The sequence below is a fragment of the Thermogemmatispora carboxidivorans genome (assembly GCF_000702505.1).
In the GTDB taxonomy this organism is placed as follows: Bacteria; Chloroflexota; Ktedonobacteria; order Ktedonobacterales; family Ktedonobacteraceae; genus Thermogemmatispora; species Thermogemmatispora carboxidivorans.
Genome location: NZ_JNIM01000001.1, coordinates 2,016,687 through 2,132,029 on the forward strand (window position 1 = coordinate 2,016,687; position 115,343 = coordinate 2,132,029).

Below are 115,343 nucleotides of genomic sequence, written 5' to 3' on the forward strand. Positions count from 1 at the left end.
TTCTGACTGATGCCTTTCCACCGCATCAGCGGGGCATGGCGATGGGTATCAACCAGATTGCCTCGATCCTCGGCTCCATCATAGGTCTGATTCTGGGCGGTATTCTAGCGACCATCGACTGGCGGGTCGTCTTCCTGGTCAGTGTGCCCTTTGGACTCTTTGGAACCGTTTGGGCCTACTGGATGCTGCGCGAGACAGCGACCCTTCGCGGCCATCAGAAGATTGACTGGCTGGGCAACATTACCTTTGCCCTGGGCCTTACCATCTTACTGATTGGCATCACCTACGGCCTTGAACCATATGGCAACCAGCCGATGGGGTGGACCAATCCCCTGGTCATGCTGGCGATTGTGCTTGGGATCATCCTGCTGGTGGCCTTCGTCTTCGTCGAGCTGCGTGTCAGCGATCCCATGTTTCGCCTGGACCTCTTCAAGATCCGCATGTTCACTGCGGGCAACCTGAGTAGCCTGCTCGCCAGCATTGCGCGTGGCGGCCTGCAATTCATGCTGATCATCTGGCTGCAGGGCATCTGGCTACCTCTTCACGGCTACAGCTTTGAGGAGACGCCCCTGTGGGCTGGCATCTACATGTTGCCCCTCATGATCGGCTTCATCGCCTTCGGGCCACTAAGCGGCTGGTTATCCGACCGCTTTGGGGCGCGTCTCTTCTCGACCCTGGGCATGGTTATCCAGGCGCTGGGCTTCCTGTTCCTGACGTTCCTGCCAGCCAACTTCAACTACCTCTGGTTTGCGCTCATTCTGCTACTCATGGGGATTGGGCAGGGAATGTTTGCAGCCCCCAATACGACGGCCATTATGAACAGTGTGCCGGCGGACAGGCGTGGCGTCGCTTCCGGCATGCGATCGACCTTCCAGAACTCAGCCACGGTCATGAGCATCGGCATCTTCTTTAGCGTGGTGACCATTGGTCTGGCCACCGCTCTCCCGCCAGCGCTCTCCTCGGGTCTGGCGGCTGCAGGGGTCCCCACGGCTGTGGCAGATAAGATTGCTCATCTGCCGCCTACCTCGGCCCTCTTCGCCGCTTTCCTGGGCTACAATCCGATGGCCACCTTGCTGCCGGCGGCAGTGCTGCAGCATATTGCGCCGGCGCAGCGTGCCCACTTGCTCGGTAAAATGTTCTTCCCCAACCTCATCGCCTCGCCGTTCATGGTTGGCCTGCGGGCGGTCTTCTATCTCTCGCTAGTTCTCTGCCTGCTGGCTGCCGTGGCCTCGCTGCTACGTGGCCGGCGTTATATTCATGAAGTTGAGGCCGGTGCACTGGTCGGCGAGACCCAGCCAGTCGCTCCTTCCGGCGGATTGGGAACCGACAGGTAGGGAGACCACGATCAACAGCGGCAGCGAGCGCGAGACGATCGGCATCGTCCGCGCTCGCTTTTCGTTTTGACGACAGCTGGCGGGCTTCTTATCCGCCTATTGCTTTGCTGGCCACTAATCCTCGTTCAGGCGCAACGTACGAGCGACGGTCAGGCGCGTCACCAGGTTCACCAGCAAGATCAGCGCCAGTACGCAGATGAGCGCCAAAGCTGCCAGAAGGGCGAGCAGGGCCGGTGGAAAAATGAGCTGAACCGTAGGAACGCGCTGCGAAACATAGAGGGCGGTACTCCCGGCACTGCTACCGGAGCTACCACTCGGAGCGCCAGTAAAGAGCAGCGCTGGCACCACCAGCCAGGCAAGTACGAGGCCGAAGAGCGTTCCCAAGACGATGGCTATCACATAGATCAGCCCTTGCTCCCAGGCCAGCGTCGCTGCCAGCTGGCGGCTACTGCTCCCCAGAGCGCGGAGCACGGCGAACTGAAGCAGACGGCTACGAGCGCTTTGCCACGATGCCAGCAGATTTCCTACGAGAGCCAGCACGAGCGCTGCCGTTACCCCGAGCGTCAACAGGCCAAGGAGATCAAGATAGAGCGGTTCGTAGCGAAGCTCTTCTAACAACGTGCGTCGATCGTACACTTGCGTCAGCTCTAGATCGCTGTTGGCCAGCAGCAGGCGAAGATGCTGCAGATCAGAGGCTTTCTCGGAAGTGCGCAGCCAGACATAATTGAGCGGGAGCAAATCGCTGCCAGCGGCCAGGGCTGGCCCCTCAAAGATATCGGCGTAGGTCTGGTAGTCGACCAGGACGCCGCCGGCGGGAATGCCGTTGGCGACGTTGCCCTGGGGGCTGGAGAGCACGGTAGGAATCGCCTGCACCTGCGCAACCACCAGAAAAGAGGTCGCGATGGGCGGCGAACCCGGCGTCGCCGTGACTGTGAGCACCAGGGTTGAGCCGGTGGAGAGATGCAACGACTGGGCAGCGGCTTCATCGATGATGGCTGGTACCAGGTGATGGGCCTCGCCCCAGCTACGGCGTGCCTGCAAGAGCCTGATCAGCGTGGGGAGCGCGGGGTCGGAGCCTTGTCGCGGCCAGAGTGCAGCCTGGGCGAAAGTGGCGCTATCAATGGCACGCAGGCCAATGGGGAGCTGCAGAGAGCCGCCAGCGCTGGCGGTTGTAGCAAAACCAAGAGAGGAGGCCGCTACCCCGGGCAAGTGCCGATAGGTGGCGGTCAAATCGGCCAGATCATCGAGCCGACCGGGGAAAGCCAGAGGACCGCTGAAGTCGGCCCCCACCGTGTAAGTTGAGACATCGATGGCTCGCTGTGTCTGCGAGCTAAGAAAAACGAGGCTGAAGATGGCAAAGGCTGTGGCCAGGGCCAGCAAGAGGGTCATGCGTACCGGCTGACGCGGCGAGCGTGCCAGTTGGGCCACCGCCAGGAGTGGTGCGGCCCCGCGTCGCTTGGCGGCCACCTTGCTGGCCAGGGCCAACAACTGTGGTAAAAGACGTAAAAATACCAGAATGGCAGCCAGGAGCAGACAGACTCCACCGAGCAGTGAAAGTGGGGAGAGCAAGAGCAGGCGCAAGCGGGCATCGAGCACATTGCTGTTCACAAAATAGAGCGAGAGGCCGTAGCCTGCCAGCATCAGGAGTAGAAAGACGATGTCCAGGTGAAAGCGGCGCCAGAGCGGACGATGAGTTGAGCGTGCCATTTCGCGGCGCAGACTGACGATATTCGTGCGGAGAGGGCGCCAAAGTGCTGTGAGCAAAGCCCCCAGGGCGGCAAGGGCGGTCAGCCCGGCGGGCCAGCCGAGAGATGACAGGAGCGTCGGCCAATCCTGGGCTACCAGGCTCAGCACGCTCGGACCACCTGCAGGCAATAGACATGCGGCCAGCAACTGCACCAGCAGCCCGGCGCCGCCGAGGCCCACGAGCAGTGCGAACAGGCTCAACAGCAGACCCTGCCAGGCAAAAAGAGCGAAGACCTGGCTGCGACTCAGGCCACGGCTGCGCAGCACGGCAATGGCCTCGCTCTGGCGGTCGACCAGCAAGTCGGCGATCATGCTCACAAAGAAGAGCAGCAGCGCCACGATGAGCATCAGGACAGCAGTGATAGGAATGTTTACCAATCCAATGCGATCCTGATATTCCTGGAGTGTATTGGAAGGAAGGAGAACGGTTGTTCCCATTACAAACGGTTCCTGCGTCAGGGCGTCCGGGCTATCCGAGGCGCTGCGATTGGCCACATCGAGCTGCAGGCTATGCGCGCCGGCGGTGATGGCCGGGAGCTGATCTATTGTGATCTGAGCTGGCTGCAGCTCATAGAGCCAGCTCAGCACGGGCTGAGTTGTAAGCGTAGCGGGATTCTGCTCATGTTGCAGTTGCTGATAGAAACTATCGAGCACTGTAAGCAGCGTCGTGGTATCGGCCAGGGCCGTATAGTCGGCCCCCTCGCCGTTGAGGCCCACACCCTGGTGGTCAGCGCTGAGGAAAGTCTCCTGATGCCAGAAAGGATCTTCGTCCAGGCTGGCCCCGTGATACTGGTTCGCGAAGATACCCGTGACGTGGAGCGTCAGCGTGCGGACGCGGCGCAAGTTGAAAGGGTCCACGCCAGTCGTCAGTCCTGGGAGATTATAGACCAGCTGAATAGCCAGTGTTTCACCGACGTGAGCCTGCCAGCGCTGGGCCTCCTGCTGGCTGAGGGCAATCGCCAGGCTGGCCCCAGTGGTTGTCACCTGACGCCGTGCCTGGTCCGGTGTCAGTGCTGGGGGCAGGTTGCCGGAGACGAGGGTCAGATGCTGAGCGGCCTGGCTGATAGGCTGCGTAAAAAGGGCCAGATCATCGACCGCAGGATGCAGACGCTGGCCGTCGCGCGCGATCACCTTCTGCCAGGGAACATCGAGCGAGAGATGTAACGGTCCGACATAGGGACCAAGATATTGACGGACATCCTGGTCAATGGAGCTGGTGATAGGAGTAAGCACAGCGGCATTGACCTGCTGTGTAGTTGCCTGCACGAGCACCGCCCGATTTTGTGGGCTGGCCAGCAGGACCGCCCGCAGGCCCGCCGTCATGGCCAGCGTTGAGTAGAGTGGCCCGGAAGCTGCGAGGATGACCGCGGCCAGGATACCAAGTCCGGCGACCAGCAACAGGCCGCGGCTACTCCGTGCGCGCCACTGGGCCAGGCGAAAAATGGAAGAGGCGGGGACTCGTCTGCCGCGTCGGGGTGGTCCTGCTGGCTGAGGCGAAGGTCTCTGTACGGGCGAGCTGCTCTCGGTGGTGGCCATCGGCTTCTACCTCCTCTCCTATGCTATGGCTGTCATCCCGGCTAGCGTAGGGTACCGTCTGAGATTTCGAGGACGCGGTCGGCCAGCGTCACGGCCTCGGGATCGTGGGTAGCCATCAGCAGGCCGATGCCGCGTTCATGGGCCAGCTCGCGTAGTAACTGCATCATCGCGCGGGCCGTGGTGGTATCCAGGTTGCCTGTTGGCTCATCTGCTACAAGCAGGCGCGGCTCATGCACTAATGCGCGGGCCAGGGCCACCCGCTGCTGTTCTCCACCGGATAGCTCAAGACCGCGATGGCGCAGACGGTGGGCCAATCCCACGCGCTCCAGGGCTGCCCGGGCCCGCTGACGGCGCTCCCTCGGCTCCAGGTGCACCAGTCGCAGCGGCACCTCGACGTTCTCCTGAGCTGTCAACGATGGGAAGAGGTGGGCGTTTTGGAAGACCATCCCGATGGCCTCCCGACGCAAGCGAGCACGAGCCTGCTCATTCAGGCGGCGCAAGCGCTGTCCGAGCAGGATCACCTCCCCTTCGGTGGGATCGTCGAGACCGACCAAAATATTGAGCAAAGTAGTCTTACCTGAGCCGGAGCGTCCGCGCAGGACCACAAACTCCCCAGGCTCGATACGTAGTGTCACGCCGCGCAGTGCGTACACGACACTGTGACCACTACGAAACTCGCGCCAGACGTTGTAGGCTTCCACTACCGCTGGTGCCGGCGACTGAAAAGCTCGTTCGCTGCGCAGAGGGCGCTGATCAAAGCCAAGCTGCTCTTCCATTACAGCTGCTCCTCCCTTGACTCGCTACCGTTCGAGCCAACGGTAGGTTTCCCGTTGAGCAGGCTGCCAACGGGCCAGAGTTCCACATGGTCGCTGGCAATCACCACCTCAGCGCGTCCGTGAAAAGGAATGCGCTCCAGGGCCTCTTTGGGAAGCTGGAGCCGTCCCACGCGATCGATCAGCACCGACTCGCGGTGGGTCTCGCTGGGCAAGGCGATCACCGCGCTGGCGGTAGTGAGATGAGGAGGGACGCTAACCAGTGGCTCCTCACGGCGCACCGTCTCCGTGCTCGTGCGCCCATCGCGAATGGCGATCACCCGATCCACATTAGCGGCCAGAGCCGGATCGTGGGTCACCAGGACGATGGTCAGGCCCAGCTCCTGATTGAGGCGGCGCAGCAGCTGGAGAATCTCCCCCGCTGTCTGGGTATCTAGCTCCCCCGTCGGCTCATCGGCCAGCAGAACCTGGGGCCGATTGGCGAGAGCCACGGCAATGGCTACCCGCTGTTGCTCGCCGCCCGAAATCTGAGCGGGCAAGCGTTGAGCCGCCGCTTCCAGACCGATCAAGTGGAGCAGCTCACGTGCTCGTCGAAGGCGCTCGCGGCGCCCAACTCCGCTTAAAAGCTGCGGCAGCTCGATGTTCTCCTGCAAGCTTAGCTCAGGTAACAAATTGCGCCCGCTCTGTTGCCAGACGTGACCGACCACAAAGCGTCGGTAGAAGAGGCGCTGTCGCTCGTTGAGACGAGCCAGGTCGTAGCCGGCCACCAGACAGCGCCCAGCACTGGGACTATCGAGGCCGCCCAAAATATTCAGCAAGGTGGTCTTGCCCGAGCCAGAAACCCCTACCAGGGCCAGCATCTCGCCGGGCTGGACCTCCAGATCCAGCCCCTGTAAGGCCACCACTTCCAGATCAGCCACCTTATAAATCTTGACCAGGTTATCACAGACAATAATCGCTGACGTCATACAAACTCCTTACCAGTACGACCTACTCTCCCTAATCCTCGCTGACACGGAGCACGTAGCTCACCGCCGGGTGCGAGATGGTGCGCATCATCAGGCTTAAGGCGAGCCCGAAGAGGACCAGCAGAAGCACAGGAATAGCGGGGAGCCAGGCGGGAACGGCGAGTTGTACAGGCGGCATACTCTGCGCCACATAGAAAGCCCCGGACGACGTTGCCGCTGGCGCATTGCCGCTGGTAGCAGTAAAAACCAGGGCCGGCACAGTCAGCCAGGAGAACAAGGCCCCGAAGCCGATGCCGAGCAGCAGAGCGAAGGCATAGATCAAGAGTTGCTCCCAGGCCAGCGTCGCGGCAAGCTGTCCAGGACTGCCCCCCAGGGCCCGCAGCACAGCAAAAGCCGTCAGGCGGCGGCGCACACTCAGCCAGGAAGCCGTCAGGCTGCCGAAAAGGGCCAGGAGCAGTGCGCTGCTGGCTCCGATCGTCAGCACCCCAACCAGATCCAGATAAAGTGGAGCGCGCAACAACCCATCGCGGAGTGCGCGCCGGTCGAGTAGCGGTGAGAGCGCCAGCGCTCCTGTTTGGCTGAGTTGTTGGCGCAGCGCAGCTAGCCGGCTCTCATCGTCCACGGTTCTCAGCCAGACATAATTCAGCGGGGCCTCCTGAGCGACAAACTCCTGCTGAAACTGACTCTGCAGCACCCTCACGTAGGTACCGTAGTCGACGAGCACGCCGCCGTCGGGGACATCATCACCCGGCGAGCCACTCGGAGAAGATGAGGAAACAATGGTTGGAATAGCGTCAATCGTGGCCACATCGAGAAAGGCAAGCGAGAGTTGGCCATCGCTGCTGCTCAGCGTAAAGGTCTTGTGTGGCTCGAGCTGCAGCGAGCGTGCGGCATTGGCATCGACAATAGCAGGCACCACGTGCGTCACGACCGCGTCTCTGCCCGCGCTGACCAGCGACTGCATCAGCGTTGAGAGAGGCACAGCCGAGTCTGCTCGCCTCCACTGGGCTGTCTGAGTGAACGTCGCAGCATCAACAGCGCGGAGGGCGATCGATACATCCTGGGTTCCGCCCCCTGAGAGCGTCGTCGCCAGACCCGGCGAAGCCGAGACCACTCCTGGTAGGCGACGGTAGGCTGCCTTCAGGGCTGCCAGCTCGCTGGGGGCATGAGGCTGTCTGAGCTGACCGCTGAGATCGGCACCCACCTGAAAGGAGCTGCTATCATCACTACGCTGAACCTGCGAGGCCAATAGCACCTGAGTGAAAAGCAGGCAGGCCGTTGCCAAAGCCAAAAGCAGCGTCATGCGCAGAGACTGGCGAGGAGCGCGTGCCATTTGGACCAGGGCCAGCAGGGGAGCCAGACCACGGCGAGCAGCTGCCAGGCGCGCACCTGCAGTAAGAATGAGTGGGAAAAGGCGAAGGAGGAGCAACAAGGAGGCGAGAATCAAAAAGAGTGCCCCCAGCAAAGTGAGCGGAGTCAGCAAGATCAGGCGAGTGTGATCATCGAGTGCCTGCGAATGGATCAAATAGAGTGCCATCCCGTAGCCGGGCACCATCAGCAGCGCGGCCACCACATCGAGGTGGAGGCGCTGCCAGAGAGGGATCTGGCTGGTGCGGGCAGCTTCACGTCGCAAGGCCAGCACATCGGAGCGTGTCGCGCGCCCGATCGTGATGGCCATTGTCAGCAAGCCCACCAATGCGGCAGCCAGCGCATAGCCGCTCAGCGAAAAGAGTGTCTCCTGCGGCTGGCTGATCAGCAACTGCTGCATGAGCTGCTCGTTATCTGGCAAGAGCACATGAGCCAAACTGAGTGCCAGGCCAAGGGCCAGCAGAGGACCACCAACCAGGGCCAGGAGCACCAGCAGCAGTGCCTGAACCAGGAACATGCCAGCAACCTGCAGACGGCTGGCGCCCCGGCTCCGTAAGATCGCCACCGCCTCGCTTTGACGATCGATCAGCAGGTCGGTCATGATCGCAATGAAGAAGAGCACCAGGGCCATCACCAGCGCTACAAGAGAGAAAAGAGGGATCGTGGCCGTACTCATCTGAGTATAAAACTCCTGCAAAGCAGCGCTGGGCAGATTCACCTGCAGATGCTCTATCAGAGGAGGGGTATTCAAAGCCGGGTTATTGAGAATATTACTTTCGACCTGATCGATATTCGTGAAAAGCAGCTGGAGATCACTGATGCTGATCTTCTGGGGATCGATGTGATAGAGCCAGGAAAGTGTGAAAGGCTCTTCCAGAACGAGACCGTGCGTCTGTTGCCCGAAGCGGTCGAAGAGTGCCAGCAGGCTCTCAGTCGACGTCAGAAACGTCGCTTGCTGGCCCAGCTGTTGACCGTTGCTCACTCCCCGGGGGGAAGTTGTAAAGGTAGTGCCCTGCCAGAACGACGGGTCGGATTGAGGAGAGAAGACCCCCACCACGTGCAAGGTCACATTGTAGACGACGCGCTGGGTAGGAATCTGCACATAAGCAAACTGTGCGATAAAGGTCGAGCCGGGCCGGGCCTTCAGCTGGCTGGCTTCCTGAGAAGAGATGGCGATCTCCAAGGTATCCGACGAGGGAGAAGGCAGCGTTGCCTGGGGAAAGCGGCCTGTCAGCAAGGAAGCGTGAGCGGTCAGGCTGGCCGCTGGTTTGGTGACCAGCTGAACCTCGCTGCCGCTGATCGTCTGAGTGTCTGCATTCACCAGTGGCACAAGGGGCGTGGTGATGGAGAGACTGGCGTCGCTCAGATAGCTTCCGAGCAAGTGCCGGAACTGCTGATCGAGCAGTGCAGAAGCGTGGCTGAGTCCAGAGATAGAAAGCTGCTCCGCGTTGCTCTCTACCAGAATATCGGCGCTTTGGGGCTGAGCGCGGAAAGCGTCTTGCAAGCCGAGAGAGAGCGTCAGAGCGGAGTAGAGAGGCACGGTGCAGAGAATGATGACCGCGGTCAGCAATCCGAGAGCTGTCAACGAAAGCAGGCCCCAGGTGCGACGCAGGCGCCAAAAAGCCAGCCTGACAAGCGAGCGCGAAGGGGCTTCCCTGCCGTTGTCAACGGTAGGGGACGGGCCGGCAGAACGAAAAGCGGGTAGAAAGCGAGCCATGTTCTTTCCTTCCCGGTGCGATGCTGGACAGCAGGCGATCCACATTTTTGCTGGGCGGTTGGCGGTGGCTCCCACTTCCCTGGATGGATTGAGGGAGGGCAGGCGAGCGTGTCCAGGCACCCTGTTTCCGCAAAGAAAGGAGTAAGAGGTAGCGGGAGCAATAGGCTGTCCTGAAGACATGTGGATACCCGGCTGTCTCTCTATAGATAAAAACGAATAAATAGGCTCGAAGTCGCAGGCCTCTATCGCTGAGGGGAGAGGGAGAGTGGAGGAAGAACGAAGCACATACCTGCCGGGCAGGAGATGCTGCTGGCGCCTGCCGCTCCTGTCTCGGTCTGTAGGAGGGCTGGTGAGTGCCAACAACCTATTCAAATTTTTTTGCCAATGGATAAGCAACCGTTAGGTCAACAACGCCAGCGCAGCTCACTAGAGCCTGATCCATTCCGTTGTCTAGCGGCTGGAGAGGCTGAGAGAAAAGGAGCAGGCCCGCGACTCAATGGGTTGCTTTGTCCCGGTCAAGTTTGATAAACTAACGACCGGTAGGGGCATCAACGTTGCTGTGCGAACGCTCAAAGACGGATACGCACACGCTTGTATGCCGAGCGCCGGGCTTGCCTGAGCGCCTCGCTTCTCTTTCTTCATCGTGCTTGTTGGGCATCTTTATCGGGCTATGGCGTTAGTTTTTTCTCGGTCTCCGCTCAGGAGCCTGGGTAGCTAGGTATACGGCGGGAGGACAAAGCCGTTGCCAACGTGCCCTAAAAGGAGAACACTCTATGACAATGATGATGAGCCGGAAGGCCCTGGAAGAATATGGGCTGATGAACCTGGGCCAGATCCATTGGAATCTTGCCCCGGCCATCCTGGTTGAGCATGCTCTAGCGCGCGGCGAGGGAGCGCTGGCCTCGAATGGCGCGCTTGCCACCAAGACCGCCCCGCATACGGGGCGCTCTCCCAAGGATAAATACATTGTCTCGAACGAGGAGTCGGCGTCACGCATTTGGTGGGGGGAGAATAACCACCCGATGGCGCCGGAGCATTTCGAAATGGTGCGTCGTAGCCTGGCTGCCTATTTGCAGGGGCGCGACGTTTATGTGTTGGATGCTGCTGCCGGGGCTGATCCGGCTTACCGCATACCGCTGCAGGTTATTACGGAACTGGCCTGGCATAATTTATTCGCGCGCCAGCTCTTCCTGCGTGTGAAGGATGAGGATCTGGCCAGCGAGCGCCCGGGCTTCACGATTCTCTGCGTGCCCAATTTCCATACCGACCCGCGAACCCACGGCACGCGCTCGGAGACGGCCATCATTATCGACTTTGAGGAGCGCCTGATTTTGATCGCTGGAACTCACTACGCCGGCGAAATGAAAAAGGCGGTCTTCACTGTGCTCAATTTTATGCTCCCGGCCCGGGGAGTCTTACCGATGCACTGCTCGGCCAATGTGGGGGAGAAAGGCGATGTGGCGCTCTTTTTCGGCCTCTCTGGCACCGGCAAGACGAGCCTGTCGGCTGATCCGACACGGCGCCTGATCGGCGACGATGAACACGGCTGGGGCGATGCGGGCATCTTTAACTTCGAGGGCGGCTGCTATGCGAAGTGTATCAATCTCTCGCGCGAGCATGAGCCGCAGATTTGGAACGCCATGCGTTTCGGCGCCATCTATGAGAATGTCGTCCTCGATGAGAAGACGCGCGAGCCGCGCTATGAGGATGCCTCGATTACCGAGAATACGCGCGCGGCCTATCCGGTCGACTTCATCGACAATGTGGTTCTGGAGGGGCGTGCCGGTCATCCCCAGGCCATCATCTTCCTCTCGGCGGATTCCTTTGGGGTACTCCCGCCGGTTTCTCGCCTGACCACCGAGCAAGCGATGTACTATTTCCTCTCCGGCTATACCAGTAAGCTGGCCGGGACGGAGTCGGGGGTGACGACGCCGCAGGCGACGTTCAGTCCCTGCTTTGGGGCGCCTTTCCTGCCGTTGCGTCCCGGAGAGTATGCCAATCTGCTGCGCGAGCGCATTGTGGCCCACAAGGTGCGGTGCTACCTGGTCAATACGGGCTGGACCGGTGGTCCCTATGGGGTGGGGCGACGCATCAACATCAACTATACGCGGGCGATGGTGCGGGCGGCGATCAGCGGCGAGCTAGAGAGCGTGGAGACGACCACCGACCCCATCTTCGGGCTGCATGTCCCCGTGGCCTGCCCCGGTGTGCCTGCGGAGCTGCTCAATCCTCGCAGTACCTGGCCTGACCCTGAAGCCTATGATCGCCAGGCCAGTGGGCTGGCGGCACGTTTCAAGGAGAATTTCAAGCAGTTTACGCTACCGGGCGAGGAAGTGCGTGCTGCCGGGCCGCGCTGAGGCCGAGCAGCGACTCTACCGGTGAGTGATGGGGCCTGCCCGGCCAGGCCGGAAGAGGAGGGCTGCGCTGCACATTTGTACCAGTGCGGCCCTCCTTTTTCGTGGCGCTTTTGGCCCACAGCACAGTGGAGGCTGAGTCGCTCTCTGTTAGTGGGGGTGCTCTGGCTGTGGCTGCGGCCCTTTGCGCTCCTGCAAAGCGCGCACGTAGGCGATGAAGCGGCGACCGCGCTCGAACTCGTTTTGAAACATGCCGAAGCTGGTGAAGCCGGGCGAGAGCAGGACGACGTCGCCTGGGCGAGCCGAAGCCACAGCGGCAGCGAGCGCCTCCTCGAAGCGGTCGAAGATTCCCTGAACCGGGTCGGGACGTCCCTGCCTGGCGACCTCTGCGCGCAGGGCGGGCAGCAGCTCCTCGGTGCCGCTGCCCTGCAACAAGAACACTGCGCGGCAGCGGGCCACAATCTGGGCTGGCCAGTCTTCCAGAGGCAGATGTTTACTATTGCCCCCGGCGATCAGGATCAGTGGCTCACTGAAGGCTGTCAGTGCCATCCGCCCGGCCACCGGCGTAGTGCTGGTCGTATCGTTGATATAGCGTACGCCATCGATGATGGCCACCTCTTGCAGGCGGTGCTCGACGCCACGGAACTGGCGCACGGCGCTGGCGATGATCTCGTCGGGAATCTCTAGCAGGCGGGCGACGGTGGTGGCCAGGAGTACGTTTTCCAGGTTGTGCCGCCCTGGCAGGGGGGTAGCGCGGAAGGTAAAAGGCAGCAGCTCGTTGGAGCCACGGGAAAAGCTGCCACCGCGTTCCAGGCTGGCGAACCAGGTGCGGCCTGGAGCCTCCTCGCCAAAGCGGCGCGTCCAGGGATTATCGTAGTTGAAGACGGCCAGGTCTGTGGGACGCTGGTGGCGGAAAATGTTGGCTTTGGCTGCGCCGTATTCTTCCATACTGGCGTAGGTGTCGAGGTGATCGGGGTAAAGATTCGTCATGACGGCCACGGAAGGGCTGAGGTGGTGTTGCTCGAAGCCCTCCAATTGCCAGCTTGACATCTCCAGGACCACCAGGGTTTCGGGGGTGACCTGGGGGAGCAACGAGAGCGTTTCGACGCCGGCGACGTTGCCTCCGATAACCACGGGCTTGCCAGCGGCGCGCAGGATCTCGTAGATGAGCGTGGTAGTGGTAGTCTTGCCGCGTGTGCCAGTGACGCCGATGGTACGTCCCGGGCAGGCGAGCATGAAGAGTGCTAGCTCCATCTCGATCTGGGCGCCGTGGGCCCGGGCAATCTGCAGGTAGGGAGAATTGCGGGGAATACCTGGATTGCGAATCACGATCTCGGCCCAGCGGAAATCTTCTTCGCGATGTTCCCCAAGGATAAACTCAATAGGGAGGGCTTCCAGCGCGCGAATGCTGGGGGCCAGTATCTCTGCCGGCTTCCTGTCGGTTACACGCACAATGGCGCCCTGCTCAGCGGCATAGCGGGCCGCGGCGACGCCTGAACCCTGCAAGCCCAGTCCCATGACCAAAACACGTTTCCCGCGTAGCTCCATCCGTCAACAGCTCCTCTTCTCCGCTCGGGTAGGGAAGAAGTCTCATCAGCAGTATATAGGAGGTTGTATAGCAGCCTGGGTATGATGCTGTCAAGCCCTGGAGAGGCGATGTGGCTCTGGGCTGCGCGCTGGCCTGCGCTGGCCTGTTGCCAGGCGAACCGTTTCGTTGAGCTGCCAAGCAGCTGTACCAGCTGCTTAAGCGTGGAATAGGGGGGGGTCCTCCGCTTCGCTGTCGGGGCGACGCGGGACGAGGTGAATATCGATGTCGCTGCTGAGGCGAAGCAAGCGATTAACCAGCGAGCCGCGCAGCAGCTCCTCCCAGCGGCGGCGTGCTGGGAGGCCCAGGACGATCAGGGTGACGTGGCGCTCGCGGGCGAGCATAGCGAGCGCCTGGGCGATGTCGTGGCTGCGCACGTGGAGCACCTCGGCTCCCAGATCCTCGGCGAGCTGGGCATGCTCTTCAAGACGGCGCCGTGCGGCCTCCTCCTCGGCCCGCAGGCGGCGGCCATATTTGAGCAGGCGCACCAGGTGCGCCGTCAGGGCGGCGAAGCCGGTCGGCTCAACGGAGACGGCGATCAGCTGGGCCTGCAGGCTGTGGGCCAGGCGCCAGGCATCGCGGATCACCTGGCGGCTGTGAGGGCGGTGATCGAAGCCGACCAGGATACGCTCGCAAGCTGGCCAGGGTTTGTTGATCTTATGCGAGGCCATATAGTGCTGCAGCTGAGCCTCGGCCTTCTCGGCGGTGCGTCGGAGCGCCAGCTCGCGCAAGGCCGTGAGGTTTCCCTCGCGGAAAAAGTGATTGAGGGCGGCGTCGATGCGTTCACGGGGGTAGATGTTCCCATGCTTCATGCGCTGGCGCAGGGCATGGGGCGAGATATCGATCAGCTCGACCTCGTCGGCCTGGTCAAGAATCCAGTCGGGCAGCGTCTCGCGCACGCGCACGCCAGTGATGTTAGCCACAATATCATTGAGGCTCTCCAGGTGTTGGATATTGAGGGTGGTCACCACATCGATGCCGGCCTCCAACAGCTCTAACACATCCTGATAGCGCTTCTCATGCCTGGAGCCAGGGACGTTAGTATGGGCCAGCTCGTCGATCAGCGCCACCTGGGGGCGGCGAATCAGGATGGCCTCCAGGTCCATCTCTTCGAAAGTCAGACTGCGATAGACGATCTTCTGGCGAGGGATGGTCTCCAAATCACCAATCTGCTCGGCGGTGCGTGGGCGACCGTGGGTCTCGACGTAGCCGATGACCACGTCGGTCCCGCGACTCTTGCGTCGGTGGCCCTCATTGAGCATGGCGTACGTTTTGCCCGCTCCTGGGGCGGCGGCCAGGTAGATGCGCAGGCGCCCGCGGCGGCCCGAGGAGGGTCGCGGAGAGCGCCCTGCCGGGGCCGGGTTCTGGTCGCCGCCAGCTGCACTGCCCCACTGCTGAGATTCCTGCTGCCCGGCCAGATCCTCGTCGCGCAGGCCGTAGCGCTGCAGCAGTTCCTCGGGAGAAGGGCGTCCGTCGTTGGTCTCGCGCCTGGCTCTTTGCTCACTCATTGCGGGCAGGCTCCTCCCTGGTGGTCCTTGGGTCTCGTCATAGAAAGGTTCATCGCTTGGGTGACGTTAATGCTGAAGGGCATCGAGGGCCAGATTCAGGTCGAGCACATTCACGTGTGGCTCGCCGAAGATACCCAGAAAGCGCCCCTGCACATGGTTCAGCACGAGCTGGCGCACCGTCTCCTGGCTCAGTCCGCGGGCCTGGGCCACGCGCGGCACCTGGTAGAGAGCGGCGGCTACCGAAATGTCGGGGTCCAGGCCCGAGCCGGAGGCCGTCACCAGGTCGGCGGGCACCGGTCCCGGTGGGGCATTGGGGTTCTCTCGCTTCAGCTCAGCGATACGCTGCTGCACGGTCTGGACCAGGGCCTTGTTGGTTGGCCCGAGGTTAGAGGCGCCGGAATTCTCGGCGTTATAGGGTTGGGCCTTGCTACCGTCATCGCTGAGCGTAGCCGAGGGGCGCCCGTGGAAGTAGCGGGGCGAGGTCCAGTACTGTCCGATCAGCTCCGAGCCGACCAAACGGCCATTGGAGTAGCGCAGGCTACCGTTGGCCTGATAAGGAAAGAGCAGCTGAGCCAAGGCGGTGACCACCCCGGGATACAGCAGGCCCAGCAGAAGAGTCAGAAGCAGCGTCAGCATCAATGCCGGGCGGAGATACTCACGCGCGAGAAGCTTCCATGAGAGATGCATAGTGCTCATCCTCTTGAACAAGACGATCTAGAGTGTCAGGTGCAACAGCGAGAGCAGCAGATCGATGAGCTTGATGCCCACGAAAGGGGCGACAATGCCGCCCAGACCATAGATCAAGAGATTACGCCGTAACAGTGGGCCGGCCCCGATCGGACGATATTTCACGCCGCGCAGGGCCAGCGGAATCAGCGCGATAATGATCAAGGCATTAAAGATGACCGCTGAGAGCACCGCGCTGTGTGGGGTGGCCAGACCCATGATGTTGAGGGCATTCAGCTCGGGGTAGGTGGCCGAGAAGGCCGCCGGGATAATGGCGAAGTACTTCGCCACATCGTTGGCGATACTAAAGGTTGTCAGGGCCCCGCGCGTGATCAGTAGCTGCTTACCGATCTCCACGATCTCGATCAGTTTGGTCGGATTCGAATCCAGATCGATCATATTGGCGGCCTCTTTGGCGGCCTGGGTACCACTGTTCATGGCGACGCCGACATCGGCCTGTGCCAGAGCTGGGGCATCGTTCGTTCCGTCGCCGGTCATCGCGACCATTCGCCCGCCGGCCTGCTGCTCGCGGATCAGCTTCAGCTTTGTCTCAGGGGTAGCCTGAGCCAGAAAGTCATCGACGCCAGCCTCGCGAGCGATCGCTGCCGCGGTCAGGGGATTATCGCCCGTGATCATAATCGTCCGAATACCCATGCGGCGCAGTTGCTCGAAGCGCTCGCGCATCCCGCCCTTAACAATATCCTTCAGCTCAATCACGCCCAGCACGCGAGCCTGTTCCAGGTGATCCTGACCAGTGCGCCAGGTCTCAGCCACCACCAGCGGTGTACTGCCAGCGCGGGCGATCTCATCGACCGTATGCTGTAGCAGCTCGCTATGTTTGTCTGCGCCGCCGTGTTCCTGCACATAGGCCAGAATGGCATCGGCAGCCCCCTTGCGAATCGTGCGCTGTAGGAGAACTGTCTCCTTTTCTGCGCTAGTGCTGATGACCTCCCCACCATTGACATTGGCCAGGAGATCGAGGCCGCTCATGCGTGTCATAGCCGAGAAAGGCACAAAGCGACTGTTCTGGTGCGGCTGGAGGCCGTCCTCCTCTTCGACTCCGAAGCGCTCGCGGGCCAGGGTCACAATCGAGCGGCCCTCGGGTGTCTCGTCAGCCAGGCTGGCCAGCAAGGCGGAGCGAGCCAGGGTCTGCTCATCGACGCCGGGCATAGGCAAGAAGCGCGTCGCCTGGCGGTTACCCAAGGTAATAGTCCCTGTCTTATCAAGCAGCAACACGTCGACATCGCCGGCGGCCTCCACGGCGCGCCCGCTCATGGCCAGCACATTGCGCTGAACCAGACGATCCATACCAGCGATACCGATCGCGGAGAGCAAACCGCCGATGGTCGTAGGGATCAAGCAGACCAGCAAGGCGATCAAGGTCGCAATCGAGACCGGGCTCCCCGAGTAGATGGCAAACGGCTCCAGTGAAACCACGACCAGCAGAAAGATGATCGTCAGGCTGGCGAGCAGGATGTTGAGAGCGATCTCATTAGGGGTCTTCTGACGCTGGGCCCCCTCAACCAATGCGATCATCCGATCGAGGAAGGTCTCGCCAGGGTTGGCCCCGATGCGCACGACGATCCAGTCCGAGAGCACGCGCGTCCCGCCGGTCACGGCGCTGCGGTCGCCCCCGCTCTCGCGGATAACCGGGGCCGACTCTCCGGTAATCGCCGACTCATCGACCGCGGCCACGCCCTCGATCACCTCGCCATCGCCGGGGATGACATCGCCGGCCTCCACCAGCACATAGTCGCCCTTGCGCAGAGCGGGCGCGGGCACCTCCTCCCAGGGGGCCGAGCGCTCAGGACGGCGCAGGCGCTTGGCCGTCGTGGTCGTACGCGCGCGACGCAGCGTCTCGGCCTGAGCCTTGCCCCGTCCCTCAGCCATCGCTTCGGCGAAGTTAGCGAAGAGGACCGTAAACCAGAGCCAGAGGCTGACGGCCAGCACAAAAAGCGTCTCGTTATGCAGGCGTTCGGCAGAGAAGGCCGGCCCGGGAGTGGTCAGCAGCAGGCGCACAAACTCAATCGTTGTGATCAGGCTGCCGACCTCTACTACAAACATCACCGGATTCCTGATCTGCCAGCGCGGATCAAGCTTGCGGAATGCCTCCAATAAGGCGCGACGCACGATCTGCGGATCAAAGGAAGACACAGCTCCTTTGCGCCGTGTCTTCCACGGTCGCACTTCCAGTGTGTGGCTGCTCATTCTTCAGAAGGTCCTTCCTGCCAGCATCAGCAAGTGTTCAACGATGGGTCCGAGGGCATAGGCCGGGAAGTAGGTTAAGGCACCCACGATGAGGATGACCCCTACCAGCAGCGAGACAAAGAGCGGTCCCGTCGTCGGGAAGGTTCCTGGCCCGGCGGGCACCACGCGCTTCCCGACAAGCGATCCGCCAAAGGCCAGAATAGGGATCAGGAAGACGAAACGCCCGATCAACATGGCAAAAGCCCCAGTCCAATTGTAGAAAGGCGTATTGCCAGCCAGGCCGGCGAAGGCCGACCCGTTGTTGCCATTCGAAGAGGTATACAGGTAGAGGATTTCCGAGAGGCCGTGCGGGCCAGCATTGGTGGTCAGCGAAGCCAGGCCCAGGGGCGAGACACTGGCCACGGCTGCGAAGCCCAGAATCGTAGCCGGGCCGATCAGCAGCGCCAGGGCGGCCATCATGACCTCCTTACGCTCGATCTTCTTGCCGAGATACTCGGGTGTGCGCCCTACCATCAGCCCGGCGATGAAGACCGTCAGGATGGCGAACATCAGCATACCATAGAGACCCGAGCCGACGCCGCCGAAGATCACCTCGCCCAGGGCGATATTGGCCAGCGGGATCATGCCGCCGAGCGGGGTATAGCTGTCGAGAAAGCTATTGACCGCGCCGCAGGAAGTAGCGGTCGTCGTTACCGTAAAGAGCACGGAGTCCGTAATGCCGAAGCGCACCTCCTTGCCCTCCATGTTGCCGCCGGGCTGCAGAGCGGAAGTCTGCTGGTTGACCCCCAGATGAGCCAGCAGAGGGTTGCCACCCTGCTCGGCGGGTAGGGCTACGGCCACGGCCAGGACGAAGATGAGGGCCGAAGCCGCCCACAAAGCCCAGCCCTGTCGGGTGTCGCCAACCATGCGCCCGAACATGTAAAACATGCCAGCGCCGATGCCAATGATGGCCAGCATCTCGATCAGGTTACTCAGTGCGGTTGGATTCTCATAAGGATGGGCAGAATTAGCGTTGAAGAAACCGCCCCCGTTCGTGCCCAGCTCCTTGATGATCTCCTGGGAAGCGACCGGTCCCTGGGCAATGACCTGGAGGCCGCCATCGAGGGTATGGACGACCGTGTAAGCATTAAAATTCTGGACCACGCCCTGTGAAACCAATACCAGGGCCCCGACCACACAGATCGGCAGCAGGATATAGAGCGTGGCGCGCGTCAGATCGACCCAGAAATTGCCAAGCTGCTCGGCGCTGCGGCGTGCCAGGCCGCGCACCAGGGCCACAGCCAGCGCCATACCGGTGGCCGCCGAGACAAAGTTATGGTAAGCCAGGCCGGCCATCTGGGTCAGGTAACTCATGGTCTGCTCGCCGGCATAATTCTGCCAGTTCGTATTCGTCGTAAAGCTGGCGGCTGTATTGAACGCCAGCTGCGACTCTACCGGTCCCAGGTGCGCCGGATTGAGCGGCAGCCATTGTTGCGTGCGCTCCAGCCCATAGAGCAGGAGCATGCCAGCCAGATTAAAGACCAGCATGGCGATCACATAGCCGGTCCAGCGCTGCTCACGCTCGGGATCAATACCGCTGGCGCGGTAGAGGAAGCGCTCGAGCGGAGCAAAGACTGGCGACAGCCAGGTGCGCTCACCGTTGAAGACCCTGGTCATGTAGAGGCCAAGCGGCTTCGTGAGCGCCAAAACAAGCCCTAAAAAGAGAGCAATCTGTACAAGGCTATTGAGCGTAATGGACATCGCAAAAGCCATCCTCTATAGATGAGTGAGCTGCTTAGAAGCGTTCTGGCTTCAGCAGCGCGATGACCAGATAGATCAGCAGCAGCAGCGCACTCAAACCGGTCAGCAGGTATTCCAAAGGGGTATTCATCGAAGCGCTCCTTTGTGGTTGATCATTGGGACCTGCTCACAAGCGCTCGCAGGCCAGTGTGAAGCCGATGAAAAGCAAGAACGCGAACAGTGTCACCAGAACAATCACGACATCAAGCATAGAGCTTCTCCTCCCCTGGAAAGCTCACCTCGTGAGCCGGGGCGACCTGACCAGCCTGTCCCTCCTCTCCCCTTTCCTGCTCTCCCTGGTCATAAGCCCGTGCCACCAATCGCAGCAAGGCGCCGAGTGGACAGATGCGAGGCAGGCAAGCGAACGGACGTAGCTCTGGGCTAGCGTGTGTCTGGAGAGGATTAGCTGACAACAGGATGACAGGGAGACAGCAGGCGCCTCGTCTCGTAGCGTCTGGCGCGAGTAGAGCACGCGCGCGAGCCTGGCGGAGCAGGCCCCAGGCGGTGTCATCGCTCAAAGCTAAATCGACAATGAGCAACTTGGACCTTCGCGCAGCAAGCTGAGCCAGAGCCGCCGCCGCGCTATTACAAAGCACAGTCTCATAGCCCTGAGCCTGCAGCGCCCGCTGCAACAGCGAGCCGAGGAATGCATCACTTGTCGCAATCACGATATTACCTTGTTGCATCGCTGAATGTACTCCTCTCCTCTATCGAGCGTAAAGAGCCAACGAGTCATGGACGGTCCCGCTCTTCAACGAGCGCTGCCAAGGCGCACCAGCGCTCCTGGCCTGTGGGCTTTCAGCCAGGAGCGGAGCCGTTGTACGAGCGAGAGACCGGCGGGCTGCTCCGGCCAATACAAGAGCATCAGGGGCACCAGGCCCTCGCGCAGGAGTCGCTGAACCTGTGGAGCGGGCAACAACGCATCACCATGCGGGCGGCGAATGACAAGTACCCGATCGCAGGCGAACTCGTGAGCAAAGCTCACAATGCTTTCTCCGAGATCCTCACTCAATAGCTCATAGGCTTCGCCCTGGACCCCATAGCGCTGGCGCTTCCAGCGCACCACCTCCAGAAAGTCCAGCGATTGCTGCCAATACTCAGCGCGCAGCTGCTGGGGCGAGCGCGTCGTGGCTCCTGGCAGCAGAGAGAGCGCGATCAGACTTGCGCCCTCCAGAGCGGCGAGACGCACAATGGCATCGATTGCCTCTACATCGACCTCCCAGCTAAAGGGGAGGAGCCAGCGTCGAGACATCTTGATCTGTCCCTTCCCTTCTTCGGCTTGCTCTCAGCCAGAGTGTAGAGCAAGAACGCTCAGGATGCGTTCCGAATCTGGCTCACTTTGCTCAAACTTTCCTCCAGAGAGCGGAGCAACTCCTCAAGACAAACTCAAGGCTCGGGAGAATCAAGCTCACGGGCAGCCTCGACCTCGTCGCTGAAGCGGTAGCCCACCCCAGGGATAGTCAAGATCAAGCGTGGCTCAGTGGGGCGAGGCTCGATCTTCTGCCGGAGCTGTGCCACGTAGACATGGAGACTATGCATACGATCATGCGAAGCTGCACCCCAGAGCATTTGCAGGAGCATCTGGCGTGTCAGCAGCTTACCACGATGCGTCACGAAGATCCTCAACAGCTCATACTCAGTGGGAGTCAGTGCTATATCGCGTCCGTTGAGCAGCACGCGGTGGCTCCCCAGCTCAACCACCAGCGGCCCAATACGTACCTGCTCCTCCGCAGCCTGGTCGTTTTGCCGCTCCATCCGGCGCAAAGCCACACGGATACGGGCCAGCACCTCGGCGATGCCAAAGGGCTTAGCCACATAGTCGTCGGCCCCCAAATCCAGGGCCTCGACCTTATCGTGCTCGCTATTTTTCACCGAGAGCACGATCATCGGCGTCGACGAAACGGCCCTGATACGTCGACAGATCTCCAGGCCACTGATATCGGGCAATAGTAAATCGAGCAGCACGAGATCAGGATGAACACGGGTGAAGAGCGTCAGCGCCTCCTCGCCGCTGCCAGTACTTAGAACCCGGTAGCCATGAGCAACCAGGCTGCGCTCCAGAGCGCCAGCCAGCTCCGGCTCATCCTCGACCACCAGAATGGTGGCCCCAAAGCTTGCCATCGGATAGCACCTCCCGCCGCACCGTTTTTCCTTACCTCCCCTCGGCAAAGGCCAGTATAGCCTGAGAACGGTCAAAAAACAGGCAGGAGCTCGGAGGCAGGTCTCAGGATTTCCTCAAAAAAGAACCGCTTCCGCTTGGGCACAGCACTTTCTGGAAAGCAGGCAGACAGCTATAGCCCGTCGAGTCAGGGAGGAGGTTTCCCGCAATGAAAGAAGAGAGCAGGAAAGAAGACGGGAAAGTGGGCCCTGGCGGAGGGAGCAGGCCCCCTCACGCCCGAGCCAGGTGGATGGTCCAAGAAAAGGGGCATCGACGACGGGTCAGGGGCGGGGAAGAAGCAGAGTCACAGATCCTCTGGCCCGTCGTCGCCTGGCTGAGAGAGAAGGAAGAGCAGCGCGAGATGTCATCAATCCTTACCTGGAGGCTTAGCCCCAGACCTCACGTGCCACGCTCGCCACCAGTTCCAGCTTCCGGCGCTGATCTTCAAGTGAGAGGCGATTGCCCTCGATCGTAGAAGCGAAACCGCACTGTGGGCTAAGCGCCAGGCGCTCCAGCGGGATATAGCGCGCCGCCTCCTCGATGCGCTGACGCAGCTCATCGCGACTCTCCAGCTGGGGCTTCTTCGTTGTCACCAAGCCCAGGACCACGAAGCGGTCCTCTGGCATGTGACGCAGCGGCTCAAAGCCGCCCGAGCGCTCATCGTCATACTCCAGCAAGAAGCGCTGGAAATGCGTCTTCTGGAAAATGCGAGCAATTGGCCCATAATCGCCGCTGGCATAAAACTTGCTTTGATTATTGCCGCGGCAGATATGGATACCGAAGGTAATCCCCGGGTGACCGTCGATGATGGCGTTATCCAGCTCGATGCAGCGATCGATCAACTTCTCAGGATCGTTGCCACGCTGACGATAGCCCTCGCGGATCTGCGGATCGAGCAAGGCGGCATACTGAGGGGCATCGATCTGGATATAAGTACAACCCAGGCGGATCAGCTCCTCAACTTCGCGGCGAGAGATATCAACGATATCGGCAAGATAAGCATCGAGCGTAGGGTAAGCGCCCTTTGACTTCTCCGGATCGTAGTAGGCTGCAGCCTGCTGGGCGCTAATCATGGTCACCTTACCCATGTGCTTCTTGCGCGCGCGCAGATAGACCCATTCTTCGCTGCACATATTGCGGCGCCAGCGCAAGCGGTCCACCACCACCGGGCGGCGCATAACTAACTCCTCACCACTCTCATCGCGGAAAGGAATAGCCCAGCCGCCATACTTATCAAAGCCATCGAGGGCCTCGATGAGATGGCCGAAGAAGGCATAGCGTCGCTGCTCTCCATCGGTAATCACCTCGATCCCGGCCTCTTCCTGCAGCGCGATCGCCTCATCGACGGCTCGGTCCTCAATCGTCTTAAATTCGGCGGCGCTGATTGCTCCCTCCTCGAACTGCTGGCGAGCCTGATGGAGATAGGGGGGGCGTAGCAAGCTACCAATGACTTCGCTATGATACATCATGGCGCATCTCCTTCTTCATGCACTTCTCGGCGCTTGGCTGGCCCTCTCCCTCTGGCAGGCGGTCATGATCGAGCTGCTTGCCACTGAACTGACGACCAACAGAACAGCCTGCCCTCTGGGCCAGGGCCGGCCTGGCGAACGCGAAAAGGCGAACAGTCGGCACAGAACATCTCAACCGGACCTGAGCGGCGGATGAGCGGCCAGCCGTCGCATCAGATCCTGTCTTCGGAGGCCCGATCAAGAAACGAAGCAGCTCTGGAGCAGGTAGCAAGCCGGGCCATTGGTTGGCCCGGGTGCCCCAGGCAGGAACCGAAGGAGATCAGTGACATAGCCGCTGGCGGGGCCGGTCGCGGCGAAGCGAGAGCAGGATACTCTCGCCGAAGGTCAAAGAGGATCGAAGACAGGAGCTGGTGTCTGCCCGCCCTGACCGGCCTGCACAGCTTCGATGACCGGCGTGCCGTAGGTCTTAAAGCTCTCTGGCAAGGCGCCGCCCCAATAGACGCCGCGCCCGCGCTGCTCGCGACGCCAGACGATCGGCTCCCAATCGGGAGCAAAAGCGAGGTAGCCGCCCGAGTAGACTTCGATCCGATTGCCGCCAGGCTCATACAGATAGAGGAAGAACGCCTGAGAGACATTATGGCGCGCAGGCCCGGCCTCAATAAAGATATCGTGCTCGGCAAGAATATCGGCGGCGCGCAGCACCTCCTCCCGACTATCGAGCCAATAGGCGAGGTGGTGCAGGCGCCCATGTGCACCGCTGAAATCGCGCATGTAAGCTATGTCATGGGTCAGCGGCGTCACACTGAGCCAGGCCCCTTCCTCAACGCCGTTCTCCTCCGGTTGCAATAGCTCGCGCAGGCGGAACCCGAGCTGTTCCTGCAGGAAGAGGCGATTAGGAGTGATATCGTGGCACATCAGGTTTACATGATCGATGCGCTTCACGCCCACACCGTGGCCGGTGAACTTCTGGGGCTGGTTATAGAGGCGAGAGCGTAGCTCTGCCGAGGCCAGATATTTTTTCGCTTCATAGTACAGTTCCATGACATGCCCATCGGGATCAGTAAAGCGGTAGGCGCGTCCGTGGCCGACATCGCCATCGATCCAGCCCTGGCCGTAGCCCTGAGAAGACAGCGCCTGAGCGCGTCGCTCCAGCGCCTGGGGGCTAACTGTGCGCCATCCGACATGACCGAGGCCGGCATGCGGTGCCTCAGTCAACTTGAGGGTACAGTGCTCATAATCGCCGTAAGCGCGGAGGTAGACCGACTGGCCCTGGCGGTCGGTCACCGTCATCCCGAGCACCTCCGTGAAAAACCAGAGGCTCTCAGCAGGTCGAGGGGTAAGCAGCTCAACATGGCCCAAGTGGGCAACGTCCCTGATTGGCTCCTGAAAATCCGTCATGGGGCCATCTCCTCTCTTGGTTGCGGCATTGCAGCGCAGCGCGGCGGAGAACAGGCCCTGGCCTTGCCTGCGGATGCGATAGGCCCCATTCGCTGAGCACAGCGCGGAATGGAGACCTGTGGCTGACAAGGCTCATCTCCTGCTCTGCCGTCTCGCGTTGCATCAGCGTGGTTCCGACTCCTGTGAACCGTGCTGGTCCTCATCCGCGACCAGTTGCTGAAGAATTTGAGCGCCGAGGTTGCCGGCGGGCAACCCGCGAAAGAGAAAAGCCAGATTGACCACCGCGTTGAGTTCTTCCCAGGTGGCGCCAGCGCGCCGCGCGGCGCGTGCATGCAGATGGGCCGCATCGGAGAGCAACACCAGCAACATGCCAAAGAGCATCAACTGGGCTGTCTTCGTGTCGAAGCAGGGGGGGTACATAGCGCGCCGGCGAATCTCTTCCTGGAGTAGAAGGAAGTCGGGATCGAGGCGAGCTAGCAGATCAGTTCGGGCCTGAACACGTGGGGGGACAAAACCAATCAGCTCGGCATAGCGCTGGCGAAGCTCCGCCAGCTGCTCCTGGCTCAGCTTCAGCTCAGGAAGCTGATCTCCCCCTTGAGAGTGGCTCATATGCGCGTCTCTTCTCCTTGCCCTTCAGTGGGCTGACTGAGATAGCCGGCCTGCACACGAGGCGAGCATGTCTGTTTGTATACATGATACCATAAAATGGTTGGCAGACTGCGCAGACTACAGACGAAGGCAGCAGATAGATAGACTCCGGCTGGTTTCTGGAGGACGCTCACGAGGCCATCCGACAACACGAGTAGGAGCTGAAACCGGGTCTGGGAAGATCGACGGAGTGGTTTGGTTGCCAGATGCCCTCATCGCTACAAGGTCACACAGACCCAATTGAGTCTACTGATCCAGTCTGCCCAGGCCGTCAACGTCTTCTTCGGCTACTTGCGGGGGGCCGTCGTCATGGTGGCAGCTGGGGGATCGAAATGGTGTCTGGAGTTGATGTAGAGCGGCAGTCGCTAGAGAAGGTGGCTCGCTCGTCCTGTTTCAGTGACTGAGTGTTCCGATGAAGGGTATGGCGACTGGTGAGGTAACGGCAGGACCTGGACCTGGCCAGGCTAGCGCTCTACCTCGAGCCAGAGAGGGGCCTGGTTCACACTGCCAGGCCCCGGACTGGACCGATGGGCGGCCAGCATAGCGACGCTGCCGTCAAGGGGTATCCCATTCGCGACCATCGCGCCGGATCAGCTCATCCGCCTCGGCTGGCCCCCAGGTCCCGGCGGCATAAGGACGCACGCTCTCCGCCGGCATCTGCTGCCAGGCCGTCGTAATAGAGTCAATGATACGCCAGGCAGTCTCAATCTCATCGCGGCGGATAAACAGCGTCGAATCCCCAAGCATACAGTCAGCGATCAGGCGCTCGTAGGCATCGGGCGGCTCCATCTGGAAAGCTGACGCATAAGAGAAGGCCATATCGACCGACTTCAGTCGCTGAGCAGCGCCGGGCACCTTGGCCCCGAACTTCAAAGTGATCCCCTCTTCGGGCTGGATACGTACCGTCAGACGATTAGGAACCAGCTCGCGGGCCTCGCTTGGCTTGTAGAGCAGATGAGGCACACGCTTAAACTGAATAGTCACCTCGGTGCTGCGCTTCGGAAGGCGTTTTCCTGTACGGATATAGAAAGGTACATCGGCCCAGCGCCAATTTTCGATAAAGAGCTTGAGCGACACGAAGGTCTCGGTTGACGAATCGGCAGGAATCCCTTCCTCCTCACGATAGCTGGGGACCTCCTGGCCGTTGATCGTTCCGCGCGTATACTGGCCGCGCACCACCTGACGTGCCACCTGCTCGGGCGTCAGAGGAGGAATAGCTCGCAGCAGCTTCACCTTTTCGTCGCGAATCGCATCAGCCTCGAAGGCGACGGGAGGCTCCATTGCCGTCAGGCAGAGCACCTGGAAGATATGGTTTTGTACCATATCGCGAATGGCCCCAGCCTTATCATAGTACTCGGCCCGTCCACCGATACCGATATCTTCTGCGACCAGGATCTGCACATGATCGATATACTTCTGGTTCCAGAGTGGCTCAAAGATACCATTTGAGAAGCGCATTGCCAGAATATTCTGCACGGTCTCCTTCCCCATATAGTGATCGATGCGGTAAATCTGATCTTCGTGCAGAACACGGGCGATTTCGCGGTTGAGTCTCTGAGCAGAAGGGAGATCGTGCCCGAACGGCTTTTCAATGATCACGCGGCTCCAGGGTCCATGATGGTTTGAGCGGTGACCGCCGTGGGGGCGATGGACGAGGCCGTTTTCGCCGAGCTGATGCACCACCGGGGCGTAGAGATCGGGGGGGATCGCCAGATAGAAGAGGCGATTGCCGTGGGTCTGATACTGCTGATCCAATTGTTCAAGCAGCTGAGCAAGCTTCTGATAACCCGCGGACTCGTTCAAGCTCGCCTGGCAGTAGAAAGTATGTTGAGCGAAGGACTGTCTGGTCTCCTCATCCAGGCCCAGCTCGGGTGGACTATTTTCGGCGAGGGCCTGCGCAACAAACTGGCGCCACTGCTCCTGTGTGAAAGGGCGACGGGCGAAAGCTACCACCACAAAGCCCTCTGGCTGCGGGTGAGCGTGCATCAGGTGGGCCAGGGTTGGGAGCAGCTTGCGTCGGGTCAGGTCGCCCGTAGCTCCAAAGATGACCACAATGCAAGGCTCAGGATGAACGCCATCCTGCCAGATGATGTGAGGCTGAAGGGAGGGTTGTTGTGCCTGTGTACTATTTGCCATCGAGGTCTCTCCTGCTTCCTTGGCGTCTGGACCGGTCTTTTTAAGTCAGATCAGGGGGCACGTTGCGGATAAGAAAAAGGGCCGGCCAGCGGTCTTCTGTGTTCCCTACCCTCATTGTAGCAGAGAGGCTGGCCAGCCGCTATCTGGCCAGGAACGTCTAAGCGCTCTGCCTGCGAAGACGGGCAGGCCGTTAGGCCAGTGACCAACGGAACGGTCGGCGGCAGGGATCGGTAGGAGGGCCAGGTGGTAGCGGAATAAGGAACGAGCAGGCTGTGTGTGCAGCGCTCGCAGTCCCGCCTGGCCTGACCCCAAGTAATACACTCACAAAAGGGCGGCGAAGCTTCAGCGTGTTGGCGTAGGTAGCAATCGAGGCCGCCGTCAGCTCGACCGGTTTCCGCGGAGCGGTGCGGTGCAGGAGAAAGCCGGGCAACAGGCGAACTGACGGCATGCTCGGATCGCGAGAAGGAGAGAAGAAGCCGGGCCAGGGGCTGCGTCAGGCTTCAATGTGAAGAGCCTCTAACACGGCCCGCCGAATGTCTTCGCGCGAGGGCAGGGAGCCGCGCAGGTAGAGCGAATGGCGAGCAATAGCGGCATTCGCGGCCTGCCGGAGGGTGATGCGGTACCCATAGGTGCGATTGAGGGCCTGGGTAACGTCCTGAAAGTCCTCCAGCTCCTCAAAGCTTCCTTCAGCGCGGCAACAGAGGGCATAGAGGGCCATGTCTGCATAGTGAATGACCCACCAGCGCCGACGCTGCTCCCTGGGCGAGCGCTGCGCCTCGGAGAAAGCGAGGTATGATTGCTGATAGCACTTGCGGAGCATGGCAGCGGTCCAGTAGCAGGGAGGCTCGTGGAAGGCACTGGCCAGCTTGCTGGCTAAGTCGCAGACCTCGTTGATGATCTCATCCTGTTCGGTGGCCTGTACCAGTTGCAACTGATTCGACATAACTTTCCCCTTTCCGTTCCTTCCTTGCCACGAACGGGGGCAGCGACTGTAGGCTGGGGAGCGATACTGCTCCCTCTGAATAGGGTACATGAAAGACAAAAATTTGTCTAGAGCAATTCAGGTTTTTTCTTGTTATACAAGAAAAATAGCGGCGAGAACACAAGAAAGATTGTTGCTGCTGGCTACATCTCCTATAGTTGCAGTATATCATGTTTTAGGAGCAGAGGATTTTCTAGGGGCGCTGGCGTAGTATGTGGCCATTGCGACGCGGAGGCGGGCAAAGATGGCGACCAATCCTAAACAGATAATGATAGGGACATAGAGGGAAACTACTATTGAAAAGTGTAAAAAGAAATAGAAGAGTGATTGAAGCGCTGGAAGGGGCAAGATAAGCAGGAGGACCGAGAGAGTCATAGCCAGCGACCAGCGGGCGCCAAGGTGGGAGATCAGGGTTTTGTAGCGGAGCTCGGCCTGCTCGCGAATACTCTGTTGCATCTGCAAAAGCTGCTGACGCTCGCTGGCGATTTGCTGGCGTTCGCGAGCCAGCTCCTCTTCAAGCTCGCGGGCCCGGCGCTGGGCATTGCGGATCAGATAGAGCGTGGCGGCGGCCTGTTCATCTTCCTCCTGACGTATCTGCAGCTCAATTGTCTTTTTAACATCCTGAAGCAGAGAAGGGACATGCTCAGGACGCATGATGATCGTGTTGGCCGCCTCAGCAATCATCTTGTGGGCCTCTTCCTCGACTGACTGCTGAAAATTCCTCTGTAGATCCTTATACTGCTCTTGAATGTGTTGCTTCTCAGCCTGGAGTTGGCGATTCTCAGCCAGCATATCGCGGAGATGGGCCTGATACTGTTCGATCTGTTGCTGGTGTCCCTCTTTCAGGGCGGCCAGCTCCTCATCGAAGCTAGCCTGCTGGGTGTTATAAGCGGCCACCAGGCGTTCCAGCTCGGTACGCTGCTCGGCCAGCTCGTCACGCAGGCGCTTATTCTCCTCGCGCAGTACGACAAGCTGGCGTTGAAGATTTCGGGCCTGGGCCAGGCTGATCTCGCGGTTCTGGCCGCTTGGCCAGGACTTGAGCGTGTTGGCGGAAGCGGTCTCGTGCTCGTTGGCGGAGTGCTGACTCTCGGCGGGGGTTGGAATACGCCGCTCGGGTGGTCTCTCCTCTGAAGAGCGTGTCATGGTACTTTTCCTATATCTAAATACGCCTAAAACAGTCTGCGTCTTGACCTATGGAGAGATATCAGCAAACACTATCTATCACATGATAGTATAGCACGCTTCTTAACCTGCTTGAAGGAGCAGCAAGATAGAAGCATATCACGCCGGTACAGTTCTCTCTACATCAATTATGCCTCGAATTAAGAGAGGTTTCAAGGGATCTAGCCTGGCATCGTCTGGGACAGTGGCAGAGAACGCTCCTGATCGAAGAGAAAGGCAAGCTCAAAAAAAGAGCCCGGTCCCAGACGCTCCTGGCATCTTATGCCTGAGTGGCTTCGAGCGCTGGGCCGGGGTTGCTACTCAACTCACTAACTGACAGGCGAGCATCGTAAGCGCAACTGGGAAGGGCAGTCTCACGGGCGAGGCGTGACCGTTCCTCGGGGGAAACCAGGAGGAGGCGTCGTTGTGACCGTCACGCTTGGAGACGCCGAAGGCGTCGAAGTTGCCGTAGGTGTGGGTGTCTCCTGCGTTGGGCTGCTGGTCGCCTGCGGGCTGGCCGTCCTGGTTGGCGTTGCTTGTGATCCGCTACTGATGGTGAAGTAGGCGGGCTGAGGCACAGTACAGCTTGGCGTTCCCGCTTTACTGAAGGTCACGTTCACCAGTGTCAGCTTACCGATAGCGTCCGCTCTGGGTGGAATTGAAAATACCGCCAGGCCGTCGCTTGTCGTTTGCGCCGTTTGTGTCATCGTGCTGCCATCCCACCAGCGTACCGTGGCTGTCGCAGTTGCATCTCCCACTCCCACGGGGTTCCCATCGACGGTGTGCACAAACTTTGCGTAGACCATGATCATCTTGCTGTTGCCGAGCCGTGGCGAAGTATCGGTTGCCCACGCTCCACAGAGGTAGTCTGGCAGGGATGGTGTGGGAGAATCGTTTGAGCCAAAAACAATGGTTGCCGTTGCGCTCGGACTCTCCAGGTTCGCTTGTGAGCTATTAGTGCCGCAGGCTGCAATCACTGCGCAAAAAGCCAAAAACAGACCCAGAGAGCCAAACTTCAATACACTTTTATAAATGGAAGAAGGGAAAGCTGTCCTCTTCATCAGTCATCATCTACAAAAAAAAGCTGCAACTGCTTTCTGTTTAGCCAACGTTTCAGGCTGCCGAAGGAGGGACCGCTGCTTGGCCTGAGACTGACTTGAGTATAGCATACTGCCCCTGTCCAGCTATAGATCAGCGTCTGCTTGTGACAAAAAGTACTAGCGAGTGGGTAGGACCGGCAGTAGCAGCTGCTGATCGCCTGGGGAGATAGCTCGGAGGGGGAGCCAGCCAGTAAAAAGGGAAGGGGGGAGGATAGCAATGGTAGCCGGTGGCGGGGCAGTCTTGGGGGGAAGAAGACCTCAAGGCGAGGGCCGGCGGGCCGGAGAGCCTCCTGTCTTCAGCGGCAGGTAAGAGCGATCTCCGGCGACCCGGCCCTTTCGCTTCTATGCGGTGGGCCGCTGTTCCACATCGGAGGGGTGCCTTCAGCGGCCTTCCTGCTCATGGACAAACCGGGCGGTTTCTGGCTAGTCTGGGAACGGCCTCGCTGGTCCTGCTACTGGACGATCACAGTGAGCTGCATATTGGGATGGATAGTACAGAGTAGATGATAGGTGCCAGCGGTGGTAAAGGGCGGAGTTGTGGCGCTTTCGCCCTGAACTCCATTGAAGTTCAGATCCACCGTGGGGGCGCCAGCCTCCTTTGCCTCCGCGGGGTTGGAGCCTTTCCAGACACCGTTTTTAATCACATGAGGGACGGCCACATCGTCCACCAAAGTAAGCGCCTGGCCCTTCTTGATGGTAATCTGCGTTACCTCGAACGCAGTTGAACTCATCTTCACCGTCGGACCAGTGTTTGCGGCACCCGCGGCGGTATCGCGAATGCCGCAGGCTGCCAGAACCAGTGTGAGGAGTCCCAGAAGTACCAGACCCGTGACAACCTTTTTATACATAGAAAGACATCCCTTTCGTCATGGAGAGATAACAAGGAGCAGGCGAGCGAGATCCTGCTGTCGTCGGCCTGGTGCGGGCTGGCTGATCCGGTAGCCAGCGACGCTGGCCAGGTAGTGCAGTGCCCGCTACATGAACAGGTGCGGTGCCCCGTTAATAACTATAGCAAAAGCCAGCGGTAGCGAGAAGAGAAAAGGACCTCTCCCTGCGTAAGATCGTGCTCCGGAGCTGCCGCGCAAGCAAAAGTAAAAGGCCCGAGGCGTAGCCGACCAGCGAGCCTCGGGCAAGAAGGGGTAGCGCATACGGGATTTGAACCCGTGATCTCCGCCTTGAGAGGGCGGTGTCCTAGACCGCTAGACGAATGCGCCACAGGAACCATGTACTTGCGTCAGCAGGCGCTCACCTGCTGGCAGCGGTTATCATACCTTATTCGTCGCCCTCTGTCAAGGGGTTCCGGTGAGAAAGCCCAGCGGTCAGGTTGACGAACGCTGTCTGAGCCGAAGCCCCGGTCTCCCTGCTGGAGTGGGCCGGAGGTCTGGATGCGAGAGCATGGCTGACTGCTGAGAGTCGGGCGGCAGAGAAAGAAAAAGGTGTGGGCAAGCAAAAAGCCCGAGGCTCACTGGCTGGCCATGCCTCGGGCAAGAAGGGGTAGCGCATACGGGATTTGAACCCGTGATCTCCGCCTTGAGAGGGCGGTGTCCTAGACCGCTAGACGAATGCGCCACAGGAGCCATGTACTTGCGTCAGCAGGCGCTCACCTGCTGACGGCAGTTATCATACCCCAGCCTTTGCCATTTGTCAAGTACTTTTCTCAGAGAAGGGCGGCCAGCGCGCGTGCCGACTGAAATTGAGGTCAACTGGCTGGCTGCAGACTGCAGCCACTCATTCGCTGCTGCGAGGGGAAGGAGAAGGCTCGTTTGAAATCGTTACTGTGGCTTGAATGGGGTCAGTCGCAGGATAGTAGGCGCTCTGCTGCTCGCGGGCGATAGCAGGTCCAGCGGCCAGCGCGGCAAGAATAGCCACGGCGCTAAAGAGCAGCATTGTCCCGAAAGCGTCGCTGTAACTGGCTGTTTGGTCGAGCAAGAAACCGATCAAGGGAGGTCCCATAATCACTGTAGGCGAAGAGATCACGCTCACCAGGCTTTGGGCCACGCCTTTGCCAACGCTAGGCAGCGAAGCGGCCTCATTAAAGGTGGCCGCATAGGGAGCGCTAGAGCCAATCGCCGTCAAAGTAATGCCGATTCCGCTCAGCAGGGCGCTATGCCAGGGCAGAGCCAGGCAGATAACGCCTGCCGAGCAGAGCAAGGCCATCAGGCGCAGGAGGGTGATACTTCCCAGCCAGCGCCGTCCGAGGACCAGGCCCCCTAACGGGCGGAACAGCATGCCGCTCAGCAGGGCCAGCGAGCCCCAGGTCGCTGCGAGCGTTAGCGGCAAGTGATCCACCTGCACCAGGTAGAGTGCGATCCAGGTAGCGATGGCATTTCCCAAACCGAACGTCCCCATATGGGCCAGGCCCAGGCTCCAAACAGCTCCAGAACGTAGCCCGTCTCGTAATCCTCCCTGGCGCAGCGGACGCCGCTCCTCAACGTCCACCAGCAGCCAGATTGCCGCTCCGAGCAAGCCTGGCAAGCCCCAGCAAAAGAAAGCGCCGCGCCAGCCGAGCAGCCGTGCAAGATAAGGAGTCAAGAGCAGCCCGAGGCCGGCCCCAACCTGAGTTGAGCCGCCGTAGAGGCCCTGGCCGAGAGCCGCCAGGCGCTCAGTCCCTGCTGCCACGCTGGCGCCTGCCACGAAGGCCCCGCCGATTCCCAATCCTGTTACAAGCCGCATCGCCAACAGCCAGCCGAAGTATGGAATCAAGGGGAGCAGCAAGGCCCCGCCCGTGGCCAGCAGCGTCGAGGCCAGCAGCACCGGACGAGCGCCGTAGCGATCGATCAGCACCCCTGCTGGTAGATAGGCCAGGGTGAGGCCAAGGAAGAGGAGGGTTGAGAAGAGGCCGGCCTCACCGGCGCTGATCTGTAGCGTGGCTTGCAGCTCAGGGATCAGCGGGCTATAATTCGTGTATTGCACTGTCAGGATCAATAAGGTCGAACAAGCTGCAAAAATACGCCAGGGTGCACTACTTCGCCGTTCAAACGGGAAAAAGTGCATCAAAAATCCTCCTTGCTCATCCGACTGACTTACGGACCGCAGAGCGAAGCTGCAACCTGGCGACGCAGTTTCTCTGGGGCTGCGCCGGCGATTGTTGCCAGGATCATCTCCCTGCCCATACAGAAGAAAGGTACCAGCCAGGAAGCGGGACGTCAAGTGCCTGGCAGCCGAGTCAGACGCGGGCAGAAGAGGGCATAGAGAGTCAAGACTTGACAGATGTGCAGAGGAGCGGGTACAGTCTTGCTATAAGCACAGGCAGAGCGAGAGGCAAGGTAGTGCCGCCAGCGTTGGCAAGGCAGAAGAGCTGGCTTCTTGCCCGTGTCTGAGCTGTTGGCCAGACCAGAGGTCGGACCCAAGGCCAGGAGAAGAGAGGGGGAGAAACCTCATGGAAATTGGCAAGGACTCAGGCGAAGTGGCCATGAGCGCCGCAGCGGCTACGGAGCTTCCCATCCGTCGGGTGTCGCTCCTCGAGCATATCAACATCAACATCTTTTGGTTTGCCAACAACTTTCACTGGCAGGCGCTGTTGGCCATTGTCATTCCCAGTATGGTAGCCAAATTCCTGCCGGTCAGTCAGGAAGCCATCAACCTCACCACCGTTGTTCTTTGGGGGACCATTGTCGCCGTAATTGTCAACCCGCTCATCGGAGCCATCTCCGACTATGCCACCTTTCGCCTGGGGCGGCGACGTCCTTTCATGATCATCGGAACCATCTTCAATATCGTCGTCCTGGTAGCTTTTGCCTTCGCGCCGGGCTGGGCCAGCTCGACGGCCTTGCTCGTCCTCTTCGCCGTCCTCTTCATTCTTCTCCAGATCACCAACAACGTCGCCAACTCTCCCTGGAGCGCCATCATCGCTGACAAAGTTCCCCAAAGCCAGCGAGGTCTCGCTGCTGGTTTCAATGGACTCCTTTCGCTCCTTGGAACTGCCGTCGGCTCGCTTGTGGCTGGAGCCATTGTCAACAAGCATGATCCCCTTCCCGTTTATCGTCAGGAGATTGTCCAGATCTTCCTCCTTATTGCTGCCGTCCAGATCATCTTTGTCGCTTACACGGTCCTCACCGTCAAAGAAACGCCCCTTTCCCTCGTAGATCAGGAGCGTTTCAGCTTCAGGCGCTTCATCAGACGCTTTCTCTTCAATCCTCTCCACTATCCCGACATGGCCTGGGTCCTGCTTGCCAGGCTCCTTGTCATGATGGGGATCTGGACCGTCTACTATTTCCTGCAATACTACTTTGACAACGTTCTAGGAGGGCCTGGGGTACGGACGATCATCTACAACACACCCTTCTCGGGCGAATTCTTCAACGGCCTCGTCTTTCAGCCGGCGCTCTTGCTCACGGCCCTGCTGACCTCGATCGTCGGTGGTTGGGCCTCGGACCACTGGGGCCGTAAAGGGTTGGTCTATCTCTCTGGGGCGATGATGGCCATCGTCTGTCTGGTCTTCATCTTCTTTCAGAGCCAATACGGAGCTTTAGTAGCGGGCCTCATCTTCGGCATAGGCTTCGGGGCCTACACGAGCGTCGACTGGGCCTTAACAACCGACGTGCTGCCACCAACCAACGAGGCCGGCAAATTTATGGGCTTCTGGTCAATGATGGGCATTCTCCCCCAGGTCATCGGAACTGCCATCGGGGGGGTCATCCTCCAGCTCCTGCAGAGCCTGCCCAATCATCTCGGCTACACTGTCCTCTTTGCGGTGACCACGTTCTATTTTGTCATCGGCACCCTTGCCATCAAGCAAGTCCGGGGAGCGCGCTAGCAGAGCGGTCGAGGCAGCACAGGCCCACTCAGGGGGCAATCCCGACGAGGAGAAAAGAAGCAAGATTGTGGCTCATTCTAGCGCTGAACCGGGGCAAGACAAATAGGGCTGGTCGGCCTCCAGCCGAGGCGACCAGCCCCGGGTATGCATTCAGGCAGCATCGCTGGTCAACGCCAAGCCTGCGCTCTTGTGAGCAGAGCAGCTGCGCCTAGCGGATCGACCCCTCGTAGATGCCCATCACGGTGCTCAGGAAGCGGAGGGCTTCCTCCTTGCGGCGCTGGAAGGAATTGCGACCAATGATCGAGCCGAAGCCGCCGCCATCGCGAATGGCGCGCACCTCCTCAAAGACCTGCTCGTCGGCAGCCGCCGGCCCGCCCGAGAAGATCACGATGCGCCGGCCATTAAAGGCACTCTGGACCACATGGCGCACGCGGTCAGCCAGGGTAGCGATCGGAATTTCGTACTTCTGGTAAACCTTTTGGGCTTCCGGCTTTTCAATCTTCTCGCTGGGGAGCTTCACCTTAATGATGTTTGCGCCAAGCTCGGCGGCGATATGGACGGCGTAGGACACCACATCGATGGCTGTCTCGCCATCCTTGCTCAGGCCACTGCCGCGGGGATAGGACCAGACCACCACAGCCAGACCGTGAGCCTTAGCCTGGCGGGTCAGCTCGCGCAGCTCCTCATACATCGTGTCGCGAGCAGCCGAGCCGGGATAGATTGTGAAGCCGATTGCCGAGCAACCGAGGCGCAGAGCATCCTCGACGCTTGCGGTCACAGCTGGCAGAGGATCGCGTGACTCGTAGAGCAGGTCGTGGTTATTGCACTTCAGAATGAGAGGGATCTCGCCAGCGAACTCGGCGGCGCCGGCCTCCAGGAAGCCCAGGGGGGCAGCGTAGGCATTGCAGCCCGCCTCGACCGCCAGCTGGAAATGGTAGCGAGGATCATAGCCAGCCGGGTTCGGCGCGAAGCTTCGCGCGGGGCCATGTTCGAAGCCCTGATCGACTGGCAGGATCACCAGTTTACCGGTTCCTCCCAGGCGACCGTGATTCAGAATACGGGCCAGGTTCGTTAAGACGCCGGGGTTCTCGCCGGCGTACCAGCTCAGAATCTCGCGAATGCGCTCGTTCATACGTGTTGCTCCTTCCTCCATCAACAGCGACAAATACGTTGGTAAACAGGATCTGTCAGCGTAGCTCAGCTAGAGAGAGTTCACAACCTTTATTGTACCACGGCTAGAGCCGCGGCCCGAGCGAGGCGGACGGCGGCGACCGCGCGAGTCGCCCGGTCAGGCTCTGGGCCCTGCTCCCCTACGAGCGGGCATAGCTCTATGCACAATCCTCATTGAGCCGAGCGGCGGCGCACTCTATCTGAGGGCCTCTTGAGCGCCTGCCGATCTCATTACCTTACCAGCGCTTCACCATATGTGCCACCTGCATGCCGCCGCCGGGCGTAATCTCGTAGCTAATGCGATCGGGATTGATGTCCTCGATCCTGGGCACCTCGTTAGCGGGAACGATTGTATCGTGAGGGTGAACGATCTGCCAGACGCGGGCGATCGTTCCCGGCTCGTAGGGGCGGTAGACGTAGCGGCGCGTACTGATTTTAGCGCGGCGAGCCTGGCTCTCAGCCTTGCCGAAGAGTTCCTTCGCCTGTTCATCTTCCAGGTAGGGATCGACCACCTCGAAGAGGCGCGGCGTGCGGGCCACGCGCGGCTCACCAACATAGAGAAAGACCACCGGGCGCCCGTCGGCGCTGTGGATTGCTGTACGGATCACATCCTCGTTATGAGGATTGTTGGCTGTCAGCACAGCCAGAATGGAGCCGTGGAGGTGGTCCTCAATCGTGGTTACTGGCACGGGCAGGCGACCCATCAGGCGGTGACTGCGGTAGTTATAGAAAGCCACGCCCATGCCCAGTAAGGCGACCGAGCCGCCGAAGGCTGTAGCCAGGGGCTTGGCCACCAGGTTAATCGACCAGGCCAGAGTCACCAGGAAAGTGGTAATGACCCCCAGATAGAAATCAATGGTATACCAGAGGCCGCGCCAGCCCTCGTACGAGCGCTCGGCGCTCTCCACGATCTCGCTGTGAGTGGGATGTCGTGGGGTCTGAAGCTCATGGTGGCCGTTAAGGGCCAGGCCACTCTCGGCATTGAGCGCCAGGTCCGTCTCTGCGGGAGCATGGCCGTTCTGGCTGCTGCTATGCAACTCTGCCAGGGCGGCAGCGCGATTCTGGGCCGCGTGTCGCTCGCGCCAACGGACAACGTCCAGGCCGAGGCAGGTCAGCGAGAAAGCTCCCAGCAGGCCAAAGGCGTACATATCGCCGAGCAAGTCCAGCTGACCGTGAACCAAGAGCAAGACCAGAATTGGAACGCCGGTAGCCAGGGCGATCGAATAGTGAGGTGTGCCGCGCAGGCGGTTCCGCTTCAGCACGAAGGAGGGCAAGAACTCCATGCGCGAGAGGGCCATAAAAACGTGGTAAGCGCCGATAATCGCAGTGTTACTCGCGAAGACCAGCAAAGCGCTAGCGCTAATTGCCACCTCACTCTGGAGCCAGATATTGCCCCAGTGGCCGGCCAGCAGCGAGACAAGCTGGCTATTCTTGAGGGGGTCAGCCGCCTCCTGGGATTGCAGGAGCGTAGAGAAAGTCGTGAGCAGGGGGCTGGTGAGACCGATCGTAACGACGACCAGCAGCAGAGCCAGGCCGGCGACCCTTTTGCGCGGTGTCTTCATGACCGGCGACAGCTGAGAGATACTCTCTAGTCCCGAGAAGGCCAGGAAGGCCCCTCCGAAGCCGACCAATAGCTTGACCGGGGTCACGGCATTGCCGGCGAACATGCTTTCGAAGAGCTGGAGGGCCTCAGCGGGCGAGAGATGGCTAAAGACTGTGAAGAGAATGGCCAGATCGCTGACGAAGGCGATCAAGGCGCCGATCAAGCTCACCGTAGCGCTCTCTGTGATGCCGATCCAGTTAAGAAAGCCCAACAGGGCCAGCACAGCGATCGTAATCCAGAGAGCATTAGGCCCCAGGGCTGGGAAGACGACGCTGAAATAAAAGATGCCCGAGAGGCAGCTCAAAGCCGCCGTCAAGAAGTAGTCCACCAGAATGAACATACCGCCCAGGGCGCCGAACCAGGGATTCAGAGCGTGGGCTGCCACACTGACAACGCCGCCGCCTTGGGGGAAGCGTGCCGAGACCTCAGCGTACTTGAGCGTGAGCAGTACGAAGACAACCATCGTGAGGAGGACAAAGAACCCGGCCAGTTTCCCCACGGTAACATAGAGGATGCCGGGTGTATAGTACACTGAGGTGCCGATGTCGGCAAAGACGACTGCCCAGCAAAGCAGAGGGCCAAGGCGGCCCCGCCCTGGCTGATGCTCCTGCGACTGGTCTGTTGTTGTTGCCTGTGTCACCGATTCCTGCATTGTAGAGTCCTTAGCTGAGCTCAGAGGATCTTGGAGTATGCCATCCCCTTTTTGGGTTAACCCGATAGGGGCAGGTGCCTGAGCCTCCGCGTCGGTGGTTCCGGCTATAACTGTAACATGCAATCTTAACCCGGGGCAAGGGGAAAACGTCTCAGTCGGGGCCATTGGCTAAAGCGCAGCCATTGTTACTTCGCTGCCGCTCAACCGTTCTAAGCCAAAGAAATGTTTCTCGGGTAATCACGTTGTTTCACTGGTCGGACAGACCTGGTGATAGGCGCATGCAGGCCTGGTGGTGTGGTGGGAGGGGGGCCGAGGGCAGCGCCTGGGCGAGGCAAGAGGGCGGCGGTTGTCTCAAGCTGGGGAGTGGAGGAGAGCGGGTCAGGCGCACGTATATGGTCCGTCTCTATCTTGTCTGTCTCCAGAATTCGCGGGCAGCGGTTGGTCGTGGCTGATCGGATCGTCAGGTCTGCAACTGGAGAGGAGAAACTGAATACTATGGCAGTAAGTGGCGATACCTTTGATCGTCTTCTAGAAGCAATCTATACCCAACAGCGTCTATTAGAAGAGCTTGAAAGAGAGAATCGCGAGCTGCGCCAGCAGCTGCAGGATCTGCGTGAGGGGCGAGGAATTTTTGTGGAGATTCTGGGGGTGCGCTATCCCCTGGCTGTTGTGGGGGCGGTAGAGCGGCAGGTCACCGCGCCTACGCCGGCGGTTGCTGCGCAGCCTGAATACAGCGCCACACCGTCCTACCAGCAGGAACCAGAGTGGCAGGAAGAGCAGCCTGGGGGACAGGGGCAGCGAGGAATAACGCCGACGGAAGAGCGTCCCGGGGAGATCACGCAAATTAGAGCCTCCATCGGTCCCTTGGAGGCTCAGCAGATGGCCCAATCCTTGCCCCTGACCCAGGCCGCGCCCCTAGAGGGGCCGCGACTCTCCCCTTCCTATCTTGAAGAAATGCTGCTTGATGAGTTCGCTGCCGCGGCCACGGGACCGTTGGGGACAGCGGCCCGCGGGGATACTGGGCCTGGGTCGACCGGACCCGCGAGCGCAGGGCATCCACGCGAGCAAAGGCCGGCGCCGGCTTCGGCTGAGGGCGGACCGGCAGGTCCTACGCCCACGACCCTTGACGAAGAAAGCAAAGCGGCCCTCAGACGTGAACTGATGGGCAGCTTCCTGCTGGACTAAGCACCAGCAGTGAGCCAGAAACCGCTGCTTTTCGCTGCTCTTGTGGAACACCAATGCTGGCTGTCCCTGGAAGGTAAAACCTCCTTCCAGGGACGACCACTTTTGGTCAGTGACCGGGCTAGCCCGTGAGATCTCTTCCCCGTTTCCGTGCCGTGCTTGCGTCCCTTTGAGCCGTGCGGGACTCTAAAGGAAGCATGAGCACATGGCCTGTTCTGCCAGCGGCAGCCTGTCTGAGCAGTCGATGCAGGCTAGGATGGCAGGCGAATCGTCGCGCTTGTGCTCTCCATGCCGCTACCGGACTGGCCCATAATCAGGGTAAATTGCTGATCCTTCTGAGGAACACTGAAAGTGACCGTACCGCCCTGGTTGTTGGCCCCTTGGGAGAAGGCCACGGGCAGCGTGCTATAGCTTGGGGTGATCCTGGCGCCGTTCTCTGTCTGGAGACGAATATAATCATACGGGGAGCCGGGAATCGCGGTCTGAGCCAGGGTATTATCGACTGTCAGCGTCAGAGTCAAGAAGATCTTCCCCCGTGGAGCCTGCTGGCCCTCAGTGCTCCAGGCCAGCGTGGCCCCGGTCACAGTCCAATTCAGTCCGAAGTACTGCAGTGACGTATTCAGCTTCACGCTACGGGGAGCGTAGCGTGAGAGATCCGGCTTACTGGTCAGAGGAATATCCATCTGGGCCTCGTTATCCGTACCCAGGCGTAGCGTGAGCTTACTGAGGGGGATATCCTGCGGTGCTGCGAAGTCCAGCAGATTGTTGCGGTTCGCCTGGGGAGCGAGCGAGCCATTAGCGGTCACCAGCAGAGGGGCCTGCTCGCCTTTGCCGGGCACGAGCAGATGGGCACACTGATAAAGATTGTACACAATTGGGCTGGCCGTGAGATTCTCCTCATGCAAGAAGACGCGCACCATTCCATCCTCAGTAGCATGTGGATCGTCGGCAAAGGTCTGCGCCTGCTGAACGCGCTGGATGGTCATGCGCGCGCTTGCGTAAGTCACTGTAGTATCGAGCCGCAACGTCGTCACTGGTTCCTGGGCCTCGCTGCGGAACCCAGGGACAGGGACCCCAGCCAGGCCGGCTGTGACGTAACCGAGGGCGATGAGGAGGACAAGGGCGAGCAGCACAGGGAGCAGCCAGCGTTGCTGGCGGGGCCGCCTGACGAGCGGGCGTGGGGCCACAGCAGGCGTTTCCGGTGTCTGCTGTCCAGGTCTGGACAGTGGCGGCTGGACGCTCTGATAAGAGAAAGCCTCTTCTGCGCTCAAGCCACAGTGAGGGCAGAAACGCTGACTGGGTCTCGTTGGGGCGCCGCAGCGGGGGCAAAACGACAATGGCGAATCCTGCGCCATAACCAAAGACTCCTTGGGTCGGTACTCTCTCCAGGCTTGGCGTAGTGAAAAAGGCGCTGAGGGCTTCTTCCCCTGGCCTTTTGCTACCATTGTAGCATAACGCCTTGTAGGGCCAGTATGCATCGGTCCTGCCCCCAGAGTCCCAGACCACAGACTCAAGCGAAAGGGGCGAGCTGAGCGCCGGGCAGTCAGCGCCGGATAAAAGAGGGGGTCGCTACTGCGGAGAGAAGGTGATATAATGGTGAAGACTTTTGGAGACTTGGCCATAAGCCCAAGCCAGGGAAAACGAAGAGCCAAGAGAGAAGAAGCGGCAGGCGAGCGCCAAGAGACGTGAAGGGGTCAAGACCTGTGTCGGAATTCAGAGTAGAAGCGCCATTCACACCAACCGGTGATCAACCGCAGGCCATAGCAGCTCTCGTCGAGGGTCTCAAAAAAGGCTGCCACATGCAGACCCTGCTTGGAGTCACGGGCAGTGGCAAAACCTATACGATTGCCAAGGTCATCGAGCAGGTGCAGCGACCAACATTAGTGCTGGCCCCCAATAAGACCCTGGCGGCACAGCTCTATAGTGAGTTCAAGGAATTTTTCCCGAATAACGCAGTAGAGTACTTTGTCTCTTACTATGATTACTATCAGCCAGAAGCCTATATTCCACGCACCGATACCTATGTTGAGAAAGAGAGCCTCCTCAATGAAGAGATAGAGAAGCTGCGTCTGTCAGCGACCAGGAGCCTTTTTGAGCGGCGCGACGTCCTGATTGTGGCCTCGGTCTCCTGCATCTACGGTCTGGGCAGCCCGGAAGAGTACGGTGAGGTAGTGCTCACGCTACGTGTTGGAGAAGAGCGGCGGCGTGATAAGATCCTGCGCCACCTCACCGAGATTCAGTATGAGCGCAACGACACCAACTTTACGCGGGGGCGCTTCCGTGTCCGTGGCGACGTGCTAGAGATCTTTCCGGCCTATGAGGATGTGGCGGTACGGGTTGAGTTCTTTGGCGATGAGATTGAGCGCATGACGGAGATCGATCCGCTGACTGGGGAAGTGCTGGGGAGGCGGCAGCGTCTCGACATTTATCCGGCCAAGCACTGGGTTACGACGCGCGAGCGCCTCAACCGGGCCATTGAGTCGATTCAGGCCGAGCTGCAGGAGCGCCTGGCTGAACTGGAGGCCCAGGGGAAGCTGCTGGAGGCGGCCCGTCTGAAGCAGCGGACGAACTTCGACATCGAGATGCTGCGCGAGACCGGCATCTGCTCGGGCATCGAAAACTACTCGCGGCACCTCTCGGGGCGCGCCCCAGGTGAGCCGCCCTGGACGCTGCTTGATTACATGCCCGATGACTTCCTGCTGGTGGTCGATGAATCGCATATTGCCTTGCCCCAGGTGCGTGGCATGTACGAGGGCGATCGCTCGCGCAAGCAGGTGCTGGTTGACTATGGCTTCCGCCTGCCCTCGGCGCTTGATAATCGCCCGCTGACCTTCGCCGAGTTTGAGCGCCAGATCAAGCAGGCGATTTTTGTCTCAGCCACGCCTGGTCGCTATGAGTACGAGCACAGCGAGGCGATTGTCGAGCAGATCATTCGCCCGACGGGGCTGGTTGATCCTGAGATCTTTGTGCGCCCGACGCAGGGCCAGATCGATGATCTGGTAGCCGAGATTCGCCGGCGGGTCGAAAAGGGGCAGCGTGCTCTGGTTACCACCCTGACCAAGAAGATGGCCGAGGATCTGGCCGACTACCTGCAGGAGCTGAATATCAAAGTCCATTATCTGCACTCCGAGATCGACACCATCGAGCGAGTCGACATTTTGCGCGATCTGCGCCTGGGGGTCTATGATGTGGTGGTGGGCATCAACCTCTTACGCGAGGGCCTGGATCTACCAGAAGTCTCGCTGGTGGCGATCCTGGACGCGGATAAGGAGGGCTTCCTGCGCTCGGAAGGCTCGCTTATTCAGATGATCGGACGGGCTGCGCGCCACGTCGAGGGCACCGTCATCATGTACGCAGATACGATCACTGGCTCCATGCGGCGGGCCATTGATGAGACCAACCGCCGGCGTCGCTTGCAGATGGCTTATAACGAGCAACATAGGATAACCCCGAGAGGCATTAAGAAAGGGGTTAAGGCGCTGTCTGAGCGCATCAAGGCAATGAGCGGTGTGGAAGCGGATGGGGGTCGGCAGGAGCAGGGAGCCTCTGTAGCGCTGGCTGCTGGTATCCCCAAGGAGGAGGCCCTGCGCCTGATAAAGAATCTGGAGGCTCAGATGCGTGCCGCGGCCAAGCAGCTGGAATTTGAAAAAGCCGCTGAGCTACGTGATCAGATCATCGAGATTCGGCGCGCGATGATTGAGTAAGCCAGCCGCCTGTCAGGCTTTTATTGGGATCAACGGATTGGCAAAGGGAGAAAGGGAGCGAGGTCTATGCTGCGCTCCTCTCTTTGCCGGGTCCCAACGTCTGGCCCGCAAAGAGCGAGTTATTTGCATGTATGCCTGCTTGAAAGCCAGGCTTGCCGGAGTCCGGCACCACTACCTACCCGACCAGGAAGGAAAGGATTGGCAACACTAGTAGCTATGGCCCAGCAGAGTCCACATTGTCGGCAACAGACCCAGCGTGGTCAGCACACAGCGACCCAGGAATCCGGGCAGTCTGAGCAATCTGAACAATCCGAGCAGTCGGAAGAACGTCTCTTCCACTTCGATTGGTGGTGTGGTCCTCATCTGTCTCCTTATTGGTGGTGGCAGAAAGAGGCAGGCAGAGCAGTAGCAAGTGACCACCACGTCTCAGAAGATGATCATATGGCGTGCTGGCAGGAGGCAGCACGTTTCTTTGTGGTGACAAGCGTGGTGGATGGCACAGATATACCGCAGCAGCAGCAGCAGCACATCCTCAGCAGCAGCGGTGCCATTACTCGCCACGTGCTCCCTCAGCCGCTGAGAGCGGCGCGACAGGAGGGAACCGACGACCTCACAATCAAGATACGGGCCTGGCCAGCTCAGAGAGTGCCCCAGTGGAGCCGGCACATCGTTGGCAAAGCCAGGTCTGCCTTAGCCTCTCCCGTGATCGTGATCGAGAGGCGCCAGAGCAGTCCGCCCTTAAGGAGAGGGCAGCTGGTGCCCAAGGCGCGGGTCTTTGAGCAGGCGCCGGATCTCAGGCTGCTCCATCGGGGTGGCTCGCAGCATAGCAAGCATGACCGGGAGAGGTTGCCCTCTAGAGAGATAGCTGCCTGGCAGATCGTCGGGCTTGGGCGTGAGCGAGGCACAAGCGCAAGGATCACTCGCGCCCACGGGAGCAAGGTGGCCCTTTTGCTGGCCGGGGCAAGGCAGATCTCTCGTCGCCAGGCTTGTTGAGCGCTGGGGAGCGGTGGCTCTGGGCTTCTGCGCCCCAGTTGAACGGTTGCCATGCAGCGCCGCCATTCCTCCCCACATTGCTGAGCTGATCTTTCCCCGCTTGCTTGCTCTGGGGCAATGTGTCTGCTCATGCCTCCTCAGCCGGAACCGGCTGAGGGGCTGTGCTGGCCAGTGATCGAGGGGCGCTTGCTTGTAGGTAGAGAGAAAATTAAGCTCAACCGTAGCGATACTGTAACGATCGAGTTCGATTGCTCGTTCAGATGAGGAGGCAGGCCAATGAAACGGCTCCCCTTAGTAATCATTTGGGAGCTGGATGCATTTCTGGTTCAACGCCGGCTCTGAGATCCCTCTCCTGGGAGAAGAGAGCCGACGGGCTGGGCGCGAACGCAGGCGCCTTGTGGTTCCGTTGACCTGCTACCGTATAATATCACTTGTGCTCAAAACGGCACTTGAATTGATTGCAGCGAGTCGCTAACCTGGCAATCTGGGCCGAGTAAGGGTGAAGACTCGCAGATTTCATACTTTTGACGTCTACAGGAGGAGTAGCCCGATGCTTGTGCATTTAATGCTGGAGTTGTACGGCTGCAAGCGGGAACTCTTGACCAGCGAGCCGCTGCTCAGGCGGGTGTTGGACGAATTCCCGGCGCGGGTGGGGATGGAGAAGGTGAGTCCGGTGCACCTCTATGACATCGAGACACCGAATCCGCTCGACTCCGGCATGTCCGGCTTTGTGATCATCGCCCAGAGCCATATTAGCCTGCATGCCTGGCCCGAGTACGGCGAGGTCGATATAGATATCTGCTCCTGCAAGGAGTTCAGTCAGGAAGACGCCATTGCTTATGCCAAAGAGATGTTCCAGACTGAGGACGTCGAAGCCCATTTTGTGGTCCGTGCCACCCGCTCGCTGCGTCCGGATACGCCCGATCCGGTGCGCTATGCCGAAGCGATGGCGGCCCGTCGTGCCAGGCAGGCTGCTCGGGACGAATCCAGGTTGACGACGGAGGTGTCCTAAAGGCAAGGACCAGAGGCCGGGGAGTGCTGCCGCGGCCTTTCACTGCCAGTCTCGTCCGGGCATTCATCCCGGTTGAGGAGCTATCTGCGACGAGTGGATAGCTCCTCATTTTATATGAGGAGTCTGGCTTGTCTCCAGGCCAGCCCGTCTGTTATCCTGAAAAAGTGCGTAGTTCCAATCGAGGCTATCTCATCTTGTGAGTGGGAGCAAGCAGCAATGGGCATAACGAATCCGTCTGCTGGGGGAGAGCCGATGAGGCGCCTAAGCTATGGACCTCTCTCGTGGCATTTTGGCGAGCTACGTCTGCCGTCTGTTCCGGGGCCTCATCCCGTGGCGGTGCTGATTCACGGTGGCTTCTGGCGCAATCCTTATGATCTCTCTCTCATGCAAGGGCTGGCCGAGGATCTGACGGCCCACGGCCTGGCCACCTGGAACATCGAGTACCGTCGTCTGGGAGACGAAGGAGGGGGCTGGCCAGGCACCCTGCAGGATGTCGCCCAGGCGGTTGACGCCCTGGGCCGGATAGCAGAGAGCTACCATCTTGATCTCAAACGGCTTGTCTCTGTTGGTCATTCGGCAGGTGGACAGCTGGCTCTCTGGCTAGCCGCGCGGCCCCTGCTCGTGCAGCGAGCCAGTGGCCCTGGAAGAGCGCTATTTGCCAGCGAGGGGGCCGTGTCCTTGCAGGGCGCGGTCAGTCTGGCGGGTGTCGTCGACCTGGAGGCTGGCTGGAGGCTCCATCTAGGGCGTGACGCTGTTGCTGAGCTGCTGGGAGGAAGCCCCGACGAAGTGCCTGAACGCTATCGGCTGGCCTCGCCTGCGGCCCTGCTGCCGCTCGGCGTCCCCCAGGTCTTGATTCATGGAACGGCGGATGATCGTGTTCCTGTGGAGATCAGCCGCGATTATGGCACTCAGGCGCGTGCAGCGGGAGATCAGCTCACGCTTGTCGAGCTGCCTGGAGTCGATCACTTTGCCCTCATCGATTCCCACTCGGCAGCCTGGCAGAGGACCCGTGAGCTGGTGCTCTCCCTTTCTCGTCAGCGCTGGTAAGGACAGGTAGGCAGCCAGACGAACGAGCGCGATCGCGAGGCAAGGCGTGCTGCGGCTCTGGCGAGGTTTCGATCGCAAGAGATCTGCCTTGTCGCCGGGCGCCCGTCTCCTTGAAGCGCTCTCCTGGCTCGCTGCAGCTCAGCTAAGAGGACGTGCGTTTCGCCCATAGGCCGGTCTGCGAGACAAAGACATCGTAGCTGCCATCAGCTGGATTAAAGACGGCATTGCCGTAGGAGGCCTCCACGAAGTTCGAGAGCCAGCCGCCGCGCTGGGTGCGCATCGTCTGGAAGAAATTATCATCGCCCCCGTTCAAGACCACGACCGTGTGTTTGGCATTGGCCTCCAGGTTGGGATCATCAAAGCGTCCCTCCAGGCGCGTCAGCTTGTAGCCCGAATGGAGGCCCAGGACATTCAGCCAGGAGGGGTACTTGATGATGTCGCCCTGGAGCATCCACTCATCGCCAGCCACAATATAAAAATTGTCGGAGAGCTGGCTGCCGTCCTGGCCATAGAGAATCAGCTCGACATTCATCGTGTGGGGCATATTGGCAACCGGATGGGCCCGGACCTGGGCCACCTTAATGTCGCCGGTCAGCCCAATATAGGTCTGCATCAGTGAGGTCAGCCAAAGCAGCAGGATCGCGAACAGTAACAGAACCAGCCCCCCAAGGCCGTGACCCACGCGATAGCGCCGCCGATAGCGAAAGAAACGCCGATGAGGTTGGTCATACCATCCGTGCTCCCAGGCCTCTTTCTCGCTGCGGTAGGGATGCTTTTGACGGTAATAGACCTTCTCGCCACGGACCACGCCGTGAATGGCGTAGATGAGCAGGGCCAAGCCGAGGGCTGCGATGGCAAAAAGCAAGAGCTGCTGCCAGCCGAAGACAAACGGTGTATTCATCGGGCCTTCCTTATCATTTCTGCTTCCCGCTATTACAGGAAGGTTGCTTCCCTTCCGCCATTGAAAACGCCTCTCTATCAGAAAACACGTTCCTGCCTGGGGGTTGGGGTTCTCTTCGAGAAGAATCTTACCGGGCGCAGTCTGCAGGGTCAAGGGACAGCAGCGCGAGCAAAAGGACAGCGAGGAAGAGCGGGACGGGGCGGACTTGAGAGGGAGGGTGCCGCCTGGTCCGGTTGGCAAGACCTGCGAGCAAGAGAGTATGGTAGAAGAACAGAGACAGTGGCAAACGCCAACACGGACCAGGCAGACAGACGGGCAGGAGAAGAGGCCCACCACATTGCGCGTGCGCGCGGGCAAGCGAGTAAGCGGCGAGCTAGATCTCTGGGAGCAGCGCGGAAGGATGGCGCTGCAGGGCGCCGCAGGACTCGCGGATCACAAGACTGGTGGGCAGAACAAGACGCGGTGCCTCACGCGGCGGCTCCTCGGCGGTAGCGGGCATGCTCTGCCGGCGGCGCCGCGGCATTTGCTCCTGCTCGATCATCTCCAGCAGCAGTTTGATGGCCTGCTCACCCATCGCATGTACCGGCTGACGTACCGTCGTCAGGGAGGGCCGCACATGGGCCGAGGCAGGGTTGTCGTCAAAGCCGACCAGGGCGAGATCCTGGGGGATGCGCAGGCCGAGCGTTTCGGCAGCAGCGATCACGCCATAGGCCATGTAGTCACTGGCAGCAAAGATAGCTGTGGGTCGTTCGCTGATGGGTCGCGAAAGGAGCGCCAGAGCACAGCGCTGACCACCAGCAGGCATAAAGTCGCCTTCCAGGACTAGCGAGGGGTCTACTTCCAGGCCAGCCTCCTGGAGCGCGTCACAGTAACCCTGATAGCGCTCGTGGGAGACACAGTACTTGAGCGGCCCCTGGATGTGCGCAATGCGCCGATGACCAAGCTCGATCAAGTGGCGCGTGGCCTCGTAGGCACCACGCCGATTGTCGGCCCCAATCCAGGGAATGCCCTCCGGCGGCGGACTCTGGTCATCGATGAGCACAACCGGAAAGCCCTGACGACGCAGCCGCGTCAGGTGCTGGCTGGATTGGCCAGGGAAGACGGCCAGCAGCCCGGCTGTCAGCCGCGTGGCAAGAATACGGTCGATGATCTTGCCACAGTCTCGCTCGTGGTTAGAGCTGCTAATGCTGTAGAGCACCATCTCATAAGAGGTGCTCTCGACAACAGACGCCACACTCAGGAGCAGTTCGGGAATCAATGGCCAGGTCAGGGCCGGTACTAGCACGCTGATCAGGGGATTGCGTCCAGCTGCTAGCCCGGCTGCGGTGATGCTGGGTACGAAACCTTGCTCCTCAACAATGCGCAGGATGCGCTCGCGCGTCGCCGGGTCGACATCCGGCTTGTTATGGAGGACACGCGAGACGGTGGTCGTGGAGACCTTCGCCAGGCGTGCAATATCGAGTATCGTGACTTTGTGGGCCATAGGTGTTTGCTTTTCGCCTCCGCTGCATGTGGAACATAACTGCCTCAAGGCAGGTAGGCCGGTGGAAACCTGCCTTCATGTCGTCTCTACTCCGCTTTGCTGCTCCGGGTTCCTGCGCTACTCTGTGAGAGATCACAGGTGACCTGCTTCGGTTACCTGCTTACGAGATAAGTATACCGAAACGCCGGCATAAGCACAAGCATCCCGATGGTTCCATCCTGCCTGCTAATGTTCCACTGTTGACAATCAACAATCTTCCCAATAGATCTACTTTCGTAAACGATTACGGCAACGGTTACAAAAGAAGGCCAGCAGCCATGCGCTTTTTGTCGGTTGTCGAAGAGGCGACGTCTGGCGCGTCATAGCGCGTAGCTGGTGGGCGAGCAGCGCGGGCTGACAAGTGGACAACCAGCAAAAGGCGCACGTATCAGGGCAGACTCACCGCAGGAAGCGGAAAGAGCATGACAGAAAAGCTCACCTTCTCCGAGGCGAGGCGGAGCCAACGCGGCTGGCTCATGCCCATTGCCGTTGTTGCCCTGCTAGTACTTTGCCTTGTTCGCCATGCCCACAGCAGGTGGTGGGCCTCATTGCGTCTATCGCCTTTAGCGTCAACGAAGCTCTCTGGGATGGGGGTCTCCTTGATCCCTCAAGTGGCCGCGCTCCAACGAGCGGACGGTACACGAGTCATGCGCCACCAGGGCGGCTCATGCGCGGACGTTGTTCATTGGCGGAGCAACGCCATTGAGCCAGGCGACACTGAGGTCGGGCCAGTCACCTTCGACCGCTGCAGGCAATTGTTCGCCAGAGGGGAGCCGCGCCCATCATCGCCGTCAACTACGGTTGCGGGACATCCCAGGAGGCTGCTGGCTGGATGAAGTATGCCGACATCACCCACCACTATGATAGCAAATTCTAGAAGATTGGCAACGAAGTCTATGGCAATGGGACCTATGGAGCAAGCTAAGCAGAGGAAACGCGTACCCGAAAAGGGCCGGCGCGGCGGCCTATGCCTGCCAAGGCGCTGCCGTTCATCCAGACCAGAAAGGCGGTTGCTCCGGCCAGCAAGATCGGCATTGTGTTCGCCATAGCTGATGACTGGCCGGGCGGCGTTACTGTTCCAGGCGACGGCTTGAGTGGTGAAGTATCCACAACGGACGGAGCGATGAGACGGCGGACTGGTGGGGGGCCAGCGCCGTCTCATCCTTGTCGCTGTGCTGATCCGGCTCACCTTACCGGCAAGACGCTCAGGCTGCTTCGCCCTGCCGGTGACGCACTGGCGATCGCTGTTCAGGCCAGGGCTGGCTCCAGGCGTTCCTGCTCGACCGCGATGGGGCGCTTGAGCACAAAGAGCATACCGGCTGTCACCAGGGTGCCCACGACAATCGAGAGCAGGTACTGTGGCAGATTGCCGACCACCCCGGGGAGGAACATGACCCAGATCCCGCCGTGGGGGACATGAAGCTGGCAGCCGAAGAAAGCCGAGAGCGCACCGGTCACCGCGGAACCGACCATGATCGAAGGAATAACGCGGAACGGGTCATTGGCGGCGAAAGGAATAGCGCCTTCCGTGATAAAGGAGAGGCCCAGCACCCAAGCGGCCTTACCAGCTTCCCGCTCGTCAGGGGTAAAGCGGTTCTTGAAGAGCAGCGTTGCGAGCGCCAGCCCGAGCGGTGGGGTCATTCCGGCGGCCATTGCGGCAGCCATTGGCAGATAGACGGGGTTGTGAGGATCGAGCAGCAAGCCCGTCGAAAAAGCGTAGGCTGCCTTATTGACCGGGCCTCCCATATCGAAGGCCATCATCAAACCGATGATCAACCCCAGCACAGCGGCGTTGGCGCCCTGCAGGTCTTTGAGGCCGCTGACCAGGGCCTGATTGAGCAGAGCCACAGGGGTGCCGACCACATAGAGCATCAGCAAGCCCACGATCAACGAACCGAACAGAGGCAGAATCAGTACCGGCATCAGGCCGGCGAGATTGCTGGGCAGGCGAAGGCTACGGTTCATCCAATAGACCAGGTAGCCAGCCAGGAAACCGGCGATGATGCCGCCCAGGAAGCCCGAGCCGGTCAGGCTAGCCAGTACTCCACCGATCATGCCTGGAGCGATGCCTGGCCGGTCGGCGATGGAGTAGGCAATGAAGCCCGAGAGGATAGGCACGAAGAGCAGGAAGCCCGCTTTAGCGCCAATCACGAAGAGCGCCGCCCCTACCGACTGCAGCGGGTTAGCGCTGAAGCCGGTCGTCAGAGTAGTCAGATTGGAGGTATCGTAGAAGGCGATGCGGTAGCCAGCGATGGCGAAAGCCAGTGCGATCAAAATACCGCCCGCGACAACAAAGGGGATCATGTAAGAGACGCCGGTCAAGAGGTGCTTGTAAGGACCGCGCCGAGCCTGGACCCGGGCCGCCTTAGCCTGCTGGACGCGCTCCAGATAGTCGTGACCCTCGCTTGACTCCGGTTGAGTGGCGGCGCCGCTTGTGCTGATGGAAGCCTGGCCTGCAACTGCTTCGGCGCGGGCGAGCGCTTCGCGAATGACCGCCGGGCCGTCCTTGATGGCGGCGCTGGTCGAGGTCTCATAGACCGTCTTCCTGTTGAAGCGACTCAGATCCACCTTGGTATCGGCGGCGATAATCACCACATCGGCAGCAGCGATCTCCTCGGGTGTCAAGGTATTTTGGGCGCCGACCGATCCCTGCGTCTCAACCTTGATGGTATGGCCCAGAGCCTCGGCGCCACGCTGGAGGCCCTCAGCGGCCATAAAAGTGTGGGCGATGCCCGTTGGACATGAGGTGATGGCTACAATCCGTGCCATGAGCGAACTCCTTTGTGTGTGCTAGGTGTTGACGAAACGACGCTGCTTCGTTGCTCAGCGCATACGCATAGGTAGATAGGGGCTGAAAGACTGCTCACTGCTCTTGTCTTTGCCGACTGGCTGCCAACCTGACTGGGACGCCTTGCTCGTCTGTGGTCGGCCCATCCGGGCGAGCAAGGTGGGGGGCAGGCAGTTCAGGCGAACCAACGTAACGACTGCCCCAAGCGCTCGCCACTAGCCCTCGGCGGTCAGCTGTGCCAGCGCTGTGAGCTGCACCTGCTCGCTGTAGTGCTCCAGCACCGACGGGGGTGGCAACTGCCCATCGAGGCGCGTAATACGGGCCAGGGAATAAGCTGTAGCCAGGCGCGCCGTGGCCGCCAGATCGAGACCGCGCAGCTCGGCCAGCACCAGAGCGGCCACCATTGCATCGCCGGCTCCGACCGTACTCTCAACCTTCACCGTTGGAGGCAGGGCCTGCAGAACCTGCTCGCGTTCTACAAACAGCGCTCCTTGCTCGCCGAGCGAGACCACAACACGCCGAATATCGTGTTCCAGCAAGGAGCGAGCGGCCTGAGCGACCTCATCCAGGCCGACCAGGGACTGCCCGACCAGCTGCTCCAGTTCTGCGCGGTTCGGCTTCACCAGCGTCGGCCCGGCGAGGAGACCTTGAGCAAGAGCCTCGCCGCTGGCGTCGAGTACCGTGAGCCGGCCCAGGGTCTTCAAGCGAGCGATGAGCGCTGCATAGAGAGAAGAAGGCACGGCAGGTGGCAGGGTTCCCGCCAGCACAAACCAGCGGCACTCCGAGGCCAGAGCCTCGATGGTGTGCCAGAACTCGCTCAAAGCCTCTTCCGAGGGAGCCAGGCCCGGCAAATTGATATCGGTGGTCTGTCGTCGCTCCTCATCAACAATCTTGATATCGATGCGGGTCTGGCCTGGGAGGCGCACAAACGCATCGGTGATCCCGCGCTCAGCAAAGAAGCGCTCGAAGAGCGAGGCGTTCTCGCTTCCCAGAAAGCCTGTGGCGATGACCGGGCAGCCGCTTGCGGCCAGAAAAGCGGCCACATTGATCCCTTTGCCACCGGCCTGTGAGAGCATGGTCCGTGCCCGGTGGACGTGGCCCGGCTCCAAAGAAGCCACCCGCACCGTCTGATCGATTGCTGGATTCAACGTCACCGTCGCCACCTTCATAGGGCGCGTACCTCCTCTGCTGAGCGGCAGCCTAAAGCCTGCCGGGCCAGCTGCTGCAGTTCGGCCAGCGAACGACTGCGGATCTGAGCTTTGATCGTCGCGATGGCGGGGATGGTCATACTCAGTTCCGAGACGCCCAGTCCGACCAGGAGTGCGGCCCCCAGGGGCTCGCCGGCCATTCCCCCACAGACGCCAACCCACTTGCCAGCCGCCCGCGCAGCCTCTACCGTGCGCGCAATCAGCCGGAGAACAGCGGGATGAAGGGCGTCGGCCTGGCGCGCGAGCTGGGGATGGAGGCGATCCATTGCCAGCGTATACTGTGTCAAATCATTGGTGCCAATCGAAAAGAAGTCGACCTCCGCGGCGAACTCCTCGGCCAGCAGGACTGCAGAAGGTACCTCCACCATCATGCCCAACGGCAGCCGCGGCGCATTCAGCTCGCGCCGGACACGCTCAGCATAGTCGCGGGCCTGAGCAAAGTCCTCCAGTGTCGCAATCATCGGGAACATAATACTGATCGGCCCACAGGAGGCAGCGCGGTAGATAGCGCGCAGCTGTCTTATAAAGAGGTCTGGATAGGCAAAGCACAGGCGAATGCCGCGTAAACCCAAGAAAGAAGAATCTTCGGCAGACAACTCTAGATAAGGCACCTGCTTATCGCCGCCAATATCCAGCGTTCGAATGATCAGCGGGTGCCCGTTCAAGGCGCGGGCCATTGCGCAGTACGCTGCATACTGCTCGTCCTCCGAAGGGGGCGTGGCTCGTCCGAGGAAGAGAAATTCCGTGCGCATCAAACCGACGCCCTCAGCACCGGCGGCCAGGGCCTGGGGAACCTCCTCGGCGCGGTTGATATTGGCTGCGATCTCCACAGAGTGACCATCGCGGGTAACGGCGGGGGCAAAGCGCTGTCGCTGAGCTGCCTCCTCCTGCTGCTGCAACTGCTCCTGCAGGGCCCGCGCTTCAGCCAGATCGGCCTCACTGGGCTTCACGTAAAGGCGTCCATTGAAACCATCGAGGATCGCCAGTGTTCCGTCGGCGAGCGCCAGCACCGCCTCACCAGCAGCCACCACCGCCGGGATGCCTTGCGAACGAGCGATAATGGCCGTATGCGACGTTGGGCCGCCGCGCGCCGTGCACAGACCCTGGACGATATCCGGGTCCAAAGCCGCCGTATCCGAAGGGGTCAGATCGTCTGCCACCAGAATCACCGGCCCACCGCTGGGAAAGGCTCCAGAGGCGCTCACACCCAGCAGGTGGCGCAGCACTCGCTCGCCAACGTCGCTCAGATCGACGGCGCGGCCCGCCAACACAGGATCATCGAGCTGCTGCAGCTGGTTCACGCGCCTGCTGATGGCCTGTTGCCAGGCCCAGGCGGCGCCGTGACCAGCGTAAATCAGACGGATGGCCTCCTGAATCAGCTCAGCGTCTTGCAAAAACTCGCGGTGGGCGCGGAAGATCGCGGCCCGGCTCGAACCGAGGCGTGCGCGCACCTCCTCATAGAGCTGGTCCAGCTCGGCCTGAGCGGCATCGAGGGCGCGCTGGAGAGCCAGACCGGCGCTAGCGGGATCGCTCGGCTGATCAAAGACCTCCAGGCGCTCGCGGCGGTAGCGCTGTAGCGGCGCAATTGCCAGACCGCCAGAAGCACCAAGACCGCTGTAGGTGGCCGCCGCCGAGCGCGGAGCCCAGCGCGGCACGGCGCCAGAGCTTGTCTCGTCGCGCGCTGGCAGTGGCTCCAGCTCGTCACCCAGGCCAGCGGCGATCGCTTCCTGCAGAGTGGCCAGAGCCTGGGGCGCATCAGGACCTTCTGCCGAGACCCGGATGGTGGCGCCGCGCTCGGCCCCCAGCTGCAGCAACGCAATCAAACTCTTTCCATCGGCAACGCGCTCGCCGTAACGTACCCGGATCGCGGCCTGGAAGCCACGGGCCAGCTCCACAAAGCGCGCCGCCGGGCGGGCGTGCAGCCCGGTCCGATTCTGAATCACTACTTCGAAAGAAGAGGCGTAGTCGGCCACGGTGCTCGGAGCGACGGGCCGTTCGCCAGTGAGAGCCTCGATAATATCACGGGGGTCAGTTGTGTGGATCAGGCGCTCGACAGCGGCCACGTCGCCGAGCACGCGCGTCAGCCGCCGCAGCGCATCGATATGCTCGTCGGAGCGGGCGGCAATAGCAACGACCAGGTGGACAATCTCGCCAGAGTTCCAGGTCACGCCGGCAGGAAGCTGCAGCACAGCGATGCCGGTACGGTGGATCAGCTCCTGGTCACGGGGCAAACCGTGGGGGATGGCAATACCATTGCCAAGATAGGTGTTAGCGACCTGCTCACGCTGCAACATACTGTCGATGTAGCCCGCCTCAATGCAGCCACTGCGTACCAGGAGATCACCCGCCTGGCGAATGGCTCCTTGCTTATTCTCAGCCTGCGCCTGCAGCCGGACTTGCTGCTCACTTATGCGAATCATTGTTGCCTCCAGGGGATAGGAGCCAGGGCCTACACTCTCTCTTATTTGTAAACGATTACAATAAGTTTGTCAAGTATCTCCCCCTTTCCCGCGGCTTCAGAGGCCCAAAAATTGGCCTTTTGGGCTGGAGAATGGCAGAGATCTTTGTAAACGATTTCAAGATGATTACTGAGATGGCCGCATGGTGATATGCCGAGATACAAAATTGTGGTATAGTAAGATTCAAATCGGCTGGAGCGAGTCAGTCAGCCAGCGAGCCAATCACTGGGAGGCATTTCGGAGAGCGTGCATGGCGAGCATCAAAGAGGTAGCCAGGGCCGCGGGTGTATCCACGGCTACCGTTTCGCGGGTACTGGCCAACAGTCCGCACGTACGTCCGGCGCTGCGCGAGCGTGTCCTGAAAGCCATCAAGGAGCTAGAGTATCGGCCCAATCTGATTGCGCGCAGCCTGCGGGCTCAGCAGACTACCACCATCGGTCTGATTGTCTCAGACATTCGCAATCCTTTTTTCACGGCCATCAGCCGTGCCGTTGAGGATAGCGCTTACGAGGAAGGCTACAGTCTGATTGTCTGCAACACGGACGAGGACCCCAAGAAGGAGAGCATTTATCTCAATGTGATGCGCGATGCCAACGTCGCGGGTGTTATTCTCTCGCCGACTGGGCCGACGGCGGCGGGGCTACGCGAGCTAGAGACAGGCTTTGCCGTCGTCGTTATTGATCGTTCGATTCCCGATGCGGACGTGGATATGGTCTTACTGGACAATGTTGATTCGGCCTATCGCCTGACCCGTCATCTGCTGGAGAATGGTTATCGGCGGATTGCCGCCATCTGTGGCGAGCGCAGTACCACGGGGCGGGAGCGCTGTACTGGCTACGAGCAGGCGTTGCGCGCCTATGGGTTGCTGCCGAGCGCGGAGCTGGTGCGCTTTGTGCCGCCGCAGATTGAGGCTGGCTATGCGGCGGCTCTGCGACTGTTGGAGTTGCCTGAGCCGCCGGAGGCCCTGCTCACGACCAATAGTCTGCTGGCGGCGGGGGCCTTGGAGGCGATCCACGAGCGTGGGCTGCGTATTCCTGATGACGTGGCGCTGGTCACCTTTGATGAGACGACCTGGGCCTCGCTGGTTCAGCCACCGATTACCTTGATCGAGCAGCCAACCTATGAGATCGGAAAGACGGCCACCGAGCTGCTGCTGCAGCGGGTGGCTGAGCCAGAGCGCGCGACCCGGCGTGTTATTCTCAAGGGGCGCCTGCTCGTTCGCGGCTCCAGTGCCCCGCGCGTGCATTGTGGCTGAGCGCAGGTGGCCTCTGGTGAGCGATGAGCCTGGGCGAGTAGCTGGTGGGCAATACTCTCTGTCTTTATTAAGGAGGAGGCCATGCGGTATCTGTGGCCCGATTATGTCTATACCCCCCGTGGCTGGCAGCGTGATCTGCTGGTAGCCCTGGATGAGGAGGGGCGCATTGCGGGACTGCAGCCGCGCTTTGCCGCCGATGGGGCAGTTTTTCCCTTGCCAGAGGGGGCTGTCGTGGAGCCGCTGCCGGGCAAAGCCCTGTTGCCCGGCTTCGTCAATGTCCATAGCCATGTTTTTCAGCGTGCGCTCCGTGGTCTGGCCCAGCGGCCTGTCAGCGGGCACGATACCTTTTGGAGCTGGCGGGAGGCGATGTATGCGGAGGCCCAGCGCCTTGATCCTGAACGTCTCTACACGCTGGCCCGGGCCACGTATCGCGAGATGCTGGCTGCTGGCTACACCACTGTCGGCGAGTTTCATTATGTCCACCATCAGCCTGATGGCCGGCCTTATCCTTCCCCCAATCTCATGGCCGAGGCCCTGCTGCAAGCGGCCCGCGATGCGGGTATTCGCCTGGTGATCCTGCTCGCTGCCTATGCGCGCAACGACTTCGGTCAACCGGCTTTAAGGGAGCAGCGTCGCTTTTGCGATCCCTCGGTCGCTGCCTATCTGGGGCGGGTCGAGGCCCTGCGTGCTCTGGGTGCGGCTGTCGGGCTGGCGCCCCACTCAGTGCGGGCCGTTCCCGAGGACTGGTTGCGCGCTATTGCCGCCTACAGTCGTCGGGAGCGGCTTCCGTTGCATATCCATGCCGATGAGCAACCAGCGGAGATCGAAAGCTGTCTGGCGGCCTGCGGTTGTCGTCCGCTAGAGTTGCTGGCACGCTGTGAGGTGCTTGGGCCGCTGACCACTGTCGTTCATGCCACGCATGCTGATCAGCGGGAGCTGGCTCTCCTGGCCAGCTCCCGGACCTGTGTTTGCCTCTGTCCCACGACCGAAGGCGATCTGGGCGATGGTATCCCACCGTACCGCGACTTCCTGGCGCAGGGCATTCCCCTGGCCATCGGCTCCGACAGCAATACGCGCCTTGATCCATTTGAAGAACTGCGTTGGGCCGAGTACACGGCTCGCCTGCGCTACGGTGAGCGGCGTGTGCTGGTGGCCGGGGCAGCGGCCTCGCCCGGTCCCTATTTGTTGGCCTGTGGCTGTGAGCACGGGGCAGCAGCCCTGGGAGTCGAGGGCGGACGCCTCGAACCCGGTCGCCTGGCTGATCTGGTCGCCATTGATCTGGAGCATCCCATGCTTCAGGGCTGGACCACCGAGAACCTGCTCGACAGCCTCTTTTTCGGTGCCTCGGCGGAGGTCGTCAGGGCTGTCTGGGTAGCGGGAAAGCAGGTCTATGTCCGCTGAATGCTCTCCTTATCCTCAATATCTTCACGGACATGCTGTGCACATCGTAACCTTGAGGTCCTTCACGCCGCTGCTGGGCCTGCTCATCCTTGATGGACTCCTCCAGAGAAGAGCGTCTGGCGGCTTCTCAGCTGATCCTCTCTTCCCCGTCCGAGAGAGGTAGTCGGTTTTAGCCTGACTAAAGCGGAGAGAGGCGCAGGGGCTGCCTTCTGGTGCCGGCCCTTGCGCCTGCAGGCGAGGGGTACTCTTCTCTCTTCCTTACTCCTCAGTCGCGGCAGCCGGATCAGCGTCGCCGGCGGGCAAAGTCGCGCTATTGGAGTCTGGGGCCGTGGCTGGCGAAGAGACCAGCAGGCGGGGGCGGGAGCGACGAGGGCGCTCGCCGGGCTTTGGCTCCAGGACTGGATAGCTCTCCAGAAGGCGCAGGGCCTCGGTAACGGCGCGTTCCAACTGGGGATCGCACTGGTTCGCATAGTCCTGGGGAGCAATATCGACCTCGATATCGGGGTCAGTGCCGTAATTCTCGACATTCCAGCCGACATCTTTAAACCAGAAAGCAAACTCCGGCTGTGTTGTGCGGGTCCCATCGACCAGGCGGTGGCGCGGGCTAATACCGATCACTCCGCCCCAGGTACGCTTGCCGATCAGCGGCCCCAGTCCCATCAGCTTAAAGCAATGGCTGAAGATATCGCCGTCCGAACCGGCCTGCTCATTGGTCAAAGCGACCATTGGGCCGCGCGGCGATTCGGGGGGATAGGGGGCAGGTTGGCCCCAGCGGGGGAAATCGTAGCCGAGGCGGCGGCGGGCCAGCTTCTCCAGCAGCAGTGGTGAGACGTGGCCACCACCATTCCAGCGCACATCGATCAAGAGGGCCGGGCGGTCATACTCGCTCAGATAGCTGCGATGGAACTCGGCATAGCCCTCGGCTCCCATATCGGGAATATGGATATAGCCGACTCGTCCCTCAGAGAGCTGGTGCACCAGACGTCGGTTACTCTCGACCCAATCGCGGTAGCGAGCCTGGCGCTCGCTGGCCAGGGCCTTCACCGTAATCGTGCGCACCTCGCCGCTGGCCGCACTCTCGATAGTCAGCTGCACCTCAGTATTGGCCTGATTCACCAGCAGCTCCTCGGGGCTGCGCTGTGGACCGACGCGCTGACCGTTGATTGCCAGCACCGCATCGCCCTCGGAGACATTCAGCCCGGGAGCGGTCAACGGCGAAGTGGCGCGGCTATCAGAGGGGTCGCCCCGCACAATGCGAGCGATGCGATAGCGCTCATGCTCAGCGTCGTAGAGCCAGTCGAGGCCCAAGAAGCCCTGTCGATACTGCGGTCCGTGGCGATACTCACCGCCCATCTCGTAAGCGTGAGAGGTACCTAGCTCGCCCTGCAGCTCCCAGAGGAGGTCGGATAACTCCGCACGCGAAGCGACGCGCTCTAGCAACGGTGCGTACTGGGCATGAACCGCCTCCCAATCGATGCCTGACATATCCTCGTCCCAGAACTGTTCACGCTGCAGGCGCCAGGCCTCATTGAACATCTGGCGCCACTCAGCAGCTGGCTGCACCGAGACCTTTACCCGATTCAGATCTAGCCAGCCTGTCTCACGGCTGGCCCGTTCACCGTTCTCCCCTTTAAGGGCCTTCTCGCCGGCCTTCACTACGCGCAGGCGATGGCCGGAGCGATAGATCAGCATGCGCCCCTCGCGGGCCAGCTCAAAGTCATCGACACCGTCGATCAGCCACTCATACTTATGATTTTCCAGATTGTAGCACTCGATATGGCCACGTACTGGCGGTGTCTGGCTCTCGGATTGGCTGTGCAAAGCTCCCTCAATGGGGAAGCTCAGAAAGAGGGCTTTGCCCTTCAGGCCACGGATCTTGCGATAGCGACCCTCTGGTATGGGAAAGGGTAGTACCCGCTCAGTGATGCCCTCCAGATCAATGGTGATAGGAGCAGGACGGCGCTGGGCCTCTTCGCTGCTCTCCTCTTCGCCTTCCTCCTTATGGTCTCCCCTAGAGCTGCCCTCTGTCCCCCCGGAAGCGGTTCGCTTCTCCTCTTTCTCGCGCCCATTCGACTGGGGGGCCCGTGGCTCTGGTACAAAGGGCGAGCGCTGCTCACGGCTCAGCATAATGGCGTAGGGCTTCACCCCACGTGGAAAATTCAGATCGAACTGCAGGGCATCGTAGACGGGATTAAAGATGCGGTAGCCCAGGAAATAGAGAAACTTTCCCTCGGGATCAAAGGAAGGTGCCAGATCGTGTAGCACCGGACGAGTGGCAAAAGCCAGCTCACCGCTCTCTAGATTGCAGAGCTTGATCGCCGTTTGCTGAGCACTGGAGGGAAAACTATAGGCCAGCCAGCGCCCGTCAGGCGACCAGGCCACATGCTCGATCTGGCCGAATGGACTGCGATCGAGCAGACGGGCGCGACCCGCGTCCAAATCGACCACCAGCAGCTCGTTGCGGTGGTTCGTGATCGCCACCTCATCGGCGACCGGCGAGACCTCGACGGTCAGCGCCCGCCCAAAGTCGATCTCAGCGTAGAGGCGAGGCTCAGCAGCGTTCTCGGGATCAAAGACTACCAGTGCTTCGCGTCCGATAGCGTCGCAGACCGCCACCAGGCGGCGCCCATCGTTGAGCCATTGCAGGAAGCGATAGCGCACGCCATCAGGCTCGCCATACTGAATGACCGGGCCTTCCCAGTTGCCGAAAGAGAACGCCTTGCCGCGGGTCGTCACCGCTACCATATGTCCCTGGGGATGGAGCGCATAGGTATCGAGATAGTGAGCTGCCGACACAAACTTGCGATTGCGCTGCGGACGCTGGCTTGGGAGCAGGACCTCCAGGCGGCGCGTCTGGTTGCTCTCAGGATCGAACAGATACAGATCGGCCCCAGCATGATAGACCAGGCGCTGGCCATCGCTGGCGAGATTGCGCGCGTAGAAATCCTCGTGATGCGTGTGGCGGCGCAGATCCTCCCCTTCAGGAGTGCAAGAATAGACATTACCGATTCCTTCATGGTCAGAAAGGAAGTAAATGCGCTCGCCCACCCAACAGGGAGAGCTAATGTTGCCATCGATGCGCAGCAAGCGTTCAAAGTGTCCGCTCCCATCGCGGTCGCACCAGAGATGACCAACGGTGCCGCCGCGATAGCGCTTCCAATAAGCGGCCTCACGGATGTTGCGACCGAGAACGATGCTGCCGTGGGGGCCGAAAGAGATCTCATTAGCAGCGCCATAGGGTAGCTGGCGCGGCAGCCCGCCGGCGGGGCTAACGGCGTAGATCACCTCGTAGTGGTGGCTCATCTGACCGGCGCTGCTGGCATAGAGGATCGCGTCACCCGTCGGAGTCCAGCCCAAAACCTTACAGGAAGCGGCCTGATAGGTCAGGCGGCGGGCTGGTCCACCTATTGCTGGCATCAGAAAGATCTCGCTGGGACCTTCCTCATGGCCGACGAAGGCAAGCTGGGTGCCGTCGGGAGAGAAGTGAGGATAGCTGATTGCGCCCATACTCGCCGTCAGACGTTCGGCCCGTCCGCCCTCGCTGGAAACGAGCCACAGGTCATCTTCGGCGACAAAGACAATCTGGTCGTGGTAGATCGTAGGGAAGCGCACATATCCCTGGGAAGGCATACTCTCTCCTTTGGTTAGATCAGGAATCAATCGCTGCTGAGTCCTCTGTATGGCAAGAGAATGGCGCCTAGCACCTTGGCCATATTATATGAGATGAGCTATGCTGCTGTGCAGTAGTAGAGAGACTCTACTGAAGCTACCAGGAGCATTCTAGCATAGCTTGCTTCAATTGTCGAGTTTTAGCTAAGAGGCGAACGAGCAGGGGGAGCCAGTGGCGAGGGCATGTAGTAGGTGAGGGAGGGGAGTGGACGGGTGTCTCGGGGAGATTGTGGCGTAGGCGGAGGAGAGAGGTCCGAGTGGGTAATCAGAAACGCTGGGGCAGACCGGTGGCAGCCTGCACAGGCTTGCTCTTGCCAGAGTGGAGGAAACATGTTAATCTCAGCGTAACAATGCACACCATCACCACCGGGGCAGGCATCGATCACAGATCCACAGAGGAGAGTGTATGACGCAGACAGAACAGGGGAAAAAAGGAGGTTCGCAGAAACTGCACCGTCCGGGGCAGCGCCAACAAGAGCGAATCAGAAGGCAGATGCGGCGTCGGAGGCGTCAGCAGCTCATTATTGCCAGCACTGTTACTCTCGTCATCATTATTCTAGCTGGGCTGGGCTTCTGGCAGTATCAGCGTGTCAATGCCCAACAGGCCGCCTCGCGCGAGGCCACAGCGACCGCCGTCAGCAAGGCCCATGCCAATGCCACGGCGACGGTCCTGGCGCGTAACTGCTTCATTGATAGTAGCGCGTCTGCGCAGGTTCCCTCGGTTTACAGTGCCACGGCCACCCCAACAGCGGGGCCGGCAACGTCGCCAGCGGTCAATGGAACGCCGGTGGTCAAGAGCGATGGACTCAAGTATTTTGACATCCGCACGGGCAGTGGGACGGCGGCTAAGAACGGCTCTACCCTACAGGTGGAATACGTTGGCTGGCTGGCCAATACCTGCAAGAAGTTCGACAGTTCGTATGATCGCAATGGCCAGTCCTTCTCGTTCACACTGGGCAAGGGGGAGGTCATTAAGGGTTGGGACGAGGGCCTGGTCGGGGTCAAGCCGGGGACGATTCGCCGCCTCTACATTCCGGCGAAGCTCGGCTACGGCAACCAGGCGCAAGGCTCGATTCCTGCGAACTCGGACCTGATCTTCGATGTCATCGTACTCAGTGTCAAATAGTCTGGATCTTCTCATTCTGGCTGGCTGGCTGGCCGTTGGCCTGGCAGAGGCTCCCACGGTCAGCCTTGTCAGGCGCTGCAGGGTGGTGCAAAGCTCGCTGGTAGGTTGAAGAAAGATGGATGAAACAGAGTTGCAGGCGCTCTTTGAGCGTCTAGGGGTTGTTTCGAAAGGGCATTTCGTGCTGACGTCGGGTCGGCATAGCGATGAGTACTGGGAAAAATTCCGCTTGCTGGAATGGCCACGGGTGACAGAGCGCCTCTGTGCTGAGATGGTGGCGCGTTATAGCCGTGAGGAGATCGAGGCGGTGGCTGGTCCTACCACTGGAGGAGCGCTATTAGCCCAGGAGGTAGCTCGTCAGCTTGGGAGGCGCTGTCTGGTGGTGGAGCCGGCTGCTGGAGGTGGGCGTGAGCTGCGCCGTGGCTTTAGCCTGCGGAGAGGCGAGCGCGTCTTAGTGGTCGACGATGTCCTGACGACAGGGCTGTCGCTGCAAGAGACGCTCCAGGCCCTGCTGGCCTATGAGCCGACGGTGGTGGGCATCGCGGTCTTACTGGATCGCAGCGGCGGTGCGGCGGCGGAGCGGTTGTCTCTCCCTTGCCAGGCGCTCCTGACAGTGACGGCACGGACCTATGAGCCAGGTGCCTGTCCTCTCTGTGCCCAGGGGCTGCCGCTGACCAAGCCCGGCAGCCGCGGCCTGAGTGCCTCCGGGGGGAAGCCGTCATGAGCGGGCCGAGCTTTCTAGAGAAGTGGCAGCAGGCGAGTGGTGATCGTCAGAGTCTATTGTGCGTTGGACTTGATCCCGAGTTGGAGCGCTTGCCGAAGCCGCTGCAGGGAGGTGGGCCGGAGGCGCTGGTGCGTTTCTGTCGCGAGATCGTAGAGGCAACCTTGCCCTATGCCTGTGCCTACAAGCCGAACCTGGCCTTTTTTGAGGCTCTTGGGCCGCAGGGGTGGTCGCTGCTGCGCGAGATCCTGGCGGCTATCCCATCGGAGGTGCCGGTGATTGCCGATGCCAAGCGCGGTGATATTGGGCACACGGCCCGTGCCTATGCCACGGCCATCTTTGAGCAGCTTGGCTGTGATGCCGTAACGGTCCAGCCCTATCTCGGCTACGATGGCGTCCAGCCCTTTCTGGCCTATCGTGAGAAGCTGGCCTTTGTACTCTGTCGTACCTCGAATCCGGGTGCGCGCGATTTTCAGGATCTGCTGGTGCAGTCCGCCTCTGGCGGGGCGCAGGTCACGCCGCTCTATTTGGCGGTAGCGGAGCGCGTGCGTCAGTGGCAGGAACGTCATGGCAATTGTGGGCTGGTGGCCGGGGCAACCTATCCGCGCGAATTGGCGGCCATTCGGGAGCGCTGCCCGACATTGCCGCTGCTGGTGCCCGGAGTGGGAGCCCAGGGAGGCGAGCTAGAGGCGGCGGTACGAGCCGGTCTGGATGAGCATGGTGAGGGCATGCTGATTGCGGTCTCGCGGGCTATTCTCTATGCTGATGGGGGAAGCGACTACGCGCTGGCGGCGGGCGAGGCGGCGCGGCGTTTGCGTGCTGCGATTAACCAGGCAAGAGGGAGCTAGCTAGATGCAGCTCACGGTCGAACTGGCGGCTGGGCGTAAGAGTAGTCTGCTGCTGCGTAATCCGGTGATGTTAGCTGCCGGGACCTGCGGTTACGGCCTGGAGTACGCCAGAATCGCTGAGATCGAGCGCCTGGGAGCCATTGTCAGCAAGGGAACGACCTTGCGCTCGCGGCGGGGCAACGCGCAGCCACGCACGCGCGAGGTCGCGGCGGGCTTGCTCAATGCCATTGGACTGCAGAACCCTGGCATTGAGGCTGTGATCCGTCGATATGCGCCGATCTGGGCCACCTGGCAGACGCCGGTGATTGTTAACATCGCTGGCGAGACGGTCGAGGAGTTCGCCGAGCTGGCGCAGCGGCTGGAAGGGGTGCCGGGAGTAGCGGGCGTTGAAGTCAATGTTTCTTGCCCTAATGTCCGTGCCGGGGGCCGCGTCTTCGGGGAGAGTCCTGAAGCGGTGGCCGCGGTCACGGCGGCGGTCCGTCAGAGCACGACCTTACCGGTGATTGTCAAGCTCTCGCCTAATACTGGCGATGCGCGTCCGACCGCCCTGGCGGCGGCTGAGGCTGGGGCCGATGCTGTGTCCCTGATCAATACGCTGACTGGGATGGACATCGATCTTGAGGCTCGTCGCCCGTTGCCGGCCCACGGGACCGGCGGGCTGTCCGGACCAGCTATCAGACCGCTGGCTTTGCGCATGGTCTACGAGGTGGCCCGTGAGTTACGCGAGCGGCAGCCCGGGGTGGCAGTCATTGGCATAGGTGGGATTACCTCGGCCTCGGACGCGCTGGCTTTTATCATGGCCGGGGCGGTCGCTGTGCAGATCGGCACGGCTAACTTTGTGAATCCGCGTACAGGGGTCCTTGTGCTGGAGGGGATCGAGGCTTTTATGCAGGCGCACGGCGTCGAGAACGTGACTGAACTGGTTGGGGCCGCCCTCCCATAGGTCCTGCTCTGCTGAGCAAGCCAGAGGAGGCCGGAGTAGGGCGGCGCTCCTTCTTTAGCTGGAGAGCTGAACGCGCTGGCGTGCTCTCCCGCCGTGTCTTCGGGCTGTTTCAGCTCCTTGGAAGCTGTCGAGCTTCAAGGAGCTGACTCTTTTTTGGGAGGGATAGGAGCGGCGGGAAGAGCGGCAGGGCCAGGGCGAACGCTCATGAGCGTGCGCGCTGTTCGAGCAGGCGCCAGCAAGCCTCGGCGATCATCCAGTCCTCCTGTGTCTGTACAACCAGCACACGCACGGCTGAGTGAGGACTGGCGATGTCGGCATCGCCACCCAGGTCGGCGTTGCGAGTGGGGTCGATGGCCAATCCGAGGAAGCTCAGCGTTTCGCAGGCGGCGGCGCGTACTTCGGGGGCGTGTTCGCCGATGCCACCGGTGAAGACCAGGGCGTCTACGCCTCCCAAGACTGCCAGCATGGCGCCGATCTGGAGGCGCAGGCGGTGGACGAAGGTGTTGAAGGCCAGCCTGGCCCGCCGATTCCCCTCTGCACGTGCCTGCAGGATGACACGCATGTCTCCCGAGAGACCAGAGATGCCCAATAGGCCAGATTCACGGTTGAGTATGCGGTCAAGGTCGTCTGCGCTGTAACCAGCGTGACGCAGCAGGTAGAGGAGCAAACCGGGGTCGATGGAGCCGGAACGGGTGCCCATCATCAGCCCCTCCATAGGGGTGAAGCCCATCGTGGTTTCGATGCTTTCTCCTCCTAGAATGGCCGCCAGAGAGCAGCCATTGCCCAAATGGCAGGTGATGAGGCGCAGGCTGGCGAGGTCGCGCCCCAGCAGTTGGGCGGCACGGCGCGCGCAGTATTGGTGGCTCAGACCGTGGAAGCCGTAGCGGCGCAGGCCCTGGGCAAACCATTCGTAGGGTCCAGGGTAGATTTGGGCTGGCAGGGGCATGTGACTGTGAAAGGCGGTGTCGAAAACGGCGATCTGCCGCGCCTGGGGGAAGGCTTCTTCTGCGGCGGCCATTGCTTCGAGGCTGGCACGGTTGTGAGCAGGCGCCAGCATTTGTAGTCGCTCGATAGTGGCTTTTAGCTCGGAGGTGATCAGTGCTGGCTCGCTGTAGTGGGCACCACCGTGGACAACGCGATGCCCCACGGCGCCAATTTCTTCGGCTCGCTCGATGACACGTGTTGCTCCCTGGCTGAGCTTGCTCAGGATGTGCTTGAGGATGGCTGGTCGCTCGCTGGTCTGAAGAGTCTCGTGTTGCTCTTGTCCCTCAGCGTTGCGTATGACCAGCTCGGTCTTGCCTGGTTCGTGAGACCAGTCGGCGTTTGCTTCCCATAAGGGAGACGGCGCCTCCGCTGGCAATGGGACTTGCAATTCGTATAGTCTGGTCTTTTGGCTGCTGGAACCGGCGTTGAAAACCAGAATTTTCATGATGTGCGCTGTCCTTTCTGCGGCTCTCTCGGATGGCTGATTGCTCGCTTGTCTCTGTATTTCTTCTTCTATTATCTGTTACGGAGGCTGACTGTGCACAGACACTGGCGCATCACAAAACTGGCACTGCGAGCCGGCAGTGAGTGGCTTCCAGCAAGAAGGGTCTGAGCTGATAGCGCTGCAATGCCTCTGGCGTTTGCTGATGCTGGCCGCGTGGGCCTTGCCCGAATAGGGCAGCGGTGATAGCATGAAGCAAGTAGCCTCTCCGCTGGCAACAGTCCTGCGCGTAAAAAGAGGAAGTGTGGCGCCATAGCGAGAGTGGCGGAGAGCTGGCCAGCCAGGGTGGTGGCCGCAGGCATAGGTCTACGTATGCGCGGATGCATGGGTCTGTGCGCCGGGCGTATCCAGGTCAGATATGCATGGATGTATCAGCGCTGATTGTCTGTGAGGAGAGGAGAAGGAGCGACGCAGCAATGACAGATGCACGACAAGAGATCGATCAGGAGCAGAGTCAGCAAATCCTGCAGTCTCGACGGGCTGCTACAGATAGCGCTCAGCAAGAGGAGCGTTTCGTCTATGCGGGCTACCATAGTATCATCAGCGGCGTTGATCGCCACTGGGATTACGGAGGCTTCCCGCTGCCTGACGGCAGTTTCTGGCGCTATCGTGAGCCAAACGCCGTGGTGGTGGTCGAGGGCAATCGTCTGCGCGTGGCGGCGGTTCCGTTAACGCGCTTCCATAACGAGGTGCAGATTCTCGATAACGCCAAAAATATGTTTTTCTCGACGCGGCGCTTCACGATGCCCGAGGATGGGACCATTCGCTTCGAATGGGAGATGCGGGCCCGTGGGATCAATACACGCCCGCATGATCTCTACGATGGCTTTGTGTCAGCCCACTTGCTCGATTTCGCCACCGGTATGGCCTTCGATTTCTTCGTCTCTAACGATACGATTGCCTCGGTTTATGCGCTCCTGCCGTTTCCAGGGGTGCCAGCGCCGCCCGACCCTGAGCCGGAGCGTGCCGTCAAGCCAAAGTACTTCTGCGACTTCAATGAGCTGCCGGTAGAGACGGCCCCCTGGCAGTGGCATCGCTACGGCATCAGCTACTGCAAGGCACGCGATGAGGTGCGCTTTTTCCTGGATGGGCAGGAGGTAGGCCGCTACAGCGAGGTACCGTGCAAGGTGGACGGCTGCATTCTGGCGCTGGGCCTGATGACGGAGAAGAGCATTGAAGACGGGCGCAGCGTTTCGTTGCATGGCCAGGGCCTGATCGGTGAGTGGGGACCGTTCACGATCACGGTGCAACGCGATGGAGAGGGCGGAGAGAATGCCGGTCCGTAGGGACCCGCGCCCGCTAGTCAAGCGGGCCATGCCCGGGTGCAGGGCTGCGCTGTCTGGCCACGAGGCGAAGAAAGCTGTCGACTTCTGTCCAGGACCAGGCCGGGGAGACCATAAGCGTGAGGCCTGGATGACACAGGCCCAAGGGGTAGATCTCTCTTTGGGACAGGCGGGACCCTTTAGCTGTCTGGCCCATAAACGGTCGTGTTCGTGAGCATCTCCAGATAGGAGCTGGCGAACCACATAGAGCGCGGGACGAGCTGATCGGCGAGGTGTCGCCACTGATCCAGAGCCGCCGGCAGGCTTCTGGCAATGTAGGATTCTGTGGCCTCGCGCATCGCCACAGCTAGAAAGCCCTCACGAACACCAACGACTGTCAGTGCACGTAGCCGCCGCTCAAGACCCTGGACAGGAGGATCACCGGCCCGTCCCGCTGTGGCCAGGCTCTCTTGTTCCTCATCAAAAGTCAGGTCACGAAGCTGTTGGCGCAGCCGCTCTGCGTCCTCCTGAGAAAATTCCCTGGTCCTTTTCTTGGCTGCCAGGCGTCTGGCTTCCTCAGCCACGGCACGACCTTGCAGGGCCCAGCCAAGAGAAGCCCACAGGCCGCCTAGCCTGGCGATGGTCTCCGGGTCGCGCGGCTGGGGAAAGGCCGTGGCAACCCACTGCTGGATGAGCTGCAGGTAGGCTGAGATGCCGTACAGGTCGTCCGGACCGTAGATCCATTTCTGTGCCATCAGATAGTAATCTCCTTACGTGCCTGGCCCCTGTCCGTGCTCAATAAAAAACTATAAGCTTCTGCAGGAAAAGCCAGGTAAATCGAACGCCTGTATTCTCTACCTACCTTAGTGTAGATCAGCGCAGACAAAAATACAAGCGCTCACTAGGCTGGGAAGATCTCATTCTCGCCGCATAGGGGACCTGGGCGGCGAAGCGCGACTCTACCCGCTCCCTCTTCGCCGCCAGGCCCGTAGCTCAGTCAGGCTGCCGCCGTGCTGCTCTTCGCGCCGTGCTCTGCTGCTGCTCACTGGAAAGGGATCGGATTGGCCTTTTCCTGGCCAGCAGATCCCGATAGGGGCCAGCCAGTGTGCGCCAACTCAGGCCAGCTCTTCCAGGACGCCCAGGACGCGCTCGATTTCGGCGGACGTATTGTAGTGGCAGAGGCCGAGGCGTAGGGCGCCGCCACGTCCTTCAAGGCCGAGGCGTTCCATCAGGCCGAGGGCATAATAGTTGCCGTCCCAGGCAAAGATACCGCGCTCGCCCAGGGCGGTAGCCAGCTCGCGCGGGTGACGGCCATCGATGGTGCAGGCCACCGTTGGGACTCGCTGTGCCAGCTCCTCGGGAGTGGTCCCGCTGAGACCGTAGAGATGCAGGCCCCGAATTTCGCGCAAGCCCCGCAGCAACTGGGCCGCAAGCTGGCGCTCGTAGTCGCTGATGGCGCGCATCGCTACCTTCAGTGTGCGTCGCCGCCCGGCGTAGGGCTGCAGCGCGGGATCGTTGCCATAATGGGCGGCCTGCTCCTCTCCGAGCAGCGTCAGGTAGTCGATGACTCCCAGCAAACCGGCCAGTCCCTCATGGTTCTGGGTCCCGGTCTCCCAGCGATCGGGGACCGCGTTGCTGGCCGGGCGCACCTTGTAGGCTGGGAAGCGCTCCAGGTGTTCGCGCTTGCCGTAGAGAATGCCCAGGTGCGGGCCAAAGAATTTATAGGCCGAGCAGACCAGAAAATCGGCATCGAGAGCCTGGACATCGATCGGCCCATGCGGAGCATATTGCACGGCATCAATCCACACCAGGGCGCCGATGGCGTGGGCCAGCTCCGTAATGCGCCGCACATCGTTGATGGTTCCCACGGCGTTGGAAGCATAGCCCACGGCTACCAGGCGCGTACGCTCGTTGAGTTTGGCCTGCAGATCCTCCAGATTAAGCGTGACATGCTCGGGATGAATATCGACGGTGCGCACAACCACGCCGCGCTCCTGCAGGGCCAGCCAGGGGGCGACATTGGCATCGTGGTCGAGCACGGTCACGATGATCTCATCGCCGGGCTGCAGTGTTTTCCCAATGGCGCGGCTGAAGGCAAAGGTCAGGGTGGTCATGTTGGGACCAAAGACGATCTCTGCCGGGCTGGCGGCGTTGAGGAAATCGGCCATCGCCTGGCGCGCGGCGGCGATGGTCTCGTCGGTACGCCGGCTGGTGAGAAAGGCCCCGTGGGCGTTGGCGTTGGCCTCGCGCAGGTAGCGCGTCATAGCCTCGATGACCTGCTGGGCGACTTGGGTGCCGCCGGGATTATCCCAGTAGATGACGGGCTGACCGTTCATCTCCTGCTGCAGGGCTGGAAAATAGCGACGGTAGGCGCTCAGGTCAAGAGGTACGGTCATGTGGTGATCCTCCTTGGCAAGTCCCCATTGTCCCTTGCTCTCATCATATCACCTGGCAGCGCCGGCTGGAGCTGGCTCCGTGACTGACTGGGTTCGCCCTGTGCTATAATGGGCCTACCATTGAAGGGGGAAGACCAGAAGAAGGCAGGGGACGATTCGTGAGTACTGCAAATCTGCCACCGACCTATCAGGGACCGGCCCCCGGCTCGCCCGAGCATGTGCGTGCGGTCATCGCCGAGCTGCGGCGCCTTTATCCCGATGCAAAGTGCACTTTGAATTATGAGAATCCACTGCAGTTGCTGATTGCGGTCCAGCTCTCGGCCCAGTGCACCGATGAGCGCGTCAATGAGGTGACAGCTCAGCTCTTCCGCAAATATCGCACGGTTGAGGATTTCGCGAATGCCAATCCCGAGGAACTGGAGCAGGATATCAAGCCGACGGGCTTCTATCGCAATAAGGCGCGCAATCTGCGACTGACCTGCCAGCGGCTGATCACTGACTACGGGGGCGAGGTGCCGCGCAGCATGGAGGCGCTACTGGCGCTGCCAGGCGTGGCGCGCAAGACCGCCAATGTGGTGCTGGGGAATGCCTTTGGCATCGTCGAGGGCATCGTGGTCGATACTCATGTCAAGCGGCTGGCGCGCCGCCTGGGCTGGACGCAGAGCGAGGACCCCGAGCAGATTGAGCGCGATTTGATGCGCATTGTGCCGCGTGAGGATTGGCTGGATCTGTCGCATCTCTTGATCTTCCACGGGCGGGCGCTCTGCCGCGCTCGCGATCCGCGCTGCGAGGAGTGCCCACTGGTACCGCTCTGTCCCTCGGCTTTCCAGGCCAATGGGGAGACAGTCGCCACGAAAAAGCGCTCGCGCCGCACCGCTGCACGCTCGTCTTTATGAGAGGCATTGACAGCGATAGGGACAAGCACCCGTCGCAGCCTGATCGATTGGCCCGCGTGGGCGGGAGCCGATGGCGCTGCGACGGGTGAGTGATGCTGTGGCTCGCACTGGAGAAATTCTTATAGTCTTGATAACCGGAAGCGAGATGGACCCACACTACGGACGCCCGGTCGCTCAGGCTAGTATCTCACAAGCAGCGCCTGCGGAAGGACGGTGACCTCGAAACGCTGGCCGTGGAAAACTTCGCCGTCCATCTGGGCGTTGAGCGGCAGGCGACTTTCGATGATGAGGCGCTGGATGCGGTAGAAGTGGACTTCGGGCAGGTGGGCATGCTGGCCGCGCTTGACGACAGGCAGCAGTCTGAGGGCGCGTCCGAAGGGAGCGTAGCGAATGGTGCAGAGGTCGAGCAGGCCGTCGCTGGCGTCGGCTTCGGGGTTGATGCGGAAGCCTGAGCCATAAGTGGGGCCGTTGGTGACGGCCAGCAACACGTAGCGCTGGAAGGTCTCGGCAGACGGGGCCTCGGGATCGGCAGGCTCCAGACTGAAGCACAGCCAGGGACACTGTCGATAGCCGAAAAGAAGCTGCCTGACGGTGGAGCTGTAGTAGAGGCGCATACCGGTCATAAAAGGAATCTTTTTGAGCTGGCGAGCACCGGCGGCGATGTCGGCGTCGAGACCGACGCTGAAGGAGTTGGCAAAGTAGCGCTCGTTAGCCTGGCCGGCGTCGACAGCTCGCGGCTTGCCGTCAAAAGCGTGCTCAATGGCGGCTTCAGGACGGCGAGGCAGCCCCAGGGTGTTGCAGGCGAAGTCGTTGCCAGAGCCGGCGGCGATGATACCCAAAGGGACACGCTGACCACTGCTGAGGATACCATTCACAGCCTCGTGAACGGAGCCATCGCCGCCGACGATGACGATGGGCCGTCCCTGACGGGCAGCCGCGCGCGCCAGCTCTTCAGCTTCACCAGGGCGCGCGGTTTCGCAGTAGTCGGCTCCTATGGCAGCGGCGCGCTGGCGTACCAGGGCACGGTGACGCTGCATACGACCCTGGTTGGCGGCAGGATTGAGAATAACGAGGGGCGGGCGGCTGGCAGAGGAGGATGAGGGTGAAGCGGCAGAAGCGATCTCCATTGAGGGCCTCCAGGCGGCAGAAATGTCGTGCGCCCGGATTGTAGCACGTTTGATACTCTGCCGTAAAGAAGGGAAGGGGCAAAGCCAGACCTTCCCTTCCTTGTACTGTTCTGACAGTGAGCGGTCTGAGGCCCAGCTGACGGCCCGGCATCCGCTAGGAAGCAGCACCAGCCTGACGGCTCTCAGAGAGGGAGCCAGCGCCTTGGCGTAGCGCCTGAAACTCGGCCTGGCGCTGCTGACGCTCCTCGGCGCTCTCGGGCTGCAACGGTCCGCTCAGGTAGCCGACGATCAGGCCCAGCATCGGGGCAATGCCCTCGGGCAGCTCGGTGAGCAGACGGCTCTCGTCCACGAGCTGATAGTGGCCGCTCTCGTCGGGCACGGCGATCAGCCAGAGCAGGTCGCTGGCTGCCAGACACTGACATGCGCGCTCCGAGAGTTCTCGCTCCTCAAAGTAGTATTTTCGCCCCTGGTGATAGCCACGAGCAAAAGCCTCCAGATTCAGGATAAGCCTGGCCTGTCCCCACTGCAGTTCTTCTGCCATGCAGAAAGCTCCTTTCGATCGACTTGACCTCCAACAACAGCAATCCTGATCGCGAAAGCTCGGGCAAGTGAGCGCCTCTGGCCTGGCGGACCCGGCAACCAGGGTCAGGAATAACCTGCCCGGCTCCTTGCCTTGCTATGAGTATAGCATGGCTTAATCGTAAGATAAAGTCTCTATGGTCTCTATGGTCTAATGGTAATTAAAAGTCTATATAGAATATTGAGTCAATAGAGACTATTTGACGTAATTAAGCAAAGCTGATACAATTTCAAAGAAGAAGACAGCATGTGAGGTGCCAGGCGTAGATGACAGAGCGTAGTAACCACGGAGATGAGTGGCTGACCACTAACGAGGTGAGCAAGCTCATAGGGATTGGCCCGAAAACGGTAGTGCGAATGGTTGAGAGGGGAGAATTAACGGGGTATCGTGTAGCCTCCAGGTGGCGCTTCAAGCGCCATGATATCGAGGCCTATCTTGAGGCGCACCGCTATGGTCCTGAGCGCCCACTCGGGACACGCCAGGAGGGGAAAAGGAACGGGGATGCACAGCAAGAGCCGGGCACGACTGCTGAGGGAACGACTGAACAGTCCTCCTAAGCAAGCCCCCACGCTGCGCGAGCCGGACGCTGCCGTCTGCTGGCTGGCTTCACTAGCAGATGAGCAGGGCAACACGGTGCGGAGCTAAGAGCAAGACAGCGTCAGAGGAGTTAGCCATACATGACGGATCGGAGAATCCAGGACGATGAGTGGCTTACTGCCACCGAGGCCGGGAAGCTCATAGGGGTCACGAGAAGAACAATGGTACGGATGGTAGAGCGAGGAGAAATAACGGGGTATCGGATTGCCTCGGCCTGGAGGTTCAAACGCAGCGACATCGAGGCCTATCTTGAGGCCCATCGCTACGGCCCCGGGCGCCTGCCCAGGTCGCGCAACGACGACGGAGCAGAAGCAGATCAAGAGCCAGACTGAGGCGGCATGCGGAAGCACATCTCACCTCACCCATGCGCCTTGAGAACCCGCGTACGGGCAAAGAGAAAAGCTTACTGACCCTGGCCCCGGCCCGGCCAGCGCCGCCAGAGAGGAAAAGCGAGAGCAGAAAAGCCGGCACAGGCGAACACGGAAGCCCCGTCCAATCCGGGCCCAGACCTGTCTATTCCTGGCTGACCAGCCAGAAAGCTAGTAGGCAGTGAATAGAGAGGCAACGCAACGGCTTGCCTGTGGTCCGGGCGGGAGCAAAGGCCGGGCCGAGGCACAGGGCAGGGCTATAGCGGCAGGTGAGCGGACAAAGGCCGAGTGCGCGGGGAGAGCCAGGCGCCCATCAAGGAGCGATGCGGGGGCGGTACTGCACCGCCTCCGCCACGTGAGCCGAACCGATCAACTCCGCTCCTTCCAGGTCGGCGATCGTGCGCGCCAGCTTCAACAGGCGATGAAAAGCGCGTGCTGACAGTGCCAACTGCTGCACCGCCGCCTTCAGCAAGCGCTGCCCGGCTTCATCCACGCGGCAGAAAGCCTGCACCTCAGCCGGCCCCATCTCCGCATTGCAGGTCAGGCGCGTCTGCGCAAAGCGCTGGCGCTGGCGCGTGCGGGCAGCCTCGACGCGGGCCCGAATACGCTCCGTACTCTCTGGAGCTGGAGCGCCAGCCAGCTTCTCATAAGCCACACGCGGCACCTCCACCTGAATATCGATGCGGTCCAGCAGCGGACCGCTGACGCGCTTCTGATAGCGGCGCACCGCCGCTGGCGAACACGTGCACTCGCGCGCCACATCGTGCAGATAGCCGCATGGACAGGGATTCATCGCCGCGATCAGCATAAAATTGGCTGGGAACGTCACCGACCCCTGAGCGCGCGAGATCGTCACCACCTTATCCTCCAATGGCTGACGAAGGGCCTCCAGCACGTACTGACTGAACTCAGGCAACTCGTCCAAAAAGAGCACCCCGCGGTGAGCCAGACTGATCTCGCCCGGGCGTGGCTGGCGTCCCCCACCTACCAGGCCGGCGTGACTGATCGTATGGTGCGGCGCGCGGAAAGGGCGCTCCATGATGAGCGGTATCTCGGGCGGCAGCAGGCCGCCCACGCTATAGATGCGTGTCACATCCAGGGCCTCCTCAATCGAGAGCGGAGGCATAATCGACGGCGTCGCCCGGGCCAGCAGCGTCTTGCCCGTCCCGGGAGGGCCACACATCAACAGATTATGACCGCCACTCACCGCCACCTCCAGCGCCCGCTTCACATGGTCCTGGCCGCGCACCGCCGCCAGATCGTGGGGCGGGCAATAGCGGCTCACCTCCTGCAGCAGGGCTGAATTTGGTGGGAAGGGAGTCAAGCGTTGCTCGCCACTCAAGTGGGCAACCAGCTGGGCGAGCGTCTCCACCGCGTAGATTGGCACATCGCGCACTAAAGCCGCCTCGCGTGCATCCACCGCCGGCACGAAGACCGCGCGGAGGCCGCGCTCGCGTGCCAGCGCCACCATTGGCAAAATCCCATTCGTATGACGCACACTCCCATCGAGGGACAGCTCACCGAGGAAGAGGCAATCAGTGATTGGCTCAGCGGGGACCAGCTGGCCCGAAGCCAGCAGGATACCGATAGCGATGGGGAGATCGTAGACAGGCCCCTCTTTACGGAGATCGGCGGGGGCCAGATTCACCGTAATCCGCTTATAAGGAAAAACCGCCCCACTATTCTTAATAGCGGCGCGCACCCGTTCGCGCGCCTCCTGAATAGCCGTATCGGCCAGGCCCACGATCGTAAAACCCGCCAGGCCATTGGCCAGATCAACCTCTACCTCGACCAGGGCGCCTTCCAGACCCACAATAGCACAACTTCGAACCTGCGCCAGCATCCCGTCTCCTTAAAAACCTCCTCTCCTCCACATAGCAGAAGATAGCCCATATTATGGCGCGGTAGCTCCACATTTGCAAGCCCACCGATAAAATGGCCAGAAGCCAGCGGGCCGATGCAAGCACTGCCTAGGGGGTCCGAGCAGAAGGCAGCACAATGATCTCCTCGCCGGGCCTCAAGGCGGTCTGCAGGTCATGCGGACCAGTAATCAGCTTGTTGCTCACGAAAAGCTGGATCTGGGCGCGCACCCAGCCATGCTCATCGCACAGGCAGCGCCAGACCTGCGGATAGTGGGCCTCCAACGCCTCGAACAGTTCGCCTACCGTGCTGGCCCGCACAACGATCTGGCTCTTGCCGCCGTTGCAGGCGCTCAGCGTTGAAGGTAAGCGCAGCGTCACAGTTGCCTGCTCAGTGCCACCCATGCCGTCTACCCTGCCTTTTGAAGATGGCATCGATTTTTCATCGAGAACAAGGCTCGCATTCCGAGACTCTATCATGCTGTACAAAGCAATATACTACATACAAAACCCCGTTTGCAAGCGTGGGCCTGCGAGGTCCTTTCCGTCTGCCCTCAAGCTCACCGTGCTCGGTGCTGCGCCCGTTGCCTGCCTCGGCTCGACGGACGGCGCAGGTCCTCACTCAAGCTTGAACAGCGCACAGCCCCAGGACCTCGGTCGGATGGCTGATCACGCGTGTCCCACTTTGCAAGAGCTGCTCGACCAGCCGTGTTGCCTCGCCGCCGGTATAATCGCGCGCCGCGATTCCCGTTTGCTCAAGCAAAGCTGGCAGCTCTTGCAGCGTGCCCGAGGGTTCTGCCCCAACTGTTTCAGGAGTCAGCAGCAGCACCTGGCGGCCCTGACGGGCCACTGACAGGGCCTCGCGCAGTAAAGCCACGTTGCCGGGTCCGACGTACATTGGACAAATAATCAGCGTCTCGACCGTTGCCAGGGCCGCACGCAGCTCCTCCAATGCCGCCTGAGAGAGAGGAGCATAGGGCTGCTCCGTCAGCACGCGGCTCGCCAGGCGCAGGGCCAGCGTATGATCGCTATCGCCGATATTGAGGACCCCGGCCAGAAAAGGAATATGCCAATCTGCCAGAGCACGCATTACCCGTTCGCCGGAGCCGCCTCCAGCCATCACAAACACCCGCGGGGGAGGCTCCTGGGCCGCTGTCTCCTCCGTGGCCTCCTGTTCCTCGCGGCTGCCCGGTGGCACCACACTAAAATGGGCCGTGCCGCGCACAATCCCCACCTGAACCGCAATCCCGTAGACACGGCTCAACAAACGTGGCTCCAGGACCGCTGCCGGCGTCCCGTCCGCCACAACGCCGCGCTGGAAGAGCACCAGGCGCGGAAAATAGCGGGCGGCCAGATTCAGATCGTGCATTGCAGCCAGCACCGTCAGCCCGTGCTCGCGATTCAGGCGCTGCACCAGTTCCAGCACCTCGATCTGATATCTGATGTCGAGATGGGCGGTCGGCTCATCGAGCAGCAACAAACGAGGCTGCTGAGCCAGAGCCATCGCCACCAGCACGCGCTGTCGTTCACCACCGCTTAGCTCGTTGAAAGGCCGCTCTGCCAGCGTCGCCACCCCAGTCACCTGCATCGCTTCCTCGACCCGAGCGCGATCCTGCGGCCCGTAGCTACCCAGCAAACCGACAAAAGGCAGACGGCCCAGCGCCACCAGTTGCTCAACGGTAAAATCGAAAGGCATGTGCAACTCCTGGGGCACCACCGCCACCACACGCGCCAGCTCGCGCCGCCGCCAGCGACCAAGCTCTCGCCCCTGTAGCCAGATCTCCCCCTGAGTCGGGCGCAGCACCCCACTCAGCAGGCGCAGCAGCGTGGTCTTACCCGAGCCATTCGGGCCCAGCAAACCTACCATCTCACCAGTCGCCAGCTGCAGACAGGCATCAAAAAAAACCGGCTGCAGGCCGTAGCCGAAGGTCACATGGCGCACGTCCAACAGGGGAAAGTCGCCTGTTGCAGGCGCATTCCCGCTCTCGGGCCTAAGATTCACGACCATCGATACTCCTTCTTGCTCTGACGCAGCAGATAGAGGAAGAACGGTGCCCCGATCAGGGCCGTGAAGACCCCAACCGGTAAGACCGCCGGCGCGATCACTGTGCGTGCCAGCAAATCGGCCAGAGTCAAAAAAGAAGCCCCCCCCAGGGCTGAGGCCGCGATCAAAGGGCGGTGGCGCGGACCAATCAGCAAGCGCAGCATATGGGGTGTGACCAGACCCACAAAGCCGATCAAGCCGCTAATCGAGACCGCCGCCGCCGTCAGCAGCGACCCGAGCATAATCAGCAAAAACTTATACCACTCAACCCGTAGGCCCAGGTGAGCGGCCCCCTCCTCGCCCAGCGCAAAGGCGTCCAGCACCTGCCCCAAGACCAAAGCCCCACCGATGCCCGCCATGATAAGGCTGCCTACAATCATCACCGGCCACCAACTATTGACGCTAATCCCTCCCGAGAGCCAGTTAAAGAGAGCCTGCAGATTAAACTGCGCCTGCGGACTCAAGGTCAGAATCAGAGTCTGGACGGCCACCAGCAGGGCATTCATCACAACGCCAGCCAGCAAGAGAGTCACCACCGGCGTACGTCCCCCGACGCGCGCAATGGCGTAGACCAACAGCACTGTCAGCAACGCCCCGCTAAAAGCCAACAAAGGCGTCAGAGAGAAGAAGAGACCGTAAGTCGTATCGAGCGGCAGAATGAAAGCAATGACCGCCCCCAGGGCGGCCCCCGAAGAGGTCCCCATCAGGAAAGGATCGGCCAACGGATTGCGCAGCATCCCCTGAAAGAGCACCCCGGCCACCGCCAGCCCGGCCCCCACCAGGGCTGCCCCCAGCGCCTCCGGCAAGCGCAGATCCCAAATAATGATGGTCAGAGCTGGGTCCCAGCTCTCCCGGAAATGCAGCAGGTGGCTCCCGTTGAGCAAAATCTGCAGAACAGTTGCAAAAGGAATGGCCGTTGAGCCAGCGCTCACCGCCGCCAGCAGTGTGAGCGGTAGCAGAAGCAGGAGAGCGGTAAAGATGAGGGGAGTCAAGCGGTGTCTAACGTGCACGGCCTTAGCATCGACGATAGTCGTCGCTGGTGCAGGCGATTCTGCGGTCGTTCTGCTCTCGATCTTCATTCTGTCGGGGGGCTATCCGTAGGCTACTGCTTATCGCTTTCGCTGTAACTATACGCGCTAGAACTTCGCCTGTCAATGGAAGGGGGGCGGTCAGCAGAGCTGTCCTCATCCCTGCTCGCTGGCAGAGAAGCGGCGTATATGCTACGATTCTGCTACGGAGTTCTGTCCGAAAGGCCAGTGTCAGGCGCCGACAGGCCCCGGATACTACACATGAGCAGGCGAGGGAAAGATGCTAGTGTGCGTGAGACGAGGCGATAAGGCCATGTCGGTGTGCCACAGATGGCCTCATCATCCCCTCGCTCGCTTCTGAAGGTGAACGAAGAAGAGGGATCGAGCCGTTAATGTCTATCGACAGAGAGTTCTTTCGCCACGTCCTGGGGCAGTTCGCCACAGGAGTAACGGTCGTCACGACCAGGGGCAGCGCCGGCCTGGTGGGGCTGACAGTCAACGCCTTCTGTTCTGTCTCCCTGGACCCTCCGCTGATCCTTGTCTGCATCGACCTCAAGAGCCGAACGCTGCAGGCCATTCGCGAGAGCCGCATGTTTGCAATCAATATTTTGAGCGAGGAACAGGAAGAGCTAGCCCGTTGTTTTGCCCTGCCCTCAGAGGAGCGCTATCGCTACTTCTGCCATGCACCCTATCATCTGGGCGTAACCGGGGCGCCGTTACTCGAAGGGACCCTGGGGTTTGTCGAAGCGCAGCTGGTCGCCGACTATCCCGGTGGCGACCACGCGATTCTACTGGGCGAGGTCGTGGCTCTCGGGGCCAATGATCAACCTGCGTCAGGCGACGCGAACACCGCCGCCAATGAGTGCCCGGCAGTCGCCGGGACAACACTTCAGGATGGCAGCGGGCAGCCTGGTCGGCCTGGAGGCAAACAGCCGTTGGCCTATTACCGGGGCCGCTATCGTCATCTGGCGGACGATTATGCTCAACCGAGCCTCTCACCCTTGTCAACGCCAAGCGATGTTATCTGAATCCCATTCGCTTCAGCCTGGGGAAGCAGGGTCGCTAGAAGAACCGAAACAGGAGCGCCTCCAGCGGCTTGAAGCGCTGCAGCGACTGCAGGCGACTTTGCGCAGCTGCCAACGCTGCCAGGACCAGGGCTATCTAGCGCAGGCTCTGCCCGTGGTCAATCCGGTACTGCATGCAGATCTCATCGGAGGCCTCATGATCATAGGGCAGGCGCCCGGACTGCGTTCGCAGCAGCGCGGCATTCCCTTTGGTGGCCCGGGCGGGCGCATCCTGCAATCCTGGCTAGAGCAGGCAGGCTTTCCCCCGGGCTACCTGCATCAGCACGCCTATCTGAGTTCGCTCACGCGCTGCTATCCTGGACCGGCTCCCCGTGGGCAAGGTGATCGCCGCCCCTCGCCCCAGGAGCTAGCCCTGTGCCGCCCTTTTCTTGAAGCCGAGCTGTCCCTGCTCCGTCCCCGCGTGATCCTGCTCGTAGGTGTCATGGCCATAGAAGCCTTCTGGGGCACAGTCAAGCTGGAAGAGATCATTGGGACAGGGCGCGTAGAGGACACCCGGCGCTGGCTTCCCTTACCTCACCCCTCGGGAGTCAGCCGCTGGCTCAATACCCCCTGCCATCGGGAGCAGCTTCAACGCGCGCTAGCGCTCCTGGCCGACTGGCGCCGCGAGCTAGGGCTATAGCCCTCGGCCTCGTCCGCCTGCCGCGACCGGCCTCGTCGCGGTCAGACTCCCTGCTCGCTCGAGACAGGCAAGGGAGCTGTGGGCCAGGTCAGGAAGCGAGCTGATTGCCGCTTACGAGGGGCTGTTACTGCTCTGATCTCGGCGGTGGAGACTGCGGCGGCTGTTGCTGCTCTTGGGCCTGCTGCGGGGCGTCGTCTCGCTGCGAGAGCTTACGCATGCGATACTCGTGCACGCCGCGCTTCAGTGTGCCCAGAGCCAGCGTCGCGCAGGTTGGGCGCGTCATCACCACCTCGCGCCCAAGATCCTCGATCAGATCCTCGAAGCTCAGATCCTCAATCTCTTCCGCTGTCATCCCGCGCGTCAACTCGGTCACGTAGGAGGCGGCAGCGCGGCTAATAGTACATCCCTCACCCTCCCATTGTACTTGCGCCAGGCGACCCTGCTCGTCGAAGCGCCCGTACATGGTAATCACATCGGCGCAGCCCGGATTGCCGCCCTTCAGGCTGACGTCGGCCTCCTCAAGAGGGCCATAGTTGCGCGGGTTCTCGTAATGATCGAGGAGGAACTCAATGGCTTCTTGTCTATCCATAGGACATCACGAAACTTTCCAACAAAAGCAACGGGGCCTCCACCGCTGCAGCAGAGGCGGACAACCACGGCCTGACAAACCAACGCTCTTCAAAGGAAGGACTGCCGCGGCTGGGCGCCCCGTCTCCCACTGCCCGGAGGAAGGCCCCGTCCCGTTCCATCCTGGGCATAGTCTCTGTCCAGGCGGAAAGCAGATCGGCTAGCGCCGCTGAGGCCCAGGCAGCCAGTTCCAGTCAGGGCTTCTCGATCGGCGCGCGCACCATATTGCCCCACTCTGTCCAGGAGCCATCATAGTTGCGCACGCGCGGATAGCCGAGCAAGTGAGTCAACACAAACCACGTATGGGCGGAGCGCTCACCAATGCGGCAATAGGTGATCACATCCTTGTCGGGTGTGATCCCTTGCTCGCCATAGAGCTTCCGCAGCTCTTCCGCGGACTTAAAGGTCCCATCGGGGTTAGCAGCCGTCGACCAGGGGATATTTTTCGCCCCGGGGATATGCCCACCGCGCTGGGCCCCTTCCTGCGGATAGTTTACCATATGGATTAACTCGCCGGTATACTCCTGCGGCGAACGCACATCAACCAGACCGTAGCCGGGCTGGTGCAAAGTCGCCAGCACATCCTCGCGGAAAGCGCGAATCGACTCGTCCGGTTCCGGCGCCCGGTAATCGCTCGGCTCGTAATGGGGCACCTCCTTCGTCAGCGGTCGCCCCTCGGCCTCCCACTTCTGGCGCCCACCGTTCATAATCTTCAAAGGCTTATGGCCATACATCGTGAACAGCCAGAAGCTATAACAGGCATACCAGTTGTTGCGATCGCCATAGAGCACCACCGTCGTATCGTTGCGAATGCCCCAACGGCGCATCAGACGCTCGAAGCCCTCACGATCGACAAAATCGCGCGTCACAGGATCCTGGACATCGACATGCCAGTCCAGCTTGACAGCGCCAGGAATATGACCGGTTTCGTAGAGCAGCACATCCTCATCGGCCTCGATGATACGCACATTGGGATCGTTGAGATGCTCCGCCACCCAGTCAGTTTCCACCAAGACTTCGGGATGAGCATAACCAGCGGGCGTGCTCTGACCCTGGCCCGCCGTTGTGGCCTCTGTCTCTGGCATAGGATCGTCCTCCCTCCTCCAGATAGTATTGGAAGCCTTGACAGCAACAGTGACAAGAGAGCTGCCAGCCTGGCGCGTCGGTGACCACGCACGAGATGGACTGGACAACCGGCGCACTCAGGCGGTAGTTGACTATGTCAATTCAGTTTCTATTCTACCGCAGCGTCAGACCCAAAGCAAGCCGGACGCGGGCTATTGAAGCAGAAGCGCTTATTTGCATAAGCAGAGAGAAAACGGGACGCTACTCCAGCAAAGCCTTCAGGCGCTCGGCCAGAGCAGTATTGCGCTGAGCCACCCGATCGTTGCGAATGGCCTGCTCCAGGGCCTGGGGCTGCCCCACCAAAACACAGAGCCGTCGGGCGCGTGTAATGGCGGTGTAGAGAAGATTTCTCTGCAGCAGTGGAGCATGTTGCAAAAAGAGAGGAATAATCACCGCCGGGTACTCGCTTCCCTGGCTCTTATGAATCGTAACCGCGTAGGCCAACGTCAAAGCATCCAATTCCGCAAACTCATACTCGACCAGCAGGGGGCCGGCCTCCTCCTGAAATTCGACCGTCACGGTCGCGGCCTGGTGATCGATGCGGCGTATCCAGCCGAGATCGCCGTTGAAGACCCCTTTATCGTAATCGTTGCGCACCTGCATCACCTTATCGCCGATACGCAAGTGATGCCGGCCCAGCAGCAGCTCACCCTCGCTGCGCGGATTCAGGCGCTGCTGCAATGACTCATTGAGACTGATGACGCCCAGTGGCCCGCGGTACATCGGCGAGAGCACCTGAATGTCGGCCTGTGGATGAAGATGATAACGGCCTGGCAGACGGCGCTCTACCAGGTCAAGGATCAGGGAGCGTGCCCGCTGCGGATTGCTCTCGCGCAGAAAGAGGAAATCGCTGCCCTCCTCGTTCTTGACCGCGGGTAAGAGACCAGCATTCACGCGGTGGGCGCTTACCACGATCCGGCTCTGACGGGCCTGACGAAACAACTCGGTCAGATGGGTGGTCGGAATGACCTCACTGCGCAAGAGATCGCGCAGCACGTTGCCTGGTCCGACCGACGGCAGCTGGTCAGCGTCGCCGACGAGCAGCAAGTGAGCCTCTGGCGGCAGAGCCTTCAGCAGATGGTAGAAGAGAAGAATATCGACCATCGAGCACTCGTCGACAATGACGAACTGGCAGCTCAAGGGGCGTTCTTCGTGACGCTGATAGGTACCGTCGTGGGGGGTGTATTCGAGCAAGCGGTGGAGCGTTTGGGCGGGAAGACCCGTGGCCTCGCTCAGGCGCTTAGCGGCGCGTCCGGTAGGGGCCGTCAGCGCTACCTCCACCCGCTGTCGGCGCAGGAGCAGCAACAGTGCGCGCAGCGAGGTGGTCTTGCCGGTCCCGGGGCCGCCCGTCAGAATACTCACCTTGCGCGTAAAAGCCGTCTGCACAGCCTCGCGCTGCCGCTCCGTGAGCTGAAGCTGGCGCCTGACCTCCAGATGATGAAAGACCTGCTCCCAAAGAGCAGGCGAGACTGCCGGCAGGCGGCTGGGCGTGTGCAGCAGTCGCTTGAGCAGGCGGGCGGAACCGCGTTCGGCGTGCCAGAAAGGGCCATAATAGATACGTCGCTGAGCCGTTTCGGCGGCGGCTGTTGGTGAGTCTTGGGGTAAAGCGGTCTCTGACTCAACAAGGGGAGCGGAAGCTGAAGCGAGGTCCTGGAAGAGGGAGTACTCGCCGGCCTTCTGCGTACTACTCTCTCTCTCGGGCAGGGCTGGCTCAATAAAAAGCTCGCCCTCGCGCTGTCCCTCTTCCAGAGCCTGCTCGAGCGCAGCGCGGGGGACCAGCAAGATACGCCCTGCCTGTAGCAGCAGCTCATTCTCTGGCAAATAGCAATGGCCGGCCTCATTGGCTGCCTGCGCCAGCACGTAGGTCAGGCCCGTCACCAGGCGTGGCAGACTGTCGCGCGGCAGACCCAGCCGGCTGGCGATCTCATCCGCCGTACGGAAACCGATTCCATAGATATCCTGGACCAGCCGATAAGGATTCTCGCGCACCACCTTGACGCTCTCGCCCCCATACTGACGGTAGATGCGATTGGCCAGGTGCAGCGAGATCTCATGAGTCTGCAAAAAAAATTGCACCTCCTTCATCTCCTGCTGCTGAGTCCAGGCGGCGAGAATGCGTGCGCGATCCTTCTCACTAAGGCCACGTACCTCGGCCAGGCGCTCGGGCTGCTGCTCAATAATGGCCAGCGTCTGCTCCCCGAAGTGTTCGACAAGCGTGCGGGCTTTTTTGGGGCCGATACCCTTAATCAAGCCGGAGCTGAGGTAGCGAATGATGCCCTCGGTACTCGTGGGCAGGCGCTGACTAAAGCTCGTCACATGGAGCTGGTGGCCGTAGCGTGGATCGTATTCCCAGACACCTTCCACGATCAACACTTCGCCGGGGCGCACCCCTGGCAAGGTGCCGACGATGGTCAGCAAGCCATCGCGGGACGAGCGAGACGAGTCGCGGCCAGTACTGGTGCTGGGGCGAAAACGTGCAACGGTGTAGTGTGTTTCCTCGTTGTGAAAAACGATGCTCTCAATAGAGCCTTCAAGTGTTGGCATACCTGGTACTTCCAGGTCCGTCCAGTCGTCAGACTGCTGATGGTGTAGTGGTGCTGGTGCCTGAGCGCGTGAGCAAGGGTGTGAGTCACCGCGTGTCCTCTCTATCTTAGCCTGCTGCCGTGGCTCTGTCAACGGCCCTGGCGGCGGTCTGAAGAGAGAAGTGTTTCCTCCATGAGGAGAGCTGTCCAATCGGGCTATTGGTTAAGGAACCAATACTGATGAGGACGGTCGGCGTCTTATAATGAACTCGTATATATTTCTTGATGACGGGATAGCTCTCATTGTGAAGTCCGATGAGTCAGCAAAAAAGGCTATGGATATGTTCCTTCTTCCTGTTGGTTACTATGCCTACGCTGCTAGTACTTCTCGTAGAGCGGCAAGGGTAGCGCGTTGATGCGACTGACCTCGACCAATGGCCTGGGCCAGAGGGAAAGGACTCAATGGAGAGCAAGGTGACCTATCGCCAGCAGTATACGCGCTGCGGCAAGCAGCGTTGCCGGAAATGCCGCGAGGGGGCTGGGCATGGCCCTTACTGGTACGCCTACTGGAGTGAGAACGGGCGCACTGTGAGCAAGTATATTGGGGCGCAGTTGCCAGCGGAGGTGGAGCAGGCAGGCCAGCGGCTATCGGCGGTCTCTGTCTCTGCGCGGCGGGCGTCGGCTGCCGCGGGAGGTCGTGCGGTTGCTGCTGGGGAGCGTGAGCGTCGTAGTGGGCGTGGCGAAGCCAGGCCGCTGTTGCGCATTTATGTTCTGGGCCAATTCCGGGTAGAGCGACGCAGCGGCAGTGGCTGGGTTGAGGATGATGGACGGCGCTGGCAGCGGCGGCGGGCCCGTGCCCTGTTGGGCTGCCTGTTGTGTCATCCCCTGCGTCGCATGGGACGGGAGCAGGTCATGGAAGCGCTCTGGCCTGACCCAGATCTCGACAGTGAGACGGCGGCCAATCGTCTCAACGGAGCCGTCCATGAGTTGCGCCTGCTGCTTGAGCCAGAGATTCGGCGTCCGGCCTCCTCGACGCTCTTACGCCTTCAGCATGAAGTGCTGGAGCTAGCCGACGCAAGCGTCATCTGGGTTGATGCCGACGAGTTTGAGCAGAAGATCAGGCAGGCCGAGCAATCTACTGATCCCTGGCAGGTTGAGCGGCTTCTGGAGGAGGCGGCGACCCTCTACCGCGGAGACTTTCTAGTTGAGGAACTCTATTCGGAGTGGGCCCAGCCGCGTCGCGAAGCGCTGCGTCGTCGCTGGATGGGGGTGCTACTGCAGCTCGCCGAGCTACGAGTCCGGCGTGGTGCCCTGGCCAGCGCCATTGAGCCACTCGACCGGCTGCTGATGAGCGATCCCACCCATGAGACAGCGGTGCGCCAGTTGATGATGATCCTGATGGGCCTGGATCGTCGTGTCGAGGCTCTGCAGGCTTATCAGCGCCTGACCGAGGTACTGGAGCGCGAGTATGGCAGCGAGCCGCTGCCCGAGACGCGCCGTCTTTATGAAGCCCTCCGCAACGGAGAGCTGGGACCAGTGGCCGTGGGCACTGCCTCGCCAGCCCACACAGGAGCCGAAACCGCGACGGCTTCGCCCCGTTTGCCTGCTACTGCTACTGGAACGCTGCGGGCCAGCGCCAGCCCCGACACTACGCAGGCTCCCGTTCCCGCTCGTCCTTCCGGTCCGACTGGGCCGACGCGCGCTGTGAGCAATCCACACTTCCCTTCGGGGCGCCATAAACGGACGCCGCTGATCGGACGCGAGCGTGAATTAGCGGTCATGCGACAACTCCTCTCCACTCTGGACCCCATCAAGTCCGCTGGAAGCTCACACGCTGAGGAGAAGGCTGAACCAGCGTCAGCAGCTGACCAGCAGATCCTAATAGCAGAGCCATCGCTCTCGTCGCCTCATTTCTTGCTCTTGACTGGCGAGGCGGGCATTGGGAAAACGCGCCTCGCCGAGGAGTTGAGCGACGAGGCTGGGCGCCAGGGCTGGCAGGTGGTCTGGAGCCGCTCCTATGAGCAGGAAGGGGCCATTCCTTACTGCCCCTGGGTCGAGCTGCTGCGCACCCTCTTGCAGAGCCGGCTGACCACTCAGGCTCTCTCAACCTCCCAGGTCCTGATGGAGCTAGGCCTCTCTCCCTCTCACCTGCAGCGCCTCTGCACCTTGCTGCCCGAACTACATGAATTGCTGCAGCCAGGAGTAGCGCCGCTGGTCCTGCCGGTAGAGCAGGAGCGTCTGCTCCTTTGGGAGGCCACGCATAGCCTGCTCTCGGCTCTCAGCCGCCGTACGCCTCTCCTGTTAGTGCTCGATGACCTTCATTGGGCCGATGAGAGCAGTCTGGAGCTGCTGAGCTATCTCGCGCGTCATCTGCGCGAGCAGCCGATTCTGCTTCTGGGAACCTGTCGCGACATGGAGCTGTTGCCGACGCATACCCTGCGCACTCTCATTAGCGATCTCCAGCGTGAGCAGGTCCTCCTGACGCTGCCAGTCCAGCCACTGACAGCGGCACAGATCGCGCAGCTCGTTGCTCATTTGCCGACCCGTCTCGTACACAGTATTCAGATCCAGGCTGATGGGAATCCCTTCTTTGCCGAAGAACTGGCGCGTTACCTGGAGCGCGAAGCCAGCGAAGGAAGTGCGGCAGGTGCTGGGGAGAGCCGACTTGCGCTCCCTGCGACCATTGCCGCCGTGCTGGATCGGCGGCTCAGCAAGCTCAGCGCGGCCTGCCAGACGCTGCTGAGCAAAGCGGCAGTCTTTGGCGCACCCTTTGAATTCAGCCATTTGCTCTTCATGGACAGCGGCCAGCTACCTCATCCGCAAGAGGAGCACGTGCTGGATCTCCTGGAGGAGGCTCTGCGCGCTGGCCTTCTGATTGAAGAGGAGAGCGGCAGGCAGGTGAGCTATCACTTCTGGCACCCGCTCATTGAGAGTCACCTTTATCAGAGCCTCTCGGTGATGCGTCGCATCCAGCTCCATCGTCGAGCAGCGGAGGCCCTGCTGACCTTAAATCCCCAGCACCAGGAGGAAGTAGCGGCGGCGGTCACCTATCATTTAATCCGCGGGGCCAGCGATGGCAGCCGCATTGCGCGCTATGCTGAGCGCGCGGCCAACCGCGCCTATCGGCTGGCTGCCTATGGTGAAGCCCAATACTATTACCGTCTGGCGCTGCTGGCCCTGGCCGGGGCGCCCCCTCCCCCGCCTGTGGAACGCCAGGCCCTGGTCAGCGTCGACTATCTGTCGCCCGAGGCTGACGCTGATCCGATCCCCTCGCTCGATCAACTCCTGCCAAGCGCTGGTGAGGAGGAGCTGCTTCACTTCGCGCGCCTCTTAGAGCATGTCTGCGAGTGCTGTATGATGCAAGGAAACTACAGCGAGGCGCGCCGTCTCTATGGGCGCGTTCTGGCTCTGCGCCAGCGCTCGTTACAGACCTGGGAGGGCCATCAGCCAGAGCGGCCAGACGGCGAGCAGCTGCGCAAGCGGCGTCAGCGCGAGGCCCAGATTCAGGCCATCATCTGGCGAGAAATGAGCCTGGCCTGGCTCAGGACCGGTGATTTTGCCCAGGCTCGCCACTGCCTCGAAGAAGGGAAACGGACCCTGCACGAGGCCGATGCCTTGCAGAGTCCGGCCAGCGCCTGTCTGCTCTTGCAAGAGGGGAACCTTTCGGCCCTGGAGGGCAACTATGATGAAGCGCGCCGCCAGGTTGAGCAGATGCTAGACATGCTAGAGAGAGCAATGGAGCAGAGATCAGCGCCGGTTGCGGCGAGTCAGGAGCTGCCGACCCTGAGCGAACGCGCCATAGCTGGTGACCCGTTGGAGCTGGGCCATGCCCATGAGACCCTCGGGGTGATCGCCGCGCGACTAGGCCATCCGAGCGAAGCGCTGAAGCACCTGCATACGGCCTTGACCATCTACGAACAGCATGAGTGTCTGATGGCTATGGCCCAAATCTGTGGGAATCTGGGCGCGGCCCATGCGCTGGTAGCTGATCATCAGGCGGCGCGGGCCTACATGCGGCGGGCACTGGAGTTGACGGAGCGCACGGGCGATCTCCCCAATATGGCCTTTGTCACGGGCAACCTGGGCGAATTAGCCCGTCGCTGCGGAGATCTGCGCGAGGCCGAAGCTTGCTTCCGGCGCAGCCTCACCCTGGCCGAGCGGACTCAGGAGCGCGAGCACATGGCCTGGTGCAATATTGCCCTGGCTGAAACATTGCAGAGCGCGGGCAAGCTCGACGAGGCCCTGCGCTGCGTCCAGCGCTCCTTACTGACGGGCCGGGCGATCGGACACGCGCGCACGGTCGCCCACGCGCGCATCGTGCTGGCCGAAGTACGGCTGGCTCAGGCCAGCGCCACCTGTCTGGCCTCCCTGCAGCAGCGCCAGCGCTCCGCTGCTGGCACGCGCCTGGATCAATGGGGGCCTGGCTGTCGCGGGCGCAGTGCCTATCGCCGTCTGCTTTTGCGAGGAGAGCGAGCCTTAGAGCGGGCGCTGCACTACGAAGGACTGGATGCTGAGGTGGCTTTAGAAGGGCGCTATCTCCAGGCCAGCGTAGCTTTCCTGCTCGATCGCTTAGAAGTCGCCAGGCAGGCGACCCTGGAGCTGGTCACGAGTGCCGATCGCCAGGAGAATCGCCTGACTCTCGGTCATGCTCACCGTCTGCTGGCTCGCATCCTGGCAGTCCAGGGGGAGGCAGAGGCGGCAGCTACCCACTTTGAGGAAGCGGCCCGGATCTTTAAGGCAAGCGAGCTAACCCTCGATTATGCTCGCACCCTTCATAGCTATGGGGTCCATCTGGCTCTGCTAAGCGCCAGGCAGAGCGGAGGAGAGCAGCAGGCAAGAGCCTGCTCCTACCTGAGAGAGGCCCAGGAGCTCTTTGCGCGAGCGCAGGCCGCGATCGATCTCCAGTGGGTCGAGGCCCTCCTGGCTAGCTGGCCCTCATCGCCTTTCCTGGCCGCTGCGCTCAAGGCCATGCCTTGAGCGCGCTATCGCTTGCTTGTGCTCTGAGAGCAGGTTGACACTGCCTGATTAGCAAACATACAATGAGGGCAGGTCAGGAGCGAAGGCGTCAACACGGCCAGGACAGGGAGCTTCCTCGACGCCAGGCTGCCTGTCGCGCTGATGCTGCTCTGAAGAGCCGGGCGCTATTGTCGTGGGCGTGCTTGGCGCGTCGGTTCACCTGACGGCGGCTGATCTCGTCCAGCGAAAAGGAGCAGAGCAACTTGAGCGAAGTTCGTGAACAACAGCCAACGGCTGAGGAAGAGTTGCTGAATCTACGCCGTTTGGTGCAGATCCAGCATGAGCTTGAGGAGCAGATCAATCGTGTCTTTGCCCCGGAGGATGAGGCGCTGCGCTATGCCCTGCAGGCCAGTGCCGAGGCTGGGCTGCCGCAGATCAATATTTCCCCGATCGAAGGCAAGCTTTTGCAGTTCCTGGCGCTCGTCTCCCGGGCGCGTACTATGCTGGAGATTGGCACGCTTGGGGGCTATAGCGGCCTCTGGTTAGCGCGCGCTTTGCCGCCGGATGGGCGCCTGATCACGCTGGAGATGAATCCCCAGCATGCGAGCGTTGCGCGGCGTGTCTTTGAGTACGCTGGGGTCAGCGAACGGGTAGAGATCCGGCTTGGCCGGGCCTTGGAGCTGCTCCCCGCGCTCGTCGGTGAAGGCGCAGGGCCGTTTGACCTGATCTTTATCGACGCTGACAAGCCGCCCTATCCGCGCTATCTCGACTGGGCCTTACAGCTCAGCCGTCCTGGTACCATCATTGTGGCCGATAACTGTCTGCGCGATGGGCGCTTCAGCCGAGAGCCAGGAGATGAGGTCACGGCGGGCATCGTCGAATATTGTCGGCGCATTACGAGCGATCCCCGTCTCTTCTCGCTGGCCCTCAATATTGATGAGGGCTATCGTGATGGCTTCACCGTAACCCTGGTGCGCGAGGGGTGAGTGCTGTGGTAAACAGCACAACCAGAACGGCGGCTATCACCATTATCGGTGGCGGTATCATGGGCGCGGCCCTGGCCTATCAGCTTGCCCGGCGTGGAATACGTGAGGTGGTTGTGCTGGAACGCGAGACGGTGGCCTCTGGCTCGATTGGGCGCGCCACGGGAGGACTACGCCAACAGTTCGCCGATGAGCTAGATATTATCTTCGCGCGCGAGGGACTACGCTTCTATCGGCAGTTCATAGCCGAGATGCAGGCCGAAGCAGTCCCCGCCTCCTCGTTCCCTCCTCCTTTCTACCAGTATGGCTACCTCTTCCTGGTCAGCGACGATGAAGGCTGGCAGGCCATGCAGGGCTACGTTGCCCTCCAGCGCCGACTTGGCGTTCCCAGCGAGCTACTGACGACGCAAGAGATAGAGGGGCGCTGGTCTGGCCTCCGCCTGATCACAGACGATCTGCGTGGTGCCAGCTTCTGCGCGACCGATGGCTACACGGACCCGGCAGCCATGACCCATGCTCTCATGGGAGCAGCACGTCGACTAGGGGTAGCGGTCTACGAGCAGAGTCCTGTCGTGGCTATTCAGACCGCTCGAGGGCGCGTGCAGGCCGTGCAGACCCCGCAGGGGAGATTGGCCACGCCTCTGGTCATCAATGCCACCGGCGTCTATGCGGCCCTCACAGCGCGCCTGGTGGGGATCAATGATCTCCCGGTCTATCCTTTGCGGCGTCAGCTCTATCTCTGTGAGGCGATTGCTGGGCTGCCAGCTGAGCTGCCGATGGTTGTGGACCAGGCAACGGGCTTCCATTTTCGCTGGCGCGATGGCGGCCTGCTCTTGGGGCTGCCCCATCAGCCTTCTCCCGAGGAGCAAGCTGCCAGCCGTGCACTGGCTGCGGCGGCTTTTGACCTGACGCTTGATCCAGGGGTCTGGCCCCAGATCGAGCGCGTCGGTGCCCGCCGCTTTCCGGTGCTGGCGGGCCTCCGTCTCCGGCGGGCCTGGGCTGGTCTCTATGAAATGACGCCGGACGAGCATCCGGTGCTGGGTCCCACCGAGGTTGAGGGTTTCCTCTGCGCCTGTGGTTTTTCCGGGCATGGCTTCATGCATGCTCCACTGGCGGCACAGCTCCTGATCGACTATCTGACCACTGGCAAAAGCAGCACGCTCGCGATCGAGCAGTTCAGCCTTCAGCGCTTCCGGGAGGGGCGGCTCCTCCCTGCGACGCGGCTGCTTTAAGCAAAGGAGAAGCAATGACGATCGATACGGACTTTCATAGCCATGTTTCCCGTAGTTCGGCTCGGGCGATGGTGAAGGAGGCCAGAGAGCGAGGATTACGTGTTCTGGGTCTCTCAGAGCATGTCTTTCAGATGCGCGAAGTGCGTCCACTTCTTGCGCATATGCCACTAGAAGGGCCAGAGATGGCCCTTGTTGACTATATTGAAAGCGTGCAGGAGGCCAGACAGGCCCTGCAGTGTGACGTCCGTCTGGGTTTGGAGATTGATTTTATTCCTGACAAAATTGAGGCAGTCCTTGAATTACTGCAGGGCTATCCCTGGGACTTTCTCATTGGCTCCGTTCATGAGATTGATGGGAAGCAGCTAGAGAACGAAGAGGGCTGGGGGGAGCCGCCCCAGGCAGAGCGAGCCTGGCAGCGCTATATGGAGCTGCTGCGTCAGGCTGTGCGCTCGGGCTTCTTTAGTGTTGTCAGTCATCCGGTGAGATTGTTCGTCGAGAATCGGCACCTGCCCGCTACTATCGATGAGGAACTAGAGCAGCTCGCTGCTGAAGCCAGACGTTGTGACGTGGCCCTTGAAATCAATGGCTTCGACGTTGCCACCTATCCCCAGCTCGTGCGTCGTCTTGTGCGAGCCTGTGCCTTACAGGAGACGCCGGTGAGCGTTGGCTCAGATGCTCATTACCCGTCGAGTTTGGCTAACAGTCACGAGGCCAGTGAGCAGCTACTGCGCGAGGCTGGTATCCAGCGGGTTCGCATCTGGCGCAACATGAGCGCTGAGGAATACCAAATCTGAAAGCGGGAGTGCACACAAGGAGAGCCCCCGGCGTGTCAGAGGCGAGCGCCAGCCGGAGAGAGTCGGTGTCGGTGGGGAGAGCTGATCGATCTGGTCCGATCTCCGTTGATCGGATCAGATCAATCAGCCTCCCCGAGAGGTAGACGGAAGGAGATGCTCGGGCTTGCGTCGGCTCAGGCGGGTGGATAACGATTGTAGCCGATCAGCCGACTTGTCATGATAGTCTGAGTGAGGAGCAGCTGACCATTGTCCAGATTATAGCTCAGCAGTGTGGCTTGCCCATTGGGATAGTGGGCCAACACGACCAGGTGGTGGCCATAGGGGGCCAGAGCCACATTGTTTGGACAGATCAGCGTGGCATCGACCGAGGTCGCCGGAGCATTGCGATCAGCGCAGAGAGTAAAGGCGCCAGGAGCAGCATCCTGTAGCAGCACCTGGTCCTGAGCTGGAGTCAGACCCAGCTTTACCACCTCAAAGGCACTCTGGCGATAGCGCATAATTACCAGCGAATTATCTGCCGCGTAGCCGATGGGGATCCCCCAGGAGCGTAGCCGATGACGGTTCCACCCATCGCTGTCAACGGCGTAGAGGCCCGGGGCCGTGGACTGATAATCGACGTAGTAAATGATGCGCCCGTCGGGACTCAGCCAGAAATCGGTGCTGGCCCGTTGAACCGGCGGCGTGATGGCCTGCCGCGCCTCAGATGTGCCCCCCAGGGGCAGACGGAAAAGCGCTTCCTGACTGTTATTGACGCGCTGCACAAAGTACAGGTACGGCGCGCTGTAGAAGGCCAGGCGTGCGTCTGCCAGCGAGGCCATGACCTTCTGGGGCTGCGGCTGCAGCAAATTGACCCGCAGCAGGGCGAGAGGTGTATTGAGCAGCAGCGTCTGAGCGCTCAGCCAGATGGCGTTACCCCCGCTGCCAGAGACATGATAGTGGAAGCGTGTGAGAGGTGGCGTCACGCGCAGATCCAGGATATAGTAGTCTGTCTGAGTAGTGCTCGGAACATGGTAAGCCAGGGAGCTGCCGTCGGGGGAGATCCCATCGATCTCCGTCTGGGCAGGTAGATTCAAGAGCAACTGCTGCAGGTGGCCATTGGCATAGTTATAATTGCTGACGACCATCTGTCCGTTCTGGGTATTCGAAGCCAGCACCAGACCGTTCCAATCATCGGTAGGGACATTCCCCGAGGCCTGGGCCGTGGAGGGAACGGGGCTAGCCTCGTTGCTCGTTGGGAGCTGGTCCCAGCCAACCAGTTGTGGCGTGCCGAGCTGAGTGACCTGAGTGGCTGACAGCGAGAGCAATAGCTTCTGGGCGTGCGTTGTCAGGTCTGTGGCCCAGATGCGCAGCGAATGATCAGGATACAGAGCCTCCGTCAGCAAGGCCCAGCCATAAGGAGCGAGGGCCAGCCCGTTGGTTAGGATACTTCTAGCCCCCGGGGCAGCATTGACCACCACAAGCTGATCTTGCTGGGGAGTGTTGCCCAGTCTGCGCACTGCAAAGGCCCCTTGAGCTTCCTGCAAGAAAAGCAGGTGGTTGTCGTCGGTAAAGCCAAGCGGGATGCCTTGTCGATTGAGCGAGTGCAGGTTGCTTCCATCGCTGTTGACCATATAGATGGTTGCCCCTAGACCACTACCTGCACTATAGTAAATCGCTGAGCCGGTTGGGCTAAGCAGCCAGGGAGCAGGCGAGCTGCTTGTAGGGGTGGCAGTATCTTGGGCTGTTGTCAGAGGGCGGGAAGCGATCGAGCTTAGTGTTCCACTGGCCAGATCGAGGCGATACAGCACCTCTTTAGCTCTTTCCTGATGTGTAAAAAACAGAAAATCATTGTAGTAGAATGTAAGCGTACTATCCTGTAGGAGCGGTGAGGAATAAATAGGTTCCTCCTTGCCTGCCAGATCGACCAGGAAAAGCTCGCTGCCAACATTGATCAAGAGATGGCTGTCATCGGTTGTCCAGACAGCGCTGCTCTGGCTACAGCTGCAGCTGAAGATTGGCTCAGGGTGGAGAAGTGTACGGAAGAGGCGTAACTGTCCCACCGTCTCATGATAGAGGAGATCGCGTCCGCTGTGAGCGATGCCGTCCACAGCGGAAGAAGCATCGCAGCAGGTGCTAGTCAAGAGACGCTTATGGCCGTTGAAGGGATCGTAATTATAGAGGAGATAGCGGCCAACCTCGTCAGGAGAGGGATAGACCACCGCGATTGCCTTCCAGGCCAGACTCTGGTAAGTAGCCTTCAATGAAATAGCGGTTGGAGGTGAGGAGGCGGGCGCCTGGGAAGAAGCCTGACGCAGCAAAAGATAGCCGAGACTTCCGGTTGACAGGAGCACGAACAGGATGGTAGCCACCAGAGCCAGCGTTTCCAGGAGTGGGGAACGCCGTGGTGAGCGAACCAGCGAAGGCGGTTGGGCAGTCAGCTCGGGAAAGCGGCTGAAGACAGCGAAAGGAAGCGGGCGATGCTGGTTCTCCCCACCGTGGTCGGCGTGATTGATCATCGCCAGCGACTCCTGGTCGGCCTTCGCTGGTGGCTGACCAGAGCGGATCGCCTGCATGATGCGCTCCTGAGTTGAAGGCGTCCGGCGTTCAGCCTCCTCCAGGAACTGGCGCAGCAGTTGGCGCTGGTGATCACGCTCATAGCGAGCCTGAGCAACAAGGCGAGAGCAGATCTGGCATTCGGGCAGGTGAAGCCGCACTCGACTCAGCAGCTCAGACTCGTCCCCCTGGAGAGTTGGGGGGGCTGGCTCGCCCTCAGCGCTGGCCGGCGTTGCTGGCGCATCCAGCTCATCGAGTAGACGCAGACAGTGGATGCTGAGAGGACATGATGGTGAGTCAGGTCGCTCTTTTCGCTTCATGACTGGCCTCCTCGATCAAGCCGCTTGTAGACCTGCTGAAACGCCTGACGTGAGCGAGCCAGGCGGCTGCGCACGGCTGACAGCGAATCCTGCATAATCTCGGCGATCTCGCGGTAAGAGAAGCCCTCGGCGTCCAGGAGCAGGCAAGCTGCAGAAGCCTGCGGGAGCTGAGCCAGCACACGGGTCACCAGATCGCGCTCCATCACCTGCTCCTCAAAGTGCTCGTCGCTGACGAGGGCTTCTTCGGGCGGCGGTTCTGAGAAATCATCACCCTGGCCCGTTGGACTGGTGAAGGGAACCCAGGTGATGCGACGACGGCGGCGCCACTCACTGCGCAGCTGGTTCAAGGCAATACGATAGATCCAGGGAGCAAACTGCAGCTCTTCCCCTTTCATCCGTGGCAGAGCACGAAAAGCTGCCAGGAAGGTTTCCTGGCAGAGATCCTGAGTTAATTGTATATCATGTGTAAGACTATAGAGCATGCGCCTGATGCGCGGCTCGTAATAGAGTACCAGAGCCTCGAAGGCTGCTGTTGAGCCGTGGCAGGCCTCGATCGTCAGCCGAGACTCATCTTCCAGAGTCTTCATATGTTCCCATCACCAGGTGAAAGGAAAAATTAGATCCCTCACAGGAAGTAATGCCCAGGCGAGCCATTTTGTTGCAGTCAGGTAAACCTGGCCAGGAAAAAAGGATGCCACCAGTTGAAAGCGGTCTACCCAGCTGAGGATGAGTCAGGTGCCTGGTGTGGTTCTGTTCCTGGCAACGTTGCCAGCGAAGAGCGTACCTCAACAGAGCGTGCGAGGATAAAAACCACATCGGAAAGGCGATTCAGGTAGCGGATCACCTCGCTATTGTGGATCACGCCATCGTGGAGCAATTTCACCGCCAGGCGTTCGGCGCGGCGGATTACAGTGCGGGCGAAGTCGAGGGCCGCCCCATCGGGTGTATCACCGGGGATAATGAAGCGATTAGGGATCTCCACCTCGCGTTTCAGCTGCTCGGCCTCGGCCTCCAGGCGCTGCACATGCTCAGCGGTAATGCGTAGCCCGATCTTCTCATAATTTTCTGGGGGGGTAGCCAGCTCGCCCATGAGCAGATAGAGGTCCTGCTGGAGGTGGTAGATGAGGTCCTTGACTCGTTGATCCCTGGCCACAGCGCGCGCCAGGCCAAGCGCGGATGTAGCTTCATCGACCGTGCCGAAGGTCTCGGGGCGCGGATCGTACTTTGGGACGCGCTGCTCTCCAAGCAACCCGGTATAACCTGTATCGCCGCCGTGGGTCGTCACTTTGGCCATTGCTTGCCACTCTCCTCTCTTATCGGCCTACCTCTCTCTTTCTCTGTTCGCGCACACACGCCTATTCCTGCCTGCCCTGCTCTATGTGGGCTCAAGAAAGCGTTCAACCGGTGCCCCGGCATCATCAGCTCTTCTGATCTCCGCTCCTCCCTCCCTAACTATAGCACAATCAGTTCTCCTCGGTGCGACCGCGGTAGCGATAGGCGCGGCTCACGCGGCGCCAGTCAAGCTCTCGCCCGCGTACTGGGCGTTCTTCATCCAAAGGTTCCAAGGTATTAGTGGCCAGAAAGCGGCGGCGGAGATTGGAGAGATCGATTGGCTCATCGGGAGGGAAGAATGCACGGTAGAGGAGCGTCGCCTCTGCCAGTGTCAGCGTGCCATCGCCGCTGGGTGGTTCGCGGAGAGCGCGCAGCGGGCGGGTCTCCTTACTGAGAGCCGTATGGGTCTCCTGGCGCCACCACTCAATACTATCGCGGCGTGGGGTGGCCATATCGGCCAGATAGCGCAGCACCAGTTCAGGATTGCGTTGAATCTCCGAGCGCAAGGTATTCAGCGCCATCTCCAGCACGGGGCGGGCCTCGGGATCAAGCTGGCGCTGGCCAGACTCGACCTCGGCCACGGGAGTCCATTGGACACGCAGGCTTGGGACGGGATGACGATGTAAGTTGGGGCGCAGCTCATCGCGATTGGCACGCAGAAGGACGCTATGAATGAGGGAGACAGCCGCTCCTTGCTCGGCGCTTCCCCAGACATAGACCTGCTGCTCGACCCAACCCGCTTTTAACTGCAGCAGGGAGGCCTCATCAGGCCAGAGCAGCACCGCCTGCAGTGTGCGGAGCACCGCTTCGGTCACGGTCTCATTGCTGAGCACCAGGCGCATAGGCGGTCCCCACGGCCCTTCGCGCAGCAGCACCCACAGCGTCCAATCGCGGATGGCAAAGATCACCACGCCGGCGGTGACCATCAAACGGCGGGGGCTGTTGTCGCGCACGGGCCGCGCAGGGATCGAAGAATTTGGCCCTGAGAGCGGTGTGTTCACTCTTCTTCTTGTGTCCCCCTGTCCGCGGCAAGCTTTGACCCGGCCATATGTAGCTGATTCTACCTGCTCTCATTGAGAGACGCAAGTCCACTGCCAGACCGCGCCTGGTCACCTGGCCTGGACATTCCTCCTCCACGGCGCTTCTCAGAGGGCCAGGATCCGTTTGGGGGCAGCGGGGGACTGAGGGCCTACTGGGCTAGGGGATCTAGGGGGACTGATCTGGCTGAGGACTGGGCGAACGCAGGAGCAGCGGTAACTAATACCGGGCCGCCTCGCCATTGAGGCACGCTGCAGGCCCTCTTGGCCGCGAGCACTCTGCCTGGTCTGCACCGTTTCTGGCTGGTGGGCGAGCAGGCGCGGCATCGGGGGCCGGCCCGACCGAGGTGGCCTGCTCTGCCAGAGGTGAAGCGTTGCTGGAGCTTTGCTTTGGATCTCCTACTTCAGTAGCAGCAGCCGCAGCAGCTGATAGGTGCCTAGCGCCGATGCCGCGCTTGCCAGCAAGCCCAGGAGCAGGCGATAGCGTTGCAAAGTCTCCCGGAGCGTCAGAGCTTCAACCCTCGCGTCACCTGTTGTTGCACGCCTTCGAGATTGGTGCTGCATAACCTCTCCTCCCGCCGCAAGCGGCGAGCGCAATAGTGGCAAGGAAGCGTCGAGCACCTGTTTGCCCGTGCATTCCTCATCCTGCTATAGATACGGATAAGAGCAGTTCAGAGTTGGAGACTCTGAACCTTTTGGCTGGAAGACTCACCCCAGCCAACTGGAGAGGACTAGAGCCTGCCACGGAGCGGAGCCTGGAGCAGCTCTTCCTGCTCCTGCCTAGAGCTGACCAGCGACCGTCGAGGAATCGGCGAGCTGCCGGCCCCTCTCCGTCGTGTTCGCTATCTTCTCTCCATAAAGAGCTAACAGCCGACGGGCTCTTGGATAATCGCCTTCCGCCAGAATGCGGAACAGCTGTTCACAGCTAGCCAACAGCTCTGCCGCTGTGGCTCGTTTGGCGGCGGTCAAAGGGCCAAGGAGGTCGTGACGGCGCGCGCTGCGAAAGAGTCCGTGCAGCTTCTCAAGACAGTCACCGAGCTCAGCCTGGACGACCTCACTGTGACATTCAATGTCTGCCAGAGAGGCGGCATGTGCCAGGAAACGCTCACCCAGTTGAATCGCTTGGTCATACTCGCGATGACGGGCCTCTAGCAGCGTCTGCAGCATCCGCTCTTCGTCGGCAGGATCAAGGGCGACGAGGGCGAAAAGGCAGGCTTCTCCTCCCAGCTCTCGTATTTCACTGGCAAGCTGGCGAAACTGCTTTTCAACCTCCTCGGTGAAAGGCAGGACATAGACCGAATGCTGGAGCGGGTAGGCCCCAAGATGTTGCAAACGGCGCCAGACCCAGACCCGCTTTTGGGAAGGCTCACTTGGAACTTTATACGTCAGTTGCAGCCAGCGCATACCACTGCGCTCAGACATAGGCTATCCCCCCGGAGGAAATGCCAGTAACATATGTTACTGGCATTTGCTATCTTACTCGATGGAGGGAGAGGAAGTCAAGCACAAGGAGAAATGGGGTGCATCCAGAGCAGCCAGCGCAGAAGAAGCCAGGGGGTTCCGCTGCCTGATACCCTGGCGGTGGCCTCTTGCTGAGGAGCAGTCAAGGGGGACGCCCTTCGGCCAGAAAATCACCATAAGGAAGGAGATGGGCAAGCGCTCCATTCATTGGCAGGGACAGTCTCCCCCAGGCCCTGCAAGAGGAGACGCAGGAATTTCGATCAGGGCTGATCTGATCTTGACCGACCTTGCCTTGTCCTGCCCTCTTGCCATCAACGAGGAGATGTGTCGATTGCTCTCTTGGAAGAGTGAAGAAGCAAGCTGCTGTTGCCCACAGGCGACCCGGCGAGACAGGTCAAGGAAAAGAATGCCGGATCTGGCACCGTGAGAGCCTGGGGGGACCTGTTGGGGCAAGTCAGCAAGGTGGAGTTCCTGACCTGACGCTCACCGTGGCTCTCCCGCGCGACTTCGCTCTGCAGCGGGAACAAAACGGACCGCCCCTCGATGGCTCTTTCCTCCGATAGAGACTGATCCCTTGTAGCTGTTAAGAGGAAAGAGCTGCGAGATTGGCTATGTCTGATCTGGAGGGACTGCTGTCAGAAGCACCTATCAGGGCGATAGAAGTAGGCATAATAGGTAACATGTGTTACCTATTATTGGCCCAGAACAATCCCCCCTCCAGGGGAGGTGGTAAGGATCGGGCGATCGGTGGCGGTGGCTGGCCAGGGGCCGGGGGAACATCACAAAGGGGCATTGAGCGGGAAGCCAGCCAGCCACCGCGAAGAAGGCGAGAGTGCCCTCCTACCTTTACTTCCCCGAGGTGGGAGCGCGCCAGTAGCGCCGGCGAAACAGCTCCTTGCCCTGACTGGCGTTGCTCTGCACCAGCCCGGCAAACTGCAGGTGCTCCAGAGCCTCTAGCAAGAAGTGAGGACGCAGCTGCTCGGTCTCGACCTGGCGCTGACGCAGTCGATCAGCCAGCTCAGAGAGCGTGAGGCCCTCGCGCTCAGGTAGAGCAAGCAAGACCAGATGGGCCAGGCGCAGGCGTGCAAGCCGTTGGGTAGTCTGAGCGGGCGTTTCGGCAGGTTGTCCCTTGCCTGGGAGAAACTGCACCTCTAGTCTGCACTCCGGGGCACCATGCTTCATGCAGGCTACCTCTATAATACGGACACCTTCGCCGTAGCGTTCGGCAGCTCCTTCAATGGCGCCCCACAGCAGAGAACAGAGATGGCGGGGACTGTCGTAGATGAGCAACAGCTCATTGGGATTGCTGGAAATGCTCTCATAGCGAAAGAGTGGAGGGATGATCTGAGGTGAGGCGCGTCGCATCTGCGCATGGGCATCGCGCATGGCCAGTAGGAGCGCACGCCCGCTGCGCACCTGGCTTAACAGGTAGGCGCAGAAGTGCCCTGTGAGGCCATTGAGCAAGAAGTACCGCCCATATTCGCGGAGGAGCGTATCAGGGCTGAGCTTCGTTAGCTTGCTGGCGGCCTCGACGCCGATAAGCCACTGTTCATCTTTGTAGATGCGACTTGCCAATGCAACAGTGCGACTCTGCAAACCAATGGCTTTGCGGTAGACCTCTAAAAATTCTTGGCCGAAGCGCTCGTAGAGATACCGCTCCCACGTCACAACGATTAACCCTTGCATAATACACCTTCCTCCAGACAGAACCTCACGGCAGGTCTGGTTACGGCGAGCCTGACCTGCCTGCCTTCCTCGCGGGCCTCGCTGCTTGTCTACTCTTCTTCCTGCCTCTCTGCAGGGCAGCTCGCGAAAACGCGCTCCTCGTGAAGCGGACGATAGAACGTCTTTGGAAATGCTTAAGGGAAGGATATTTTGTATCTTTGTCGGCTTTCCCAGCCCAAAGCATGGTCTTCCAGACAGCGTTGAGAGTTGGCCTGTCGGCCTCTGGATCTTCTCTTCTCTCTACTCCTTTCCAGGAAGGGCGGAACAGAACTCGTCACCGTCCAACATCTCTCGCTTACGGCGATTTCTTGACACAATGATATTATATGTTTCTCTCTTTGTCTTATCAATATAGAAAAGAATATTATACAAGAATATTTAATCGGATTTTTATGTCAACTCAGGCAATGTCTTGTGTATCATTTGGCAACAGAGGAAGAAGCGGCCTGCAATAAAGAGAAAAGACCCGGCTCTTGGGCCTGCAGCCTGGTGGCGTGTTATACTAGCGTTGCTGGCAGTCAAGAGCGAGAGTCTGAGGAGAGAGAGGAGACCGCCGGATTGCTTTCTAAGCCCAGGCGAGGAGCGGCGTCGGGCTGAAGAAAAGCAAGGAGCAAGAAAGAGCAAATCTCAAGGAGGTACGAACGTTGGCCTATGGAACAGGTACGCATCTGGGCGCGGGTGACGCGGGCCCGTACGTTGCCCGTCATGGTGGCCCCGGTAGTCCTGGGGGCCGTGCTGGCCTGGCAGGAGGGCTACAGCTTCCAGTGGGGTCTCTTCCTGCTCACCCTGATAGGAGCGCTGGCGGCCCATCTCGGCGCCAACGTAGTTAATGACGTCTTTGACTTCACTGCGGGCACTGATGCCCAGGCACATCAGCTGCAGAGCCAGGGCGAGGCGCTCGTCACCGGTTCACAGGCCCTCTTCAGTGGCAGTGCCTCGCTGGCCGAATATCGCCGGCTCTGGGTACTTCTCTTTGCCGTAGCCTTACTGTGTGGTCTCATTCTCAGTCTCTGGCGTCCCTGGGTTCTTGTCCTGGCGGGGGCTGGCTTCCTGCTGGCTTTCTTTTATGTCGCACCCCCCTTGCGTCTCGCCTATATTGGCCGTGGTCTTGGAGAGCTAGACATCTTCCTCTCATTTGGTCTACTTCCACTGGTGGGAGCCTACTACGTTCAAGCAGGGAATATGAGTTTATCTGCTATTCTCGCCGCCTTGCCTGTAGGTCTCTACACCACTCTTGTGTTATATTTCCATCATTTTCTCCATTGGCGAGCTGATCGCGAAGCGCAGAAAAAGACGCCGGTAGTACTCCTTGGCGAAGAGAGAGCGCGACACTTAGGGGCGGTGCTGCTGGGTCTCACAGCCTTGCTCATCATCATCGACGTTCTCCTCGGGGTCTTCCCCTGGTACAGCATCCTGGCGGTCCTCACCGTCATCCCTGTCTACCTGGTTCTACGGCGGAGCCGGGGCGAGCTGAAGCAATATCTGGCCCTCATGGCTCAGAACATGAGCAGCAACCTGCTCGCGGTCCTTCTGCTGGTGCTGGCCCTCCTCGTGCGAGGCTTCACGCATCTTTGAAGCCAGAGAGCAAGCATAGCGCGGCCAGAGTGGACCAGTCACCAGTCAGAGGAAAGGGAAACGGGTGAAGTGGAAAAGATTGTCTTAGGCGGGGGGTCCCTGTTGGATGTGCTGCAGAAGCTCCTGCGCATTGCTTGATGCAAGCTGCACGAACTCGATCCACCAGGTGGCCCCAGCCTCCGTGAACTGCTGGGCCTGGGTTCTGGCCTGTAGAGGGTCGTGGGGACTGATGCCGCCGGCCACAAGATCAAAGCCATCCAGGCTGGCGCGCTCGGTCAGCAGAAAGCTTCTGATAGCGGCAATCTCGGCAGGTGTGAATGGCTCAAACTCGCCGTTGGTGGACAACTTTGCGGGACAAAAACCATCCCAGCGCGCGGCTCGGCGAGCTGGCGCGCGCCGGGGCCAGAAACCGCCGATCCAGATCGGGATGCGTGGCTGCTGGAGCGGGGCTGGTCTAAAAGTAAGAGGGCGCACCTGGTAGTAAGTCCCCTGGTAAGAGAAAGGCTCTCCACTGAGCAGGCCCGCCAGAACCGTCAGCCCTTCGTCCAACATAGCCCCTCGCTGCTTCAAGTCGCTGTTCTCTCCAAAGTAGGAATCTTGCAGGTCGCCCAATCCGCAGCCCAGGATCAGCCTGCCCTGAGAGAGGTGATCAAGCGTCACCGCCTCGCGAGCCACTTTCCAGGGCTGGCGAACTGGGAGCGGCACCACTGTGATCCCGAGGCGTATCCGACTGGTGCGCATAGCGATTGCTGTCAGGGCCAGCCAGGGATCAAACGTCACCTGTGTCCCCTCCCAGTAGACCAGGTAATCCTCCAAAAAGACGCCGTCCCAGCCGGCAGCCTCGGCGGCACAGGCATAGTCAACCAGGCGTTCAATAGAGCCATCGATGCCGGATAAAGGTAACGCTAATCCATAGTGCATACAATTCTCCCTATGGGCCAGATGCTACTCAGCCAGCGAGCGCAACCAGTGTAAGTGGCCGCTGCTGCTATCCAGAGCTGCCAGTTGTCCGCTAGAGGTACTGACATAGAGCTGCAGTGGATTGCTCGGCGCCAGGGCGAGATCGCTGATAGTGTCAGCAAAACGGGTTCGCCAGCGAAACTGACCGGTAGTGCCATCGAGAGCCAGCACCGCGTTATCATTCACCGCAGCATACAACATCGTACCGTTCGGCTGAGCGCTCATCAACCCCTGGCCAGGATAGCGCTGTTGCCAGAGCGGTTGACCATTGCTGACAGAGACTGCCATAAGCTGGGCCTGCGGCTGATCCTGACGCTCCAGAGCTAGATAGAACATGCCATTGTGCTCCTGGGCCAGGATAGCAAGAGAGAGTCCCTCATTCACTGGGCGCTGCCAGAGCAGCTGGCCGTTCTTGTCATCGAGTGCCAGGAAGAGAGTCACATCGCCGCCATAGGTATTGCTGGGGGCGGTCTTGGCCACATCAGTCAGCGCAAGCAGCTTGTTGCCGGTGCGACTCCCGAACAGGTTGAGCTTGACCAACTGGCCTGGAATGGTATGCTGCCAGAGCTGGGCGCCGCTTCGGCTATCCAATTGGCAGAGCAACGTTTCCGGTAGGGGCGCGCTGGCTCCCTGGGCATCCGTGGCCAGATAGATGCGACCCTGCTCCTCTAAGACGGGCCTCAAAGAGCCTGGAAGCATCTGGCTCCAGAGAGGTTGACCATCATCAAGCCGCAGCGCAAACAACTGAGTGTCCGGCTGCTTCTGTGCTCCCAGAGGGAGAGCCACCACCATCTGATCCCCCTGATCACCGCCCACCAGCACCCCACTCAGTGAGCCAGAAAGATGCCGTTGCCAAAGAACCTGTCCAGTCTTGGCCTCCACGGCCTCGATCAACGCTGCTGAGGTCAACGACTGGACCAGATAGAGCTTCCCATCAATAAGCGTATTCGCGAAGAGGCGGCCTTCCTCTGCCCGCTGCCAGAGCAGATGACCATCGCTGGCACGTACAGCCGCTACAATTGTTCTCGCCCCGGAGCCTGAGAGACAAGGAAGGCTGGCGTGTGGGGTCCCTGGGGGAGAAGCTGCAAAGCAAGCGCCGCTGATATAGACCACTCCATTGGCCACGAAAGGCGAAGAAGGCAGGAACTGAGAAGCCGCAACCGGTAGGGTATAGCGCCAAAGGAGACGTCCATCGTGGGCCTCTACGGCAGAGAGTACGCCCTTACTAGAGAAGGCGTAGAGCCTATCGCCGTTGACTGTCAGCAGGAGGTTTTGGCTGCTCGTCAGAAGGGCAGCCGGCTCAGAAGTTGCAGTGCTGGGCGGAGCGCTCGCTCCAAACAGGAAAGCCTCCCGCAGTAGAGGAAGAATCACGGCTAGCAGCAATGTCAGCAGCAATAGGCCCAAGGCGCTGCCCAACAGCCAACGGCGAGCACGAGCCTCTTCCCACCAGCGCAGCCAGGGGAACGGCGCCCGAGAGGCAGCGGGCAAAGGAACAAGCTCCAGCTCATCAGCTGTCGTGGGCGATGACCCTGGTCCGGCCTCAGCCTGCGACTCAGCTGCTGAAGGAGGAGCCTGGGAGTCTCTGGATGAACCAGAACAAGACGAATCATCAGCGAAGAAGCGATGAGAGGGGGTGTACATGGTCCTGCTGCCTCCTCCAATGCTCAGGCGTGCGAGAGCGAAGTCGGTACAGTCCTCTGCTGTTATTACAAATAGCGAGGAATGGACCCCTGGTCGCTGACGCTCTGTCTCTGTCCCCGGCTCGGCTCGGCTTGGAGGGGGCAGGAGCGCCAGCGACAGGCAAGACTGTAGGGTCAGAGCCGGCTATTGTTCCCGGTCCGTTTCATGGAGCAACATTCTCGAAAACGGCGGCAATGCCCTGACCACCGCCGATGCAGAGCGAAGCCACCCCGTATTTCAAATGATGGCGACGCAGCTCGTGCAACAGCGTAATCGTCAAACGAGCACCGCTGGCGGCCAGCGGGTGACCGATTGAAATGCCTCCTCCATTCACATTCGTCTTCTCGCGTGGCAGGTCCAGCTCCTTCTCCACCGCCAGATACTGGGCTGCAAACGCCTCGTTGACCTCGATACGGTCCATATCCTCCAGGCGCAGATCAGCCCGTTTGAGCGCCTGGCGAATCGCCGGGGCCGGGCCGATGCCCATAATCTCGGGGGGGACGCCCACCACGCTCCAGGAGACCAGGCGAGCCATTGGCTGCAGATTGTGGCGCGTCACGGCCTCCTCGGTTGCCAGGACCACGCAGGCGCCCGCATCGTTAATCCCGCTGGCATTACCAGCAGTCACCACCCCGCCCTCGCGAAAGCGAGCTGGCAGCTTGGCTAGAGCCTCCATTGAAGTATCGCGAATGCCCTCATCCTGGCTGAATTCCACTGCATTGCCCTTGCGGTCTCGCACGGTGACCGGGACAATCTCCTCTGCCAGCCAACCGGCCTGCTGAGCACGGCGCGCGGCCACCTGGCTACGCAGCGCGTAAGCATCGACCTCCTCGCGCGTCAACCCGTAGCGCTCGGCCAGGTTCTCCGCCGTCATGGCCATCCCGCAGCCGATATAGGTATCGATCAGAGCCTCCCAGAGGCTATCTTCCAGCTGCGGGGCCTGACCCAGCTTAAACCCAAAGCGGGCGCCGCGAATCACATGAGGAGCCTGAGTCATATTCTCCGCTCCGCCGGCCAGGGCGATCTGCCCCTCGCCAAGCAGGAGGAGCTGAGCCGCACTCACGATAGCCTGCAGACCCGAACCGCACAAGCGATTGACCGTCAAAGCTGGCACCTCGATCGGGAGGCCGGCTTTCAAAGCGATATGACGGGCAAAATAGATAGCGTCCTTGCTGGTCTGCAGCACATTGCCCATCACCACCTGATCAACCAGCGCTGGCTCAACCTTGCTTCGTCGCAAGGCCTCTTTGGCAGCGACCACACCCAGATCGATAGCGCTGATCTCCGAAAGGGAGCCTTGCAAAACACCGACCGGCGTACGTGCTCCTGCGATAATAAAGATATCTTGCGGCATTGAATCACCTCATCTTTGATGGTGAAAGAAAAGCAGCATATATGTACTAGCATCCGATGGAGACAAAGGCGCAGGGCGCGGTCGAAGAGAAAGAGCCTGCCCTGGCGCGCGTTCTCTTGCCAGTGTACCACATCGGTAGGCGAGTGCCCAGGCAGGAGGGCGGCCAGATCACTGCTACCGGGGGTGCAGCGCGACAAGCGGTTTGACACAGGGTCTGAGTCTGGCAGGAAGCGGCTTCCTTTCGGGGCTTCTTCTCACGCGGCGTGCTCCTGGCCCTTGTCGCAAGAGCGAGCCTGCGAAGGAGGCTGCTAGAGCCAGTCTGGCCTTTAGAAAGCCATAGAACCACGTTCCGTCTGCCCGCGAAATGTGTTATAATAATCACATACACCACTCCTCTGATGCGGCCATAATTACTGAGCAATAGCCAACTGCAGAAAGGGGGCTGCTGGGCGCCAATCTCATCCGTAAATAGAGATATGCCTGTTTATGGAAGCTTGTGAGTGAGGGCGCACCTGAGCGGGTGCGAGGGCAGATAGAAGGTGTTTGCGACATCTGGTGGTGGCGACCTCCTACCTGGTAGGTAGCAGGCAGAGTCGCCTGTGGAGAGCGCGGGCCCGGGCAGCGAAGCGACAAGCGAACTGAGTACCGGGGCCAGTAAGCGAGGCACAGTGTGCCTGATCATCATCATATCTCGACAGAAAGGTGGGAACGTCAATGGCCCAGATTGCAGCAGAGCGCAGCGAACCCGCTGCCGCCGCAGTTGCCAATCCCGCTCCACTTGGCCTGGCCGCATTTGCCCTGACCACATTTGTCCTTAGTGTTGTCAATGCCGGTCTTGTCTCCAGCAATGGTATCAACGATGTTCTTGGTCTGGCACTCTTCTATGGCGGTCTGGCGCAGTTCCTGGCGGGCATGTGGGAATTCCGCAACCGCAACACCCTTGGAGCCACGGCCTTCTCGACCTACGGCGCTTTCTGGTTGGCCTTTGGCTTTAGCGCCTGGCAGAAGCTGCTAGTGACTGGTCCCATTCTGGGCTGGTTCATGCTGGCCTGGGGGCTGATCACCCTGCTCTTCTTCCTGAGCGCCCTGCGCACCGATCTGGCTCTGATGGCTGTACTCTTCTTCCTCTTCCTGACCTTTGTGGTGCTAGGCATCGCTGAGTTCAGTGGCAACTCAGTGATCACCAACGTTGGTGGCTGGCTTGGCATCGTGACCGCCCTGCTGGCCTGGTACCGCTCCTGGGCAGGCATTCTGGAGAGCGGTCAGGGATTGTTCCGTCTCCCGGTTGGACCCATGTCCTGAGCTGGCTAGCGAGCTCGTTGAAGCTTGCCTGAGACAAGGGCTTTCGGATTGCCGCAGCAGAGCAAAGGGTGGTAGCGGCGTGGCAGGCCAGCCACCTGTCACGCCTCCTTGTTTCTGGTTCCAATGAAGTAGTTCCTGGCGGTTCTCCTTCCTTCCCTCGATCCCTGGGTAGTGTGCTTGTATTCTCACCCATCTCTCCCCGTTTGGTACGGCTCTCTGTCTGTCTGTGAGAGGGCGAGGCCAAGAAGATGGACTGGTCCCCCGGGCCTTGACCGGGCGAGAGAGCTACGCTATAGTGTAACGCAAACGTTCACTCTAGGATCACGCTACTTCATTCGTCCGTGTTGCGGATTGTTTAGTGAGGCCGTATGACAATAAGCACAGAGGCACAGGAAACCGCCGAAGCGGCACCGAGAGATCTCCATGAGTATCTCAGCGCACTGGTTAGAAAAGCGGCGAGGAGCTACCTGGCCCGGGAACAAATCGATTATCCTGTTGAGGAACTCCCCATCGACCTGGGCTTCTCCGCTCAGGCCAGCTTTGGGGACTACTCCGTTCCACTCATGTCATGGGCCGCGAAGAATCGCCTGGGGCGGCCACCGCTGGTCATCGCCGAGGCCCTGGCCGACTATCTGCGCTCGCTGAATCTACCGACGCTGCAGGAAGTCACGGCCACGCGCCCGGGCTATCTCAACTTTCGCCTGAACCGCCCGCTGGTGAGTCATGACATCATGGTGCGCGTGCTGGAGGCTGGCCCTGACTTTGGGCAGAGCGAGACAGGGGTGGGCACCAAGGTAGTGGTCGAGCATACGAATATTAACAGCAACAAAGCGGCCCATGTTGGTCACCTGCGGAACTCGTGCTTAGGGGACACCCTGGTCCGTATGCTACGGACTCAGGGCTACCAGGTTGAGGCCCAGAACTACATCGACGATACCGGAGTGCAGGTGGCCGACGTCGTTGTCGGTTTCGCCCTCCTCAAGGAGGGGCGACTGCACCTTCCCGAAGGCGATGAACCTCTGCCAGGCGAATCGTTTGACTACTACTGCTCGCGGGTCTATGTTGCGGTAGGCAAAGCTTACGACGAGCAGCCGGAGCTGCTGGAGCGGCGTCGCGCGGTGCTGCAGGCCATTGAGCGTGGCAGCGAGGCCGCAGCCGGGCAGTCAGAGGAGGGGACAGATTATGCGGCCCTGGCCGCCGACCTCTCCCAACGTATCGTACAGGCTCACCTGAAGACCATGTCCCGGCTGAATATCTCCTACGACCTGCTCACCTGGGAGTCAGCCATTCTTCACAGCGGCCTCTGGAGGAAAACCTTCGAGGTCCTGAAAAATCGCGGCCTGCTACGGCAGCCTGAGAGCGGCAAGCTGGCTGGTTGTTGGATTCTGCCATTTGGCGAAAACGAGTCCCAGGACGAAGAGGGTGAGCACACGTTAGACAAGGTACTGGTCAAGAGCGATGGAACGGCGACCTACACCGCCAAGGATATCGCCTACCAGCTTTGGAAGTTCGGTCTGACCGATGATCCGGCCTTCGATGTCCACTTCACCTTTGTGCCGTGGGGCCGCCAGCATGATGGGCGCCTGCTCTGGACCATGCGCACCCCGACGCTCCGGGAGGAGGCGAGCAGCGAGGGTGATCCTCTCCGCTTTGGCCATGCTCAGCGCGTCATTAACGTCATCGATGTACGCCAGTCCTATGCCCAGCAGGTAGTCTACGAGAGCCTGCGTCGCCTCAGTTATGAGGAACAGGCCAAGAACTCGACCCACCTCGCCTATGAGATCGTCACCCTCTCCGCTGCGACTGCTGCCAGCCTGGGAGTAGATACCTCCGATGGACGCGAATTCTATCCGATGTCGGGGCGCAAAGGCCTGGAGATCAAAGCCGACGACCTGATCAATGCGGCCACCGCGCGTATGAAAGAGGTCAAGCCGGACCTACCCGATGAGACCGCGGCTATTCTGGGAGCTTCGGCGATCCGCTACTTTATGATCCGTTTTAGCCTGCAGCAGGTCATCGCCCTTGATATGGAGGAAGTGCTCCGGCCAACGGGGGACACGGGCGTCTATCTTCAGTATGCCTATGCGCGTGCCAATAGTATCCTGCGCCGTCTGCAAGAGAGCGGCTATGAGGTCCCGGAGCACCTGGAGGAGCTGCCATCGGCTCTGGAGCAGAGTGAGTGGGAATTGCTGCGCCATATCGACGCCTACCCGCGCCGTCTGGCAGAGGCGACCGACCATCTGGCTCCCAATCTGCTAGCCGCCTATGCCTACGATCTGGCCGCTCACTTCAGCGATTTCTATGAGCACACGCCTCCCATTGTCAAGGAAGAGGACCAGCGCGTCAAGGCTTTTCGGGCCTGGATTGTGCGGACCACCGCGCAGGTGATGAATAATGTCCTGCGCACCCTTGGCTTTATTCCCTTAGAGCGTGTCTGAGTCACAAAGGCAGCGCACGACAAGCACCGGCTAGAAAGAAAGAAGCAGGTAACAATGGCAGCGACAAGGGGAAGGCTGCGCTTCGGTATCAAGACGGCGCAGCAGTTTGTGAGCTATGAACAGATCCGGCAGATCTGGCAAGAGGCAGATGCCCAACCGGCCTTTGAACATGCCTGGCTCTTCGACCATTTTATCCCGCTGGGGCCAGAAGAGCAGAGTCAAGGCTCCATTCTAGAAGGCTGGACCCTGCTGACGGCCCTGGCGGCGCAGACGCAGCGACTGCGCCTAGGGCTGATGGTCGCTGGCAATACCTACCGCCATCCTGCCGTCCTGGCCAAGATGGGCGCGACGCTCGATCTGATCTCGGGGGGGGCGGCTCGACTTTGGTCTGGGAGCTGCCTGGTTTGAGCGCGAGCATCGGGCTTATGGACTGCCCTTCTACTCCACGGGCGAGCGTATTCGTCGTCTGGGCGAAGCCTGTGAAGTGATCAAGCGGCTCTGGACAGAGCCGCGCGTTACCTTCGAAGGCAACTACTACCACTTGCATGAGGCGCCATGCGAGCCGAAGCCGCAGCAGAAACCCCACCCGCCTTTCGTCATTGGCGGCAGCGGAGAGCGCCTGACGCTGCGGGTGGTAGCGCGCTACGCCTCGATCTGGAACTATAACGGCAGCGACGTCGACGAGTTTCGCCGCAAGCAAGCCGTGCTAGATGCTCACTGTGCGGCCATTGGACGCAATCCCCAGGAGATTGAGCGCTCTATTCAATTCCCTGTTGATCTGGCCCATCCGCTGGCGGCCCTCCGCTCGACAGTGCGGACCTTCATTAAGTCTGGTGCCACGCACCTGATTCTCAATCTGCGCCCTCCCTATCCATCGGGGATCATCACACGCCTGGCCGAGGAGGTCGTGCTTCCGCTCCAGGAAGAAGCTGAGGCTACGCTGCAACGGTAGCCTGAAGCGAAGATCTGAAGGATCTCGCTGGCCTTGCCCACCGCCACCGACCTGGTCGGCTGCTTTTGACAGCAGCTTCTCCTGCAGAAGAGACAAACGGCTAGAGAATGCAGGATGCAAAGAAGAAAAAAACGGAGGGCTTGCTGAAGATAGGAGCGAGCTGGGGATCGTCTCTCTATCTCTGCCATCGGCGTGGTAGTAGTAGTAGTGAGTGAGAAGGGGATGCGGCTGTCAGCGTGGGGCCTGGCGGTTGCCTCGCCTGAGAGCGAGAGCTATAATGGTTACGAAAAGCGGCATTGCTGCGATCGCAGTTTTTCTTTCATCGAGGCACAAATAGTACAGGGAAGGACGACGCGCGTGGCCCAGAAAAAGCTAAGCTCCTCTGCGAGTGAGGAAACGACCAAAAAGAATATTGTGGAGCAGTTGCTCCCGCGAGCCTTTCGCAAAAGTGAGCGCCCGAAGAGCGTGCGTGAGCTAGGTCTCAGCGTGCTCAAAAACCTACCGGCCAATCTGGCGCTCATGCAGGCTTTCATGCGAGCGGTCAATTGGAAGCAGGCCCATGAGGAAGTGATGGCTGGTCTCAGCAACACGGTGGTCATTGTCGGGCGGCCTAACTCTGGCAAAAGCACCCTCTTCAACAAGATCATGGGGAAGGACATCTCCCTGGTATCTCCCGAGGCAGGCACCACGCGGGCGCTGGTCCCTGCCGAATTTGGTCCATTTACACTCATTGATACACCTGGCCATCTCCCTGACATTACCAGGGGAGCGCTGGAGCAGGCGAGCGTGATTGTGCTTTTGCTAGATGGTGTACGAGGGCTGCAGGCAGAGGACCGTGAGCTCTACAACGAAGTGAGGGCCTTGAATAAGCCCACGGTGATGGCGGTGAACAAGATTGATGCGCTGCCAGCGGGATCAGATGGCGATCGCCTGGCGACCGAGGTCGCCGTGCGCCTTGGTGCTGCTGGAGTCATTCCGATCTCTGCCCAAAACGGCCAAAACATTGCCGAGGAGCTGATTCCGGCCATTATTGAAGCCAGCCCCGAGGCCGCTCTGGTTATTGGGCGAGAGCTGCCGGCCTTTCGTCGCAGTGCAGCCCAACGGATCATCCGCAACGCCACGCTCCTCAGCCTGGCTGCTGGTCTGGAGCCGGTCCCTTTCATTGACATTCCCATTATTCTGGGAACGCAGGTACGTCTAGTATTGCGCCTGGCCGCTCTCTATGGGGAACCGATCTCCTCCGGAGAAGCGATGCGTCATGCACGCGAGCTGATCCTGACAATGATAGGCGGAGCGGGCCTGCGCTACCTGGCGGAGCAAGCGGCCAAAGTAGTGCCTATAGGGGGTGACCTGGTAGCTGGTGCCATTGCGGCTGCCGGAACGTGGGCCATTGGTCAGGTAGCGCTGGAATACTATGACAGCGGCAAGCAGCTCGCGCCCCGGCGGCTCCAACAGCTCTATCGGCGGTTCTATCGGCGTTTCCGTCAAGAGAGGACCATCGAGGAGCTGCAGCGCTATGCCCGCGAAGAAAGAGATGAGCGGCTTTTGCCGGGAGGGAGAGAGCCAGCGCCCTCCGGGACGGGACCGGAGCCAGGTCGGGCCGAGTAAGAGGGAGAGAAAAGCGCTCCGCTCGCTCTCGGTCGGCCCGTGCTCATCTCATGGCAACGGGGCAGCAGTTATACAGCCTGCTGGCTAGTCTACCAGGAGCCTGACGTCACAGGGTCCCTGGCCTGGTATGAGACTACGACGAGAAGAAAGAAAATCATGTCGTTCCCCTATGAGCGTTATCGGACACTGCTCGATAGCTTTCTGCTCTACTATCCGCGGGGGTATGAGCAGCAAGCGCGGCATCTCCTGCTGAAACTCAATCAGGCGGCGGAAGAGCTAGGCCGGTTGCTCAAACTGCCGCTGCCGGAGCTGGAGATCATCCTGGTCGCGTCACCTGACTGGGAGAAGGTGCCTCATGATGAGGATCTGGGGAAAGCGCAGACCCGGCTGCCCTATTTTACCAATGCGACTGAGCCGCCCTCGTTGGTTATACCGACGCAGCTTGACCCCATCATTGGCGAGCCGACAGCCGAGAAGCTGACTTTCCTCTTGTACCACGAGCTGGCCTATGCTTTTTTAGAGCAGGACCCGCGTCCCTGGCCGGAGGACTATCCGCTTTGGGCTGATGAATGGCAACTGCAGTTTGCAGCCCTCTGGCTCTCCCATCGCCTCGATGGCCAGCACGACGTGGTCAATCGTGATCTGCATGAGTTGTATGGAGAGATCTTCCTGGCCGAAGAAGATGGAAAGACGCCGGTCACCATTCGCAGCTTCAGCTGGGATGAGGAGACTTCGGCAGAGGATTACCTATGCTTCGATCTGCTGCTAGAGCGCTTTGCCGTCGACCTCCTCAAGCGCGCTGGCCCCGAAGTCTTGCCGCGCTTTCTACGTGAGTACCGGAAAGAGCAGCGCGCTTTGCTCAGCGATGAGGTCACTACCATGTTAGGGGCTGCTATTGGCCCTGGTGGAGTAGTCTGGCTGGAGAGCTTACCCTACTTTTAGTTGAGTGAGCAGGCCCATCGCGCGACACTCCTCTCGCTCAACCTGCCAGCGCGAGAGCGGACGCGGCCTTCTTTCTAACGCTGTTGACTTCGCCATTGCTCCTGTAGCTTTGGCTTCGTGTGCTCATCGATCAACAGTATCATTGGCTGCACTAATGTGAGGATAATCCATGTTTCAGCGTGTAGCGATTGTCGGATTAGGATTGATCGGCGGCTCGATCGGGCTGGCCCTCCATAAGGCGAAGGCGACCCGAGAGGTCACCGGTTATGACCTGGGGCGTGGAGTTTGCGAGCAAGCTCGCAAGGTCGGAGCGATTGATCAAGCCTATGACTCGCTGGCCGACGCTGTGCGAGGCGCCGAGCTGGTGGTCCTGGCGACACCCGTGGGGGCAATGCGGGCCCTCCTGCAGCACCTTGCCAGCTGCGTAACCCCTGGAACCGTCATTACCGATGTGGCAAGCACTAAGGCCCAGGTCATTAGCTGGGCGGAGGAATTTCTGCCAGAGAATGTCTCGTTTGTCGGTGGACACCCGATGACCGGGAAGGAAGTCAGCGGAGTTGAGGCTGCCGATGCCGGCCTCTTCCAGGGGCGGATCTATTGCCTGACGCCAACGCCACGGACCCGCCCGAGCGCTGTCAACAAGGTTGCGACCTTCGTGGAAGCCTTGGGGGCCCGCATCCGTTTCCTCGAACCGGCAGAGCACGATGGCCAGGTCGCCTATGTCAGCCATCTGCCTTTCGTAGCCTCCATTGCCCTCATGACAACCGCCGTCGAGGCTCCATCCTGGGGCGATGCAGCCTTGCTGGCCTCTAGCGGCTTCCGCGATATGACGCGCCTGGCCGCCGGCAATCCCGAGATGTATCGCGATATCTGCCTGACGAATAGCGAAGCGCTGGTGCGCAGCCTCAATGAGTATCTCCTGGCACTC

At 60.6% G+C, this 115,343-nt stretch carries 86 protein-coding genes and 2 tRNA genes (2 of these 88 cut by a window edge); 33 read left to right on the forward strand and 55 right to left on the reverse strand.

Going from position 1 to position 115,343, the window contains the following annotated elements:
• On the forward strand, positions 1-1,334 hold the 3' portion of the coding sequence (locus tag N688_RS07920; protein WP_052888780.1) for an MFS transporter. The gene continues 448 nt to the left of window position 1, outside the view; only the last 1,334 of its 1,782 coding nucleotides appear in the window; the start codon falls outside the window, past its left edge; the stop codon is at positions 1,332-1,334.
• 114 nt (positions 1,335-1,448) lie between these two features.
• Here N688_RS07920 and N688_RS07925 read toward each other — a convergent pair whose 3' ends face one another.
• Genes N688_RS07925 through N688_RS07940 form a run of 4 tightly spaced genes read right to left on the reverse strand, consistent with a single transcriptional unit; the run spans position 1,449 to position 9,442 of the window.
• Positions 1,449-4,616, reverse strand: a complete 3,168-nt coding sequence (locus N688_RS07925) for an FtsX-like permease family protein (protein ID WP_052888781.1) — start codon at positions 4,614-4,616, stop codon at positions 1,449-1,451.
• A gap of 41 nt (positions 4,617-4,657) precedes the next feature.
• A complete protein-coding gene (locus N688_RS07930; RefSeq protein ID WP_081838636.1) occupies positions 4,658-5,392 on the reverse strand; it encodes an ABC transporter ATP-binding protein in 735 nt (244 codons plus the stop codon).
• A complete protein-coding gene (locus tag N688_RS07935) occupies positions 5,392-6,357 on the reverse strand; it encodes an ABC transporter ATP-binding protein (protein ID WP_052888782.1) in 966 nt (321 codons plus the stop codon). The genes N688_RS07930 and N688_RS07935 overlap by 1 nt, the downstream gene beginning before the upstream one ends.
• Before the next feature lie 31 nt (positions 6,358-6,388).
• Positions 6,389-9,442: an FtsX-like permease family protein gene (locus tag N688_RS07940; RefSeq protein ID WP_052888783.1), complete on the reverse strand. Its 3,054-nt coding sequence runs from the start codon at positions 9,440-9,442 to the stop codon at positions 6,389-6,391.
• A 773-nt stretch (positions 9,443-10,215) separates the two neighbouring features.
• Here N688_RS07940 and pckA point away from each other — a divergent pair.
• Positions 10,216-11,799: a phosphoenolpyruvate carboxykinase (ATP) gene (gene pckA, locus N688_RS07945; RefSeq protein ID WP_081838638.1), complete on the forward strand. Its 1,584-nt coding sequence runs from the start codon at positions 10,216-10,218 to the stop codon at positions 11,797-11,799.
• 147 nt (positions 11,800-11,946) lie between these two features.
• Here the strand turns inward: pckA and murD are convergent, their stop codons facing one another.
• The 12 genes from murD to N688_RS08000 all read right to left on the reverse strand — a co-directional run bounded on the left by murD (position 11,947) and on the right by N688_RS08000 (position 25,236).
• A complete protein-coding gene (murD, locus tag N688_RS07950; protein WP_052888784.1) occupies positions 11,947-13,344 on the reverse strand; it encodes a UDP-N-acetylmuramoyl-L-alanine--D-glutamate ligase in 1,398 nt (465 codons plus the stop codon).
• A gap of 195 nt (positions 13,345-13,539) precedes the next feature.
• Complete coding sequence (locus N688_RS07955) at positions 13,540-14,889, reverse strand: universal stress protein (protein ID WP_052888785.1); 1,350 nt, start codon at positions 14,887-14,889, stop codon at positions 13,540-13,542.
• 66 nt (positions 14,890-14,955) lie between these two features.
• Positions 14,956-15,576 carry a potassium-transporting ATPase subunit KdpC gene (gene kdpC / locus N688_RS07960; protein ID WP_052888786.1) on the reverse strand — a complete coding sequence of 207 codons (621 nt, stop codon included), beginning with the start codon at positions 15,574-15,576 and terminating at the stop codon, positions 14,956-14,958.
• 27 nt (positions 15,577-15,603) lie between these two features.
• The gene (kdpB, locus tag N688_RS07965; protein WP_052888787.1) at positions 15,604-17,823 is read right to left on the reverse strand and encodes a potassium-transporting ATPase subunit KdpB; all 2,220 of its coding nucleotides are present in this window, start codon (positions 17,821-17,823) and stop codon (positions 15,604-15,606) included.
• A gap of 3 nt (positions 17,824-17,826) precedes the next feature.
• Entirely contained in the window at positions 17,827-19,563 is a 1,737-nt protein-coding gene (gene kdpA, locus N688_RS07970; RefSeq protein ID WP_202901863.1) for a potassium-transporting ATPase subunit KdpA, read from the reverse strand.
• A gap of 34 nt (positions 19,564-19,597) precedes the next feature.
• Entirely contained in the window at positions 19,598-19,693 is a 96-nt protein-coding gene (gene kdpF / locus N688_RS22265; RefSeq protein WP_069801727.1) for a K(+)-transporting ATPase subunit F, read from the reverse strand.
• A 112-nt stretch (positions 19,694-19,805) separates the two neighbouring features.
• A complete protein-coding gene (locus N688_RS07975) occupies positions 19,806-20,288 on the reverse strand; it encodes a DNA-binding transcriptional response regulator (protein ID WP_052888788.1) in 483 nt (160 codons plus the stop codon).
• Positions 20,289-20,353: 65 nt separating this feature from the next.
• A complete protein-coding gene (locus N688_RS07980) occupies positions 20,354-20,854 on the reverse strand; it encodes a universal stress protein (RefSeq protein WP_052888789.1) in 501 nt (166 codons plus the stop codon).
• 134 nt (positions 20,855-20,988) lie between these two features.
• Positions 20,989-21,723: a response regulator transcription factor gene (locus N688_RS07985; protein ID WP_052888790.1), complete on the reverse strand. Its 735-nt coding sequence runs from the start codon at positions 21,721-21,723 to the stop codon at positions 20,989-20,991.
• A 423-nt stretch (positions 21,724-22,146) separates the two neighbouring features.
• Complete coding sequence (locus tag N688_RS07990; protein ID WP_052888791.1) at positions 22,147-23,229, reverse strand: cobalamin-independent methionine synthase II family protein; 1,083 nt, start codon at positions 23,227-23,229, stop codon at positions 22,147-22,149.
• A 384-nt stretch (positions 23,230-23,613) separates the two neighbouring features.
• Positions 23,614-24,627: a catechol 2,3-dioxygenase gene (locus tag N688_RS07995; protein WP_052888792.1), complete on the reverse strand. Its 1,014-nt coding sequence runs from the start codon at positions 24,625-24,627 to the stop codon at positions 23,614-23,616.
• A 162-nt stretch (positions 24,628-24,789) separates the two neighbouring features.
• The gene (locus N688_RS08000) at positions 24,790-25,236 is read right to left on the reverse strand and encodes a carboxymuconolactone decarboxylase family protein (RefSeq protein ID WP_052888793.1); all 447 of its coding nucleotides are present in this window, start codon (positions 25,234-25,236) and stop codon (positions 24,790-24,792) included.
• Positions 25,237-25,470: 234 nt separating this feature from the next.
• Here N688_RS08000 and N688_RS23530 point away from each other — a divergent pair, with 234 nt between their 5' ends.
• Positions 25,471-25,629 carry a hypothetical protein gene (locus N688_RS23530; RefSeq protein WP_238321071.1) on the forward strand — a complete coding sequence of 53 codons (159 nt, stop codon included), beginning with the start codon at positions 25,471-25,473 and terminating at the stop codon, positions 25,627-25,629.
• Between the two features lie 201 nt (positions 25,630-25,830).
• Here N688_RS23530 and zwf read toward each other — a convergent pair whose 3' ends face one another.
• The 8 genes from zwf to N688_RS08035 all read right to left on the reverse strand — a co-directional run bounded on the left by zwf (position 25,831) and on the right by N688_RS08035 (position 33,648).
• On the reverse strand, positions 25,831-27,411 hold the full coding sequence (gene zwf / locus N688_RS08005) for a glucose-6-phosphate dehydrogenase (RefSeq protein ID WP_052888794.1): 1,581 nt from the start codon (positions 27,409-27,411) through the stop codon (positions 25,831-25,833).
• Between the two features lie 493 nt (positions 27,412-27,904).
• Positions 27,905-28,354 (reverse strand): hypothetical protein, encoded by a 450-nt coding sequence (locus N688_RS08010; RefSeq protein WP_052888795.1) that lies wholly within the window; start codon positions 28,352-28,354, stop codon positions 27,905-27,907.
• 207 nt (positions 28,355-28,561) lie between these two features.
• Positions 28,562-29,536, reverse strand: coding sequence for a hypothetical protein (locus N688_RS08015; protein ID WP_052888796.1), 975 nt, complete (start codon positions 29,534-29,536; stop codon positions 28,562-28,564).
• Between the two features lie 392 nt (positions 29,537-29,928).
• The gene (locus N688_RS22720) at positions 29,929-30,360 is read right to left on the reverse strand and encodes a hypothetical protein (protein WP_156025345.1); all 432 of its coding nucleotides are present in this window, start codon (positions 30,358-30,360) and stop codon (positions 29,929-29,931) included.
• A 746-nt stretch (positions 30,361-31,106) separates the two neighbouring features.
• Entirely contained in the window at positions 31,107-31,502 is a 396-nt protein-coding gene (locus N688_RS08020) for a cupredoxin domain-containing protein (protein WP_052888797.1), read from the reverse strand.
• 292 nt (positions 31,503-31,794) lie between these two features.
• A tRNA-Glu gene (locus tag N688_RS08025) sits at positions 31,795-31,868 on the reverse strand.
• 281 nt (positions 31,869-32,149) lie between these two features.
• A tRNA-Glu gene (locus N688_RS08030) sits at positions 32,150-32,223 on the reverse strand.
• Between the two features lie 159 nt (positions 32,224-32,382).
• On the reverse strand, positions 32,383-33,648 hold the full coding sequence (locus N688_RS08035; protein WP_052888798.1) for an MFS transporter: 1,266 nt from the start codon (positions 33,646-33,648) through the stop codon (positions 32,383-32,385).
• A 385-nt stretch (positions 33,649-34,033) separates the two neighbouring features.
• Between N688_RS08035 and N688_RS08040 the strand changes: the two genes are divergently transcribed.
• Positions 34,034-35,410, forward strand: a complete 1,377-nt coding sequence (locus N688_RS08040; RefSeq protein WP_052888799.1) for an MFS transporter — start codon at positions 34,034-34,036, stop codon at positions 35,408-35,410.
• Positions 35,411-35,618: 208 nt separating this feature from the next.
• On the opposite strand, the gene N688_RS08045 is transcribed toward N688_RS08040, so the two are convergent.
• A complete protein-coding gene (locus N688_RS08045) occupies positions 35,619-36,542 on the reverse strand; it encodes a class I fructose-bisphosphate aldolase (protein WP_156025346.1) in 924 nt (307 codons plus the stop codon).
• Positions 36,543-36,816: 274 nt separating this feature from the next.
• Positions 36,817-38,835: an APC family permease gene (locus tag N688_RS08050; protein WP_052888801.1), complete on the reverse strand. Its 2,019-nt coding sequence runs from the start codon at positions 38,833-38,835 to the stop codon at positions 36,817-36,819.
• Positions 38,836-39,330: 495 nt separating this feature from the next.
• Here N688_RS08050 and N688_RS08055 point away from each other — a divergent pair, with 495 nt between their 5' ends.
• Entirely contained in the window at positions 39,331-40,020 is a 690-nt protein-coding gene (locus N688_RS08055) for a hypothetical protein (protein WP_052888802.1), read from the forward strand.
• 248 nt (positions 40,021-40,268) lie between these two features.
• Here the strand turns inward: N688_RS08055 and N688_RS08060 are convergent, their stop codons facing one another.
• The gene (locus N688_RS08060; protein WP_052888803.1) at positions 40,269-41,372 is read right to left on the reverse strand and encodes a zinc-ribbon domain-containing protein; all 1,104 of its coding nucleotides are present in this window, start codon (positions 41,370-41,372) and stop codon (positions 40,269-40,271) included.
• Between the two features lie 348 nt (positions 41,373-41,720).
• Between N688_RS08060 and uvrB the strand changes: the two genes are divergently transcribed.
• From uvrB to N688_RS08080, 4 genes are all read left to right on the forward strand, one after another.
• The gene (gene uvrB / locus N688_RS08065; protein ID WP_052888804.1) at positions 41,721-43,721 is read left to right on the forward strand and encodes an excinuclease ABC subunit UvrB; all 2,001 of its coding nucleotides are present in this window, start codon (positions 41,721-41,723) and stop codon (positions 43,719-43,721) included.
• 441 nt (positions 43,722-44,162) lie between these two features.
• Complete coding sequence (locus N688_RS08070; RefSeq protein WP_052888805.1) at positions 44,163-44,714, forward strand: hypothetical protein; 552 nt, start codon at positions 44,163-44,165, stop codon at positions 44,712-44,714.
• A gap of 550 nt (positions 44,715-45,264) precedes the next feature.
• Positions 45,265-45,726, forward strand: coding sequence for an S-adenosylmethionine decarboxylase family protein (locus N688_RS08075; protein ID WP_052888806.1), 462 nt, complete (start codon positions 45,265-45,267; stop codon positions 45,724-45,726).
• 252 nt (positions 45,727-45,978) lie between these two features.
• Positions 45,979-46,773 (forward strand): alpha/beta hydrolase family protein, encoded by a 795-nt coding sequence (locus N688_RS08080; protein ID WP_081838641.1) that lies wholly within the window; start codon positions 45,979-45,981, stop codon positions 46,771-46,773.
• Positions 46,774-46,915: 142 nt separating this feature from the next.
• On the opposite strand, the gene N688_RS08085 is transcribed toward N688_RS08080, so the two are convergent.
• The 5 genes from N688_RS08085 to ptsP all read right to left on the reverse strand — a co-directional run bounded on the left by N688_RS08085 (position 46,916) and on the right by ptsP (position 55,612).
• Positions 46,916-47,674: a hypothetical protein gene (locus N688_RS08085; RefSeq protein ID WP_052888808.1), complete on the reverse strand. Its 759-nt coding sequence runs from the start codon at positions 47,672-47,674 to the stop codon at positions 46,916-46,918.
• A gap of 373 nt (positions 47,675-48,047) precedes the next feature.
• Positions 48,048-49,157, reverse strand: coding sequence for a LacI family DNA-binding transcriptional regulator (locus tag N688_RS08090; RefSeq protein WP_052888809.1), 1,110 nt, complete (start codon positions 49,155-49,157; stop codon positions 48,048-48,050).
• A gap of 1,287 nt (positions 49,158-50,444) precedes the next feature.
• A complete protein-coding gene (locus N688_RS08095; RefSeq protein WP_052888810.1) occupies positions 50,445-51,965 on the reverse strand; it encodes a PTS fructose transporter subunit IIC in 1,521 nt (506 codons plus the stop codon).
• A gap of 234 nt (positions 51,966-52,199) precedes the next feature.
• On the reverse strand, positions 52,200-53,153 hold the full coding sequence (gene pfkB / locus N688_RS08100; protein ID WP_052888811.1) for a 1-phosphofructokinase: 954 nt from the start codon (positions 53,151-53,153) through the stop codon (positions 52,200-52,202).
• Positions 53,150-55,612: a phosphoenolpyruvate--protein phosphotransferase gene (gene ptsP / locus N688_RS08105; RefSeq protein ID WP_052888812.1), complete on the reverse strand. Its 2,463-nt coding sequence runs from the start codon at positions 55,610-55,612 to the stop codon at positions 53,150-53,152. The genes pfkB and ptsP overlap by 4 nt, the downstream gene beginning before the upstream one ends.
• A 289-nt stretch (positions 55,613-55,901) precedes the next feature.
• Here ptsP and N688_RS08110 point away from each other — a divergent pair, with 289 nt between their 5' ends.
• Together N688_RS08110 and N688_RS08115 are read left to right on the forward strand one after the other, a co-directional pair.
• Positions 55,902-56,906, forward strand: a complete 1,005-nt coding sequence (locus tag N688_RS08110; RefSeq protein ID WP_052888813.1) for a LacI family DNA-binding transcriptional regulator — start codon at positions 55,902-55,904, stop codon at positions 56,904-56,906.
• Between the two features lie 81 nt (positions 56,907-56,987).
• Positions 56,988-58,307, forward strand: a complete 1,320-nt coding sequence (locus tag N688_RS08115; protein ID WP_052888814.1) for a formimidoylglutamate deiminase — start codon at positions 56,988-56,990, stop codon at positions 58,305-58,307.
• 258 nt (positions 58,308-58,565) lie between these two features.
• On the opposite strand, the gene N688_RS08120 is transcribed toward N688_RS08115, so the two are convergent.
• Positions 58,566-61,937: a S41 family peptidase gene (locus N688_RS08120; protein WP_081838642.1), complete on the reverse strand. Its 3,372-nt coding sequence runs from the start codon at positions 61,935-61,937 to the stop codon at positions 58,566-58,568.
• A 445-nt stretch (positions 61,938-62,382) separates the two neighbouring features.
• On the opposite strand from N688_RS08120, the gene N688_RS22270 reads away from it, so the two are divergent.
• The 4 genes from N688_RS22270 to N688_RS08140 all read left to right on the forward strand — a co-directional run bounded on the left by N688_RS22270 (position 62,383) and on the right by N688_RS08140 (position 65,611).
• The gene (locus N688_RS22270; protein WP_202901864.1) at positions 62,383-63,102 is read left to right on the forward strand and encodes an FKBP-type peptidyl-prolyl cis-trans isomerase; all 720 of its coding nucleotides are present in this window, start codon (positions 62,383-62,385) and stop codon (positions 63,100-63,102) included.
• A gap of 115 nt (positions 63,103-63,217) precedes the next feature.
• Positions 63,218-63,823: an orotate phosphoribosyltransferase gene (gene pyrE / locus N688_RS08130; protein ID WP_052888815.1), complete on the forward strand. Its 606-nt coding sequence runs from the start codon at positions 63,218-63,220 to the stop codon at positions 63,821-63,823.
• Positions 63,820-64,668, forward strand: coding sequence for an orotidine-5'-phosphate decarboxylase (pyrF, locus tag N688_RS08135; RefSeq protein WP_052888816.1), 849 nt, complete (start codon positions 63,820-63,822; stop codon positions 64,666-64,668). The genes pyrE and pyrF overlap by 4 nt, the downstream gene beginning before the upstream one ends.
• A gap of 4 nt (positions 64,669-64,672) precedes the next feature.
• Positions 64,673-65,611, forward strand: coding sequence for a dihydroorotate dehydrogenase (locus N688_RS08140; RefSeq protein ID WP_052888817.1), 939 nt, complete (start codon positions 64,673-64,675; stop codon positions 65,609-65,611).
• Positions 65,612-65,813: 202 nt separating this feature from the next.
• Here N688_RS08140 and N688_RS08145 read toward each other — a convergent pair whose 3' ends face one another.
• Positions 65,814-67,040: an acetate/propionate family kinase gene (locus N688_RS08145; protein WP_052888818.1), complete on the reverse strand. Its 1,227-nt coding sequence runs from the start codon at positions 67,038-67,040 to the stop codon at positions 65,814-65,816.
• 473 nt (positions 67,041-67,513) lie between these two features.
• Here N688_RS08145 and N688_RS08150 point away from each other — a divergent pair, with 473 nt between their 5' ends.
• A complete protein-coding gene (locus N688_RS08150; protein ID WP_052888819.1) occupies positions 67,514-68,383 on the forward strand; it encodes a DUF6081 family protein in 870 nt (289 codons plus the stop codon).
• Between the two features lie 176 nt (positions 68,384-68,559).
• Here the strand turns inward: N688_RS08150 and N688_RS08155 are convergent, their stop codons facing one another.
• Both N688_RS08155 and N688_RS08160 read right to left on the reverse strand, forming a co-directional pair.
• Entirely contained in the window at positions 68,560-69,114 is a 555-nt protein-coding gene (locus N688_RS08155; RefSeq protein ID WP_052888820.1) for a hypothetical protein, read from the reverse strand.
• A 360-nt stretch (positions 69,115-69,474) separates the two neighbouring features.
• Positions 69,475-70,755, reverse strand: a complete 1,281-nt coding sequence (locus N688_RS08160) for a cysteine desulfurase-like protein (RefSeq protein ID WP_052888821.1) — start codon at positions 70,753-70,755, stop codon at positions 69,475-69,477.
• Between the two features lie 158 nt (positions 70,756-70,913).
• Here N688_RS08160 and nth point away from each other — a divergent pair, with 158 nt between their 5' ends.
• Positions 70,914-71,651, forward strand: a complete 738-nt coding sequence (gene nth / locus N688_RS08165; RefSeq protein WP_238321072.1) for an endonuclease III — start codon at positions 70,914-70,916, stop codon at positions 71,649-71,651.
• 179 nt (positions 71,652-71,830) lie between these two features.
• On the opposite strand, the gene N688_RS08170 is transcribed toward nth, so the two are convergent.
• Positions 71,831-72,778 carry a diacylglycerol/lipid kinase family protein gene (locus N688_RS08170; protein WP_052888822.1) on the reverse strand — a complete coding sequence of 316 codons (948 nt, stop codon included), beginning with the start codon at positions 72,776-72,778 and terminating at the stop codon, positions 71,831-71,833.
• A 154-nt stretch (positions 72,779-72,932) separates the two neighbouring features.
• Positions 72,933-73,319: a hypothetical protein gene (locus tag N688_RS08175; RefSeq protein WP_052888823.1), complete on the reverse strand. Its 387-nt coding sequence runs from the start codon at positions 73,317-73,319 to the stop codon at positions 72,933-72,935.
• 305 nt (positions 73,320-73,624) lie between these two features.
• Between N688_RS08175 and N688_RS08180 the strand changes: the two genes are divergently transcribed.
• Positions 73,625-73,915 (forward strand): helix-turn-helix domain-containing protein, encoded by a 291-nt coding sequence (locus N688_RS08180; RefSeq protein ID WP_052888824.1) that lies wholly within the window; start codon positions 73,625-73,627, stop codon positions 73,913-73,915.
• Positions 73,916-74,035: 120 nt separating this feature from the next.
• Positions 74,036-74,287, forward strand: a complete 252-nt coding sequence (locus tag N688_RS08185; RefSeq protein WP_052888825.1) for a helix-turn-helix domain-containing protein — start codon at positions 74,036-74,038, stop codon at positions 74,285-74,287.
• 349 nt (positions 74,288-74,636) lie between these two features.
• On the opposite strand, the gene N688_RS08190 is transcribed toward N688_RS08185, so the two are convergent.
• The 4 genes from N688_RS08190 to N688_RS08205 all read right to left on the reverse strand — a co-directional run bounded on the left by N688_RS08190 (position 74,637) and on the right by N688_RS08205 (position 79,305).
• Positions 74,637-76,166 carry a YifB family Mg chelatase-like AAA ATPase gene (locus N688_RS08190; RefSeq protein ID WP_052888826.1) on the reverse strand — a complete coding sequence of 510 codons (1,530 nt, stop codon included), beginning with the start codon at positions 76,164-76,166 and terminating at the stop codon, positions 74,637-74,639.
• A gap of 127 nt (positions 76,167-76,293) precedes the next feature.
• Entirely contained in the window at positions 76,294-76,617 is a 324-nt protein-coding gene (locus N688_RS08195; protein WP_162179516.1) for a MoaD/ThiS family protein, read from the reverse strand.
• Positions 76,618-76,804: 187 nt separating this feature from the next.
• Positions 76,805-78,190 (reverse strand): ABC transporter ATP-binding protein, encoded by a 1,386-nt coding sequence (locus N688_RS08200; protein ID WP_052888828.1) that lies wholly within the window; start codon positions 78,188-78,190, stop codon positions 76,805-76,807.
• A complete protein-coding gene (locus N688_RS08205) occupies positions 78,181-79,305 on the reverse strand; it encodes a FecCD family ABC transporter permease (RefSeq protein ID WP_202901865.1) in 1,125 nt (374 codons plus the stop codon). The genes N688_RS08200 and N688_RS08205 overlap by 10 nt, the downstream gene beginning before the upstream one ends.
• Positions 79,306-79,646: 341 nt before the next feature.
• Here N688_RS08205 and N688_RS08210 point away from each other — a divergent pair, with 341 nt between their 5' ends.
• Together N688_RS08210 and N688_RS08215 are read left to right on the forward strand one after the other, a co-directional pair.
• Positions 79,647-80,282: a flavin reductase family protein gene (locus N688_RS08210; RefSeq protein ID WP_052888829.1), complete on the forward strand. Its 636-nt coding sequence runs from the start codon at positions 79,647-79,649 to the stop codon at positions 80,280-80,282.
• Complete coding sequence (locus N688_RS08215) at positions 80,272-80,958, forward strand: uracil-DNA glycosylase family protein (protein WP_052888830.1); 687 nt, start codon at positions 80,272-80,274, stop codon at positions 80,956-80,958. The genes N688_RS08210 and N688_RS08215 overlap by 11 nt, the downstream gene beginning before the upstream one ends.
• A 124-nt stretch (positions 80,959-81,082) precedes the next feature.
• Here N688_RS08215 and N688_RS08220 read toward each other — a convergent pair whose 3' ends face one another.
• The 3 genes from N688_RS08220 to recD2 form a co-directional block, all read right to left on the reverse strand.
• Positions 81,083-81,547, reverse strand: a complete 465-nt coding sequence (locus N688_RS08220) for an iron-sulfur cluster assembly scaffold protein (protein ID WP_081838644.1) — start codon at positions 81,545-81,547, stop codon at positions 81,083-81,085.
• Between the two features lie 232 nt (positions 81,548-81,779).
• Positions 81,780-82,670 (reverse strand): sulfurtransferase, encoded by an 891-nt coding sequence (locus N688_RS08225; RefSeq protein ID WP_052888831.1) that lies wholly within the window; start codon positions 82,668-82,670, stop codon positions 81,780-81,782.
• Positions 82,671-82,911: 241 nt separating this feature from the next.
• A complete protein-coding gene (gene recD2 / locus N688_RS08230) occupies positions 82,912-85,254 on the reverse strand; it encodes an SF1B family DNA helicase RecD2 (protein WP_052888832.1) in 2,343 nt (780 codons plus the stop codon).
• Positions 85,255-85,694: 440 nt separating this feature from the next.
• Between recD2 and N688_RS08235 the strand changes: the two genes are divergently transcribed.
• The 4 genes from N688_RS08235 (at position 85,695) to N688_RS08250 (ending at position 93,197) form a co-directional block, all read left to right on the forward strand.
• Positions 85,695-90,209: a DUF6788 family protein gene (locus N688_RS08235; RefSeq protein WP_052888833.1), complete on the forward strand. Its 4,515-nt coding sequence runs from the start codon at positions 85,695-85,697 to the stop codon at positions 90,207-90,209.
• A gap of 242 nt (positions 90,210-90,451) precedes the next feature.
• Positions 90,452-91,174 (forward strand): O-methyltransferase, encoded by a 723-nt coding sequence (locus tag N688_RS08240; RefSeq protein WP_202901866.1) that lies wholly within the window; start codon positions 90,452-90,454, stop codon positions 91,172-91,174.
• Between the two features lie 5 nt (positions 91,175-91,179).
• Complete coding sequence (locus N688_RS08245) at positions 91,180-92,403, forward strand: NAD(P)/FAD-dependent oxidoreductase (RefSeq protein WP_052888834.1); 1,224 nt, start codon at positions 91,180-91,182, stop codon at positions 92,401-92,403.
• Between the two features lie 14 nt (positions 92,404-92,417).
• Positions 92,418-93,197 (forward strand): PHP domain-containing protein, encoded by a 780-nt coding sequence (locus N688_RS08250; RefSeq protein WP_052888835.1) that lies wholly within the window; start codon positions 92,418-92,420, stop codon positions 93,195-93,197.
• 173 nt (positions 93,198-93,370) lie between these two features.
• Here N688_RS08250 and N688_RS08255 read toward each other — a convergent pair whose 3' ends face one another.
• The 7 genes from N688_RS08255 to N688_RS08285 form a co-directional block, all read right to left on the reverse strand.
• Positions 93,371-96,049 carry a hypothetical protein gene (locus N688_RS08255; protein ID WP_052888836.1) on the reverse strand — a complete coding sequence of 893 codons (2,679 nt, stop codon included), beginning with the start codon at positions 96,047-96,049 and terminating at the stop codon, positions 93,371-93,373.
• Positions 96,046-96,636, reverse strand: a complete 591-nt coding sequence (locus tag N688_RS08260) for an RNA polymerase sigma factor (protein ID WP_052888837.1) — start codon at positions 96,634-96,636, stop codon at positions 96,046-96,048. The genes N688_RS08255 and N688_RS08260 overlap by 4 nt, the downstream gene beginning before the upstream one ends.
• Before the next feature lie 125 nt (positions 96,637-96,761).
• Positions 96,762-97,343 (reverse strand): cob(I)yrinic acid a,c-diamide adenosyltransferase, encoded by a 582-nt coding sequence (locus N688_RS08265; protein WP_052888838.1) that lies wholly within the window; start codon positions 97,341-97,343, stop codon positions 96,762-96,764.
• A 169-nt stretch (positions 97,344-97,512) separates the two neighbouring features.
• On the reverse strand, positions 97,513-98,382 hold the full coding sequence (locus N688_RS08270) for a hypothetical protein (RefSeq protein ID WP_156025347.1): 870 nt from the start codon (positions 98,380-98,382) through the stop codon (positions 97,513-97,515).
• Between the two features lie 435 nt (positions 98,383-98,817).
• The gene (locus tag N688_RS22725) at positions 98,818-98,982 is read right to left on the reverse strand and encodes a hypothetical protein (protein ID WP_156025348.1); all 165 of its coding nucleotides are present in this window, start codon (positions 98,980-98,982) and stop codon (positions 98,818-98,820) included.
• 216 nt (positions 98,983-99,198) lie between these two features.
• Entirely contained in the window at positions 99,199-99,840 is a 642-nt protein-coding gene (locus tag N688_RS08275) for a Chromate resistance protein ChrB (protein WP_052888840.1), read from the reverse strand.
• An 885-nt stretch (positions 99,841-100,725) separates the two neighbouring features.
• Positions 100,726-101,565, reverse strand: a complete 840-nt coding sequence (locus N688_RS08285) for a heme NO-binding domain-containing protein (RefSeq protein WP_052888842.1) — start codon at positions 101,563-101,565, stop codon at positions 100,726-100,728.
• 690 nt (positions 101,566-102,255) lie between these two features.
• On the opposite strand from N688_RS08285, the gene N688_RS08290 reads away from it, so the two are divergent.
• A complete protein-coding gene (locus tag N688_RS08290) occupies positions 102,256-103,179 on the forward strand; it encodes a prenyltransferase (RefSeq protein ID WP_052888843.1) in 924 nt (307 codons plus the stop codon).
• An 84-nt stretch (positions 103,180-103,263) separates the two neighbouring features.
• On the opposite strand, the gene N688_RS08295 is transcribed toward N688_RS08290, so the two are convergent.
• The 3 genes from N688_RS08295 to N688_RS08305 all read right to left on the reverse strand — a co-directional run bounded on the left by N688_RS08295 (position 103,264) and on the right by N688_RS08305 (position 107,173).
• Positions 103,264-104,100 (reverse strand): LLM class flavin-dependent oxidoreductase, encoded by an 837-nt coding sequence (locus tag N688_RS08295; RefSeq protein WP_052888844.1) that lies wholly within the window; start codon positions 104,098-104,100, stop codon positions 103,264-103,266.
• 24 nt (positions 104,101-104,124) lie between these two features.
• Positions 104,125-105,627 carry an outer membrane protein assembly factor BamB family protein gene (locus N688_RS08300; protein ID WP_162179517.1) on the reverse strand — a complete coding sequence of 501 codons (1,503 nt, stop codon included), beginning with the start codon at positions 105,625-105,627 and terminating at the stop codon, positions 104,125-104,127.
• Positions 105,628-105,982: 355 nt separating this feature from the next.
• Entirely contained in the window at positions 105,983-107,173 is a 1,191-nt protein-coding gene (locus N688_RS08305) for an acetyl-CoA C-acetyltransferase (RefSeq protein WP_052888846.1), read from the reverse strand.
• A gap of 714 nt (positions 107,174-107,887) precedes the next feature.
• On the opposite strand from N688_RS08305, the gene N688_RS08310 reads away from it, so the two are divergent.
• The 7 genes from N688_RS08310 to N688_RS08335 all read left to right on the forward strand — a co-directional run.
• Positions 107,888-108,475 (forward strand): acetate uptake transporter, encoded by a 588-nt coding sequence (locus N688_RS08310; protein WP_052888847.1) that lies wholly within the window; start codon positions 107,888-107,890, stop codon positions 108,473-108,475.
• A gap of 368 nt (positions 108,476-108,843) precedes the next feature.
• Complete coding sequence (locus N688_RS08315) at positions 108,844-110,913, forward strand: arginine--tRNA ligase (protein WP_052888848.1); 2,070 nt, start codon at positions 108,844-108,846, stop codon at positions 110,911-110,913.
• Between the two features lie 54 nt (positions 110,914-110,967).
• Complete coding sequence (locus N688_RS23765; protein WP_202901867.1) at positions 110,968-111,321, forward strand: LLM class flavin-dependent oxidoreductase; 354 nt, start codon at positions 110,968-110,970, stop codon at positions 111,319-111,321.
• Positions 111,302-111,865 (forward strand): LLM class flavin-dependent oxidoreductase, encoded by a 564-nt coding sequence (locus N688_RS23770; RefSeq protein ID WP_202902004.1) that lies wholly within the window; start codon positions 111,302-111,304, stop codon positions 111,863-111,865. Before N688_RS23765 ends, N688_RS23770 begins: the two co-directional genes overlap by 20 nt.
• 222 nt (positions 111,866-112,087) lie before the next feature.
• Positions 112,088-113,473 carry a GTP-binding protein gene (locus N688_RS08325; RefSeq protein WP_052888849.1) on the forward strand — a complete coding sequence of 462 codons (1,386 nt, stop codon included), beginning with the start codon at positions 112,088-112,090 and terminating at the stop codon, positions 113,471-113,473.
• 156 nt (positions 113,474-113,629) lie between these two features.
• Positions 113,630-114,415, forward strand: a complete 786-nt coding sequence (locus N688_RS08330; protein ID WP_052888850.1) for a hypothetical protein — start codon at positions 113,630-113,632, stop codon at positions 114,413-114,415.
• A gap of 169 nt (positions 114,416-114,584) precedes the next feature.
• Positions 114,585-115,343, forward strand: the 5' portion of a protein-coding gene (locus N688_RS08335; RefSeq protein WP_052888851.1) for a prephenate dehydrogenase. The gene runs 162 nt beyond the window's last position; the window shows 759 of its 921 coding nt (coding positions 1-759); the start codon lies at positions 114,585-114,587; its stop codon lies off the right edge, out of view.

What these genes read in the sequence shown, in the direction of transcription:
- N688_RS07925 (WP_052888781.1), bottom strand. Translation starts at nt 4,616, where the DNA reads ATGGCCACCACCGAGAGCAGCTCGCCCGTACAGAGACCTTCGCCTCAG.
- N688_RS07930 (WP_081838636.1), bottom strand. Translation starts at nt 5,392, where the DNA reads ATGGAAGAGCAGCTTGGCTTTGATCAGCGCCCTCTGCGCAGCGAACGA.
- N688_RS07935 (WP_052888782.1), bottom strand. Translation starts at nt 6,357, where the DNA reads ATGACGTCAGCGATTATTGTCTGTGATAACCTGGTCAAGATTTATAAG.
- N688_RS07940 (WP_052888783.1), bottom strand. Translation starts at nt 9,442, where the DNA reads ATGGCTCGCTTTCTACCCGCTTTTCGTTCTGCCGGCCCGTCCCCTACC.
- pckA (WP_081838638.1), top strand. Translation starts at nt 10,216, where the DNA reads ATGACAATGATGATGAGCCGGAAGGCCCTGGAAGAATATGGGCTGATG.
- murD (WP_052888784.1), bottom strand. Translation starts at nt 13,344, where the DNA reads ATGGAGCTACGCGGGAAACGTGTTTTGGTCATGGGACTGGGCTTGCAG.
- N688_RS07955 (WP_052888785.1), bottom strand. Translation starts at nt 14,889, where the DNA reads ATGAGTGAGCAAAGAGCCAGGCGCGAGACCAACGACGGACGCCCTTCT.
- kdpC (WP_052888786.1), bottom strand. Translation starts at nt 15,576, where the DNA reads ATGCATCTCTCATGGAAGCTTCTCGCGCGTGAGTATCTCCGCCCGGCA.
- kdpB (WP_052888787.1), bottom strand. Translation starts at nt 17,823, where the DNA reads ATGAGCAGCCACACACTGGAAGTGCGACCGTGGAAGACACGGCGCAAA.
- kdpA (WP_202901863.1), bottom strand. Translation starts at nt 19,563, where the DNA reads ATGTCCATTACGCTCAATAGCCTTGTACAGATTGCTCTCTTTTTAGGG.
- kdpF (WP_069801727.1), bottom strand. Translation starts at nt 19,693, where the DNA reads ATGAATACCCCTTTGGAATACCTGCTGACCGGTTTGAGTGCGCTGCTG.
- N688_RS07975 (WP_052888788.1), bottom strand. Translation starts at nt 20,288, where the DNA reads ATGCAACAAGGTAATATCGTGATTGCGACAAGTGATGCATTCCTCGGC.
- N688_RS07980 (WP_052888789.1), bottom strand. Translation starts at nt 20,854, where the DNA reads ATGTCTCGACGCTGGCTCCTCCCCTTTAGCTGGGAGGTCGATGTAGAG.
- N688_RS07985 (WP_052888790.1), bottom strand. Translation starts at nt 21,723, where the DNA reads ATGGCAAGCTTTGGGGCCACCATTCTGGTGGTCGAGGATGAGCCGGAG.
- N688_RS07990 (WP_052888791.1), bottom strand. Translation starts at nt 23,229, where the DNA reads ATGATGTATCATAGCGAAGTCATTGGTAGCTTGCTACGCCCCCCCTAT.
- N688_RS07995 (WP_052888792.1), bottom strand. Translation starts at nt 24,627, where the DNA reads ATGACGGATTTTCAGGAGCCAATCAGGGACGTTGCCCACTTGGGCCAT.
- N688_RS08000 (WP_052888793.1), bottom strand. Translation starts at nt 25,236, where the DNA reads ATGAGCCACTCTCAAGGGGGAGATCAGCTTCCTGAGCTGAAGCTGAGC.
- zwf (WP_052888794.1), bottom strand. Translation starts at nt 27,411, where the DNA reads ATGGCAAATAGTACACAGGCACAACAACCCTCCCTTCAGCCTCACATC.
- N688_RS08010 (WP_052888795.1), bottom strand. Translation starts at nt 28,354, where the DNA reads ATGTCGAATCAGTTGCAACTGGTACAGGCCACCGAACAGGATGAGATC.
- N688_RS08015 (WP_052888796.1), bottom strand. Translation starts at nt 29,536, where the DNA reads ATGACACGCTCTTCAGAGGAGAGACCACCCGAGCGGCGTATTCCAACC.
- N688_RS22720 (WP_156025345.1), bottom strand. Translation starts at nt 30,360, where the DNA reads ATGGTCTACGCAAAGTTTGTGCACACCGTCGATGGGAACCCCGTGGGA.
- N688_RS08020 (WP_052888797.1), bottom strand. Translation starts at nt 31,502, where the DNA reads ATGTATAAAAAGGTTGTCACGGGTCTGGTACTTCTGGGACTCCTCACA.
- N688_RS08035 (WP_052888798.1), bottom strand. Translation starts at nt 33,648, where the DNA reads ATGCACTTTTTCCCGTTTGAACGGCGAAGTAGTGCACCCTGGCGTATT.
- N688_RS08040 (WP_052888799.1), top strand. Translation starts at nt 34,034, where the DNA reads ATGGAAATTGGCAAGGACTCAGGCGAAGTGGCCATGAGCGCCGCAGCG.
- N688_RS08045 (WP_156025346.1), bottom strand. Translation starts at nt 36,542, where the DNA reads ATGAACGAGCGCATTCGCGAGATTCTGAGCTGGTACGCCGGCGAGAAC.
- N688_RS08050 (WP_052888801.1), bottom strand. Translation starts at nt 38,835, where the DNA reads ATGCAGGAATCGGTGACACAGGCAACAACAACAGACCAGTCGCAGGAG.
- N688_RS08055 (WP_052888802.1), top strand. Translation starts at nt 39,331, where the DNA reads ATGGCAGTAAGTGGCGATACCTTTGATCGTCTTCTAGAAGCAATCTAT.
- N688_RS08060 (WP_052888803.1), bottom strand. Translation starts at nt 41,372, where the DNA reads ATGGCGCAGGATTCGCCATTGTCGTTTTGCCCCCGCTGCGGCGCCCCA.
- N688_RS08070 (WP_052888805.1), top strand. Translation starts at nt 44,163, where the DNA reads ATGGCGTGCTGGCAGGAGGCAGCACGTTTCTTTGTGGTGACAAGCGTG.
- N688_RS08075 (WP_052888806.1), top strand. Translation starts at nt 45,265, where the DNA reads ATGCTTGTGCATTTAATGCTGGAGTTGTACGGCTGCAAGCGGGAACTC.
- N688_RS08080 (WP_081838641.1), top strand. Translation starts at nt 45,979, where the DNA reads ATGAGGCGCCTAAGCTATGGACCTCTCTCGTGGCATTTTGGCGAGCTA.
- N688_RS08085 (WP_052888808.1), bottom strand. Translation starts at nt 47,674, where the DNA reads ATGAATACACCGTTTGTCTTCGGCTGGCAGCAGCTCTTGCTTTTTGCC.
- N688_RS08090 (WP_052888809.1), bottom strand. Translation starts at nt 49,157, where the DNA reads ATGGCCCACAAAGTCACGATACTCGATATTGCACGCCTGGCGAAGGTC.
- N688_RS08095 (WP_052888810.1), bottom strand. Translation starts at nt 51,965, where the DNA reads ATGGCACGGATTGTAGCCATCACCTCATGTCCAACGGGCATCGCCCAC.
- pfkB (WP_052888811.1), bottom strand. Translation starts at nt 53,153, where the DNA reads ATGAAGGTGGCGACGGTGACGTTGAATCCAGCAATCGATCAGACGGTG.
- ptsP (WP_052888812.1), bottom strand. Translation starts at nt 55,612, where the DNA reads ATGATTCGCATAAGTGAGCAGCAAGTCCGGCTGCAGGCGCAGGCTGAG.
- N688_RS08110 (WP_052888813.1), top strand. Translation starts at nt 55,902, where the DNA reads ATGGCGAGCATCAAAGAGGTAGCCAGGGCCGCGGGTGTATCCACGGCT.
- N688_RS08115 (WP_052888814.1), top strand. Translation starts at nt 56,988, where the DNA reads ATGCGGTATCTGTGGCCCGATTATGTCTATACCCCCCGTGGCTGGCAG.
- N688_RS08120 (WP_081838642.1), bottom strand. Translation starts at nt 61,937, where the DNA reads ATGCCTTCCCAGGGATATGTGCGCTTCCCTACGATCTACCACGACCAG.
- N688_RS22270 (WP_202901864.1), top strand. Translation starts at nt 62,383, where the DNA reads ATGACGCAGACAGAACAGGGGAAAAAAGGAGGTTCGCAGAAACTGCAC.
- pyrE (WP_052888815.1), top strand. Translation starts at nt 63,218, where the DNA reads ATGGATGAAACAGAGTTGCAGGCGCTCTTTGAGCGTCTAGGGGTTGTT.
- pyrF (WP_052888816.1), top strand. Translation starts at nt 63,820, where the DNA reads ATGAGCGGGCCGAGCTTTCTAGAGAAGTGGCAGCAGGCGAGTGGTGAT.
- N688_RS08140 (WP_052888817.1), top strand. Translation starts at nt 64,673, where the DNA reads ATGCAGCTCACGGTCGAACTGGCGGCTGGGCGTAAGAGTAGTCTGCTG.
- N688_RS08145 (WP_052888818.1), bottom strand. Translation starts at nt 67,040, where the DNA reads ATGAAAATTCTGGTTTTCAACGCCGGTTCCAGCAGCCAAAAGACCAGA.
- N688_RS08150 (WP_052888819.1), top strand. Translation starts at nt 67,514, where the DNA reads ATGACAGATGCACGACAAGAGATCGATCAGGAGCAGAGTCAGCAAATC.
- N688_RS08155 (WP_052888820.1), bottom strand. Translation starts at nt 69,114, where the DNA reads ATGGCACAGAAATGGATCTACGGTCCGGACGACCTGTACGGCATCTCA.
- N688_RS08160 (WP_052888821.1), bottom strand. Translation starts at nt 70,755, where the DNA reads ATGACCGTACCTCTTGACCTGAGCGCCTACCGTCGCTATTTTCCAGCC.
- N688_RS08170 (WP_052888822.1), bottom strand. Translation starts at nt 72,778, where the DNA reads ATGGAGATCGCTTCTGCCGCTTCACCCTCATCCTCCTCTGCCAGCCGC.
- N688_RS08175 (WP_052888823.1), bottom strand. Translation starts at nt 73,319, where the DNA reads ATGGCAGAAGAACTGCAGTGGGGACAGGCCAGGCTTATCCTGAATCTG.
- N688_RS08180 (WP_052888824.1), top strand. Translation starts at nt 73,625, where the DNA reads ATGACAGAGCGTAGTAACCACGGAGATGAGTGGCTGACCACTAACGAG.
- N688_RS08185 (WP_052888825.1), top strand. Translation starts at nt 74,036, where the DNA reads ATGACGGATCGGAGAATCCAGGACGATGAGTGGCTTACTGCCACCGAG.
- N688_RS08190 (WP_052888826.1), bottom strand. Translation starts at nt 76,166, where the DNA reads ATGCTGGCGCAGGTTCGAAGTTGTGCTATTGTGGGTCTGGAAGGCGCC.
- N688_RS08195 (WP_162179516.1), bottom strand. Translation starts at nt 76,617, where the DNA reads ATGCCATCTTCAAAAGGCAGGGTAGACGGCATGGGTGGCACTGAGCAG.
- N688_RS08200 (WP_052888828.1), bottom strand. Translation starts at nt 78,190, where the DNA reads ATGGTCGTGAATCTTAGGCCCGAGAGCGGGAATGCGCCTGCAACAGGC.
- N688_RS08205 (WP_202901865.1), bottom strand. Translation starts at nt 79,305, where the DNA reads ATGAAGATCGAGAGCAGAACGACCGCAGAATCGCCTGCACCAGCGACG.
- N688_RS08210 (WP_052888829.1), top strand. Translation starts at nt 79,647, where the DNA reads ATGTCTATCGACAGAGAGTTCTTTCGCCACGTCCTGGGGCAGTTCGCC.
- N688_RS08215 (WP_052888830.1), top strand. Translation starts at nt 80,272, where the DNA reads ATGTTATCTGAATCCCATTCGCTTCAGCCTGGGGAAGCAGGGTCGCTA.
- N688_RS08220 (WP_081838644.1), bottom strand. Translation starts at nt 81,547, where the DNA reads ATGGATAGACAAGAAGCCATTGAGTTCCTCCTCGATCATTACGAGAAC.
- N688_RS08225 (WP_052888831.1), bottom strand. Translation starts at nt 82,670, where the DNA reads ATGCCAGAGACAGAGGCCACAACGGCGGGCCAGGGTCAGAGCACGCCC.
- recD2 (WP_052888832.1), bottom strand. Translation starts at nt 85,254, where the DNA reads ATGCCAACACTTGAAGGCTCTATTGAGAGCATCGTTTTTCACAACGAG.
- N688_RS08235 (WP_052888833.1), top strand. Translation starts at nt 85,695, where the DNA reads ATGGAGAGCAAGGTGACCTATCGCCAGCAGTATACGCGCTGCGGCAAG.
- N688_RS08250 (WP_052888835.1), top strand. Translation starts at nt 92,418, where the DNA reads ATGACGATCGATACGGACTTTCATAGCCATGTTTCCCGTAGTTCGGCT.
- N688_RS08255 (WP_052888836.1), bottom strand. Translation starts at nt 96,049, where the DNA reads ATGAAGCGAAAAGAGCGACCTGACTCACCATCATGTCCTCTCAGCATC.
- N688_RS08260 (WP_052888837.1), bottom strand. Translation starts at nt 96,636, where the DNA reads ATGAAGACTCTGGAAGATGAGTCTCGGCTGACGATCGAGGCCTGCCAC.
- N688_RS08265 (WP_052888838.1), bottom strand. Translation starts at nt 97,343, where the DNA reads ATGGCCAAAGTGACGACCCACGGCGGCGATACAGGTTATACCGGGTTG.
- N688_RS22725 (WP_156025348.1), bottom strand. Translation starts at nt 98,982, where the DNA reads ATGCAGCACCAATCTCGAAGGCGTGCAACAACAGGTGACGCGAGGGTT.
- N688_RS08275 (WP_052888840.1), bottom strand. Translation starts at nt 99,840, where the DNA reads ATGTCTGAGCGCAGTGGTATGCGCTGGCTGCAACTGACGTATAAAGTT.
- N688_RS08285 (WP_052888842.1), bottom strand. Translation starts at nt 101,565, where the DNA reads ATGCAAGGGTTAATCGTTGTGACGTGGGAGCGGTATCTCTACGAGCGC.
- N688_RS08290 (WP_052888843.1), top strand. Translation starts at nt 102,256, where the DNA reads ATGGAACAGGTACGCATCTGGGCGCGGGTGACGCGGGCCCGTACGTTG.
- N688_RS08295 (WP_052888844.1), bottom strand. Translation starts at nt 104,100, where the DNA reads ATGCACTATGGATTAGCGTTACCTTTATCCGGCATCGATGGCTCTATT.
- N688_RS08305 (WP_052888846.1), bottom strand. Translation starts at nt 107,173, where the DNA reads ATGCCGCAAGATATCTTTATTATCGCAGGAGCACGTACGCCGGTCGGT.
- N688_RS08310 (WP_052888847.1), top strand. Translation starts at nt 107,888, where the DNA reads ATGGCCCAGATTGCAGCAGAGCGCAGCGAACCCGCTGCCGCCGCAGTT.
- N688_RS08315 (WP_052888848.1), top strand. Translation starts at nt 108,844, where the DNA reads ATGACAATAAGCACAGAGGCACAGGAAACCGCCGAAGCGGCACCGAGA.
- N688_RS23765 (WP_202901867.1), top strand. Translation starts at nt 110,968, where the DNA reads ATGGCAGCGACAAGGGGAAGGCTGCGCTTCGGTATCAAGACGGCGCAG.
- N688_RS08325 (WP_052888849.1), top strand. Translation starts at nt 112,088, where the DNA reads ATGCGGCTGTCAGCGTGGGGCCTGGCGGTTGCCTCGCCTGAGAGCGAG.
- N688_RS08330 (WP_052888850.1), top strand. Translation starts at nt 113,630, where the DNA reads ATGTCGTTCCCCTATGAGCGTTATCGGACACTGCTCGATAGCTTTCTG.